We start from the raw sequence: 114,000 nt of genomic DNA, 5'->3' as shown, positions 1-114,000 counted from the left end.
GTTCGTCGAACAGCGTGAGGTGAGCGAGACCTTCGGCGACTGGGCTCGTCGCGCGGACGAGGAGTCTTTGCGATGAGCGCCGTCCGTGACGCCGAGACCCTGCGATCCGTGGCGGAGGCTGCTCGCCGCGATCTCGACGGAGCTCCGACGATCCGCGTGCTCGACTGGGCGCGCGAGGAGTTCGGTGACAAGTTCGCTGTCGCGAGTTCGATGCAGGACGCCGTTCTGCCGCACCTGGCGTCACGTGTCATGCCGGGTGTGGACGTGCTCTTCCTCGACACGGGCTACCACTTCTCCGAGACCATCGCGACGCGTGACCGGGTCGCGCAGGAGTACGACATCACCCTGCGCAACCTCACGCCGACCCAGAGCGTGGCCGAACAGGACGCGAGCTACGGCAAGGACCTGTTCTCCCGTGACCCGGACCTGTGCTGCACTCTGCGCAAGACGCACCCGCTCGACGATGCACTGGACGGGTACGAGGCGTGGGCGACGGGGGTGCGGCGCAGCGAGGCCGTGACACGCCGGGACACCCCGGTGGTCAGCTTCGACGAGCGCCGCGAACGGATCAAGGTGGCTCCCATCGTCGCGTGGAGCGACACCGACGTCGAGGAGTACATCGAGGCGTACGGCGTCATCAGTAACCCCCTGCTCACCCAGGGCTACCCCTCGATCGGGTGCGCCACGTGCACCCGCCGGGTCGCACCCGGAGAGGATGCTCGCGCCGGCCGCTGGGCGGGCCAGGACAAGACCGAATGCGGGATCAACCTGTGAGCGTCGCAACGGTGTGGCTGACCGGGCTCTCCGGTGCCGGCAAGTCGACGATCGCCCACGAGCTCGTGGAGGCCCTGCGCGCCCGGGGCGAGCGGGTCGAACTCCTCGACGGCGACGAACTGCGCGAATCCCTGAGCAAGGGACTCGGCTTCTCGCGCGAGGACCGCACCACGCACGTCACGCGGGTCGGCTTCCTCGCCGACATGTTGGCACGCAACGGAGTCTGGGCCGTCGTGCCTGTCATCGCCCCGTATGCGGACGCCCGCGAGCAGAACCGAGCACGCCACGAGGCGAGCGGTGCCCGTTATGTCGAAGTCCACGTCGCAACCTCGCTCGAGGAGTGCGCACGACGCGATGTCAAGGGCCTCTACGCCAAGGCCCGCGCTGGCGAAATCCCTGCGATGACCGGGGTCGACGACCCCTACGAGATTCCCGAGGACCCTGATCTTCGCCTCGAGACCGAGGGCCGCAGCGTGCGTGATTCAGCGGCTGAAGTGCTCGCCCTCCTTCTGCCCGACGAGTCAGAAAGGACCCTGTCATGACCGTGCTCGAGCACACCCCGACGAACCCCGCCGAAGCCTCGACGCTCCGCGCTCTCGAAGCGGAGGCCATCGAGATCATCCGTGAAGTCGTCGCCGAGTTCGACCGTCCTGCACTTCTGTTCAGCGGTGGCAAGGACTCGGCCGTGTTGCTCCACGTGGCGCTCAAGGCGCTCGCGCCGGCGCCGCTGCCCATCACACTGCTCCACGTCGACACGGGACACAACCTGCCCGAGGTGATCGCCTTCCGTGACGAGATCGTCGCTCGCCACGGCCTGCGGCTGCACGTCGCGGCCGTGGAGGACTGGATCGCCGACGGACGCCTCACCGAGCGTCCGGACGGCACGCGCAACCCGTTGCAGACGGTGCCGCTCGTCGACACGATCGCCGAGCAGAAGTTCGACGCGCTCCTCGGTGGCGCACGTCGTGACGAGGATCGTGCACGCGCCAAGGAACGCATCTTCTCCGTGCGCAACGCGCTCGGCGGATGGGATCCGCGCAACCAACGACCCGAACTGTGGAACGTCTACAACGGGCGGCACGCGCCGGGGGAGAACACGCGCGTCTTCCCGCTGAGCAACTGGACCGAGCTCGACATCTGGCGCTACATCGAGGCCGAGAACGTCGCGCTCCCGCCGATCTACTTCGCCCACGATCGCGAGGTGTTCGAACGTGACGGAATGTGGCTCACGTCGGGCCCGTGGTTCGGTCCGCGCCCGGACGAGAAGGTCGTGACCAAGAGCGTCCGCTACCGGACTGTGGGTGACGGATCGTGCACCGGCGCAGTCGAATCCAGTGCCCGAACCGCCGCCGAGATCATCGCCGAAGTGGCCGCCAGCCACCTCACCGAACGGGGCGCCACACGCGCCGACGACCGCCTCTCCGAGGCCGCGATGGAAGACCGCAAGCGAGAGGGGTACTTCTGATGACAACGACCCACGTGACACCCACGGGCCGACCGGAGACGGGACGCGAGGTCGCGGTGCCATCACGGCCGGCTGACGCCAGCGGTGCTACAGCGGCTCCGGAACAATTGCGCCTCGTCGTCGCGGGCAGCGTCGATGACGGCAAGTCCACCCTCGTCGGGCGCTTGCTGCACGACACGAAGAACATCCTGGCCGACACGTTCGACTCCATGGTCGCGGCGAGCACGTCTCGCGGAGCCGACACCGTCGACCTCGCGCTGTTGACCGACGGTCTGCGTGCGGAGCGGGAGCAAGGCATCACGATCGATGTGGCGTACCGCTACTTCTCCACGCCGCAGCGCACCTTCGTCCTGGCCGACACCCCGGGCCACGTCCAGTACACCCGCAACATGGTGACGGGCGCGTCGACGGCGGATGCGGCGGTGATTCTCGTCGACGTGCGGCACGGCGTCTCGGCGCAGACCCGGCGGCACGCGGCTCTCATGGCGTTGCTCCGCGTGCCGCACGTCGTGTTCGCGCTCAACAAGATGGATGCTGTGGACTGGTCCGAGGAGCGCTTCGACGAGGTTGCCCGCGACACCCGTGACCTCGTCGAGAAGGTGGGCTTGGCGGGCGACGTCGCCGTCGTCCCCCTGTCGGCCCTCACCGGAGAGGGTGTTGTCGCGCCGGCCCCTTCCTGGTATGAGGGCGAGCCTCTGCTCACGCTGCTGGAGAACCTTCCGGTGGCTCGCGACCTGCGGGTCGAGAACTTCCGGATGCCGGTGCAACTCGTCATCCGCCCGCGCACGAGCGACCACCCCGACTACCGGGGAATGGCCGGACGCATCACGTCCGGCGTCGTGCGTCTCGGAGACGTCGTGCGTGCCTCCACCCTCGGGCTGGGATCACGGGTGATCGGCATCGACACACCCACGGGCTCGGCGCAGGAAGCGGGCGCCGGTGAATCCGTGACGATCCGCCTGGCCGACGAACTCGACGTCGCCCGCGGTGACGTCCTCGTCGTCGAGTCCGAGGCGGACGCACCCGACGTGACGAGCGAGCTCAAGGGTGTCGTGGCGTGGCTCGCCGAAGGTTCGACCACGCCGCGCCAGCGTGTTCTCGTCAAGGCGGGAACGAAGGTGGTGCGAGCGGTCCTCACCGACGTCACCCATCACTGGGACGTCGAGGAGAGCACGTGGCACCCGGCCGACGGAGCGCATTCCCTTGGCCTCAACGACATCGGGCAGGTCGTGCTCCACCTCGCGGAGCCGGTGGCCGTCGACGCCTACTCCCGCCACCGGGGCACGGGCGCCTTCCTCGTCATCGATCCTGCGAGCGGGGCCACGATCGGGGGTGGCATGGTCGGGGCCGACCTCGGCCTCGGGGCGCAGGTCGCCGGTGAGGAGCCGGAGGAAGAGTCCGAAGAGGATTGGCTGGCCGGCTGACATGACCACCCTCGATCGTCCCTCGCGACGCGCCGTTCTCGCGGCCGCTGTGGGGGCACCCTTCGCCCTGCCCGCCCTCACCGCGTGCGGCGCCGCAGGGGCGTCCCCGCACAGGCTTCGCCTCGGCTACTTCGCCAACGTCACGCACGGTGTGGCCGTGGCCGGCATGGCTCGGGGCACGTTCGCTGAGCGTCTGCCCGGTGTGCGTCTTGAGCCACAGATCTTTCCGAGCGGACCCTCGGCCGTTCAGGCGATGCTCGCCGGCGCGCTGGACGTCGCCTACCTAGGACCCAACCCGGCGATCACCGCGTGGGTGCGGACGAAGGGTCAGGGCGTGCGGCTCGTGGCCGGTGGTGCCTCAGGAGGCGCCGCGCTCGTGGCACGCAAGGGCATCGAGAGCGTCGAAGGCCTGCGCGGTCGTCGGGTCTCGACGCCGCAGCTCGGCGGCACTCAGGACGTTGCGCTCAAGACGCTGTTGCGGGAGAAGGGCATCTCCACCGGTTCCGGCAAGGACGCGGTCGAGGTGCTGTGGATGGCCAACAGCCAGACTCTCGACCAGTTCAAGCAGAACCGCCTCGATGCGTCGTACCAGGCCGAACCGTGGGTGTCGCGGCTCGTCGAGGAAGCGGGGGCCCACGTTCTCGTGGACGAGCGCACCCGGTGGCCGGGCGGGCGCTTCGCCACGACGTGCGTCGTCGTGTCCGAGGACTACCGCCGCCGCTGCCCCGAGCAGGTGGAGGCGCTGCTCGGCGCGCATGTCGACACGGTGCGGTGGATCCGGGCGCACCGCGACGAGGCATCGACCCTGCTCAACTCCGAGATCGAGCGAATCGCCGGGAAGAAGCTCAAGCCCACCGTGATCGAACGCGCCATGAGGAGCGTCGAGTTCGGCTGGGATCCGATGCTCACCAACGTCGCCGAGGTGGCCGAGCACACCTGGGCCACGGGCGGTATCGAGGTGAAACCGAATCTGCACGGCATCGCGGATCTCGCGCCGCTCAACCGAGCGCTCGCCGCACGAGGTCTCGAGCGCGCCGCCGACGGCGGTTACGGCGCACGAGGAAAGGCCTGACATGACCGACACCCGACCACAGCTGCGCCGACCCGAGCCGACGAGCCCGGGGGAGCACGACGTGCGCCCGGCCGTCTCACTGCGCGCGCTGCGCAAGGTCTTCGGCCACGGCGAGGACGCCGTCGAAGCCATCGGTGGCATCGACCTCGACGTCGCGCCGGGTGAGTTCGTCTCCGTCCTCGGAGCCTCCGGCTGTGGCAAGTCGACACTCCTGTCGATCGTTGCGGGACTTGAACCCGCCACATCCGGAGTCGTGGAGGTCGACGGACCGCAGCCCGCGCTCATGTTCCAGGAGAGCGCACTGTTCCCGTGGCTCACGGCACGCGAGAACGTCGAGGCCCCGATGCGCTTCGGGGGAGTGGCGGCCCCAGAGCGCCGCGCACGAGCCGAAGAACTGCTCGAGACGGTACGCCTCGCCGGTGCCGGCGGCCGTCGCGTGCACGAGCTGTCCGGCGGTCAGCGCCAGCGCGTCGCGATGGCGAGAGCTCTGGCCCAGAACGCGCGGGTGCTGCTCATGGACGAACCGTTCGCGGCGCTCGACGCCATGACCCGTGACCTCCTGCACGGCGAGCTCACCGAGGTGTGGCAGCGCGAGCGGATGGCTGTCGTCTTCGTCACCCACAACGTGCGTGAGGCCGTGCGCCTCGGCCAGCGTGTCGTCCTGCTCTCCTCGCGCCCCGGCCGCGTGGCGCGGACGTGGGACGTCGACCTGCCGCACCCGCGCATCATCGAGGACTCGGGCGTGGGTGACCTCTCCCGGGAGATCACCGCCCGCCTGCGAGAGGAGATCAGCCGCCATGCCCACGCCTGATTCGAGCCGTAGCTACGCGGAGGACCCGTTCGAGGTCGATGCGCACCGACACCGTTCCGTCGCGCGCGCCACGCCGGCGATCAGCGACGCCGACGTGACCTCGGGCCTCGACCGTCTCGAGGGCCAGGCGCGACCCAAGCGTCGCCGCGTCGACCTCACGTCCGTCCTCGCGCCGCTCGGCGCGCTGGCCCTCGTCGCCCTCGGGTGGCAGTGCCTCGTCTGGTTGCAGGTGAAGCCGACGTGGGCCCTGCCGCCGCTGGGCGACATTGCTGCCGCGCTGTGGCGCTCGCTCACCTCGGGCGACGCGCTCTCGGCGATCTGGGTGAGCCTTCGCCGCGGGGTGATCGCGTTCCTCGTCGCCGTCGTGTTGGGCAGCGCGCTCGGCCTGCTCGTGGGGCGTCACCGGTTGGCGCGCAAGGCCTTCCGGCCCCTGCTGGCCGCCATCCAGTCCCTGCCGTCGGTGGCGTGGGTGCCGTTCGCGGTCATGATGTTCTACCTCACGGACACGACGATCTACGCCGTCATTCTGCTGTCCGCGGTGCCGTCGATCGCGATGGGCCTCATCGGCGGCCTCGACCAAGTGCCACCGCTGCTCGAACGGGCCGGCCGGACGCTCGGTGCGTCGCGCACGCAGCTGGTACGTCACGTCCTGCTTCCCGCCGCGATGCCGACCTACCTCGCCGGTATCAAGCAGGGGTGGGCCTTCGCGTGGCGTTCCCTCATGGCCGCCGAACTCATCGTCTCCTCGCCCGAACTGGGCTTCGGTCTCGGCTCGATGCTCAGCCAGGGACAGGCGAACTCCGACATGCCGACGGTCATCGCCGCGATCGCTCTCGTCCTTGCTGTCGGTCTGGCCGTGGAACTGCTGCTCTTCAACCCGATCGAGCGCAGCTTGCTGCGTCGTCGCGGCCTCACCGCGGGCGCGCTGTGACCTCAGGCAGAGCCGACCCACCCCAAAGGCGCGTGTCCCGTGGGGGTCAGGTTCGGTAAGGTGGATGCGCGCGGGCCGAGTGCTCGCGCATTTCGCACCTCGCTCGGGTGCGTGACGACAACTCCAGGAGGTCCGGTGGCAGGCGCGGAACGAACGATCATCGAAACCCTCGCACCCAAGCTCGAACCCCTGGGAATACTCGTCGAGGACGTCACCGTCGTGCCCGCGGGCAAGCGTCGCCTCGTGCGCATCCTCCTCGACCGCATCGTGGCGATGGACACGGCCACGACGGAGCCGGTTGCTCCCGTCACGCTGGATGAGGTCGCCGACGCCACCCGCGTCGTCAGCGACGAGCTCGACGACACGAACGTCATGGGCGAGCAGCCCTACGTTCTGGAGGTCAGCTCCCCGGGCACCGACCGCCCGCTCACCGAACCCCGCCACTTCGCCCGCAACGTCGGGCGACTCGTGGCGATCACCCTCGACGACGGCTCGAAGATCGCCGGACGCCTCACGTCCGCCGATGCCACCGAGATCGTCGTCACCCCCGAGCAGGGCGGCAAGAAGGCCGGCGGCCACGCCTCGGCCGAGCCGACCCGACTCGAGTACCCAACGATCACCAGCGCCAAGGTGCAGGTGGAATTCATGCACGGTGGCGACACCGACGGCGTGGGAGAGGACGTCTGATGGACATCGACATGGCAGCACTGCGCGCCCTGGAGCGGGAGCGCGAGATCCCCATGGACGTCATCGTCCCGGCGATCGAGCAGGCCCTCCTGCTCGCGTACCAGAAGGAGGAGGGCGCCTACCGCCGCTCCCGCGTCGAGCTCGACCGCAAGAGCGGACACGTCGTCGTCTGGGCGCGCGAGGACGGGCAGAAGCAAGAGGACGGCACCTGGAGCGAGCCGGGCCCCGAGTTCGACGACACCCCGACGAACTTCGGCCGCGTCGCCGCGAGCACGGCGCGCCAGGTCATCGTGCAGCGCATGCGCGACGTCGAGGACGAGGCCATCTTCGGTGACTTCGTCGGCAAGGAAGGCGACATCGTCGCCGGCACGATCCAGCAGAGCAACGACTCGCGGTTCGTCAAGGTCGACTTCGGCACGATCGAAGGCATCCTCCCGGCCGCCGAGCAGGTGCCGGGTGAGGTCTACCGCCACGGCGAGCGCATTCGCTGCTACGTCGTCTCCGTGCGACGCGGCCCGAAGGGCCCGCAGATCTCCCTCTCGCGTACCCACCCGAACCTCGTGCGCAAGCTCTTCGCGATGGAGGTGCCCGAGATCGCCGACGGCACCGTCGAGATCGCGGCCCTCGCCCGCGAGGCGGGACACCGCACGAAGATCGCCGTGCACGCGACGCAGCCCGGCGTCAACGCCAAGGGCTCCTGCATCGGGCCCATGGGTCAGCGCGTGCGCGCCGTCATGTCGGAGCTGCAGGGCGAGAAGATCGACATCGTCGACTTCTCCCGCCAGCCCGAGGAGTTCATCGCGGCTGCACTCTCGCCGTCGCGCGTGGAGTCCGTGGAGGTGACGGACCCGAAGGCGCGCGCTGCGCGCGTCATCGTGCCCGACTTCCAGCTCAGCCTCGCCATCGGCAAGGAGGGCCAGAACGCTCGCCTCGCGGCCAAGCTGACCGGCTGGCGCATCGACATCCGTCCGGACACGGCCGTGGGCGCTCCGGCGGTTGCCGACGAGCGCTGATCCGGGCCGGAAATCCTCCGGGTGCGAGGGCACCCGGGGGATTTCGCGTTTTCCCGCCCCGGGGGCGAACAGGTAGGCTAGGGGGCGAACGGTGACAGACAGAAGGTTGGTGACGTGATCGACGTGACCGACACGGATGTCGAGCTCTCCCGAAAGTCCGAACCGCAGCGCACCTGCATCGGATGCCGGGGCAAGGGCGGCCGTTCCGTTTTGCTGCGCATCGTGTGCGATGAGAATGCCGTCCTGGTACTCGACTCGCGCAAGGCGATGCCGGGCAGGGGAGCGTGGCTCCACGCCGACGAGACGTGCCTTTCCCAGGCCACGACCCGCCGCGCTTGGGGACGGGCACTTCGCCTGCGATCGGCGGTCTCCACCGACGCGCTGGCGGAACAGGTGGAACGGGAGATCCGTTCCACGTCGTACGACGACGAAAACGCCGGAAGGACCCGCAGGGGGACTTCCACGACAGTGACCGAAAGCGGGTTTGACGCTATGAGCACCCGATGAGTTCTCAGCGATGAGCACCCTCAACTGACGGTCTGCCGGGCTCGAAAGCCTTGGCGGTCCGTCGAAAACCGACAGGAGAAACGTGGCCAAGGTTCGAGTCCACGAGCTCGCCAAAGAGCTCGGAGTCGAAAGCAAGGAACTCCTTGCGCATCTCAAGGCGCAAGGCGAGTTCGTGAAGTCCGCAAGTTCCACGATCGAGGCGCCCGTGGTGCGCAAGATCAAGGAGAACCCGCCGAAGCCGACGAAGGCAGGCGGCGAGTCCGCGGACGACAAGTCCAGCGCGCCCGCGAAGAAGGCAACGCCGTCCGCGGCGAAGCCGGGCGCCCCCAAGCCGGGCCCGAAGGCACCGGCATCCAAGCCTGCGCCGAAGGCCGAGACCCCGGCTCCCGCGCCGTCGCCGGAGCCCAAGCGCGAGGCCCAGGCTCCCAAGCCCGCCGAGGCGAAGCCCGCGACGCCGAAGTCGGAGGCTGCAACGCCGGCGCCGGCACCCAAGGCTCCCGGAGCGAAGCCCGGCCCTGCAGCGCCGAAGCCGGCTCCGGCCGCGCCCGCTCGCAACGAGCGTCCCGGTGCCGGCCGTCCCGGCCCGCGCCCCGGCGCTCCGCGTCCGGGTAACAACCCGTTCAGCTCGAGCCAGGGCATGGGCCGCAGCGAGCGTCCGCAGGGCGATCGTCGTGGCGGCGGCCGCGAAGGCGGCTCCCCGCGTCCGGGCAACAACCCGTTCGCGCCCAGCCAGGGCATGCCGCGTCCCGGCAACCGTGGTCAGGGCCAGGGCGGTCCGCGTCCGGCCGGTGCGGGCGGTCCCCGTCCCGCTGGTGCGGGCGGTCCGCGTCCGGCCGGTGCAGGTGGCCCCCGTCCCGCGGGTGGCTCCGGCGCACCGCGCCCGAACCCGGGCATGATGCCGTCGCAGGCTGCCGTTCCGCGTCCGGGCGAGCGCCCGGCCCGCGGTGGTGGCGCAGGTCGCCCCGGTGGCGGCGGTCGTCCCGGCGGCTTCGCCGGTCGTCCCGGCGGTGGCGGTCGTGGCCCCGGTGGTCGCGGCGGCACCCAGGGCGCCTTCGGTCGCGGCGGCAGCAAGGTCCGCGGTCGTAAGTCGAAGCGCGCGAAGCGTCAAGAGTTCGAGCAGATGCAGGCTCCGTCGATCGGCGGCGTCAGCGTCCCGCGCGGCAACGGTTCGACCGTCATCCAGGTGCGCCGCGGTGCGTCCCTGACGGACTTCGCCGACAAGATCGACGCGAACCCGGCGAGCCTCGTCACCGTGCTGTTCCACCTCGGTGAGATGGCCACGGCGACGCAGTCGCTCGACGAGGACACGTTCCAGCTGCTCGGTGCCGAGCTCGGCTACGACATCCGTGTCGTCTCGCCGGAGGACGAGGAGAAGGAACTCTTCTCCCAGTTCAACATCGACCTCGAGGCCGAGGCCGAGGGCGAGGACGACGAGATGCTCGAGCAGCGTCCCCCGGTCGTCACCGTCATGGGTCACGTCGACCACGGTAAGACGCGCCTGCTCGACGCCATCCGCAACGCGGACGTCGGCAAGGGCGAGGCCGGTGGCATCACGCAGCACATCGGTGCCTACCAGGTCCACAAGGAGCACGAGGGCGTCGACCGTCCCATCACCTTCATCGACACCCCCGGTCACGAGGCGTTCACCGCCATGCGTGCCCGTGGTGCGAAGGTCACGGACATCGCCATCCTCGTGGTCGCGGCCGACGACGGCGTCATGCCGCAGACGATCGAGGCGCTCAACCACGCCCAGGCGGCCGACGTCCCGATCGTGGTGGCGGTCAACAAGATCGACGCCGACGGCGCGAACCCGGCCAAGGTGCGTCAGCAGCTGACCGAGTACAACCTCATCGCCGAGGAGTACGGCGGCGAGACGATGTTCGTCGACGTGTCGGCCAAGCAGGGGCAGAACATCGACAGCCTCCTCGAGGCCGTCCTGCTCACCGCCGACGCCGCGCTCGACCTGCGCGCCAACCCGGACAAGGACGCCCGCGGTGTCGCGATCGAGGCCAACCTCGACCGTGGTCGCGGTGCCGTCGCAACGGTTCTCGTGCAGTCCGGTACGTTGCGCGTCGGTGACGCCATCGTCACCGGCCAGGCCTACGGACGCGTTCGCGCCATGCTCGACGAGCACGGTGAGAACGTTCAGGAAGCCGGCCCGAGCCGTCCCGTGCTCGTCACGGGTCTGGCCTCCGTGCCGCGCGCCGGTGACACGTTCATCGTGGCCCCGGACGACCGCACGGCCCGTCAGATCGCCGAAAAGCGTGAAGCGGCAGACCGTCAGGCCTCGCTCGCCAAGGCTCGCAAGCGCATCAGCCTCGAGGACCTCAACGAGCAGCTCGCTGCCGGCAAGGTCGAAACCCTCAATCTCATCCTCAAGGGTGACGTGTCGGGTTCGGTCGAAGCACTCGAGGACGCGTTGCTGCAGATCGACGTCGGCGACGACGTGGACCTGCGGATCATCGACCGTGGTGTCGGCGCGATCACGATGAACAACATCAACCTCGCTGTCGCCTCTAACGCCATCATCGTCGGATTCAACGTTCGCGCCGAAGGCCAGAACGCCGAATACGCCGAGAAGGAAGGCGTCGAGATCCGCTACTACTCGGTCATCTACCAGGCGATCGACGAGATCGAGCAGGCCCTCAAGGGCATGCTCAAGCCGGAGTACGAGGAGCACGAGCTCGGTTCCGCCGAGATCCGTGAGATCTTCCGCTCGTCCAAGTTCGGCAACATCGCCGGATCCATGGTGCGCAGCGGTGAGATCAAGCGCGGCTCCAAGGCACGCATCACGCGTGACGGCGTCGTCATCACCGAAAGCCTCGAGATCGCCGGTCTGCGTCGCTTCAAGGACGACGTCACCGAGGTCCGCGAAGGCTTCGAGTGCGGTATCAACCTGGGCTCGCACAACGACGTCCAGGTCGGAGACCTCATCACGACGTACGAAATGCGGGAGAAGCCGAGGGACTAGCCGTTCCCTTGGGCCGTCTTCCGGTCTGAATCCCTCGCAAGCTCGGGATTCAGCCTCGGTGCGACAGCCCTTCGGGCCGCATCACGAGCGAAAGCCCTCACGACCCCTCGCAAGCTCGGGGTTCGTGGGGGCTTTCGCTTGTTCTGCGGAGTCCGCTTCCAGCGTGGTTCGGTCATGGGGAGTGTTGGGCTTTCCGCATGTGGGCTTCTTGAGTCGCATCTCCGTTCGATGGTGGCCGCGTTCCGCACTCTCGACTTGGAGATCTGAGCTCCCGCAGCCTGGACCTTCGTCGCCTGGCCGAACGCCGCGGATTCGGGGGAGGGGTTGTCACTGCGGCACACTGGAGCCCGTGAATTCCGAGAACGCCGCCGACGAGACCCAGCCCGAGCTTCGCGCATCACTCGACACCGCGCCCGACGGGCGCCTCCTGCTCCTCGCACCCTCGTCGAACCGCGTTTACGCCGGAGACGCTGCGCGCCTCAACGCCGCGGAGATCACCGTCATGGCCGACGCTCTGGGCCTGGACGCCCGCGTACGACCCGTCACCGTCGCCGGCGTCGATTACCTCAACATCGAAGGCGACGACGACCTGCTCACCCGCGTCGTGAGCGAGGCCAGCGGCGCCTTCGCCCTCTTCGGTTCGGCCGACGGGCTGCTGCGCCCGACGGCCCTCGAACGTCGTCGCCCCTACAGCGACGACCTCGTCACGATCCAGAAATACCAGGGCAAGACGAACGAGCAGTTCACCCACCTGCTGCTCAACGTCACCGCTGCGCTCGCAAAGCGCCCGCAGGCGCTGCTCGACGGCTCCCTCCACGTGCTCGACCCCATGTGCGGTCGCGGCACCACCCTCAACACCTGCCTCCTGCGCGGTATCGACGTCACCGGCGTCGACCTCGACAAGAAGGACTTCGAGGCCTACCAGGCGTTCATCACGACGTGGCTTCGCTCCCACCGCCTCAAGCACGAGATCGATGCCAGCCAGGTGCGTCGCGAAGGCCGGACGCTCGGGCGTGCGCTCGAACTCGAGACCGCACCGACGAAGGAAGACTGGAAGGCCGGACGCACCCAACAGGTCACCTACCTCAACGTCGACACCACCAGGCTCGGGCGTGTCATGCGCAGGACGAGCGTCGACGTCGTCGTCGCCGACACGCCCTACGGCGTCCAGCACGGCTCCCACGGCGACAAGCTGGACCGTTCCCCGGTGCAGCTCCTCGAGCGAGCGCTGCCGTCCTGGCACGACACCCTGCGCACGGGCGGCACGGTCGGCCTCGCCTACAACCGCCACGTCGTGAAGCCCGGCGAACTCGCCGACGTGCTCGACGCGCACGGTTTCTCGGTCGTCCACGGCCACGGCGCGCCTGCCGCCGGCCTCGACGAGGACGCGTTCCGTCACCGCGTCGACGCCTCGATCGACCGCGACATCGTGGTCGCCCGCAAGGGCTGACGCACGCTGGGGCGACGGCGTGCGCGACAGCCCGCCGCGCCACGGCTGTTGCCCGGCGAAACGCCGGAGCAGGCAGCTGCCACACACGCGAAAACCACGGTGCTCACGCGCCGACACATCACATAGGGTTGGGGCGAAAACGTCGTCCGGCTCAAGGAGGATCCCATGGCCGACCAGGCTCGCGCCCGCAAGGTCGCTGACCGCATTAAGTCGCTCGTCGCCGAGTTCGTCGAGTTCCGTCTCAAGGACGAGCGGGTGGGCTTCCTCACGATCACCGACGTGCGTGTCACGGGCGACCTGCAGAACGCCTCGGTGTTCTACACCGTCTTCGGCTCGGACGCCGAGCGCGCCGCCACCGCCGAGGCGCTCGCCGACAACCGCGGTCGCATCCGCAGCCACGTCGGCAAGGGTCTCGGCATCCGTCTCACGCCGACGATCGAGTTCTTCCCCGACGCCCTGCCCGAGGGCGCCGCTCACCTCGAGGACGCGCTCGCCAAGCGCGCGCCCGCGACGAGGAACTCGCGCGGTCCTCGCAGGGGGCTGCGTTCGCCGGCGAGGCCGACCCGTACAAGAAGCCCGAGCCGCGGACGAGCAGTGAACGACGCGCGACCGCAGACACCCGACGGCATCCTCATCGTCGACAAACCGGTCGGATGGACGTCGCACGACGTCGTCGGCCGGATGCGACGCCTCGCGAACACGCGCCGGGTCGGGCACGCCGGCACCCTCGACCCGATGGCGACCGGCGTGCTCGTTGTGGGCGTCAATCGCGCGACGAAGCTGCTCACCTTCCTCGTCGGCTGCGACAAGGAGTACACGGCCACGATCCGGCTCGGGCAGTCCACCGTCACCGACGACGCCGAAGGTGATGTCGTCGATGCGCCCGGTGCCACGCGCGAGGTCGTGGCCGAGCAGGCCCTCAGCGCTGCTGTCGCCGAACTCACCGGCGACATCGACCAGGTGCCGAGCAGCGTGAGCGCCATCAAGATCGACGGTAAGCGCTCCTACGCCCGGGTGCGTGGGGGAGAGGACATCGAACTCGCCGCCCGCCCCGTCACGGTCAGCCGCTTCGATGTTCTCGAGGTGCGCGAAACGAGTGCCGATGGTGCCACGCGCGTCGTGGACGTCGATGTCGTCGTCGAGGTCTCCTCGGGCACGTATGTGCGTGCCCTCGCACGTGACCTCGGAGCCGCCCTCGGCGTGGGCGGCCACCTCACGGCCCTGCGCCGTACCCGCGTCGGCACCTTCACGCTCGACGCTGCCCGCACCCTCGACGACATCTCGACCGAGGTCGACGCCGGCCGGGCCCCGAGCGTCATCCCGATGGCGGATGCCGCCGCAGACGCCTTCGCCGTTCATCACGTCACCGAGGACGAGGAGCGGGCGTTGACCTTCGGCCAGCGCATCGCCTCGGCACCGGAGCGCGCCGAGACCGTGGCCGCCATCGCCCCCGACGGGCGCCTCGCGGCGATCCTCGACGAGAGCACGCCGAAGGCGAAGTCGCGAGTCACCTTCCCGAAGTAATCCACCGGCCAGCCGGTTTCTGCGACGCCGTCGCAACAGTCGGTGCTCCGGGCGTACGATGCTCAGGTTTCGCACCGTCACCCGAGAGGCCACCGTGTCCAAGCTCCCCACCTGGTGGAAAGGCTTCAATGCCGCCGAGCGGCGTTCGATCCTGGGGATGACGGCTTTCGTCGCCCTCCTGCACGTGCTCGGCTGGGGTGTGCTCGCGCTCATCGTGGCGCCCCAGAACCTCCATCTCGGCACCGACGGACGGGGCCAGGTCTTCGGCATCGGGCTCGGAATCACGGCCTACACGCTCGGGATGCGCCACGCCTTCGACGCCGACCACATCGCGGCCATCGACAACACGACACGCAAGCTCCTCAACGACGGGCGCGATCGCAAACCGGTGAGCGTCGGCTTCTGGTTCTCGCTCGGCCACTCGAGCGTCGTCTTCACGATGTGCCTCCTGCTCGCCCTCGGCGTCAAGGCCATCGCCGGACCGGTGGCCGACGACGATTCGAACCTGCACCGGTGGCTCGGCATCTTCGGGCCCACCGTCTCCGGCAGCTTCCTGTGGCTCATCGGCATCCTCAACCTCGTGAGCCTCATCGGCATCGTGCGCGTCTGGCGTCGGGCCCGCCGTGGTCACCTCGACGAGGTCGCCCTCGAGGAACACCTCAACGGCCGTGGCTTCTTCGCGCGCTTCTTCCGCGGGGCGACGAAGTCGATCACCAAGCCGGCCCAGATGTACCCGCTCGGCTTCCTCTTCGGCCTCGGGTTCGACACCGCGACCGAGGTCTCGCTCCTCGTCCTCGCCGGCGGAGCTGCGGCCTTCGCCCTGCCGTGGTACGCCATCCTCACCCTGCCCGTCATCTTCGCCGCGGGCATGAGCCTGCTCGACGCCGCGGACGGCGTCTTCATGACGCGTGCGTACGACTGGGCCTTCGCCAAGCCGTTGCGGCGCCTGTACTACAACGTCACCGTCACCGGCCTCTCGGTCGTCGTCGCCCTCGTCATCGGCACGATCGAACTCGCCTCTGTCGTCAGCGACAAGTGGGGCATCACGAGCGGGCCGGTGGCGTGGCTCGGCGCGATCCCGCTCGACGAGGTCGGATACGTCATCGTCGGGCTCTTCGTCGTGACGTGGCTGCTCGCCGTGGCGGTGTGGCGCCTGGCACGTATCGATGAGCGCGAGCTCGGCGTCAACGGCTAAGGTGGGCGAGTGTTGCGCCTGAGTGATCCTTCCGACCTGCCGACCGATTTCGGTCCCACCGTCGTCACCCTGGGAAACTTCGACGGCGTCCACCGAGGGCACGCCGCGGTGATCGCCGAGCTCCACGAGCAGGCAGCCAAGCATGACGCCAAGACGGTTGCGGTGACGTTCGACCCGCACCCCCTCGCGGTCCTGCACCCCGACCGTGCGCCTGAGTTGCTCACGGGCCTCGAAGACCGCCTCTATCTGCTCGAACAGCGCGGCCTCGACGCCGTCGTCGTCATGCCGTTCACCCGCGAACTGGCCGCCGAGACGCCCCGTGAGTTCGTCGAGGGCACCTTCGTCGACGCGCTCGGCGCCCGCGCCGTCGTCGTCGGGAAGGACACCCGCTTCGGCAGCAAGAACTCCGGTGACATCGACACCCTGTGCGAACTCGGCCAGGAGTTCGGCTTCGACGTCGTCGCGCTCGACGACGTCGGCCCCGGCGTCCGCTGGTCGTCGACGCAGGTGCGTGAGTTGCTCGCCGCGGGCAAGGTCGACGAGGCCGCCGACGTGCTCGGGCGTCACCACTGCGTCGTCGGCGAGGTCGTCAAGGGCTTCCAACGGGGCCGCGAGCTCGGTTTCCCGACCGCCAATCTCGCCCGTGACGCCGACGGCGTCGTACCCGCCGACGGCGTGTACGCCGGGTGGCTCGTGCGTCGTGAACTGCCGCAGGACCACCCCGAGTACCGGCTGCCGGCCGCGATCTCCGTGGGCACCAACCCGACCTTCGACATTCCGGAGCGAACGGTGGAGGCCTACGTTCTGGACCGCGACGACCTCGAGCTGTACGGCGAACGCGTCGCCATCGAATTCGTCGGCCGCCTGCGCGGCAACGTGAAGTTCGACTCCATCGACGAACTCATCGAGCAGATGTACGCCGACGTCGCCGCCTCCCGCCCTGTCCTTGGCTGCTCGTGAACGACACGGTCGAGGCTTGCGCGACCTCGCGCACCTCGACCTCGGCCTGCTCGTTGCCGCGGCGGGACTGAGCCTCCTCGGCATCCTGCTCACGTGGTCGGCAACAACTGCGACGAGCGGAAGCTCTTTTGCCGTCCGCGGAGCACTCAACGTCGCCGTCGGTATGGCTTTGGCGTTTGCCGTGTTGCGCCTCGACGCTCGCACGCTGCGGGCGGCCGTTCCGCTGGCCTACCTCGCCGGGGTGCTCGGACTCCTCGCCGTCCTCAGTCCACTGGGCAGCACGATCAACGGCTCGCGGTCGTGGATCGAGCTGCCGGGTTTCTCCGTCCAACCCGCCGAGATTGCCAAGGTGGCTCTCGGCCTTGCCCTCGCGTCAGCGCTCGCCGACACCGATCAGGTGAGGGGCGCGCTCGCCCGGCGTGACGTCCGTGTCGGCCTCGGTCTCGCGGCCGTTCCGCTCGCGCTCATCATGGCGCAGCCGGACCTCGGCTCGGCGCTCGTCGTCACCGCGATGGCGGTTTCCGCGTTCGCAGTCGCGGGGCTTCGTGCGCGGGTCTTCGCCTGGCTGTTCGCCGCCGCCGTGGCCGTAGCGGTCCTCGCCTTCACGACGCCGTTGCTCGCTCAGTACCAACGCGACCGGCTCCTCGCGTTCTGGCGGCCCGAGGCCGACCCGTCGGGCATCGGTTATCAGGTCGCGCAGGTCAAGCTCGCCATCGGTTCGGGCGGCTGGTTCGGTCAGGGGCTGTTCGAGGGCCGCTCGACCCAGGGTGGATTCATCCCCTTCCAGTACACCGACTTCGTCTTCTCCGTCGCAGGGGAGGAGCTCGGCTTCGTCGGTGCGCTCGGCATCGTCGCCCTCGAGATGTTCGTCGTCGTGCGGACGCTCGTCATCGGCATCCGCTCGAGGGACGCCTTCGGCCGCATCCTGTGCGGAGCGATCGCGGGGTGGTTCCTCTTCCAGAGCGTCGAGAACATCGGGATGAACCTGGGGCTCATGCCCGTCACTGGTGTGCCCTTGCCGTTCGTGTCCTACGGCGGTTCGAGCATGTTCTCCTGTTGGATCGCGGTCGGGCTCGTCGGAAACGTCCATGCGGCATCGCGCCGTCGCATATCGTGAGGGAAAACACGATGTGAACCCGCGGGTAACTGCCGGCGCCGCACCTCTGGAGGGCACACCATGGTCATGAACAAAGCTGACGAGACCTTCGATCGGAGCATCCTCGACAACCGGGCACGCTCCGTCGCGCACCTGTTCACGCAGCGCGTCGCGAAGACGCCGCACTTGGAGGGCTTCCGCTTCGCCAAGGACGGCGCCTGGAAGTCGATGACGTGGGCGCAGACCGACAAGGATGTGCGCGCGATCGCCGCCGGTCTCATCTCCCTGGGCATCGAAGGCCAGGAGCGTGTCGCCATTGCCTCGTCGACGCGCCTCGAGTGGGTGCTCGCCGACCTCGGCACCATGCTGGCCGGTGCCGCCACCACCACTGTCTACCCGACGTCGCAGCTCAAGGACGTCGTCCACATCCTCACCGACTCGGGCTCGCGCATCGTCTTCGCCGAGGACGCCGAGCAGGTCGACAAGCTGCGCCAGGGTCGTGGCCAGATCGGTGAGATAGTCAAGGTCGTCACGTTCGACGGCGAGGGTGACGGCGACTGGGTCATCACCCTCGACGACCTGCAGAAGCTCGGTGAGGAACTGCTCGCCAAGGAGCCCAACGTCGTCGAGGAGCGCATGGAGGGCATCCAGCCCGAACACCTCGCCACCCTCATCTACACGTCGGGAACGACCGGCCCGGCCAAGGGCGTGCGTCTGCCGCACTCCGCATGGGCGTACGAGGCGGCCGCCGTCGACTCGACCGGGCTGCTCAACTCCGACGACGTGCAGTACCTGTGGCTCCCGCTGGCCCACGTGTTCGGCAAGATGCTTCTGTGCCTGCCGATGCAGGTCGGCTTCCCGACGGTCGTCGACGGTCGCGTCGACAAGATCGTCGAGAACCTGCCCGAGACGAAGCCGACGTGGATGGGCGCTGCGCCGCGCATCTTCGAGAAGGTCTACGCCCGCATCAACGGCATGATGGAGGCCGACGGCGGCGTCAAGCTCAAGCTCTACAAGTGGTCGGTCGGTGTCGGCATGCAGGTGGCCGAGGCCCGCGCCCAGGGACACGAGCCGAGCGGCGCCCTTGCGGCGAAGTACAAGCTAGCGGACAAGCTCGTCCTCGCGAAGATCCGCGACCGCTTCGGTGGGCAGATCCGCTACTTCATCTCCGGTTCGGCGGCCCTCAACAAGGACGTCGCGCTGTGGTTCTCCGCCGTCGGCATGCCGGTGCTCGAGGGTTACGGCCTGTCGGAGTCGTCTGCTGCGGCCTCGGTCAACCGCCCCTACCTCGGCGCCAACCAGGCCGGCACCGTCGGATGGCCGCTGCCGGGCACCGAGTTCAAGCTGGGCGAGGACGACGAGCTTCTCGTCAAGGGCCCGGGCGTCATGCAGGGGTACTGGAACCTCGAGGAGGAGACGAGTCGCGTGCTCGTCGACGGCTGGTTCCACACCGGTGACATCGGTGCGATCGACGAGAGCGGCCACATCCGCATCACCGACCGCAAGAAGGACCTGTTCAAGACCTCGAACGGTAAGTACGTCTCGCCGGGTGCTATCGAGGCAATGTTCAAGGGCGTGTGCCCCCACGCCTCCAACCTCGTGGTCGAGGGTGACGGTCGCAAGTTCGTCTCCGCCCTCATCACGCTCGACGAGGAGGCCATCGCGGGCTGGGCCGAGAAGAACGGCATGGCCGGCAAGAGCTACCGCGACATCGTCACGAGCGACGCCTGCCGCGATATGGTGCAGGGCTACGTCGACGAGATGAACCTGCAGCTCAACCGCTGGGAGCAGATCAAGCGCTTCATCATCCTGCCGCGCGACCTTTCCATCGAGGAGGGCGAGATCACGCCGAGCCTCAAGCTCAAGCGCCGCGTCGTCGTCGAGAAGTTCAAGGGCGATCTGGACGGCCTCTACACCGACTGATCAGCACCCTCAAGACGAACGACCCGGTCCGCATCGGACCGGGTCGTTCGTCTGTGTGAGGCGGCACACCTTCGGGTAATGTTAGAACCGTCAGCTACTTTCGCCGCTAACATCGACCCGGGGTGGGTCCAGCGGCCGCAACTCCTCGATTGGAGGTTTTCCATGTCCGTCGACACGACCTTCCGAAACCGTGAGCACAAGGAGATCGTTGGGGAGCCCGAGGTCGTCGAAGACGGCGCTGTGGAGAACAGTGCGGCCTGGAAGCGCCTCAAGGAGGCCGCGCGCAGCATCGCGAGCGTGCAGGGCAAGGACGGTTCGATTCCGGATGCGGCCCACCACGAGCAGGCTCGCCAGGACGTCACCGTCCTCGTCGATGCCGTCGAGACGCTGCGCCCGCGTTTCGCTCACGACGACGCGTACCTGCGTGCGCTCGTCGTCGACTTCGAGCGCTGGCGTGACGGCGGCTTCGGGGTGCCGGACTTCCTCGACTCGCTCGTCGAGTTCCAGCCGCAGCAAAACCGCGTCGACGGGCTGCAGCACCTCGTCGTCTTCCCGATGTACACCCAGAACGGCTCGCCGAACCGTCACATCGAGGCCGTCCTGACCGAGGTCATCTGGCCCGGCTTCATCGAGGACCTCGAGCGCGCGTACACGAACCGACTCTTCGTCTCGCTGCGCTTCCTCGACTTCACCGACGGTTACGACACCAACTCGGCCGTGCTCTTCCCGGAGACGGTGGCCATGTGCGAGGTGCCCACGTTCACCTGGGGGGCGATCTTCCAGGACCGCGAGGCAGCGCGCTTCCGCACGGTGCTCAAGGCTGCCGCGGACGTGACGCGCCTCGAACTGCCGGAGGGCGCCGAGCGCCTGGCGCAGGACCAGGAGCTCACGGAGAAGACCTTCGTCATGTGGGATCTCATCCACGACCGCACCCACATGCGCGGTGACCTTCCGTTCGACCCGTTCATGATCAAGCAGCGCATGCCGTACTTCCTGTACTCCCTCGAGGAACTGCGCTGCGACCTCACGACCTACCGTGAGTGCGTCGCACTGGAGAAGAAGCTCGCCGCTCGCCGTGACGAGGGCTTCGGCCTCTCCGTTGACGAGCTGGAGATGCTCGACCACGCCGGACTCGTGCAGTACGCCGTGCTCTTCGACCGCATCTTTCGCTTCGCCATCACGGGGGACCGCACGCGCAACTACGACGGCCTCGGCGGGCAGCTGATCTTCGCGTGGCTGCACCAGAAGGGCGTCCTTCACTGGACCGACACGTCGCTCGCGTTCGACTGGGATGCCGTGCCGGCCGCCGTCGTCGAACTCGGTGACGCGATCGACGACCTCTACTGGCGTTCGATCGACCGTCCCAAGGTGACGCACTGGCTCGCCGCGTACGACCTCATTCGCGGCGTGCTTACGCCGCACCCGGCGTCCGCATGGGCCAAGGGTCTGCCGGACGAGGTGCTCGCCGGTCCGCCGAAGGGCTACACCGACGCGGTGCTCGACGACGAGTTCCCGCTGTCGATGTTCTACGAGGCCTTCAACCGCAAGATGCAGCCGGTGATCCTCTCCACGAGCGGGATGACGGGCAAGGATGTCTGATCTGAATTCCCTGACGGTGCTCGTCGCGGGTGCCACGAGCACCAGCGGCGAGGTGATGGCGCGCGCCCTGACCGGTGCCGGGGCGCGCGTTGTCGCCGTCGGTCGCAGTGACGACAAGCTCGCTGCGCTGCGCGAAGCCGTGCCGGGCACCGTGACGTTCACCGCGGACCTCGCGAGCGAGGACGACGTCGCGAGCCTCACCGAGCGAGTTCACGCCGAGGTGGGCCCCATCGACGCACTCGTCCACCTCGTCGGTGGGTGGCGCGGCGGGGGAGGCCTCGCCGGTCAGAGTGAGGCCGACTACCGGTTCCTCGAGAACTCGTTCACCGCGTTGCGTTTCGTCTCCCGCGCGTTCGACGCCGACCTTCAGGCCTCGAGCCGGGGCCGGGTGGCCGTCGTGTCCAGCACGGCGCTCAAGCGCCCGCTCGCCGGTGGTGCCAACTACGCCGCGGTCAAGGCTGCGACGGAAGCCTGGACGCGGGCCCTCGCACATGGCTTCACCAAGGCCGCGCGTGACGAGGGACGTGACCTCTCCGGTGCCGCGGTGATCTACCGCGTCAAGGGGTTGGATGGTCTGGAAGAAGCGCTCGCCGACGCCGTGGTCACCGCCTTCGCGGGCGACGCGGCCGACGTGAACGACCAGATCATCGATCTCACCGGGAGTCAGGCGTGAAGACGGAGCACGACCTCAACGAGCGCGGTTTCGCCTCGGACAACTACGCCGGGGTGCACCCGGACGTCATGGCAGCCCTCGTGGCGGCGAACGGCGGACACCAGGTGGCCTACGGCGCCGACGTGTACACGGCGCGGCTGCAGGAGGTCATGGCCCGTCACTTCGGTGACGACATCGAGGCGTTCCCCGTCTTCAACGGCACCGGCGCGAACGTCGTCGGGTTGCAGGCCATGTTGCCGCGCTGGGGCGCGGTCATCGCTGCGACGACGGCGCACATCAACGTCGACGAGGGCGGTGCCCCGGAGCGCGTGGGCGGGTTCAAGATCCTCAACGTCGTCACGCCCGACGGAAAGCTGACGCCGGAACTCGTCGACACCGAGGCCTGGGGCTTCGGTGACGAGCACCGCGCGCAGCCCGGCGTCGTCTCGATCACGCAGTCGACCGAGCTGGGCACGCTCTACACGGTCAAGGAGATCAAGGAGCTCGCCGACCACGCCCACTCGCTCGGCCTCAAGCTGCACCTCGACGGCTCGCGGCTGTCGAACGCAGCGGCGGCCCTCGGCGTCAGTCTGCGCGAGATGACGACGGACGCCGGTGTCGACGTCCTCAGCCTCGGCGGTACGAAGAACGGTGCGATGCTCGCCGAGGCGGTCGTCGTCATGAACCCGGAGGCAGCCGAAGGCCTGCCGTACGTGCGCAAGTACACGATGCAGCTGTCGTCGAAGATGCGGTTCGTCGCGGCGCAGCTCATCGCCCTGTACGAGGGCGAGCTGTGGCTCGAGAACGCCCGTCACGCCAACGCGATGGCGCGTCGTCTGCGCGACGGTGTGGAGGCCGGTCTCGCGGACGGTTCCATCAAGGGTGTGGAGTTCACCCAGGACACGTACGTCAACGGCAACTTCGCGGTGCTGCCCGAAGGTGTGGCCGACGTCCTGCGCGAGAAGTTCCGGTTCTACGACTGGGACGCGGCGCGCCGCGAGGTGCGCTGGATGTGCTCGTTCGACACGAGCGAGACCGACGTGGACGCGTTCGTCGCAGCCATCGCTGAGGCAACCACCGGCTGATCGTCCGGCAGGCCGTCGCACTCACGCGACAGGCGCGCCCACGGCAACCTTTTGGGGTTGTCCGTGGGCGCACCTATTCTTGAAACATGCCTGGTGAGTCCCTCTTCCACGACCTTGAGCCCCTGCTGGAGCAGGTGAACAAGCCGATCCAGTACGTCGGCGGCGAGCTCAACGCCCAACTCAAGGACTGGAACTGCGGCGGCTACGGCCCCGACGGTGAGGAGCTGACCACCCGCTGGGCGCTCATGTACCCCGACGCCTACGAGGTGGGCGTGCCCAACCAGGGCGTCATGATCCTCTACGAAGTGCTCAACGAGCGCGACGACGCTCTCGCCGAGCGCACGTACTCGATGTGGCCGGACATGGAAACGCTCATGCGCGAATCCGGCGTTCCGCAGTTCACCGTCGACGGTCACCGCAGCGTGCGCGACTTCGACGTGCTGGGTGTCTCGTTCTCCACCGAGCTCGGCTACACGAACCTGCTGACGGCGCTCGATCTCGCGGGTATCCCGATGCACGCGAACGAGCGGGGTCTCGACGACCCCATCGTCCTCGCGGGCGGGCACTCGGCCTTCAACCCCGAGCCCATCGCGGACTTCATCGATGCCGCCGTCGTCGGTGACGGCGAGGAGGCCGTGCTCCTCATCACCGACATCATCAAGGAGTGGAAGAGCAGCGGTAAGCCCGGCGGACGCCGCGGCCTCCTGCTCGAACTCGCACGCACCGGCAGTGTCTACGTGCCGTCGATGTACCAGGTCGACTACCTGCCCGACGGGCGCATCCAGCGCGTCGTCCTCACCGAGGAGGCGCAGGGCGTGCCGTGGCGCGTCTCGAAGCACACGGTGATGGACCTCGACGAGTGGCCGTACCCGAAGCAGCCGCTCGTACCGATGGCCGAGTCGGTGCACGAGCGCATGAGCGTCGAGATCTTCCGCGGCTGCACCCGCGGCTGTCGCTTCTGCCAGGCAGGCATGATCACCCGCCCGGTGCGCGAGCGCTCCATCACCGGTATCGGCGAGATGGTCGAGAACGGCCTGGCCGCAACCGGTTTCGAGGAGGTCGGCCTGCTGTCCCTCAGCTCCGCCGACCACACCGAGATCGGTGATCTCGCCAAGGGCCTGGCCGACCGCTACGAGGGCACCCAGACGGGTCTGTCCCTGCCCTCGACCCGCGTCGACGCGTTCAACATCGACCTCGCCAACGAGCTCACCCGCAACGGTCGACGCTCCGGTCTGACGTTCGCGCCCGAGGGCGGCAGCGAGCGCATCCGCAAGGTCATCAACAAGATGGTCTCCGAGGACGACCTCATCAACACGGTCGCAGCGGCCTACGGCGCCGGCTGGCGTCAGGTGAAGCTGTACTTCATGTGCGGGCTTCCCACCGAGACGGACGAGGACGTCCTGCAGATCGCCGACATGGCCAAGCGCGTCATCGAGACGGGCCGCCAGGTCTCGGGTCGCAAGGACATCCGCTGCACCGTCTCCATCGGTGGCTTCGTGCCGAAGCCGCACACGCCGTTCCAGTGGTGCGGTCAGCTCTCCGCGGAGGAGACCGACGAGCGCCTCAAGAAGCTCAAGGACGCCATACGCTCCGACAAGAAGTTCGGTTCGAGCATCGGCATGCGCTACCACGACGGCAAGCCCGGCATCGTGGAGGGGCTGCTCAGCCGCGGTGACCGCCGCATCGGTTCGGTCATCGAGGCGGTCTGGCGTGACGGCGGTCGGTTCGACGGCTGGAGCGAACACTTCAGTTACGAGCGGTGGATGGAACAGGCCGCCCGCGTCTTCGCGGAGATGGACGACCCCATCGACGTCGACTGGTACACCACGCGCGAGCGCGGCGAACTCGAGGTGCTCCCGTGGGATCACCTCGACTCCGGCCTCGACAAGGAATGGCTCTGGCAGGACTGGCAGGACGCCCTCGACGAGGAAGAGGTCGACGACTGCCGCTGGACGCCGTGCTTCGACTGTGGCGTGTGCCCGCAGATGGACACCGACATCCAGATCGGCCCCACGGGCAAGACGTTGCTGCCACTCACCGTTCTCGGCTCGGGAGCCAAGAAGCTGGCGTCAGCCGAGCACTCGCACTGATGGCCACACGCTCCAGGGCGTCCCGGCGAGGACGCTCCGGACGCGCACGTCGAGCTCCGGCGAGCGTCAGGGGCCGTGACACCCGCGTCGACAGTCTGCGCGGACTCGTCCTCATCTCGATGTTCGTGGCGCACTGCGCTCCGAGCCCCGGGCCGCTGCGCCTGTTCAACCTGACGGAGTTCGCCACGGCGCCGCTGTTCGCTCTTCTCATCGGCATCGGCGCCGAACTGGGCGACCGAGGAAGCCGCGGGCTCCCGGCAGCGTTCGTGCGCGCCGGCATTCGCGCCGCTGTGCTGGTCGCTCTCGGTTTGTGGCTGGAGACGTGGGGAGCCCAGGTCGACATCGTCCTGCTCTACCTCGCGTTGCCGACCCTTCTGGCTCCGTTGCTCGCTCGACTTCCCGTGACGGCGCTTGCCGGTGTCGCGACGGCGCTGTGGGCTTCGGCCCCCTACTTCATGGAGTCGTTCGGCTCGAAGGCGGCCGAGGCTGCCGTCCGGGGCGACCAGGTCGGTGCGCGTTTGTGGAATGTGGTCTTCACCGGTACCCACTATCGCCTGACGACGCTCCTCGTCTTCACGTGCATCGGCATCATCCTCTGGCGAGCGATGTCGTCGGTTCGCCTCAATTGGCACATCGCGGCAGCAGGCGTCTTCTCGCTCCTCCTGGCTGCAGGGCTGATGCTCGCCAAGGAGGGCGGCCGCATCGACTTCGAGCCCTACAGCGGCACGCACCTCGAGGTCGCCTTCTGCGCGCTGCTCGTCGTCGGTATCTCGGGCGTCTGGCTCGGGCTCGCTCCCGACCATGTGGACATCCCGCTGCTCTCCGTCGCGGGTGCCATGACGCTCAGCGTCTACGTGGTGCAGATCGGATACCTCGCCTGGTACGTACGCTCGTACGCACCAGGTCAGCCCGACGACAGCTGGGCGAACGTCGCGATCCTCACGGCTCTCGGACTTGTCCTTCCTCTCCTGTGGCGCTCGGCCGTTCCGCGCGAACCGCTCACGAAGGGCCCGATCGAAGGTCCGACGGCGGTGCTCACCCGCGTCTTCCGCTGATGGCCGAGGGGGCTCACCCGGATCAGGCGGGGACCGTGACCTCGCTCGGCACCCGACCTCGACGCCTCATGCCCAGACATGCCACAGCAGCGAGTCCGCACAGCGCGGCCCCGACCATCCAGGCCCACGTGTAGGTGCCGAGTCCGTCGCGCACCATGCCCGCCGCCGTCGCGGCGATCGCCGCCCCGATCTGGTGGCTCGCGAAGACCCAGCCGAAGACGATGGCGCCTCGCTCCGGGCCGAAGTACGCGCGGCACAGGGCAATGGTGGGCGGCACGGTTGCCACCCAGTCGAGGCCGTAGAAGAGGATGAAGACGAACATGCTCGGCTTCACGTCGTCGGTGAAGAGCATGGGCAGCACGATGAGGCTCAGTCCCCGGCCCGCGTAGTAGATCGTGAGCAGCAGCGCAGGGTCGACGCGGTCGGTGAGCCATCCCGAGAAGATCGTGCCGATGATGTCGAACACCCCGACGAGCGCGAGAAGGCTCGCGGCGGCCGTGCCGGCCATGCCGTGATCCATGGCGGCCGGAATGAAGTGGGTGCCGACGAGGCCGTTCGTCGTCGCGCCGCACACGGCGAACGTGAAGGCCAGGATCCAGAACGCCGGACGGGCGGCCGCGTCCTTGAGCGAGGAGAGCGCGAGTCGGGCCGCGCCCGTGGAAAACCGGTGGGGGAGTGCGCACGGGCTCGTCGGCCGGTACGCCGTAGGCGTTGACGCCGAGGTCGGCGGGGTGATTGCGCATGCGCCAGAGCACAAGCGGGATCGCGACGAGCGCCAGTGCACCGATGGCGACGGTGGCCGAGCGCCAGCCCGACGCATCGGTGAGCTGGGCCATGATCGGCAGGAAGATGAGCTGGCCCGTCGCCGCCCCGGCGGCCAGAACACCCGAGACGGTGGCGCGGCGCTTCTCGAACCACCGGTTGCTCACCGTCGCGACGAGCGACATCGACATGACGCCGGCACCGAGGCCGATGAGCGCGCCCCAGCATGCGATGAGCTGCCACGGCTGCGTCATCCACACCGGCAGCACGGCGCCTGCGGCGATGAGGGCGAGCGCGGCCACCACGACCGCGCGGACGCCGAAACGCTCCATGGCCGCGGCGGAGAACGGCGCAGTGAGGCCGTAGAAGAGGAGATTGACCGACACGGCGGAGCCGATGAGGCCCATCGACCACCCGAACTCCTCGTGGAGCGGATGCATCATGACGCTCGGTGCCGAACGGAAACCGGCGGCGGAGATCGCTGTGATGAAAGTGATGCCCGCGACGATCCAAGCGGGGTGGAGCCGCGGTGCGCGCGGGCGCATCGGCTGCGTCATGAACGCATGGTAGAGGCGCTCGACGCGAGCACGGGTAGGCTTCTCACTCGTGGCACGTCAGCGAGTTCCCGAAGGCCCACCTCCCGCACCGGCAGTGCAGAAGGTGTCCGTGCGCTACGCCAAGCGCGGGCGCCTGCGCTTCTCCTCGACACGCGACTTTCAGCGCGCGCTCGAGCGAGCGGTCCGTCGCGCGGGCGTGCCGATGGCCTTCTCCGCCGGCTTCCACCCTCATCCGCGTATTTCCTATGCCAACGCTGCCCCGACGGGAACGGCGTCCGAGTCGGAGTACTTCCAGCTCCAACTGACGCAGGTGTGTGACGTCGAGAAGCTTCGTGAGGCACTCGACGAGTCGCTGCCGACGGATCTCGCCGTCCTGCGTGTCGTGGAAGCCGCACCGGGTGCGCTCGCGGATCTGCTCCAGGCCAGCGTCTGGCAACTCGACTTCGAGGGCATCCCGCTCGAGACCCTCACCGAAGCCGTCGACGCGTTCATGACGCGCACCGAACTGCTCGTCACGCGCATGACGAAGTCGGGCGTGCGCGAGTTCGACGTCCGCCAGGCTGTCCTCACCTCCGACGTCGTCGGGGTTCGTTCCGACGCCGGTGCCGAGATCGCCCGGTGGACGATGACGATCCAGCACACCACGCCCGCCGTACGACCCAACGACGTGCTCAAGGGCATCGGTGAACTCACGGAACTCGTCGTTCCGCGCCCGCCGCTCATGACCCGCCTCGCGCAGGGCACTCTGGAGCCCGGCAACACGGTCGGAGACCCGTTCGAGCAATGATGTCCTCGCGTGGCGAGTGGGCCGCACGGCGACGACCTGTGCGATACTGCCTGTGGTTCGCGTGAGTCTCACAGAATTCGCGGCGAACCCGCAGAACCTTCCGACCGCGCCGACGGGACGTGGGGGACGACGGCGCGAGCCGCACCTCACCCGACGCCGTCCGGAGCGAGGGTGGCCGACGCACACACTGCGAAGCTGCCGACCGCGAGGGGCTGCGGCGTGACGTTCGGTGCCGCGCGATGCGCGAGCCGACGATCCACGTAGAAGACGACTTCCGTCGTTGCGGGTCACGACCCGAGACGGCGATTTGCTTCATCCGCGCCGCGGCGCGTGCAAGGCCAAACGGGCCTTTCTGTGGCACACGCCGTGCCGACGAGAAGGAGGGCCCATGGCCCCCGAGAACAACGACGAGACCACCTCCGCGAGCCCCTTCTTCGCAGGTAGTCCTTTCGCCTCACAGCAGGCTCCCGAAACGCCGGAGGTCGACGAGACCGAGGAAGCCGACACCACCGACGAGGCAGCTGCGGCTCCCGCGCCCGGCGCCGCCTTCGGTCTGCTCTTCCAGGCTCCGGACCCGCAGAAGCGCGCTCCCAAGCGTGAGCGCGTGCCCCGCGAGGACGAGCGTGACGAGGCCTCAGCGTCGGACGACGACGCCGAGTCGCGCTCGGAGGACGGCGGCGACGGGGACGACACCTCGCGTGGCAACCGCGGACGAGGCAGTCGCCGCGGTTCGCGTGACGGGAACAACGATCGCAGAGACAGTTCGGCCAACTCCGTCGCCGCGGGGGACGGCGACGCCGACGACGTGAACGCCTCCGGCGACGACGACACCGATGACAACGACGACGACCAGACCCCGCGTCGCCGCCGGCGCGGTGGCCGCGGTCGCCGCTCGAACTCCTCCAAGAACTCGGGCGATTCCGGCGATTCGAACAACTCGGGCGACAAGAACTCGAACGAGTCGAACGGCTCGAACAACGGCAAGAACGCCGAGCGCGAAGGCGACGCGAACGAGGACGACATCTCGGACAACGCCTCGAACGACTCCGACAACGGCGACGACGACTCCAACGACTCGGGTTCGCGCAAGCGCACCCGCCGTCGTCGCCGCAGCGGTTCGGGCGGCTCGGACTCCGACGATCCGAACACCGTCACGCGCGTCCGCGAGCCCCGCAAGGTCAAGGACGAGGTCACCTCGATCAAGGGGTCGACGCGTCTCGAGGCGAAGAAGCAGCGCCGCCGCGAGGGCCGCGAGGCCGGTCGTCGCCGCACCGTCATCACCGAGGCCGAGTTCCTCGCTCGCCGCGAGAGCGTCGAGCGCGTCATGGTCGTGCGTGAGCGCGAGGGCCGCACGCAGATTGGTGTCCTCGAGGACGGCGTGCTCGCCGAGCACTACGTCTCGCGCCAGGAGCAGGCCTCGTCGATGGCCGGCAACGTCTACCTCGGTCGCGTCCAGAACGTCCTGCCCTCCATGGAGGCCGCGTTCATCGACATCGGTCGCGGCCGCAACGCCGTGCTGTACGCCGGTGAGGTCAACTGGGACGCCGCCGGCCTCGACAACCAGCCCAAGCGCATCGAGCACGCCCTCAAGGCGGGCGAGAGCGTCCTCGTCCAGGTGACGAAGGACCCGATCGGCCACAAGGGCGCCCGCCTGACCTCGCAGATCTCCCTTCCGGGGCGCTTCCTCGTCTACGTGCCGGGCAACTCGATGACCGGCATCAGCCGCAAGCTGCCCGACGTGGAGCGCGCACGCCTGAAGAAGATCCTCAAGGAGGTCGTGCCCGCCGACGCAGGCGTCATCGTGCGCACCGCCGCCGAGGGTGCCTCCGAGGAGGAGCTGCGCGCCGACGTCGAGCGCCTCACGAAGATGTGGGAGAAGATCCAGAAGAAGGCCGAGAGCGGCAACGCCCCGGTGCTCGTGCACGGCGAGCCGGACCTCACGGTCCGCGTCATCCGTGACGTCTTCAACGAGGACTTCGCCAAGATGGTCGTCTCCGCCGACCGCGCCTGGAACGAGGTGCACTCCTACATCTCCGAGGTGGCTCCGGACCTCACCGAGCGCCTCGAGAAGTGGACCGGAGAGAAGGACGTCTTCGCCAAGCACCGCATCGACGAGCAGCTCGCCAAAGCCATGGACCGCAAGGTCTGGCTGCCGAGCGGTGGTTCGCTCGTCATCGACCGCACCGAGGCCATGACGGTGGTCGACGTCAACACGGGCAAGTTCGTCGGCTCCGGCGGCAACCTCGAAGAGACGGTGACGAAGAACAACATCGAAGCTGCCGAGGAGATCGTGCGTCAGCTGCGACTGCGCGACATCGGCGGCATCATCGTCGTCGACTTCATCGACATGGTGCTCGAGAGCAACCGCGAGCTCGTCGTGCGCCGTCTCCTCGAGTGCCTTGGACGTGACCGGACGAAGCACCAGGTCGCCGAGGTGACGTCGCTCGGCCTCGTGCAGATGACGCGTAAGCGTGTCGGTTCGGGCCTCGTCGAGGTGTTCTCCGAGCAGTGCGAGTCGTGCCATGGGCGCGGCATCATCGTGCACGACCACCCGGTCGAGAACCGTGACATCAACGGCAACGACACGAACCGCAAGGGTCGTGGCTCGCGTCGCGGTGGCAACGGCAATGGTGGCTCCAACAACGGAGGGGGCAACGGCAACACCTCCGGCGGCTCGAACTCCAACTCCAACGACTCGTCCCACGACAAGAAGGGCGACGAGCGCGACAACGGCTTCGCCCAGATCGCGGCTGCGGCGCACGCTGCTGCCATCTCCGCGGGCGACAAGTCGGCCACGTCCGAACCGGTCTCCACGGCCTCGTCCGAGGACGCAGTCGTGAGCGAGAAGGACGCCGCGACGAAGGCGGCCGCACCCGAGCGCACCACGGTGCGTGAGAACGTCGGGCACGTCGAGTCGTCGTCGAGCACCTCGACGAAGAGCGCGCCGCAGGAGCCGGGCAAGACCCCGGCTCGCCGTCGCGGTTCGCGTCGTGCCGCCACATCGACGGGTGCGCCCACGGCAGCCGGAGAGGCGACCGTCATGACGGTTCAGGCCTCCACGACCACGAGTGACGCTCCGGCAGCTGCCGCTGCGTCGCCCGAGACGCCCGCTGATGCTCCGAAGGTCGCCGCTGACTCGGCCCCGACTCAGGCGGAGGCCCCGGTCGTCACGCAGGAGGCGACGGCCCCCGCGAAGCGTCCGCGTCGTCGTGCGGCGTCGAGCTCGGGTGCGCCCGTGAGCCTGCAGGCCGTCGACCTGGCTGACGCACCGATGTCGAGCGCGCCGCTGACGAAGGTCGCCGGTGAGGCGAGCGACGCCGCCGGTTCCGCGCAGAGCGCTCCGACGCAGGCTGCGGCCACCTCCGAAACGAAGGCCCCGGCCCGCAAGAAGCGCACGCGCGTCGTCGCCCCGGCCGGTGCGCCGGGCACGAAGGCCGACGAGGCCTGATCGCCGAACACCACGAGAGCGCCCCGCCTCCTGCCGTATCGCAGGTGGCGGGGCGCTTTCGACGAATGCGTCAGTAGCCGGTGCGGCCGTCCACGGCTTCGCGCAGGAGATCCATGTGGCCGAGGTGGCGGGCGTACTCCTCGACGAGGTGCACGAGGATCCAGCGCAGGTTGACCGGTTCGCCCCTACGCAGGCCGCGCACGGGGGAGTCGAGGTCGCTCCACGCGGCGGCCCGCGCTCGCGTCACGTCGAGTTCGCGCTCGTAAGCGGCGAGGTTGGCGGCCGCGTCGGCGGCGTTCGCGAGGTCGAAGTCGCCGTAGGGCTCGTCCGCGGTGGAGTAGTAGTCGGGCACATCCTGTTCGTCGTCGAGCACGACGCGCAGCCAGTACGCCTCGACCTCCGTGAGGTGGCGCACGACACCGATGAGACTGAGGGTGGACGGAGGAACGCTGCGGCGGGCGAGCTGCTCGGTGTCGAGGCCGGCGATCTTGAGCAGAACGGTGTCGCGGTAGAGATCGAGCCAGCCGTCGAGCACGGCGCGTTCGCCGCTCACCTTCGGCGGATCGCCTCGTTCGTCGTCGCGCTCGGGCACGATGGGTGTCGTCATGCGTGCAGCCTGGTGGCTGCGCGCCGGTGCGGCAAGCGAATTTCGGGGCCTTCGCAGATTTGGGGCGAGCCACCGCGCACGGTATTCTTGTTCTTTGGTGCGCCCACCGCGCCCGGTGTCCTGCTCGCAGGGTAGCTACCGGCCGGTCAGACAGAGCGAGTGCGCCATGACGAAAGAGAGTCCCACGTGTACGCGATTGTTCGCGCAGGTGGCCGCCAGGAGAAGGTCTCCGTCGGCGACACCCTTCTGATCGACAAGGTGACGACGAAGCCGGGCGAGTCGTTCGAGCTCAAGCCGCTCATGCTTGTCGACGGTTCCGACATCACGGTCGACGCCGACGCGCTGGCCAAGGTCACCGTCACGGCCGAGGTCATCAAGGCCGCCAAGGGCCCGAAGATCACGATCATGAAGTACAAGAACAAGACGGGTTACCGTAAGCGCCAGGGCCACCGTCAGCCGCTGACGCAGATCAAGGTCACCAAGATCGGCTGAGCCACGGCTCAGAACTGATCTTCCACAGATTTTCGAAAGAGGCTTCGACATGGCACACAAGAAGGGTGCATCCTCGACCCGAAACGGTCGTGACTCCAACGCCCAGCGACTCGGCGTGAAGCGCTTCGGCGGTCAGATCGTCGGCACCGGCGAGATCATCGTCCGCCAGCGCGGCACGCACTTCCACCCCGGTGAGAACGTCGGCCGTGGCGGCGACGACACGCTGTTCGCTCTCGCCCCCGGCGCGGTCAAGTTCGGCCAGCGCAAGGGCCGCAAGGTCGTCGACATCGTCGTCGAGCCGGAGATCACGGCCTGATCCTCGCGATCGCTTGTTGAAGGGGTGAGCCCAGCAATCGGGCTCACCCCTTCACGCATGTCTGCACGTCCCTAGAATCGAGGACGAGGGCTCTTCGCCGTTCGTCCACTGGCTGCGTCCGCTCGAGGCCGCACCGAAAGGAACCACCATGGCAACGAACTTCGTCGACCGCGTCGTCCTCAATGTGACGGCGGGCAACGGCGGCCACGGCGTGGCCTCCGTCAAGCGTGAGAAGTTCAAGCCGCTCGGTGGCCCTGACGGCGGCAACGGCGGCCACGGCGGCGACGTCGTGTTCGAGGTCGACCCCCAGGTGACGACGCTGCTCGAGTACCACCGCAACCCGCACCGCAGCGCCACGAACGGCAAGCCCGGCGCGGGCGACGAGCGCAACGGCGCCGACGGCGACGAGCTCGTCCTCCCGGTGCCCGAAGGCACGGTCGTCAAGGACCGTGAGGGCAACATCCTCGCCGACCTCGTCGGCTTCGGCAGCCGGTTCATCGCTGCCGCCGGCGGTCGTGGTGGACTCGGCAACAAGGCCCTCGCGAGCCGCCGCCGCAAGGCTCCCGGCTTCGCCCTCCTCGGCGAACCGGGGGAGACGGCTGACGTCGTGCTCGAGCTCAAGACGCTCGCCGACGTGGCCCTCATCGGCTTCCCCAGCGCAGGCAAGAGCTCGCTCGTCTCCGTCGTGAGCGCGGCCAAGCCGAAGATCGCCGACTACCCGTTCACGACGCTCGTGCCAAACCTGGGCGTCGTCAACGCGGGCAGTGAGCGCTTCACCATCGCCGACGTGCCCGGCCTCATCCCCGGCGCCAGCCAGGGCAAGGGCCTCGGCCTCGAGTTCCTGCGACACGTCGAGCGCTGCTCGGTGCTCGTGCACGTCATCGACTGCGCCACGCTCGAGCCGGGCCGCGACCCCATGAGCGACCTCGACCAGATCGAGCACGAGCTGTCGGAGTATGTCGCCGACGACTCGCTGGGCGGCAAGCCGCTGTCCGAGCGCACCCGCATCGTCGTGCTCAACAAGGCCGACGTTCCCGACGCACTCGAACTCGCCGAGATGGTCAAGCCGGACCTCGAGGCCCGCGGCCTCGAAGTCTTCATCGTCTCCGCCGTCGCCCACCTCGGACTCAAGGAGCTCACGTTCGCGCTTGCGCGTCACGTCGCCGAAGCCCGCAAGGAAGTCGAATCCGCCGTGCCCGCGCGCGTCATCGTCCGACCCAAGGCCATGGACGACGCCGGGTTCAAGATCGTCAAGGAAGGCGGCACGGACGGCACGATGTTCCGCATCGTCGGCGAGCGCCCCACCCGCTGGGTTCGCCAGACCGACTTTGCGAACGACGAAGCAGTTGGCTACCTTGCGGACAGGTTGAACCGCCTCGGAGTGGAAGAAGAACTGTTCAAGGCCGGCGCAGTGCCCGGCTCGACGGTTCTCATCGGCCCCGGCGACAACGCCGTCGTCTTCGATTGGGAGCCCACGCTGCAGGCGGGCGCGGAACTGCTCGGTGCACGCGGCACCGACCTGCGCCTCGAGGAGAACGCTCGCCCCACTCGCGCCGAGAAGCGCGACGAGTTCCACGGCCGCAAGGACGGCCAGCGTGTGGCTCGCGAAGAGATCGCCGCGGAACGGGAAGCCGGTATCTGGACCGAGCACGACGGCTACCGCCAGTAGTCACCTCGCCGTTCGACGAGTCGGAGAAGGGAATACCCCCGTTGTCTGCAGCCCACACGAGCGAGAGCCTTCGCGAGCAGATTCGCGATGCCAAACGCGTCGTCGTCAAGGTCGGTTCGTCGTCCATCACATACACGAGTGGGGGCATCAACCACTCCGCGCTCACCGAGCTCGTCGGCATCCTCGCCGAACGTCGCCACGCGGGCAAGGAAGTGCTCCTCGTCTCCTCCGGCGCCATCTCCGCAGGCATGGCGCCGCTCGGGATGCAGACGCGGCCCACCGCGCTTCCCGAGGCGCAGGCCGCCGCCGCAGTCGGCCAGGGCCAGATCATGTCGGCCTACTCGCTGCTGTTCCAGGGCCTCGGCCTCACCGCCGGGCAGGTACTCCTCACGAGTGACGACGTCACCCGCCGCACCACCTACCTCAACGGCCGATCCACCCTCGAGACGCTCCTCGACCACGGCGCCGTGCCGATCATCAACGAGAACGACACCGTCGCCACCCAGGAGATCCGCTTCGGCGACAACGACCGCCTCGCCGCGCTCGTCAGCCACCTCATCGACGCCGACGCGCTCATCCTGCTCTCCGACGTCGACTCCCTCTACGACGGCCCGCCCAGCCGCGAAGGCACCAAGCGCATCCCGTTCGTCCCCAACGTCGAAGAGATGAAGGACGTCGAGATCGGCGGCACCGGATCCGGCGTCGGCACCGGCGGCATGCGCACCAAGATCGACGCAGCCCGCATCGCCACCGCCGCAGGTGTGCCCACGATGCTCACCTCCATGCCGCAGGCCCGCGAAGCCTTCGCCGGCGACGACATCGGCACCGCCTTCGCGCCCACCGGACGCCGCCGCGGAGCCCGCCGCCTCTGGCTCGCTCACGCCACCACGCCCGCCGGCCGCCTCGTCCTCGATGAAGGCGCCGTCAAGGCTGTGCGCGACCGAGGACGCTCCCTCCTGCACGCCGGAGTCGTCGCCACCGAAGGCCGCTTCCTCGCAGGCGACGCCGTCGACCTCGCCGACGAGAACGGCACCGTCTTCGCCCGCGGCCTCGTCAACTACGACGTCGCCGACGTCGAACGCGCCAAAGGCCGCTCCACCCGCGAACTCTCCGACAACATCGGCCCCGCCTTCGAGCGGAGCCTTGTGCACCGCGACCATTTGGTCGTGCTCCCGTAGCCCTGTCTTCCGGCCGGGCCCAGGGGCCCGTCTCGGTGCGACATGGCTTCGGGCCACTCGTCGGTCAGGGCGCGTGAGAACCCCTCGCAAGCTCGGGATTCTCACGCGCCCTGGTCTCCTCGTGGAGTCCGCTTCCAGCAGGGTTGGCTCTACGAAGAGTGTTTCGGCTTTGTCGGTGCTGGGCTTTGGCGGGCAGGGGCTGCCGTGCGCCCCCTCGGCCAGGCTCCGTCACGCCTTGAGTGGAGGGACCCGGCGGGTGGTGCGTCCCGGGCCCGCCTCTCCAGCTTGGTGTGTGACCCGGGTCGCATTTGCGTTTGGGTCGCTGTTGGCCCCTCCATAGGATGAAAAACATGAACAGCAACCTTGAGCAGTCCACCGCACGGGTCGCCGCAGCCGGAAAGGCCGCGCGCGTCGCCTCGAAGCGACTCGCCCTGCTGTCACGCGCCGAGAAGGACGCCGCCCTCGGCGTCCTCGCCGACGCCATCGAAGCCGCCGAAGCGAGCATCGTCGCCGGAAACGGACGCGACCTTGAACGCGGCCGCGACGCCGGCATCTCCGACAGCCTCGCCGACCGCCTCCGCATGACGCCCGAACGCGTCAGCGCCGTCGCGCAGGCCCTCCGCGATCTCGCCGCACTGCCCGACCCCGTGGGTGAGGTCGTGCGAGGCAACACCCTTGCCAACGGCCTGCAGATCAAGCAGGTTCGCGTACCCATGGGTGTCGTCGGCATGGTCTACGAAGCCCGCCCCAACGTCACGGTGGACGCGGCCGGCCTCGGCCTCAAGAGCGGCAACGCCATGATCCTGCGCGGTGGCTCCGCAGCCGCAGACACCAACGCCGCCATTGTCGCCGCGCTCCGCGAGAGCCTCGAACGCCAAGGCCTGCCCGCCGACGCCGTGCAGCTGCTCGACGGCGGCCACGAGGACGTCCAGGCACTCATCACCGCGCGCGGCCTCGTCGACCTCGTCATTCCGCGCGGGGGAGCGAAGCTCATCGAGACCGTCGTCACCGGCTCCACCGTGCCCGTCATCGAGACCGGCACCGGCAACGTCCACGTCTACGTGGACGCCGACGCCGACCTCGACATGGCGCTCGAGATTGCCGTGAACTCCAAGACGCACCGTCCGAGCGTCTGCAACGCCGCCGAATCGTTGCTCGTGCACCGCGACGTCGCTGACGAGTTCCTCCCGCGCGTGCTGCGCACGCTCGCCGACAAGGACGTGACCCTTCACGCCGACGAGCGCGCCACGGCCCTCGCCGGCGACGTCGAGACGAAGCCCGTCACGGACGAAGCCTGGAACACCGAGTTCCACGACCTCGAAATGTCCGTCGGCGTCGTCGACTCACTCGACGAGGCCATCGAGCACATCGACGGCTACTCGACGCACCACACCGACTGCATCGTCACCGAGAACCGTGCCGCCGCACGCACGTTCATCGCCCAGGTCGACTCGGCCGTCGTCATGGTCAACGCCTCGACGCGCTTCACCGACGGCGGCGAGTTCGGCTTCGGCGCAGAGATCGGCATCTCGACGCAGAAGCTGCACGCCCGCGGACCGATGGCGCTCGCCGAGCTCACGACGACCAAGTGGGTCGTCGACGGAGACGGTCAGATCCGCTGAGCGGCCTCGCCGATGCCGTGACGGACTGCCCGACGCGCCCTCCTTCACGACGCGTGCGCGATTACGGCGGGTTCCGGGGCGAGGTGCTCGATCGACGGCTGGCGGCCGAGCGCGGACTCCTCGAGCGAGTCGTAGGCGACGTAGTGCGTCGGGCGTGCCTGCACCGCGGCGAACATACGGCCCACGTACTCGCCCAGGAGCCCGAGGCCGAGCAACTGCGCGGCCCCGAAGCCGCTGATGACGACGATCGTGGAGGCCCAGCCCGTCACGGAGTGGGCCATGACCTTGGCCCACAATGCGAACGCGCCGACGCCGAAGGCGACGAGCAATCCGAGCAGCCCGCACCACGTCGCGAGGCGCAGCGGTGCGCTCGATGCGCCGGTGACGGCGTCGAGAGACAGCCGCAACATCTTGCTCAGCGGATACTTGGAGCGGCCGGCGGCGCGTTCCTCGCGGCGGTAGCCGACCTCGGCGGAGGGGAAACCGAGCGTCGGCACGGCGAGGCGCAGCACGCGGTTCGTCTCCGGCAGGGCCAGAACGGCGTCGACGGTCGCGCGCGACATCATCCGGAAGTCGCCGGCGTTCATCGCGCCGCGTGCGCCGAGCCGGGCCATGACGGCGTAGAACCCCTCGGCGGTGACCCGCTTGAAGAACGTGTCGCTCGAGCGATCCGTGCGCACGCCGTAGACGACGTCGACGCCGCGCTCCGTGCCGACGCGCAGCATCTCGCTGATCACCTCGGGCGGATCCTGCAGGTCGGCGTCGATCGTCACCGCCCAGTCGCCACGTGCGCGGGCGAGGCCGGCGCTGATCGCGGCCTGGTGACCCGAGTTGGCGCGCAGCCGGACGACGCGTAGCTGCGGCCACGCGCGGCGGTAGCGCTCGAGCAGAGCGGGCGTCGCGTCACGGGAGCCGTCATCCACGCACACGACCTCGTAGGACGCGCGCAGATCGTCAAGCACGGGGCGGAGTCGCTCGACGAAGAGGGGGAGGACGGACTCCTCGTTGAACATTGGGACGACGACGGAAAGGTGGGGATTCATGACGGCAGCTCTCGTGACGTGCGGTGCGCAACGGCCTGGCGTCAGCGACGTTAGGAGGGCCTGCTGTCCCGATGCTGTGTCGAGGCAGTATCCTTGCTTTCATGACGTCGCTTGTTTCGCTCGCCGCAACCGTTGAGGTTCCGGAGCTCGAGGAGAACCACATCTTCATGCCGCCGTGGGGCTTCGGTCTCATGGCGTTCACCATCTTCTTGCTGCTGTTCGCGCTGCTGTGGGCCTTCCGTAACACGGCTGCCCGCTTCGGTGCGCCGCGCGGCCAGGCTCACCACGGTGGCCCGGCTCCCGACAACCACAAGAAGCACGGGGCTTCGCACTGACACCACGAATCGGGGTCATGGGCGGTACGTTCGACCCCATTCACCACGGTCACCTCGTCGCGGCGAGTGAGGTTCAAAGCCTCCTCGACCTCGACGAGGTCATTTTCGTGCCCACGGGGCAGCCGTGGCAGAAGGCCGGTCGTGACGTCGCGGCTGCGGAGCACCGCTACCTCATGACGGTCATCGCGACAGCCTCGAACCCGCGCTTCAGCGTCAGCCGTGTCGACATCGATCGTGCCGGCCCGACGTACACGCGCGACACGTTGAAGGATCTGCACGCGCAGCGCCCCGACGCGGAACTGTTCTTCATCACGGGCGCCGACGCCCTGGCACAGATCCTGTCGTGGAAGGGTGTCGAGGAGCTGTGGGATCTCGCCCACTTCATCGGCGTCACCCGGCCCGGGCACGAGTTGAGTGACCACGGGCTCCCGCGTGATCGCGTCACCCTGCACGAGATTCCGGCCATGGCGATCAGTTCCACCGACTGCCGCGACCGCGTTCGCGGCGAAAAGCCGGTCTGGTATCTCGTGCCGGACGGCGTCGTGCAGTACATCCACAAGTATCAGCTTTACGGCCCCGAAGCGGGCCACCTCCAGGAGGACTAGGTGACGGCTACAGACCGTTCCATCGAACTGACGCAGGCGGCCGCCCAGGCCGCTGCGGACAAGCTTGCGACGTCCATCGTCGCCCTCGACGTGAGCGACCAGCTCGCGATCACCGACACGTTCGTCATCGCCTCGGCGGAGAGCGAGCGTCAGGTCAACGCCATCGTCGACGCCGTCGAGGAGGCCTTGTTGCCGCTCGGCTCCAAGCCGGTGCGCCGCGAGGGCCGCGCGTCGGGCCGTTGGGTGCTCATCGACTTCGGTGACATCGTGCTGCAGGCCTTCCACGAGGAGGACCGGGAGTTCTACGACCTCGAGCGCCTCTGGCAGGACTGCCCCGTCATCGAGTTGGATCTCGACGAAGCCGCTTCCTGATGGTCGCACCGCTCGATGGCCCGCTTCGGCGGGCCATTTTGCTGCGTCACGGTCAAACGGCGTGGAATCTCGAGAAGCGCTGGCAGGGACGAACGGACATCGCCCTCGATGCCACGGGACTCGCCCAGGCGGAGCGGGCGGCCGAGGTGCTCGTGCGGGACGCCTCCATCGTGTCCCTGACGTACTCACCGCTACGCCGCGCTGCGCAGACGGCGGCCGTGCTCAAGGGGGCGTTCGATCTTCGCGGACGTCCGCTGCGGCGTCGAAGCGACGAGCGCCTCGTCGAGATCGACACGGGCCAGTGGTCGACGATGCTGCACAGCGAGGTTCACGACGCCTACCCCGAGGAGAGCGCAGCCCTCGCGCGGGGGGAGGACATCCCGCGCGGCGTGCACGGTGAGTCGATGGCGGACGTAGCTGCACGCGTCCGTCCCGCGTTCGACGAGGCCACGGCGCCGCTCGCGGCGGGGGAGAGTGCCCTGCTCGTTCTGCACGGTGCCGCGATGCGCGCCCTGGCTGCTGACGCCGTGTGTCTTACTCACGGGCAGGTGGCGCACACTTTCACGGCCATCGGCAACTGCCGGTGGATCGTGCTCGTGGGCGACGACTCCGGCTCGTGGCGGGTGGAGCAGTGGAACGCGGGCGCCGGGGCTGCGGCGCCCTGATCGGTGACGATGTCCAGCGCTGAGTCAGTCACTGGGTCTCGCTGCGCCCTGTGAAGTAGATTGGGAACCGAAGTTACTCACCCGTACACGAGGAGCGGCCGAGCGAGATGAGCAGGCACGCAGGACGTGAGCGCAAGCGGATGTCACCGCAGCGCATGGCGCGACTGATGAACTTCTACCCGCCGTTGCTCGGCGCAGGCATCCGGGTGCGCGAGTTCAACGAGGACTGGACGCGTGCACGCGTCGAGCTTCGTCTCAACCGCTTCAACCGTAACCAGAACGGCACCGCGTTCGGCGGCTCGCTCAACGCGATGACTGACGCCTTTTACCCGCTGCTCGTCATGCACCAGATCGGCACGGACTATCTCGTGTGGGACAAGGCGTGCGAGATCGAGTTCAAGAAGCCGGGCACAGGCACCGTCTACGCGGAGTTCGAAGCGCCCAAGGAACTCGTCGCCGAGTTGAAGGCGAAGGCTGACGCCGAGGGCAAGGTGCTGCACACGTTCGAATGCGATCTTCACATGGCGGACGGCACCGTGGTGGCTCACGCGAAGCGCGTGGTCTACATCCGTAAGCGCTCGGATCGAGCCGCGGGCCAGGGGCAGGCGCAGTCGACCGGCGCGCCGGTTTCAGAGGCGTCGAACGTCGGCTGACCCCCGATTTGCGGGTGGCCGTGAAGGCTCGCTAAAGTATGCGAGTCGCGCAGCGTTGCTGAGTGATTCGCGCGGGGCTATGGCGCAGTTGGTAGCGCGCTTCCATGGCATGGAAGAGGTCTGGGGTTCGAATCCCCATAGCTCCACAAGTACGCCGAAGGGGCCGGACACGCTTTTCGTCCGGCCCTTCGGCGTACCCATAGACGTGGTGATTCGAGGAGGAGGGCGAGCGCTAGCGAGCCCGACGGAGTCCCCATAGCTCGCGTCAGCGACCCCAGCCACCGAACCACAAGGCAACAAGGGACGAGATCTTCCCTTCTTGCACGCAAGATGCGCCCTTGGACACAAGAGGGGAAGAATCCGCACCTCGTTGCGTCATCCCGCCCGGAGCCGGCCGCCGGAGGTGCAGGCGTGGCGCTGCTCCGTGGGACGGAGCCGGGCCCGGCCCAAGTTGGCGCGGAGGCGACCGGAGGGTAAGGTAACCGTGTTGCTCACCCCGGTGAGCGCGGGGCTATGGCGCAGTTGGTAGCGCGCTTCCATGGCATGGAAGAGGTCTGGGGTTCGAATCCCCATAGCTCCACCAATGGCAGAACGGCCAGGACACGCTTTTCGTCCTGGTCGTTCTGGCATTTATTGAACTTTATGATTCGAGGAGGAGGGCGAGCGCTAGCGAGTCCGACGGAGTCCCCATAGCTCCACCAATGGCAGAACGGCCAGGACACGCTTTTCGTCCTGGCCCTTCTGCTTTGCCCCAAGGATCGAACCCGGTTGGCGGTGCACACGCAGAAGGGGCGGGCGTCCGAAGACACCCGCCCCTTCTGGCACTCGTCAGTGCGTCACTTGAGCTGGCCGCTCGTCAGGCCGAGTAGGCGCCGGGCGACGACGAGCAGCTGGATCTGCTGCGTGCCTTCGAAGATGTCGAGGATCTTCGAGTCGCGCGCCCACTTCTCGAGCAGCTCGGTTTCGGCGTAGCCGTCGACACCGACGAGCTCGATGCACGACAGCGCCACGTCGACGCAGGTGCGGCCGGCCTTGGACTTCGCCATTGACGCTTCCATCGAGTTGGGCTTGCCGTTGTCGGCCATCCACGCGGCGCGCAGCGTGAGCAGGAGCGCGGCCTCGTAGTCGGCCTCCATCTGCACGAGTCGGGCGCTCGCGTACGACTGCGCGGCGATCGGGGCGTCCCAGTCCTGACCGTGGCCGGCCTTCTCGAGCGCGGCGCGCGTGAAGTCGAGGCAGGCACGCGTCAGGCCCACGGCCATCGACGCGACGAGCGGACGCGTGTTGTCGAACGTCTGCATCGCACCACCGAAGCCGCCCTCGGTGCGGATCTCCGGGTCACCGAGCAGGTCGGAGGCCGGCACGCGGCAGTCGTCGAGCACGAACGCGGCGGTGTCGGAGGCGCGGATGCCGAGCTTGTGCTCGAGACGCACGAGCTTGAGGCCCGGGTTCGAGCGCTCCACGACGAACGACTTGATGGCCTTCTTGCCGAGCGACTTGTCGAGCGTCGCCCACACGACGACGAGCTCGGCGCGCTCACCGGAGGTGACGAAGATCTTCTCGCCGTTGAGGACGTACTCGTCGCCGTCCTTCGTGGCCGTCGTCCGGATGTTGCCGGAGTCCGAACCGGTGTCCGGCTCGGTGATCGCCATGGCGGCCCAACGGTTGCCGTAGCGCTCCTTCTGCTCGTCGTTCGCGACGGCGGCGATGGCGGCGTTACCGAGGCCCTGGCGGGGGATCGACAGCGTCAGGCCCACGTCGCCGCGGCACGTCTCCATGATGGACAGCGCCGAGCTCATGTTGGCGCCGTTCTTGTTGCCGCCCTTCTTGGCGGACTGGCTCGGCTTCTCCTCGTCCTCGGCTGCGCGCGTCGAGCCGGAGGCACCGGCGCCGTTTCCGGCGCCCGAGTCGGACATGCCGTCGATGAGGGCCGACACGAGGTCGAGCTCACGCGGGTACTCGTGCTCGGCGAGGTCGTACTTGCGGCTGACGGGGCGGAAGACCTCGTCGGCCATCGAACCGGCCTGCTTGACGAGGGGAACGAACTTCTTCGGGATTTCGAGATCGATCATGACGTTTCCTTTGCGCGAAATCTTCGGGGAGTGGGGGAGCGAGGCGTCAGACGCCCACGCCGCCCTCGAGGACGCCTGCGCCGCGCAGGTCGCGGTACCACCGCTCGTTGTCGAACTCCTTGACGAAGCCGTGGCCGCCGAGCAGCTGCACCGCGTCGCTACCGATCTGGGCGCCGTACTTCGTGACGAGCGCGCGAGCGTGCGCGATGGCCTCAGCGGCTGCTTCGGGCTTGCGGCCCGAGTCGAGACGAGCCGCCGCACGCAGCGTTGCCAGGCGCATGCCGTCGAGCTCGATCGCGATGTTCGCCACGGTGAACGCGACAGCCTGACGGTGGCCGATCGGCTCGCCGAACGCCTTGCGCTCCGTCACGTACTGGGAGACCTGGTCGAGCACGGCGCGGCCGGTGCCACACGCGAGAGCGGCCCACGCCAGGCGGGAGCGGCGGATCGCGTCGAGCGCGTCCTCGCTCGTGCCGAGAAGGTTGTCCGCCGAGACCTCGACGTTCTCCAGGTGCAGGCGGCCGGTGTGCGACGCGCGAATGCCCATGGCCGGGTCGTCGCTCACCTTGAGACCCTCGGTGCCGGCCTCGACGATGACGAGGCGCAGGTCGCCGTCGACCTCCGCCGTGACGACGAACAGCTCCGCCGAGTCGGCGCACGGCACGAGGGCCTTCTCGCCGGTGAGAACGAGTTTGTCGCCGCGGCGCTCACCCTTCGTAGCGGGCTTGCGCGGGTCGGCCAGCGGGCCGGCCTCGGCGATCGCCAGCGACGCGACGGCGGGCTTCTTCTCGTCGGTGAACGCGGGCAGATACGTCTCCTGCTGCGCCGACGAACCGTAGGAGGCAATCGCTCCGGCAACGGCGGCGGGCGCCATGATGCCGACCGCGAGACCCATGTCGCCGCGGGCGAGCTGCTCGAGCACGAGCACGTTCATGACGGCGGAGCGCTCCTCGGCGACACCGCCGAGCTCGGCGGGAACGGACAGGAGCGTCAGGCCCATCTCGGCCGCCTGGGTGCGGATCTCGTCGGGCACGGCGCGGGCACCGTCGGCGTCGGCGGCTGCGGGACGCAGAACCTCGTCGGCCAGTTCGGCAGCGACGCCGGCGACCATCGCCTGGTCCTCGGTCGGCGAGAGGTCGAACTCGCGACGCGGCTTCGTCGGGGCCGGACGTGCCGGCTCACCCGAACCGCTCTTCTTCGCGAACGCACGGCCCGCGGCAGTCTGAACCTTGAAGCCCTGCTTGCTGCCGTTGTAGAGCGCGCGCTCGACCTTGGAGCGCACGGCGGGGTTCTTGAGCAGGTCGTGCCCGCCCGCCTTGGCCAACAGTCGAAGAGCGACCGCCTGGCCCTTGTCGGCGATCGACGCCTTCGAGTTCGTGGAAGTCATCTCGCTCGGCCTTTCCTCTGGATCGTTGAGCGGCCCCCTGGCGGGCCAACTTTCCCTGAGGTTACCTGGTCGTAGGTACGCGCGGTATCGGAAACTGTGAGTATCGGTAACAACCTCTTCGGAGCGTGGCTCTGTGCGTTAGGACGGGGCGCCACGACGCTGGGGAGGCCGGAGCGTACCCTGGGCGCATGGTCACCGTCCGTCGCGCCGCACACTCCGACATCCCCGAGATCGTCCGACTCAAGGGCCTGCTCATGGAGGACGGTTGGCCATGGCACATCGAGCTCGACGACGCGTGGCGCGAGCGATGCGCGGCAGCCGCGGCGACCTTGCTGGACTCGCCGAACTACGCGTGCTTCGTCATCGACGCCGAGGAGGGTGCGGGCCCCGGCACACCGCTCGCATCGATCGTCTCGACGTCCGTGGAGCAGCACCTTCCCGGACCGAACGGATCGGGGCGTTCGGCGTACCTAGGTGACATGAGCACCGATCTGGTCTTCCGCGGTCGCGGCTACGGTAAGACCTTGCTCGACGCCGCGCTCGCCTGGTGTCGCGAACAAGACGCCGGGTGGGTGAGCTTGTTCTCCACCGAGAGTGGCCACTCGCTCTACCGCAAGGCCGGGTTCAGCCCGGTGGGGCCGTTCCAGCACATGTCGATGGGCCTGGACTGACTCGTCTCGCGACCCGGCGCGGCATGACAGCGTCAGCGGCGTCGGTCAGACCTGTCGTCGTTCTCGGTCAGCGCCGTCCTGGAACGGCGGCGATGACCGACTCGAAGATCCCGCGATCCAGTGCCGTGCCCTCGCGGCGCACCGACGCCTCGTCGAGCTGGAGGATGCGGTCGAGGCGAACCTCGCTCGGACGCCCGGCGCGATCCCACGCGCCCGATCCGATGTCCATCCAGTGCCGACCGGCTCGTGCTTCCTGCGCGGCGTCGCGGTCGTGGTCCTTGCTCGTCAGGGGGAGCGCGAGCGTCACGCCGTCCTCCTGCGGGTGACGGGCGACGACGAGCACCGGCCTGTCCTTGCCCTGGGTGTGGTCCTCCTCGTAGGGCACCCACGCCCAGACGATCTCGCCGGGGTCGGGACGGCCGTCGTCCTTCGCCTGCCAGCTCGTGGCGGGCAGGGCGCCATGCCAGTCGCCTCGATAGCCCGTGTCGGCGGGGGCGTTCGATGCAGGCGAGCGCCGCCCGCCGCCCCGTGAGTGCTGTGGCGTCGCGACGGTGCCCGGGGTTTTCGGCGCCTTCGATCGCTTCTCAGCACCGGAGCGATCCGAGCGCGATCTCCCGTCGAGAAGAGCCCTCATGCCCTCGCGCGCGAGGGAGGTAGCGACACGACCGGCCATCTGCTTGAGGTTCACGCCACGAGCCTAACGAGCGGGCCCGCCCTCGTGACGAAACACACGCGTCGGCAGCCCCGCGGACGGTACGAGGCACTCTTCGGCGGCTGGAACAATCGATAGGTGACCGAACCGACCGCGCTCCGCGACATCGCCGACCCCTCCGTCGTCGACGAGGGCAACGGCGCCCATCCGCGGGCCGGTCTCGCGATCGCGGCGCTCGCGCTCGGCGGCTTCGCCATCGGCACGACGGAGTTCGTCACGATGGGGCTGCTGCCCGACATCTCCCGCGGTCTCGGCATCTCGATCCCGCAGGCGGGCAACGCCGTCTCCGCGTACGCGCTCGGTGTCGTCATCGGCGCGCCGCTCGTCACGATGGTGTTCGCCAAGGTGCCGCGCAAGACGGTGCTCATCGGCCTCATGCTCGCGTTCTTCGTCGGCAACGTCGGGGCTGCTCTGGCTCCGAACTACCACGTGCTCCTCGCTGCCCGTGTCGTCTCCGGCATGCCGCACGGTGCCTTCTTCGGCCTCGGTGCGGTTGTCGCTGCGTCGCTCGTGGCCCAACACCGGCGCACCTGGGCCGTCTCGATGACGCTCGGCGGCCTCAACGTCGCCAACGTCATCGGCGTGCCGATCGCGACGTGGATGGGGCAGCGCATGGGATGGCAGTGGCCCTACGCGCTCGTGGCCGTCATCGGTCTGCTCTCGGCGCTCGCCGTGTTGGCGTGGGTGCCTCATCAGGGGACGACGGGACTCGTCACGGCGAAGAAGGAACTCAAGGCGCTCACCCGACCGCAGGTGTGGTTCGCGCTCGCCATCGGCATCGTCGGGTTCGGCGGCATGTTCTCGACGTTCAGCTACATCGCCCCGACGATGACCGAGTTGACCGGCTTCTCCGAGGCCACCGTGCCGCTCATCCTCGTCGTGTACGGCGTCGGCATGACGTGTGGTGCGCTCGTCTCCGGACGCGTCGCGATGCACGGGCTCATGCGCGGCATCTTCGGTTGCCTCATCGCGATCGCCGTCATGCTCGCCCTGTTCGGGTACGCCGCGCACTACAAGCCGACGGCCGTGCTGTTCGTCTGGCTTCTCGGCTTCCTGCCGACGGTCATGGTGCCGATGATCCAGATCCGCCTCATGGACGTTGCCCACGAGGGTCAGTCGCTCGCCGCCGCGCTCAACCACGCGACGCTCAACTTCGCCAACGCCCTCGGGGCGTGGCTCGGCGGCGTCGTCCTCGACGCGGGGCTCGGCTACGAGTGGTGCTCGCGTGTCGGTGCGATTCTCGCCGTGTTCGGCGCCGTCGTGGCTGCGGCGTCAGCGTTCACCTCACGCCGTGAGGCGGCCTCGCAGCACGCGGCAGCTGCCTGACCTACCCTTCGGGGTTTGCTCAGAATCGACGACGCGAGCGCTTGTCGTTGATGAGCCAGGCAGACAGCAGCCCGCCGGCCGCGCCGCCGAGGTGCCCCTGCCACGACACGCCCTGTGCCCCGGGGAGAACACCCCACAGGACGTAGCCGAACACGGCGAGGAGCGCGAGGCCGAGTGCAACCTCGGTCCAGCGCTTGCTCCACGCGCCGCGCACGATGAGGTAGGTCAGCCAGCCGAAGACGATGCCGGACGCTCCGGCCGTCGCAGAGTGCGGGGGAGTGAGGGCCCACGCCGCGAGACCCGAGCAGACCATGACGACGAGCGTCACCTGCACGGCCACCCGTCGTCCGCTGAGGCCCAGGAGGAAGCCGAAGGGCAGCAGCAGCGCCGTGTTGCCGATGAGGTGCGCCCACCCGTAGTGCGCGAAGGAGAACGTGAAGATCGACGGGAGGTCGGTGAACTCCCAGGCGCGCAACGACGCGAAGCGGTCGACGGCGTGACGCGTGATCACGTCGATGATCTCGACGACCCACAGCAGGGCCACGAAGAAAGCGGTGTCGACGGCGGAGGACCCTGCCCGTCCACTGGCCTGGCGCGTTCGCTCACGAAGGTCCATGGACCCATTCTGCCAACGCTGGGGAGCGAGTCGGGCACTGGAGCGACGGCGGTGATCCGGTGCGCGCAGGCATGGAAGAATGAATGGTCACGTACTGTGCCGTCCCCGACGTAGCGCTCCAGACGAAATCGACGAGGTATTCAGTTGTCACCCATGGCCCGCAAGGCACTCGAGCCGGCCGCGACCCCGCCGGAGATGATCCGCAACTTCTGCATCATCGCCCACATCGACCACGGCAAGTCGACGCTGGCCGACCGCATGCTCCAGTTGACGGGTGTCGTCGAGCAGCGGGCCATGCGCGCGCAGTACCTCGACCGCATGGACATCGAGCGTGAGCGCGGTATCACGATCAAGAGCCAGGCCGTGCGCATGCCGTGGGAGCTCGATGGTCAGACGTACGCGCTCAACATGATCGACACCCCCGGTCACGTCGACTTCACATACGAGGTCTCGCGTTCGCTCGCCGCGTGTGAGGGCGCGATCCTCCTCGTCGACGCCGCTCAGGGCATCGAGGCTCAGACCCTCGCGAACCTCTATCTCGCGATGGAGAACGACCTCGAGATCATCCCGGTGCTCAACAAGATCGACCTGCCGGCAGCGCAGCCGGAGAAGTACGCCGCCGAGATTGCGGGCCTCATCGGCGCCGACCCCGACGACGTTCTCAAGGTTTCCGGCAAGACCGGCGAGGGCGTCGAGGCGCTCCTCGACAAGATCGTCGGCACGCTGCCCCCGCCCGTCGGTGACGCAGACGCCCCGGCGCGCGCCATGATCTTCGACTCGGTCTACGACACCTACCGCGGCGTCGTCACCTACGTCCGTGTCGTCGACGGCAAGCTCAACCCGCGCGAGAAGATCGCCATGATGTCCACGGGTGCCACGCACGAACTCCTCGAGATCGGCGTCAGCTCGCCCGAGCCGACCGCGACGAAGGGCCTCGGCGTCGGCGAGGTGGGTTACCTCATCACCGGTGTGAAGGACGTGCGTCAGTCCAAGGTCGGTGACACCGTGACGAACGCGGCCAAGCCGGCCGACAAGGCCATCGGCGGGTACTCGGACCCGAAGCCCATGGTGTTCTCGGGGCTGTACCCGATCGACGGTTCGGACTACCCGCTGCTGCGTGACGCCCTCGACAAGCTCAAGCTCAACGACGCTGCGCTCGTCTACGAGCCCGAGACGTCGGCCGCGCTCGGCTTCGGTTTCCGCGTCGGCTTCCTCGGCATGCTGCACCTCGAGATCACGCGTGAGCGCCTCGAGAGCGAATTCGACCTCGACCTCATCTCCACGCTGCCGAACGTCGTCTACCAGGTGACGACCGACGACGGCCGCGTCACCGAGGTGACCAACCCGAGCGAGTTCCCCGACGGCAAGATCGCCGACATCACCGAGCCGGTCGTGAAGTCGACCATCCTCATCCCGAGCGAGTTCATCGGTGCCGTCATGGAGCTGTGCCAGAACAAGCGCGGCAACCTGCTCGGCATGGACTACCTCTCCGAGGAGCGCGTCGAGATGCGTTACACGCTGCCCCTCGCGGAGATCGTGTTCGACTTCTTCGACCAGCTGAAGTCGAAGACGCGCGGGTACGCCTCCCTCGACTACGAACCCGCCGGCGAGCAGAGTGCCAACCTCGTCAAGGTCGACATCCTGCTCCAGGGCGACAAGGTCGACGCGTTCAGCTCGATCGTCCACCGTGACAAGGCCTACGGCTACGGCACGATGATGGCGACGAAGCTCAAGGACCTCATTCCGCGCCAGCAGTTCGAGGTGCCGATCCAGGCCGCCATCGGCACGCGCGTCATCGCTCGTGAGAACATCCGCGCCATCCGCAAGGACGTGCTCGCCAAGTGCTACGGCGGTGACATCTCGCGTAAGCGCAAGCTGCTCGAGAAGCAGAAGGAAGGCAAGAAGCGCATGAAGATGGTCGGCTCGGTCGAGGTGCCGCAGGAAGCCTTCATCGCAGCGCTGAGCCAGGGCGACGAGAAGCCGAAGGACAAGAAGTGAGCAAGCCCGGCTTCGTCTCGGGTTCGGTGACGCCGCCCGGTGAAGAGGGTCAGGCGGCCGAACGCCCGCTCGCGCGGACCCGTTCGTTCACCCGCCGCGGCGGCCGCATGCCCGAACGTCACCACCGTGCGCTCGCCGACCACTCCGAGCAGTACGTCATCGACGTGCCGCGCAAGGAGGCCTCGACCGAACCGATCGACGGCTACCACGTCGACATGGAGCAGGTGTTCGGACGCACCGCGCCGCTCGTCGTCGAGATCGGTTCCGGCGCGGGCGATCAGGTCATCCACGCGGCTGCCGAGAACCCGGGGACGGACTTCATCGCGCTCGAGGTGTGGCGCCCGGGCATCGCGCAGACGATCTCCAAAGCCGTCCACGCCGGCGTGACCAACGTCCGGCTCATCGAGATCGACGCGTCCGAGGCGCTCGACCGTCTCTTCGCGCCGGGCTCCGTTGCCGAGGTGTGGACGTTCTTCCCGGACCCGTGGCCCAAGAGCAAGCACCACAAGCGTCGCCTCGTGCAGCCCGGCTTCGCCGAGGTCGTCGCCGACGTTCTCGTGCCCGGTGGCACGTGGCGCCTCGCCACCGACTGGGCCGACTACGCGTGGCACATGCGCGACGTCGTCGAGGGCTCACCGCGTTTCGACAACCCGCACGTGGGACGCCTCGCCGACCCCGGTGACCCGGACGTCGACCCCGAGGGTGCGCGTGGCGGGTTCGCCCCGCGCTTCGAGGGACGCACGACCACGCGCTTCGAGAACAAGGGCCTCAAGGTCGAGCGCGTCGTGCGTGATCTCGCGGTGACTCGGGCGAACTGACGTGAGCTACCTCGACGACCTGTTCTCCCTTGAGGGGCTGAATGCCGTCGTCACGGGAGGGTCGTCGGGCATCGGGCGAGGTATCGCCACGGCCCTTGCGGGTGCCGGTGCGAGCGTTCACCTCGTGGCCCGGGACGCCGACAAGCTCGCCACAGTGGCCGCCGAGATCGGCGCGACGTGGGAAGTCTGCGACGTCGGTGATGCGAACGCGCTCGCGAACCTGGCTGTCGGTGCCCCGGTGCAGCACGCGGACATCCTCGTCACGTGTGCCGGCGTCAACCACCGACCGCCACTGGCCAACACGAGCGAAGAGCAGTACGCCGAGACGATGGCCGTCAACCTCGAAGCGCCCTACCGGCTCGGCCAGGCCGCAGGGCCACGCATGGCCGAGCGCGGGTACGGACGCATCCTCAACATCGGCTCGCAGCAGAGCTGGAGCGCCTTCGGCAACTCCGGCGTCTACGGCGTGACGAAGGCCGCCGTCACCGGGCTGTCACGCTCGCAAGCGGAGGCCTGGTCACGCTCGGGTGTCACGGCGAACACGATCGTTCCCGGATTCGTCGTCACCCCGATGACGTTGCCCACCGTCGCCGAACCGGGGCGCGAAGAAGCGCTCGCGACCCGCACCTTCGTCGGACGCAACGGCGTGCCCGAGGACTTCGCGGGCCTCGCGGTGTTCCTCGCGTCGCGGGCGAGTGGTTTCGTGACCGGCCAGACGATCGCGGCCGACGGCGGCTTCAGCGTCCACTGAGCGCTCGCTATTACTCGCGGGTAATCTGGTGGGTATGAACCAGACCCTCGCGCTCTACACGAAGCTCACGAAGAAGAACGAGAAGCTCGGTCGCGCAGCCTTCTCGGCCGCGTTCGCGCTCAAGGCGCCCTACTTCCGGACCATTGCGCCCGTCGTGAAGACCATGGAGCCGCACCGCGGCGTCGTGGCCATCAAGAAGTGGTGGGGTGTGCAGAACCACATCGGCACCGTCCACGCCATCGCGATCGCCAACGGCATGGAGATGGCCATGGGTCTGCTCGCCGAGGCCACGGTGCCCAAGGACATGCGCTGGATCCCCAGGGGCATCCAGCTCGACTACGTCGCCAAGACCCCCGGCGATGTCGAGTGCGTCGCCGAGACGAGCCCCGAGGACTGGGCCAAGGAGCCTCCCTTCACGGTGGACGTGCGCATGACGGGACGCCTGGTCAAGGACGGCACGGTCGCCGTCCAGGGCATCATCCCGATCTACGTCTCCGCCAAGAAGTAACGCCTGACGCCGCTACGAGGCCGCCGCGATCGCAAGAAGCGACGTGGCGGCCTCGTTCGTCATCCGGCGCGGACCTGCCCACACGGCGCGCAGCTTCCGGCGCAGGTCGACGTCGCGGACGGTGATCTCGACGAGGGTGCCCGCGGCCAGGGCATCACTGATCGCGAGTCGGCTGAGGACGGCCGGCCCGGTGCCGGCCGACACGGAGACCTTGACCGCGGCGTTGCTCGACAGCTCCAGCAGTGGCGGAGCGCAGGTGCGCGGGCGCATCGCGCGGTCGAGCGCCACGCGGGTTCCGGATCCCGGCTCGCGGGTGACGAGGGCCGTCGCGGCGAGTTCGTCCGCGTCAATACTGCGAGTTCGGGCCCAGGGGTGGTGTGCGGCGACGGCAAGGACGAGGTCGTCCGTGGCGACGACCGTCGAGTTGAGGCCGCGAGGGGCACCCGGGCCCTCGATGAACCCGAGATCGATCTCACCGGAGCGAGCGGCGCTGAGCACGTCGGTCGTGTTGCCGACGGCGACGGAGAGGCCCGGCGTGGCCTCACCGGAATGGGCTTCGTGCCAGCGCGCGATCCAGCCCGGCAGGAGGTGCTCGGCCACGGTCTGGCTGGCCATCACGGTGAGCGGTGCATCCACGCCGCCCACCAGGGCGGTGATGCCGGCGTCGAGATCGCGCGCGGCCTCCAGCACGCCGCGAGCCCACTCGACGACCATGAGGCCCTGCGTCGTCAGGGTGGCGCCGGTTGTGGCGCGGTGGAGAAGGGGCACGCCGACCGAGCGCTCGAGCCGCGCCATGCTGCGGCTGGCGTTGGGCTGCGCCGAGCCACAGGCACGTGCGCCGGCGCTGAGGGAGCCGTGGTCGGCCACGGCCACGAGCAGCTCCAGGGCTGCGAGATCCGGCCAGCTCTTCATCGGGCCAGCGTAACCGGCGTCCATATCCGCCGCATATACCAGCATGCTGAACATGGCACTACCGGCCAGGTCGTAGGCGTTCGAGGATGGGGAGCGTGACCCGACCCGAGCAACGCCGCGCAGAAACAGCGGCCCGAACTGCATCCCACCCAGTGGCCGGCGGTCTGGCCCTGGCGTTCGCAGCGGCGCTCGTCGGGTTCGTCGTGTCACGCATCATCCCGCTGCTCAGCCCGGTGCTCGTGGCGATTCTGCTCGGCGTCGTCGCCGCGAACGCCGCGCGGCTCGACGCGTGGCGCCCTGGCCTCGACCTGGCCGGGAAGCGCGTTCTGCGCATCGGCATCGTGCTGCTCGGCCTCCAGCTCTCGCTCGGCGCCATCGCCTCGCTCGGCTTCGGTGTCATCTTCCTGGCCGTTGCTGTGGTGGCGCTCGGAGTGCCCTTCGGGTTGTGGTGCGGCAAGCGGCTCGGTATTGAGCCCACGCAGAGTCTGCTCACGGCGTGCGGGTTCTCGATCTGCGGCGCCGCAGCCGTCGCCGCAGCAGCAGGGGTGAGCGACGCCCGCGACGAGGAGGTCGCAACGTCGGTCGCGCTCGTCGTCGTCTTCGGCACGCTCATGATCCCGCTCGTCGCGCTGTCCGCCGCCTTGGGGCTCGACGATCACACCACAGGCGTTTTCGCGGGTGCGAGCGTGCACGAGGTGGCCCAGGTCGTCGCTGCCGGCGGCCTCGTCGGGCAGGGGGCGCTCGCGGTGGCCGTCGTCGTGAAGCTCGCCCGAGTGCTCATGCTGGCGCCGTTGATCACCGTCATCGCCGTGCATCGACGTCGGACCATGGGCGGGGCCGAGTCCGGGTCGGTCACGCTGCCGCCCTTCGTGCCGCTGTTCGTCGTCGGCTTCGTCGCCGCGGTCGTCGTGCGGAGCGTGGTTCCGATTCCGAATTCGGTGTTGGACGGAGCGAAGGTGTTTCAGACGCTACTGCTCGCCGCCGCGATGTTCGCTCTCGGCACGGGAGTGACGGCCAAGGCCATGCGTGCTGCCGGCGCGGCACCCTTCGCGCAGGCAGCGCTCTGCACTGCCTGCGTCACTGCCCTCGGCCTGGGCGGGGCGTTGCTCGTCGGTTAGAGACGCTCCGCAGGCGGTGGGAGAATGCCACCCATGCCGCAGATGCCCGACGGAGAGCCCGCACCGAACGACGGAGCGCTGCCAGCCGACGCCCTCGCGAGCGTGCCGGGCAGCGCCTTCGCGATGTACCTGCACGTGCCGTTCTGCGTGACGCGCTGTGGGTACTGCGACTTCAACACCTACACGCTCACCGAACTCGGCGTCCCCGGCGCGAGCCTCGACACGTACGCGGGCGCTGTCGAACGTGAACTCGACCTCGCAGCGCGCGAGATGGGAAAGGCGCCCGGCGGCGTGCCGACAGTGCAGACCATCTTCGTCGGTGGAGGAACGCCGACGATGCTCGCAGCGACCGACCTCGTGCGGATGCTCGACGCGGCGCGCGAGCGGTTCGGCCTCGTCGACGACGCCGAGGTGACGACCGAGGCCAACCCGGACTCGGTCGACGAAACGTACCTGCGCGTGCTCGCCGAGGGCGGCTTCACGCGCGTCTCCGTCGGGATGCAGTCGTCGGTGCCGCACGTCCTGGCGACGCTGGAGCGCACCCACGATCCGGCCAACGTCGAGCGCGCCGTCCGCGCCGCCAAGGCTGCCGGCCTGCAGGTGAGTCTCGACCTCATCTACGGTGCGCCGGGGGAGTCGCTCGACGACTGGCGGGCCTCGTTGGAGGCGGCGATCGCGCTCGATCCCGACCACATCAGCGCCTACGCGCTCGTCGTCGAGGAGGGTACGAAGATGGGCGCCCAGGTGCACCGCGGCGAACTGCCGCTTCCCGATGACGACGACGAAGCGGACAAGTACGAACTGGCCGACGAACTCCTCCAGGCCGCGGGGTACCGCTGGTACGAGGTGTCGAACTGGGCGAAGGAACCGCGCTTCCAGTGTCGTCACAACCTGGCCTACTGGCGTGACGAACCGTGGTGGGGCGCGGGCCCCGGAGCCCACAGCCACGTCGGCGGGGTGCGCTGGTGGAACGTCAAACACCCGCGCGCCTACGCTCAGCGGGTCGGTGAAGGAACCTCACCTGCGCTCGCGCGCGAGATCCTCGACGAGCGTCAGCGGTACGAGGAGAAGGTGCTCCTGCGCGTGCGTCTCGCCGAGGGGTTGCCGCTCGACCTGCTCGACGACGCAGGGCGCCGCGCGGTGGCGGGACTTGTCGCGGACGGTCTGCTCGAGGGAACGTCTGCCGTCCGCGACCGTCGGGCCGTGCTCACATTGCGCGGGCGGCTGCTCACCGACACCGTCGTCCGGCGCCTGCTCGACTACTGACCGCCGAACGCGAAGGGCCGGAACGCCACCCCAGAGATGTGACGTTCCGGCCCTTCGCGTTGTCGGCCCGAGTCAGCTGAGCACGCGCAGCTGGAACGGGTAGCGGTAGGGGCGGCCGCTGCTCGCGTTGAGCGCGCCACGGATGTGGCACCACAGGGCAACCACCGTGATGACGAACCACAGCGGGATCGCGACGACGATGCCGATGAACGTGATGGCGAACAGCCAGCCGACCCAGTAGAGCAACCACCAGGAGAGGTTGAAGTTGAACGCCCCGGCGGCGGCTTCACGTACGGCGGGTGACTTGTCCTTGTAGATGAACCACACGATGAGCGGGCCGAGCAGGCTGAGCGAACCGGCCGACACGACGGCCGCGACGAGTGCAGAAAGGTGGGCGACGACAGCGGCGCCCGTCTCGTCGGAGCTCAACTGGCGGGGCGTGACGCCCGCCTCGGTGGGCCGACCGTTGGGGTAGGCGTCGCCGTTGTGGCTCCACTGGGGGTCGGGGGTGGGGTAGGGCTGCTGGCTCATGGTGTCCTCACGACCTCGGCTGCGTAGGTGAACATCGTTCCAACCTCAAAGATGCCCTCCTCATTCCGTCGGCACCATCCTGGGTGACCCTGGTTCGTCCCTGAGGCTGGGGCTTAGGGCGTCACTGCTGCTCGGGGTCGGTGACGAAGTCGATGAGTTCCTCGACACGTCCGAGCAGTTCCGGCTGCAGGTCGGCGTAGGTGCGCACTGTGCCGAGGATCTGCTTCCAGCCGCGCGCGACGTCGGCCTGGCTCTGGTGCGGCCACCCCAGCTCGGCGAGGATGCCGTGCTTCCACGACTGACCCTTGGGGATCGTCGGCCACTTCGACCACCCGAGGCGCTCGGGGCGCACCGACTGCCACACGTCGACGTAGGGGTGACCGACGATGAGCACGTGATCGCGGGCCTGCGGAAGAGCCTGGGCCTCGGCGACGATGCGGGCCTCCTTCGTGCCGGGCACGAGGTGGTCGACGAGTATGCCGAGACGGCGCCCCTTCTCAGGGCGGAAGTCGCGGATGACGGCGGCGAGGTCGTCGACGCCCTCGAGGTACTCGACGACGACGCCCTCGATGCGCAGGTCGTCACCCCAGACCTTCTCGACAAGTTCGGCGTCGTGGCGACCCTCGACGAAGATGCGCGAACCGAGGGCCACGCGCGCCTTGGCGTTCGGGACGGCGACCGAACCCGACGCCGTGCGTCCGGCCTGCACCTTGCGCTCGGCGAGTGCGGCAGCGTCTGCGGGACGCGGGGGAGTGAGGATGACGGGTTCACCGTCGATGAGGAAGCCACCCCCGAGGGCGAAGCCGCGGGTCTTGCCGAAGCGATCCTCGAGGAAGACGACGTGGGTTCCACCCGACTTCTCGACGCGAACGACGGCACCCACGTAACCGCTCTGGGCGTCCTCGACGACGACATCCCGCTCGGCCGGAACCTCACGGGATCGGCCGCGCTTGGGCGCGCGCCAGTCACCGTAGAGGACGTCGGAGCCGTAGCGGTCGTTCATGGCAGTCAGGGTAGGCAAGCCCGACGCGGCACGGGCGGAGGCGCGCTGGACCGACGCAGAAGCGGCGACACCCACGGTCAGGACGAGCGGAGGAAGGTGAGCACCACCGCCACTCGACGGTGCTCGTCGCCGTCGGTGTGCAGATCGAGCTTGCTGAAGATGCGTTGCACGTGCTTCTCCACGGCGCCCTCCGTGACGACGAGGCGCTTCGCGATGCCTCGGTTCGTCAGTCCCTCGGCGATGTGTGAAAACACCTCGTGCTCCCGCGGCGTCAGGGTGTCGAGAACCGATTCCGCCGCGGGTCCTTGAGGGCCTCCCACACGCGCTTGATCGACCATCCGGTCTCCGCCGCCGTCGGGGCATCGGGGAGGGCACGGTCCAGAAGATGGCGCTGCATGGAGCGTTCGGCGTCCGTCATGACGTGAGCGACTCCGAGGCCGCCGAGGACGAGCGGAATGCCGACGAGCACGAACAGCATGCTCAGCCCGCCGGACATGAGGACGGCGAACGCGACGAAGCCCAGCAGGTGGATCCACCAGCCTGCGAACAGGTAGGCGCTGTCGCGCAGTGCCTGGCGTGGGGACCAGCGGAACTCGCGGTCCATCGCCGAGCCGGCGGCATTCGTGGGGACAGGGGCTGTGACGTCTGGAGTGCTCATCTCTTCGACGCTGTGGAGAGGCACGGGGGCACAACCATCCTGCCTGCAGGCTTCTTGACGGTGGGGAAAACCCGACATTCCGGCCCGCCGCGGACGCGACGCCCTGAGCGAACACGCCCGGAAAGATTTGGCACTCGATACCCGTGAGTGCCAACCTTGGGGAAGGTCAAAGGAGGTGTGAAGGCATGAGCAACGAGCGCCGTCTCGAAGTGTTGCGCGCGATCGTGCAGGACTATGTCTCCACGTCCGAGCCGGTCGGCTCCAAGGCCCTCCTCGAACGTCACCAGCTCGGTGTCTCGGCGGCCACGATCCGCAACGACATGGCGGCTCTCGAGGACGAGGGCCTCATCGCCGCGCCGCACACCTCCGCCGGGCGTGTTCCGACCGATGCCGGCTACCGCGTCTTCGTCGACCGCCTCTCTCAGGTGCGTCCGCTCACGCCGAGCCAGCGCCGCGCCATCCAGGCCTTCCTCGCGGAGAGCATCGACCTCGACGACATCGTCGAGCGCACCGCGCGTCTGCTCGCTTCGCTCACCCAGCAGGCCGCCGTCATGCAGTACCCGTCGCTGCGGCGCTCGCGGGTGCGTCACATCGAGTGCCTCGCGATGACGCCGACCCGCGCCATGCTCGTCGTCATCCTCGACTCGGGCCGCATTGAACAGCGCAACGTCGAGTTCGCCCACCCCGTGGCCGAGAGTGACGACTTCGTCGCACGGCTGCGCGAGCGACTCAACGCCGAGACCGACGGCCTTCTTCTCGCGGAGGCGGCCCGCGGCCTGTCGTTGCTGCGCGAAGCGTTCGAGCCCGAGCGGCGCGCTGACGTCGACGCCGTCGTCGAGACGATCACCGCCGTGTTCGGGGAGGAACGTGAGGAGCGTGTCGTGCTCGCCGGTACGGCCAACCTCGCGCGCGCCGGAACGGACGGGCTGCACGTGCAGCCGGTGCTCGACGCACTCGAGGAGCACGTCGTCATCCTGCGCCTCATGAGCAACCTCGCCGAGGATGCCGAAGCCCACGACCAGGTGACGGTCCGCATCGGCGCGGAGAATCCCCACGAGGGCCTGCACTCGACGTCGCTCGTCACCACCTCCTACGGCCCCGATGCCGTGGCGGCCCTCGGCGTGCTCGGCCCCACCCGCATGGACTACCCCCAGACGATGGCGAACGTACGGGCCGTGGCCCGCTACGTCTCACAGCTCATCGAGAGCTGACGCCCCGCACACATCCCTTTCCACCCGCTGACGACAAGGACGTTCGTGAACGACTACTACGCCGAACTCGGCCTCTCCCGCGATGCCTCGAGCGAGGAGATCAAGCGCGCCTACCGCAAGATGGCGCGCAAGCTCCACCCGGACGTCAACCCGTCCGACGAGGCGGCGGATCAGTTCAAGCGCGTCGGTCAGGCCTACGCGGTGCTCGGCGACCCCGAGAAGAAGGCCTCCTACGACCAGGGAGTCGACCCGTACGCGCCCGGCGGCGGTGCGGGTGCCGGCTTCGGCGGCGCCGGTTTCAGCTTCAGCGACATCATGGACGCGTTCTTCACCGGTGGCGCAGCGGGCGCCTCGGGTGGCCCGCGCAGCCGCGTGCAACACGGCCAGGATGCCCTGCTGCCGCTCGACATCGAGCTGTCCGACGCCGTCTTCGGCGGCGAGGTCGACCTGACGTTCGACACCGCCGTCGTCTGCACGACGTGCCACGGCGACGGCTCGCGCCCCGGCACCGGTAAGCACACGTGTGACGTGTGTGGTGGTGCCGGTCAGACCCAGCAGGTGCAGCGCAGCTTCCTCGGCCAGGTGCTCACCTCGCGTCCGTGCACGGCGTGTGACGGCTACGGCGACATCATTGACAGCCCCTGCTTCGAGTGTGACGGCAACGGCCGCAAGCGCGACACCCGCACCATCAGCATCAAGGTGCCCGCGGGCGTCGACACCGGCACGCGCATCCAGCTGCGCGGCGAGGGCGAGGTCGGCCACGGCGGCGGCCCCGCCGGCGACCTTTACGTCGAGGTGCGCGTCGCGAAGCACCCCATGTTCCAGCGTCAGGGTGACGACCTGCACTGCTCGCTCGAACTGCCGATGTCGGCCGCCGCACTCGGCGCGTCCCTTCCGCTCGAGACGCTCGACGGCCCGCGCGACATCGACATCCAGGCCGGTACCCAGCCGGGCGACGTCGTCACGCTCAAGGGCCTCGGCGTCACGCGCCTGCGCACCGAGAGCCGCGGCGACCTGCTCGTGCATGCCAACGTGCGCACGCCGAGCAAGCTGACGAGCGAGCAGGCCGACCTGCTGCGTCAGTTCGCGGCGTCGCGCGGCGAGGAAACGCCTGCTCCCAAGTTCCAGTCCGTCAACCAGGGCCTGCTCGGCAAGCTGCGTCAGGCCTGGAAGGGCTGACGTGACCGCACATCTGTACTTCGTCGCGCCGGGCACGCTGCGTGAGCAAATGCGGCCCGAGGAGCCGGTCGTGCTCGGCGGTGACGAGGGCCGCCACGCGGTCACCGTGAAGCGCATGGCCGTGGGGGAGGAGATCCTCCTCGCCGACGGCGAAGGGCTCCTGGCTCACTGCGTCGTCGCGTCCACAGTTAAGTCGGAACTGACGGCGCTCGTGCAGACGGTGGAGCGCGAGGAGCGCCCGGCCGTCACGTTCACCCTCGTCCAGGCACTCGCCAAGGGCGACCGCGATCTCCAGGCGCTCGAAGCCGCCACCGAGCTCGGTGTCGACCGCGTCGTGCCCTGGCAGGCTGAGCGCTCGATCGTGCAGTGGAAGGTCGAGCGGGCCGCCAAGGCGCACCGTAAATGGGTGGCGCAGGCCGAGGCCGCCACGAAACAATCGCGTCAGGCCACGCCGCCCGTCGTTGACGAGCTCGCGGCGAAGCAGACCGTTGTCCGCCTCGTCGAGGAATCGGCCCTCACACTCGTCCTTCACGGGGACGCCGAGGTCGGACTGAGCGACGTGACGTTGCCCGACGCGGGCGATGTCGTGCTCGTCGTCGGCCCCGAGGGCGGCATCACGCCCGGCGAACTCGACGCGTTCGCCGCTGCGGGCGCCACGAGCGTCCGGATGGGACGCACTGTGCTGCGCTCGTCGTCGGCCGGCCCCGCGGCACTGGCCGCGCTCTTCGCGCGCTCGCGCTGGAGCTGACGCGCCCTAGACTGGAGGCACGATGACAGACGTTCCCGCCACCCAGGCCACCCCCGAGACGTCCAGCCAGACCCGTATCGTCGTCCCGCCGGACGTGTCGATGGTTCAGCTGCTAGGGCCCACCGACCAGCTCCTTCGCACGATCGAGCGCGCCTTCCCGCGCCTCTTCGTCTTCGCGCGGGGCAACGAGCTGACGATCGACGGCCCGGCCGAGGACGCGGCCATCGTCGAGACCCTCGTCGGTGAGTTGCTCACGATGATCGACGCGGGGCACGCGGTGAACCGCGACAACGTCGAGCGTTCCATCGCCATGCTGCGCAGCAAGAACGCGCAGCGCCCGGCCGACGTGCTCACGACGAACATCATCTCCAGCCGCGGCCGGACGATTCGTCCCAAGACGCTGGGCCAGAAGGAGTACGTCGACGCGATCGACAAGAACACGATCGTCTTCGGCATCGGCCCCGCCGGTACCGGCAAGACCTACCTCGCCATGGCCAAGGCCGTGGCGGCGCTGCAGAGCAAGCAGGTCAACCGCATCATCCTGACGCGCCCCGCCGTCGAGGCGGGCGAGCGACTCGGTTTCCTGCCGGGCACACTCAACGACAAGATCGACCCGTACCTGCGCCCGCTCTACGACGCGCTGCACGACATGATCGATCCCGACTCGATCCCCAAGCTCATGGCCGCCGGCACCATCGAGGTGGCGCCGCTCGCGTACATGCGTGGACGCACGCTCAACGACTCGTTCATCATTCTCGACGAGGCCCAGAACACGAGCAGCGAGCAGATGCGCATGTTCCTCACGCGACTCGGCTTCGGTTCGAAGATCGTCGTCACCGGTGACGTCACGCAGGTCGACCTTCCGGGTGGCACGACGTCCGGCCTGCGCGTCATCGAGGACGTGCTCTCGGGTGTGGGCGACGTGCACTTCGCGCACCTGAGCAGCGGCGACGTCGTGCGTCACCGCCTCGTGTCCGACATCGTCGACGCCTACGGTCGCTACGATGCCGCTGCCGAGCGTCGTAAGGCGCAGGCCAAGAAGCGCCGCGAGGCACGTGCGAACGACGAGCAGGGAGAACGCGAGTGACGATCGACCTCGCCAACGAGACCGACGTCGCCGTCGATCTCGACGAGATTCACGACTGCGCCCGCTACGCGATGGACGCGATGTTCGTCCACCCCAACGTGGAGCTGTCGATCCGCATCATCGACGAGGCGGCTATGGAGACCCTCCACGTGCAGTGGATGGATCTCGAGGGCCCCACCGACGTCATGAGCTTCCCCATGGACGAGCTGACACCCGGTCGTGAGGGCGCGCTGAGTGACGAGGGCATGCTCGGCGACATCGTTCTGTGCCCGACGGTGGCCGCCGCCCAGGCGTCCGCGGCAGGGCACGACACGATGGAGGAGTTGCTCCTTCTCACCGTTCACGGCGTGCTGCACCTGCTCGGCCACGACCACGCCGAGGCCGAGGAGCGCCTCGAGATGTTCGAACTGCAGCGCACGATCCTGCTCACCTACCTCGCGAGCCGTGGCCGCAGCGTCGAGGCGGGCACGATCCGCATCGCGCCGCCGAGCGGTCGCGAGTAGTCGGGGAGTGAAACGCACGTGACGATCGTGCTGATCGCCGCGCTCGTCAGCGTGGTGCTGGGCTTCGGGTTCGCCCTCGTGGAATCCGCCGTCAGCCGCATGACGCGCCTGCGCGTCGCGTCGCTCGCCGAGGACGGCCACGCCGCCGCGCCGGCGCTCGGAGCCGTCGTCGAACGACACAGCACCGCGCTCATGGTGCTCACCTTCATGCGCGTCGGTGCCGAGATGACGGCGGCCGTGCTCGTTACCGTCGCGGCCACGCGCATCTTCGACGACTTCTGGCCGGCGCTCATCACGGCTGTGGCCGTCATGGCGGTCGTCTCGTTCGTGCTCGTCGGGGTCTCGCCGCGCACGCTCGGCCACCAGCACGCCGACGCCGTGGCGCTCGCCGCGTCGCGTCCGCTGCTCGTTGCGCTCAAGGTCCTCTCGCCGTTGGCACGGATGCTCGTGGCCCTCGGCAACGCCGTCACCCCGGGCGAGGGCTACCGCGAAGGCCCGTTCGACTCCGAGGCCGAACTGCGCGAATTCGTCGACCTGGCCGAGGATTCCGACCTCATCGAGGCCGACGAACGGCGCATGATCCACTCGGTCTTCGAACTGGGCGACACCATCGTGCGCGAGGTCATGGTGCCGCGCACCGACATGATCGTCATCGACGGCCACAAGAGCCTGCGCCAGGCGATGAACCTCTTCGTGCGTTCCGGCTTCTCCCGCGTGCCCGTCGTCGGCGAGAACACCGACGACATCGTCGGCCTGCTCTACTTCAAGGACGTCGTGCGTCGTCACCTCACGGGTGAGGCCGAGAAGATGCGCATCAGCGAGGTCATGCGCGACATGGCGTTCGTGCCCGAGTCGAAGCCGGTCGACGCCCTGCTCAAGGAGATGCAGCGCGACCGCGTCCACTTCGCCATCGTCGTCGACGAGTACGGCGGCACCGCGGGCCTCGTGACGATGGAGGACATCGTCGAGGAGATCGTCGGTGAGATCGATGACGAGTACGACCGCGTCACGCCGGGCGTCGAGGATCTCGGGGACGGCCACACCCGCGTGCCCGCGCGCATGTCGATCGACGACCTGGGCGAGCTGTTCGGCGTCACGATCGAAGAGGACGACATCGACACCGTGGGCGGTCTGCTCGCGAAGATCGACGGACGGATGCCGCTGCCCGGCGCCACCGGTGAGATTGCGGGTCTGCGCCTCACGGCTGAGAAGATGGCCGGACGACGCCACCAGCTGGCCACCCTCGTGGTCGAGCGCGTCGGAGACGAAGATCCCGCCGAGCGCGGGGATGAACACGCCGCCAACAGCGGCGCGGAGGAGATGGTGTGATGAACACTGACGAGAGCACGTACCGGGCGGGGTTCGCCTGCCTCGTGGGCCGGCCCAACGCCGGCAAGTCGACGCTGACGAACGCCCTCGTGGGCGAGAAGGTCGCCATCACGTCGAGCAAGCCGCAGACGACGCGTCACACGATCCGCGGCATTCTCACGCAGGACGACGGGCAGATCGTCCTCGTCGACACCCCCGGGCTGCACAAGCCCCGCACGCTCCTCGGGGAGCGACTCAACGACGTCGTGCGCGAGACGCTGCTGGACGTCGACGTCATCGGTTTCTGCCTGCCGGCCGATCAGAAGGTCGGCCCGGGCGACCAGTACATCGCGAAGGACCTCGCGGAGCTGCAGCGCGTGCGCCGCAAGCCGGTCGTCGCCATCGTGACGAAGACCGACAAGGTCGATCGTGAGCGCCTCGCCGAGCACCTCATCGAGGTCGACCGACTGGGGGAGTGGGCGGAGATCGTGCCGTGCTCCGCCGTCTCCGGGCGTCAGGTCGAGGACGTCGCGAAGGTGCTCACGGGCTACCTGCCGCCGTCGCCGAAGCTGTATCCGGAGGACGTGCTCACCGACGAGCCGCAGAACGTCATGATCGCCGAACTCATCCGCGAGGCCGCGCTCGAGGGTGTGCGCGACGAACTGCCGCACTCGCTCGCCGTCGTCGTCGAGGAGATGGTGCCGCGCGAGGGGCGCCCCGAGGACAAGCCGCTCATGGACGTGCGCGTCAACGTGTTCGTCGAGCGCTCGAGCCAGAAGGCGATCATCATCGGGCGCGGTGGTTCGCGTCTGCGCGAGGTGGGCACGACGGCGCGTGAGGGCATCGAGAAGCTCCTCGGCCAGAAGGTCTACCTCGACCTGCACGTCAAGGTCGCGAAGGACTGGCAGCGCGACCCCAAGCAGCTGGGCAAGCTGGGATTCAATTTCTGAGGGTGTGAACGACACGATGGCTGACAACATGAAGGATCACGAGGCGTGGGCCGAATTCGGTGACACGCTGCGTCTGCCGATCGATCCGGCGACGGACTACGTCGGCGGAATCCCGTGGGAGGCAGCAGGCTTCAAGCCGGACCTGCCGCTCGTCGACATCGGCCCGGGATCGGGCCTGACGACGCTGGCCCTCGCCGAGCAGTTCCCCGACTCCGAGCTCATCGCCGTCGAGCCGGACGCCTGGATGCGCTCGATGCTCATGATGCGTGTGGCCGAGCGCCCCGAACTGCGTGAGCGCACGACCGTCGTGCCGAACTCGATCCTCGACGCGTGGATGCCCGAGCAGATCGGCGGTGCGCTGCTGTTCAACGTCATCTACTTCCTCGGCGGACGGGCCCGTCAGGCGTTCTGGGACCGCATGGCCCAGGTGCTGCCGGAGGGCGCCCCGATCCTCATGAGCCGCGCGTACGGCGTCGTCGAGACCGGTGAGGAGATGGTGAAGTCGGCCAGCGCCACGATGGGCCGCAACACCTACGAGCGCTGGCGTCAGACCGTGCCGGTCAAGGACGGGCGCGTCGAGATCACGAACACCTACCGCACCGTGCGTGACGGCGAGATCGTGCGCGAGGTGACGACGCGCATCGCGCCGTTTTCGCTCGACGAGGAACTCGTCGTCTCCGAGGTGCCGATCGGCAAGTACTCCATCGAGGAACTCGACGAGAAGTATCTCGTCATCCGCCGCGCGAGCGACATCCGGCGCTGACCGCGCGCTCATGGGTGAGGCTCACGGGCGAGCAATGCGTGGCGACGTCCGCGTGCTGGGACGCTTGTCTCGAACGGTGGCGCTGTGCGCCGCGTCACGCCTACGGTGAGGGTGTGCGCTTTTCGTCGGGAGTGGGCCTCCTCCTTCGATGCCGCGGTGGGGCCAGTTAGTCGGCCATCCTCACCGCGGAGTTGAATGGTGCTCGGCCGGCACCCGCAACGAAACGCAGTGAGGCGAAAACCCAAATGCACGCACAGCAGCCGACGACGATGCCGATCGGCAAGTACGTCCCCTTCCACGAGCAGATCAAGGTCGACCTGCCCGATCGCACGTGGCCCGACAAGGTCATCGACAAGGCCCCGCGCTGGTGCGCGGTCGACCTGCGTGACGGCAACCAGGCGCTCATCGATCCGATGAACTCCGAGCGCAAGATGCGCATGTTCAAGCTGCTCGTCGACATGGGCTACAAGGACATCGAGGTCGGTTTCCCCTCGGCGTCCGACACCGACTTCAACTTCGTGCGTGAACTCATCGACGGCGGGCACATCCCGGACGACGTGACGATCCAGGTGCTGACGCAGTGCCGCGACCACCTCATCGAGAAGACGTTCGACGCCATCAAGGGTGCTCCGCAGGCGATCGTGCACTTCTACAACTCGACGTCGGTGCTGCAGCGCCGCGTCGTGTTCAACCTCGACCAGGACGGCATCGTCGACATCGCGCTGCAGGGCGCGCGCCTGTGCAAGAAGCTCGAGGAGACGATCCCCGAGACGAAGGTGTACTACGAGTACTCGCCGGAGTCCTACACGGGCACCGAGCTGGAGTTCGCGGCGCGCATCTGCAACGAGGTCATCGACGTCATCGACCCGACGCCGGACCACAAGATGATCATCAACCTGCCGGCGACGGTGGAGATGGCGACGCCGAACGTCTACGCCGACTCGATCGAGTGGATGTCGCGCAACCTCAGCCGCCGCGAATCGGTCATCCTGTCGCTGCACCCGCACAACGACCGGGGTGAGGGCGTCGCTGCGGCCGAGCTGGGTTACATGGCCGGCGCCGACCGCATCGAGGGCTGCCTGTTCGGCAACGGTGAGCGCACCGGCAACGTGTGCCTCGTGACGCTGGGCCTCAACCTGTTCGGCCAGGGCGTCGACCCCCAGATCGACTTCTCCGACATCCAGACGATCCGTTCGACGGTGGAGTACTGCAACCAGATGCCCGTGCCCGAGCGCCACCCCTACGGCGGTGACCTCGTCTTCACGGCCTTCTCCGGCTCGCACCAGGACGCCATCAAGAAGGGCTTCGACGACATGGATCGTCAGTCCAAGGAGACGGGCAAGCCGATCAACGAGCTCGTCTGGGGCGTGCCGTACCTGCCGGTCGACCCGCACGACGTGGGCCGCTCGTACGAGGCGGTCGTGCGCGTCAACAGCCAGTCGGGCAAGGGCGGCGTCGCGTACCTGCTCAAGAGCGAGCACAACCTCGACCTGCCGCGTCGTCTGCAGATCGAGTTCGCCGGTGTCGTCCAGAAGTGGACGGACTCCGCGGGTGGCGAGGTGACGCCGCAGTGGCTGTGGGAGACGTTCTCCGACGAGTACCTGCCGGGTACGGGCACGGGTGACTCCGCGTGGGGCCGCTTCTCGCCGGTCGGTCACTCGCTCGAGTCGACGGACGACGGCCAGGACCACATCGTCGCGCGCCTCACGGACGCGGGGGAGCCGCTCACGATCACGGGTACCGGTAACGGCCCGATCGACGCGTTCTTCGACGCGCTGAGCAGCATCGACGTCGACGTGCGCCTGCTCGACTACTCGGAGCACACGTTGAGCTCGGGCGAGGCGTCGCGCGCTGCGGCGTACGTCGAGGTGGCCATCGGCGACCGCGTGCTGTGGGGCGTCGGCATCCACGAGTCGACGGTCAAGGCCTCGCTCATGGCGATCCTGTCGGCGGTCAACCGCGCGGAGCGTGACGCTGCGAAGGTGAACGCCTGAGCGGTCGTGTGATCGCGCAAGTGCGCATCAGCGCACGATTGACGGCATAATCATGTGGGCGGGTGGAACCCAGTAACCGGGGAAGGTACTGGGCTCCACCCGCTTCGTTATGTCTGTCGGCGGCCCGTCGTGTGTCGCAGGAGACCGGCGCTGGGAGGGGGAGCCTGCCGTGAGGCCGGGGGCCAGTTCGAGATCAGGGACGACGTTCGCGCGTCTGCAGTTCGGTGGCAACACGCAGGAGTTCGCGCAGGGCGTCGAGGTAGTCGTTGAGGGCGTCCCAGGGGTAGTCCTCGCCGGTGACGGCCAGGTTGGGGGCGTCCTCGTCGTCACGATCGGTGCTCCAGGCGCCGCGGTAGTACGCGTCGAACTCGCTGAAGCGGGCGTCCATCGTGCGCAGCTCGCTCGTGAACCGGGCGATGCGCGCGGTGTCGTGCTCGACGGCGTCGAGGGTGCTCTGATCGCGACCAGTCTTCAGAGGCTCACTCGCTGAACTGTTCGTTGCGTCGGTGCTCACGCGTCACGCTCCTGGGTGTGCAGGTCGGCGGCGGTGCGCACGAGGTGACGCAGCGCGTTGCTGCGGGCCGTCGCGATGTCCCACGGGTAGTCGTCGCTGATGACGGGCATCGAGACCGCGCCCGGGTCGTCCGGGTTCTCGCTCCGCGTCTCGTGGTGGGCGGCGTCGACGGCGTCGAAGCGCTCGCCCATGGCGGGCAGGTCGCGCGTGAGCGCGCGGATGGCCTCGGTGTCGGCGATGACGGCGTCCATGAGCTCCTGGCCCCGGATCAGTCTCTGTGCAGCGTCCATGCGTGGACTCTATGCAGCGACGCTGGACGTTCGCCCAGCACGAGTGCCTTCAGCGGACGTTGTACGGCCGGAACTGGATGCTGATGCGCGGGCCGACCGGCTTCGTCGTCTTGGGCACCGCGTGTTCCCAGGTCCGTTGGCAGCTGCCGCCCATGACGAGCAGGTCGCCGTGCCCGATCTGGAAGCGCAGGCTGTTGCCGCCTCCGACCGGACGCAGCGCGAGCGTGCGCGGTGAGCCGATCGAGACGATGGCGATCATCGTGTCCTGCGTGCTCGAGCGTCCTTCCTTGTCACCGTGCCAGGCGACGGAGTCCCGGCCGTCGCGGTACAGGCACATTCCCGCCGTGGTGAAGGGCTCCCCGAGTTCCGGGAAGTAGTGCCTACTCAGGGCGTCCTGCGCTTCGCGCATCACCGGGTCGGGCCACGTCTCGTCGCCGCGGTAGAAGCGCAGGAGGCGTGGCGTGTCCACTTCCTTCTCCCACATGACGCGACGTTCACCCTGCCAGTCGACTCCGGCGCTACCGCCGAGATTGAGGCGCGTGAACAGTTCGTCAGCGCCGGTGATGAAGCCCGGGCGCAGATCGACCCACGCACCACGCGACAACTCGGTGCGACGTACGGCGCCGGCGAGCGGGCGGACGCCGACCTCGTCGACCTGGTCGAGCAGTGAACCCTGTAAACCTCCGAACATGCGTTCGATTATGGCATGGGAGAGCTGCGACGGAGGTCAGCTGGTGAGGTTTGCTGCGGTTGGTGACGTTGCAACGTCACCAACCGCAGCAAACCTCACCAGCTGAAGCACTGAACGCCGAGCGTCTTCAACACGTCCGAGCGTCCCTGGAGCAATCCCGAGCACGCTCCCGACGAAGTCTCCGCCGATCACCTGCGCGAGGTCGTGGGGCGCTGCCCGTCCGGGGCCCTGCACATCGAGGAGCACTGCGCGCGCACCTGGTGGCCGCCAGGTGGTGACGGTTGGGGTAGATGGTGACGGACAACCGTCACCACCTGCCCCAACTGCCACCAAGAAGCGGAACCCCAACCCGGCAACGGCGCGCCCACGCGCCCCGTGTTGACGCCCGCGAGACAATGGAGTCATGGCCCTATACCGCGACGCAGCGATCGTGCTGCGTACCCACAAGCTGGGGGAGGCCGATCGCATCATCACGATGCTCACCCGCAACCACGGCAAGAAGCGTGCCGTCGCGAAGGGCGTGCGTAAGACGAAGTCGAAGTTCGGGGCGCGCCTCGAACCGGGCATGGTCATCGACGTGCAGATGTACGAGGGGCGCAACCTCGACACCGTGACCCAGGTCGACATCCTCGCTCCGTACGGCGACGCCATCTCCAAGGACTACTCGGCCTATACCGCCTGCGCCGCCATGCTCGAGACGGCCGACCGGCTGTGTGAGGATTCCGACCGCGTCCTCGCCCACTTCAACCTCCTCGCGGGAGCTTGGCGGCCCTCGCGCAGAACAAGATTCCGGCCTACCTCGTCCTCGACGCCTACCTCGTGCGCGCCGTCGCGACGTCCGGCTGGACGCCGAGCTTCTGCGACTGCGCCGGCTGCGGCGACCCGGGTCCGCATCGGTCGTTCAACGTCGCGTCCGGGGGAGCGGTGTGCCCGCAGTGCCGGCCGCCGGGTTCAAGCGCACCCGCGCCGGAGACCTTCGTCCTCATGGACGCGCTCATGCGAGGCGACTGGATCGGCGTCGCAGCCACCGACGATCGCGCGCGCCGCCAGTCGAGTGCCCTCATCGCCTCGTACGTACAGTGGCACCTTGAACACGGCGTACGCTCGCTGCGCCACGTCGATCGCGGAGACCACGAGATCGCCGCGGCACCCGCTCGTCCGGCCACTCCGGCGACCGCCTCGGAAGGACACCATTCGTGACGCCGATCAAGCCCGAACCGCACCCGAGTGGAGCAACGCCCCCGACGATCCGGGCTGAGCTGATTCCTCAGCACATCGCCATGGTGATGGACGGCAACGGCCGCTGGGCGAACGAGCGAGGCCTGCCGCGCACCAAGGGCCACGAGGCGGGCGAGGCGATGCTCATCGACGTCGTCGCCGGCTGCATCGACATCGGCGTCAAGAACATCTCCGCCTACGCCTTCTCGACGGAGAACTGGCGCCGTTCGCCCGAGGAAGTGCGCTTCCTCATGGGCTTCAACCGCGACACCATCCGTCGCCGCGTCGACCTGCTCGACTCGTGGGGCGTGCGCGTCATCTGGAGCGGCCGCAAGCCTCGCCTGTGGCGCTCTGTCGTGCGCGAACTCGAGCGCGCTGAGGAGCGCACGAAGAACAACACCGTCTGCACCCTGCAGATGTGCGTCAACTACGGCGGACGCGCCGAACTCGTCGACGCCACGCGCGCCATGGCCGAGGACGTCGCCGCCGGTCGTCTGTCGCCGAAGAAGATCACCGAGAAGACGATCCAGAGCTACCTCTACGCGCCGGAGCTGCCGGACGTCGATCTGTTCGTCCGCAGCTCCGGCGAGCAGCGCACGAGCAACTTCCAGCTCTGGCAGAGTGCCTACGCCGAGATGGTATTCCTCGACACCCTGTGGCCCGACTTCGACCGCCGAATGCTCTGGGAAGCCGTGGACACCTACGCCCGCCGCGACCGTCGCTACGGTGGCGCCGTCGACGCGGTGAGCGCCGCTGAGAGCGAAAATACCGAGGCGCAGGCCGCCAAGCCGAAGGCCGGCTACGACCCACGGCTCATGGCCGACCCCGACGCCCCTGACGGTGGCATCTACGACGACGACGGCCTCATCGACTGACGAGCGCGCGCCGACGAGGCGCAGGCTGTGCGATGTCAGAGCGAGACGTGCGTCTTCCGCGTCGAGCACTGCGCGCACAATCCGAAGATCTCGATCTGGTGTGTCGCCTCGGTGAAGCCGTGGTGCGCGGCCACCGAATCGGCCCACTGCTCGACGGTCGGGCCCTCCACCTCGACCGTGTGTCCGCAGTTGCGGCACACGAGGTGGTGGTGATGCTTCGACGTCGCGCAGCTGCGGTAGATCGCCTCGCCGTCATCGGTACGCAGCACGTCAACGGTGCCGTCGCCGGCGAGGTTCTGCAGCGTGCGGTAGACGGTGGCGAGGCCGACCGTCTCGCCGGAAGCACGCAGCTGTGCGTGCAACTCCTGCGCTGAGGTGAAGTCGTCAAGTTCGTCGAGCTTGGCGCTGACGGCTGCCTGCTGGCGGGTGGGCTTACGCGTCGACATCGTGCCTCCTCGGGCTCGGCGCAGCATCGGCGGGCGCGTGAGCGTCCCAGTGGTCCTTGTGCGGTGCGTGGTACTCGCCGTCGTGAAGGTAGTCGACGTGGTCACCGTGGCGCACCGTCGGGTGTCCGCATCCCTCTCGGTGCTCGTGCGCGTGATGCGTGACCCGACGCGCATGCCGCGCCCGAGTTGAACGCATGACGGCGCTCGCGAAGGACGCGGCCAGGAAGATGCCGACGGCCACGAGCACGACCGTTCCGCCGGGCGGGGTGTCGAGGTAGTAGGCCGACACGACGCCGCTGAGGCCGCTGAGGCATCCGATGATCACGGCGATCGCCGTCGTCAGGCGGAAGCTGCGGGCGAGGATCTGGCCGGTCGCGTTCGGCAGGATCATCAGCGCCGAGATGAGCAGCAGGCCGATGACGCGCATCGAGAGCACCACCGTCACCGACGTGAGGATCGACAGCAGGAGGTTGAGCGGCACGACGGGGAGGCCGACCGCACGCGCGTACTCCTCGTCGTTCGCGACGGCGAAAAGGCGCTTGCGCAGCACCGTCGTGGCGCCGACGGCGACGAGCGCCAGGGCGCCGAACTGCCACAGCTGGTCGCTGGCCGTCGTGAGGATCGAACCGAAGAGGTACTGGTTGATCGACGTCTGACCCGCGTTGTCCGCGCGCGCCAGCAGCACGACGCCGGCCGCGATGCCGCCGTAGAACATGACGGCCAGCGCCACGTCGGCGTTCGTCGTGCCGCGCAGGCGAATGAACTCGATGGCGCACGCCGCCAGGACGGCGGCGATGAGGGCCGTCAGGATGGGTGACGTCGAGAAGAGCACACCAACGGCCACGCCCGCCAGGGCGACGTGGCCGATGCCGTCACCGATGAGCGACAGGCGGCGCTGGACGAGGAAGACGCCGACCGCCGGCGCCGCAGCACCGACGAGCAGCGCCGCGACGAGCGCGTGACGCATCGCGTCGAGGGCGAACAGTTCAGCCACGTCGGCCTCCTTCGTGGCGTGGGGACGGATCGAGCGGTCCGACGGCGTAACCCGGGCCGGGCACGTGGTGCTCGGCGTCGTGGTGTGCGTCGTGAGCGCCGGGAACGTGCAGGTGGTCGTCGGAGATGGTGCGGGCGAACCGCTGCCCGTACTCGCCGGGCGTGCCGTCGAAGGAGATGTGCCCATGGGTCACCTTGACGACGCGGGTGATGACGCCGCGCAGCGCTTCGATCTCGTGGGTGACGATCACCATGGTGACACCGGTCGCGGCGAGGCTCTGGAGCACCTCGGCGAGGACTTCCTGGCTGGCCGTGTCGACGCCCGCCGTCGGTTCGTCCATGACGAGGACGTCCGGCTGTGCGGCGAGCGCTCGAGCGATGAGGACGCGACGGTGCTGACCGCCCGAGAGCGTGGAGACGTCGGCGAGCGCGCGGTCGGCGAGGCCTACCTCGGAAAGGGCCTCGGCGACGAGACGACGATCCTCGGCGCTCGCGCGCTGGTACCAGCGTCGGTGCGGCAGCCGGCCGGCTTCGACGATCTCCTCGACCGTCGCCCGAACGGACCCCGAGAGCGTGTGTCGCTGCGGCACGTAGCCGATGCGCGTGCGCTCCTTGAACTCGGCCGCGGGCGTGCCGAAGAGCTCCACCTCGCCGCTCACGTGGTCGTTGAGGCCGAGCACGCCGCGCATCAGCGTCGACTTACCGGAACCGTTCGGCCCGAGCACCGCGATGATCTCGCCGTGGTTGATGTCGAGGTCGACGTCACTGACGACGGCCCGCCCCTCGTAGCCGAACGCGGCCGAGCGCAGCCGGATCACCGGCTCACTGTCGTCCTTCACTTGCACCCTTGTCCCTGCTTCAGCGTTGTGAGGTTGGACTTCATGACCTCGAAGTAGTTCTTGCCCTTGCTCGCGTCGGTCAGACCTTCGAGCGGGTCGAGCACGGCGACCTTCGCGCCGGTCTGCTTGGCCACCGTTTCGGCGGTCTTCGGTGAGACGAGGGTCTCCGAGTAGATCGTCGTCGTGTCGTGCTTCTTCGCGAACGCGGCCACGGCCTTGAGGCGCTGCGGCGTGGGCTCGGCCTCGGGGGAGACGCCGCTGACGCCGACCTGCGTGAAACCGTACCGGCTCGCGAGGTAGCCGAACGCCGCGTGCCCCGAGACGAGGGTCTTGTTCGTGCAGTTCGCCAAGCCGCTCTTGAACTCGGTGTTCAGCGCGTCGAGGTCGGCCACCATCTTCTTCGTGTTCGTCTCGTACGTGGCCTTGCCCTCTGGATCGGCCTTGGCCAGGCGCGCACCGACGGCCTGAACGACGGCCTTGTAGCGCACCGGGTCGAGCCAGAAGTGCGGGTCCGTGTCCCCGCTGTGGTCGTGCCCGTCGCCCTCGCTGTGCTCGTGGGCCTCGCCGCCGACACTCTCGGTCGACGACAGCTTGAGCGTCATGTCGGCGTCGGGTGCGACGTCGAGCGTCTTGTCCTTCTTTGCGTTCGAGGAGACGGCTGCGTCGACGCTCGGCTGGAACCCCTTGAGGTAGACCGCGAGGTCGGCGTCGGCTAGCGCGGCGATCTGTTTGGGCGAGGGGTCGATGTCGTGCGGCTCCTGCCCGGGCTTCGTCAGCGAGGAGACCTCCACACGGTCGCCGCCGATGCGCTCGAGGGCGTACTGCAGGGCGTAGAAGCTCGCGACCGTCTCGACCTTGTCGCCCGAACCCGAATTCGACGATCCCAAACCACAGGCCGTGAGGGCCGTGGTGGCGACGAGGGCGGATGCGGCGAGGCTGAGGCGTGAGGTGCGAAGCATGACAACCATTCTCACCTCAAGTGAGAATCATTGTCAAAAGCGATCACTTGGGAACGGCGAGAACGACGGTGACGGCCACCGTCAGGCACAGGACGGCAGCGCGCGCGAGACGGTCGACGTTGCGCAGCTGGTTCCACGACAGGTAGAGCAGCCAGCCCAGCACGAGCGAGACGAGGCCGAAACAGACTGCGCCGATGACACCCCGGAAGACGATGCCGATCAGCATGACGACGACGAACGCGGTGACGACGGCGCCCTGGGGGAGGCGGGCCATCGCGCCGACGGCGGGGTCGGACGCGTGCATCACCTTCGCGCGCGTCGTACTGACGGAGACTTCGGGGCGCTGGTCGTTCGTGGACTCGTTCTCGGGCACCGAACAAGCGTAGTGGACGCCCGCGCTCGCGCTTTCGGGGCACTCGCTGCGAGGTGGGAGAATGGGACGCGATGACTGTTCTCGACCGCCCCGCCACGCCCGTTCTCGCGCCCCTGCAGATCGGGCGTCACACGATCGACTCCCCGGTCGTGCTCGCGCCGATGGCGGGCATCACGAACCGGGCCTTCCGCCGCCTGTGTCGTCAGTACGGCACCGAGGGCGCCGTGGCCGGTGGAGCGAGCGGTGCGACGTCGCTCTACGTCAGCGAGATGATCACCTCGCGCGCCCTCGTCGAGCGCACCCCCATCACGATGAAGCTCATCGAGACCGACCCGGACGAGAACCCTCGCTCGATCCAGCTGTACTGCACCGATCCGGTCAACGCCGGACGCGCGGCCCGCATCCTCGCGAGCGAGGGACGCGCCGACCACATCGACCTCAACTTCGGCTGCCCGGTACCCAAGGTGACGCGCAAGGGCGGCGGCTCGGCCCTGCCGTGGAAGACGGAGCTGTTCCGCGGCATCGTCAGCTCGGTCATCCGTGAAGCGGCGCCGTACGACATTCCCGTCACCGTCAAGATGCGCAAGGGCATCGACGCCGACCACCTGACCTTCCTCGAGGCCGGCCGCATCGCCGAGGGCGAGGGCGCGGCCGCCGTCGCGCTCCACGCGCGCACCGCGTCGCAGGCCTATTCGGGTCACGCCGACTGGAGCGCCATCCGCGACCTCAAGCAGACGGTGACGAGCATCCCCGTGCTCGGCAACGGCGACATCTGGTCCGCAGACGACGCGCTGCGCATGGTCACCGAGACCGGGTGCGACGGCGTCGTCGTCGGACGCGGCTGCCTCGGACGACCGTGGCTCTTCACCGAACTCGCTGCCGCCTTCGCCGGCTCCGACGCCCGAGTCGACCCCGGTCTCGGAGAGGTGTGCGCCACGCTGCGTCGTCACGCCGAGTACCTCGTCGAGTTCTACGACGACGAGGTCAAGGGCTGCCGCGACATTCGCAAGCACATCGCCTGGTACTTCAAGGGCTTCCCCGTCGGCTCGCAGCTTCGTCACCAGTTGGCGCTCGTCGATTCGCTCGCCTCGCTCGACGACCTCATCGCGAGCCTCGACCTCGACCAGCCGTGGCCCGGCGCCCCTGCGGAGGGGCCGCGCGGTCGCGCCGGAAGCGAGCGACGCGTCGTCCTGCCCGAGGGGTGGCTCGACACGCAGGACCTCACCGCGCAGCAGGCGGCGTGGGTCGCCGAGGCCGAGGCGGAGAACTCCGGCGGCTGAGCAACGCGTCACAGCGTGCACACCGAGTGGCCGCGGGTCGTGACCGCCGAGTATCGTCGTCGGGAGAGCCTGAATACGCGATGTGAAGGGGTATGTGGGTGAACAACGAGGGCGCGAAGAGCGCATCCGAGTCCGTGGACGTCGTTCTCGTCGGAGGCGGCATCGTCAGCGCGACGCTGGCGGCCATGATCCAGCGAGTCCACCCCGAGTGGAAACTGAGCGTCTACGAGCGTCTCGACGCCGTGGCGAAGGAGTCGTCGAACGGCTGGAACAACGCGGGCACCGGCCACGCGGCGCTGTGCGAGCTCAACTACACGCCTGAGATGCCCGACGGCAGCGTCGACATCACGAAGGCCATCGGCATCCACGCGCAGTTCATGACGACGAAGACCTTCTGGGGTTCGCTCGTGCGCGAGGGCGCTCTGCGTGAGCCGTCCACGTTCATCAACAACACGCCGCACATGTCGTTCGTCAAGGGCGACGCGAACCAGAAGTTCCTGCGTGAGCGTCACCGTCTTCTCTCGGCGCACCCGTTCTTCCACGACATGGAGCACTCGGAGGACTACGGCCAGATCGAGCAGTGGTCGCCGCTGCTCATCGAGGGCCGCCCTGCTGGTGAGAAGATCGCCGCCACCTATGCCCCGAGCGGTACCGACGTCGACTTCGGTGCCGTGACGCGACAGCTCTTCACCGACTTCACGGCCCGCGGCGGTTCGCTGGAGCTCGAGCACGACGTCACCGACATCTCGCGCAACTCCGACGGCACGTGGAACGTCGCGGTCAAGAACCTGCGTGACGGTGCTGCCAAGACGGTGCGCACGAAGCTCGTGCTCGTCGGCGCAGGCGGCTACACGCTGAAGCTGCTGCGCAAGGCGGGCGTTCCCGAGGTCAAGGGTTACGGCCTGTTCCCGGTCTCCGGCACGTTCCTGTCGACGGAGAACACGGCGCTCACCTCGAAGCACAACACCAAGGTGTACGGCAAGGCCGCCGAGGGTGCTCCGCCCATGTCGATGCCGCACCTCGACGCCCGCATCATCGACGGCCAGCGCACCGCGCTGTTCGGCCCTTTCGCGGGCCTCGTGCCGAAGTTCCTCAAGGAAGGCTCGGTTCTCGACCTCTTCGCGTCGCTGCGCGGTGACAACCTTCTGCCGATCGCGACGGCCGGTCTCGACAACCTGGGCCTGACGAAGGTGCTGGCGCAGGACCTCATCGCCAACCAGGCCAAGCGCATCGAGGCGCTGCGCGACTTCGCCCCGACGGCCAAGAGCGAGGACTGGAAGCTCTTCGTCGCCGGTCAGCGCGCGCAGATCATCAAGCCCGCTTCGGGCACGAAGGGCACGCTCCAGTTCGGTACCGAGGTCATCAGCTCGGCGAACGGCTCGATCGCCGGCGTGCTGGGCGCCTCGCCGGGTGCGTCCACCGCAGTGCCGATCGCGCTCGACATCCTGCGCACGTCGTTCAAGGACGAGTGGAGCACGTGGGAGAACGAGCTGCGCTCGGTCATGCCGACGCTCGGCACCGACATGAAGGCCGAGCCGGAGAAGGCGCTCGAGCTCGAGGCCGAGGCCGACGTCACCCTGGGCCTGCCCAAGCGCGTCTGAGCCACACCGCACGCCGAACGGCCGTGGCCGCTCCCGATCAGTCGGGGAGCGGCCACGGCCGTTTCGTCGATGGAACGGGGGCTCAGGTCCAGGCGTCGCTCTCGACCGGACGATCGGGATCGGTGATCCAGTCCGACCACGATCCGACGTAGACGGCCGGGTCCGGGAACACGCCGCTCACTTCGAGGGCGAGAGCCAGGTGCATGGCCTGCACACCGGAGCCGCAGTACACGCCGACGCGCTGGTGCGTGGGCAGGCCCTTGGCGGTGAACCGCATGGCGAGGTCGTCGGTCGACAGGAAGCGCCCGTCTGGGCCGACGTTCGACAGCGCGGGGATGTTGACGGCGCCGGGGATGCGTCCGGCGACGGCGTCGACCGGTTCGTTCTGGCCGGCAAAACGTTCGGGGGATCGGGCGTCGATGAGCAGGTGGCGGTCTGCGAGGTCGGCTGCGCCTTCGGCGTCGACGGCGGTGAGTTGGCGCGGTGTGGCGACGAAGTCGCCTTCCTCGGCGGGGGTGTCCTCGCCGGGCACGACGTCGCCGCCAGCGGCGACCCAGGCGTCGAACCCACCGTCGAGCACCTGGACGTCGAGCTTGCCGAAGTAGCGCAGAAGCCACCACGCACGGGCGGCCGCCAGGGAGTTGGAGGCGTCGTAGACGACGACCGGAACGTCGTTCATCACGCCGGCGGCGCGCATGGCCGACTGAAAGCTCTTCCTGTTCGGCATGGGGTGACGGCCGCCTTCTCCGCCGTCGCCCGGCGTTCCGGTGAGGGCGTCATCGAACTCCACCCAGCGTGCGCCGGGAAGGTGCGATTCGTCGTAGGCGTGACGCTGCGACTCGCCACCGAGCACCCACCGCGCGTCGAGCAGCGTGCTGGGTTCACCGGCGTCGAGGCGCTGCTTAAGGCGCGTGGCCGAGACCAGGGGGTGCGGGAGGCGAGTCATGCTCTCAGCGTAGTGGGCGGGGCCGCTCGACTGCCGTCGTAGTGGGCGGAATGTGCAACGCTATGCGCATGTGCCGCAACATCCGTCCGTTGAACAACTTCGAGCCTCCGGCCACCGACGACGAGGTGCGCGCCGCAGCGTTGCAGTACGTGCGCAAGATCGGTGGATCCACCAAGCCCTCCGCCGCCAACGAGGCCGCGTACGTGGCGGCCGTCGAGGCGATCACCGCGGCGTCGCGCGAACTCATCGACTCCCTGGTCACCAACGCGCCGCCGAAGGACCGAGAGGTCGAGGCGATCAAGGCGCGCGAGCGCGCTCGCGTGCGCTACGGGAGGGCCAGCTGATGAGCGAGATCACCATCGAACCCGTGGGGCCGGCCGAGCAGGAGGTGCTCGAAAAGTGGCTCGACGATGCTGCGCGCTGGAACATCGACGTCACGGATGTCCGCTCCATCGATCGCGCGTACGAGAGCTACGTCGACGACGTCCTTGACCAGGACGAGGACGAGCGTGAGGATCCGACGCCGTTCGTCGCCATGCTCGGCTTCGCGCTCGGCCAGTGGCTGACGCTGGAGTCCGTCCTCGAGTGGCGCGTCATCACCGATGCGGACGGCCGCGACCTGGGTCTTTCCCTGCCGGACGAGTCGAGCATCATGTTCCCCAGCGACTTCATCGCAGACGCCTGGAACGAGATGCGCCGCGACTGGCTCAACGGCTGGGCCACCGACCTTCGCAACCAGCTCGAGGCCCTTCGCTGAACGTCTACACCGCCGCCGACCGCGAGCGTTACGTCGTCGAGGATCTGACACGTAAGCGCTCCGATCGTGATGACTTCGCGCGCGACAGGGCGCGCATCGTCCACTCGGCGGCCTTGCGCCGGTTGTCGACGAAAACGCAGGTGTGGCAGGCAGGTACGGACGATTTCGTTCGCAACCGGTTGACACATTCACTCGAGGTGGCGCAGATCGGGCGCGAACTGGCAGACGCTCTCGGGTGCAACAGCGACGTCGTCGACGCCGCATGTTTGGCCCACGATCTGGGGCACCCACCGTTCGGGCACTTCGGTGAGCAGGTCCTCGACGCTCTGTGCGACGACATCGGTGGTTTCGAGGGCAACGCCCAGACGTTCCGACTCCTCACACGCCTCGAGGCGAAGCGTCAGACCCCGAAGGGGCGCCCTGCCGGGCTCAACCTCACGCGGGCGACGCTCGACGCGTCGACGAAGTACCCCTGGCGGCGCGGCCACGGCCCCGAGGGCTCCCGCAAGTTCGGGGTGTACGAGGACGATCGCGACGTCTTCGACTTCGTGCGTGACGGTGAGGAAGGCGGCACGTGTCTCGAGGCGCAGATCATGGACTGGGCCGACGACGTGGCCTACAGCGTGCACGACGTCGAGGACGCCATCGCGGCCGAGGCCCTGGACCTGAAGGCGCTCGACGGCACGGCGGAGCGGGCGGCTGTCGTCGAGGTGGCCGCACGGATGTATGCGCCCGACCTGCCGGCGGCAGTCCTCGACGAAGCGCTGGAACGGGTTCTGCGTGACGACCTTCCAGCGACGTACGACGGCACCCGCCGCGATCTCGCGGCTCTCAAGGACATGACGAGCACCCTCGTCGGACGCTTCGCGGCAGCGCCCGAGGACGCCACGCGGGAGCGCTACGGCAGTGCCCCGCTCGTGCGCTACGAGGCACGCCTCGTCATCCCGGACGACGTGCGCGCTCAGGTGGCCGTGCTCAAGGGAATCTCGGCGCACTTCGTCATGTTCACTCCGATGCGCGTTGAACAGCACACACGGCAGCGTGAGGTCGTGGAGGCGCTCGTGGCGCACTTCGCCGAGCATCCGGACGACATGGACCCCATGTTCCTCGACGACATCGAACACGCCACGTCGGACGCGGAGGCGCTACGCGTCGTCGTGGACCAAGTGGCGAGCCTGACGGACGCCCGGGCCGTGCGCCTCGGCGTCCACAGTCACTGAGCCAGGCGAACACCCCTCGCGCCTAGACTGAGGGGACGCGTGGAGATCCCGGAAGGAGCGACGTGGCCGGTCTCATCAAGGCGGAGGACATCGCTGCCGTCAAGGACCGCGTGGACATCGAGGACGTCGTCTCCGAGCACGTCACGCTGCGTCGGGCCGGTGCCGGTTCGCTCAAGGGCCTGTGCCCGTTCCACGACGAGAAGACGCCGAGTTTCACCGTGCGCCCCGCTGTCGGCGTCTACCACTGCTTCGGGTGTGGCCAGTCGGGCGACGTCATCTCCTTCGTCATGGAGCTCGAGCACCTCACGTTCACGGACGCCGTCGAGCGTCTGGCCGCGAAGGTCGGCTTGGAGCTGCGCTACGAGGAGGGCGAGCGCCCCGACCGCGAGCCGGCCGGGCGCCGCATGCGTCTCGTCGAGGCCCACCGGGTGGCCGAGGAGTTCTACCTCGAGCGGCTCATCGGCGACAAGGGCGAGCATGCCCGCGCCGGGCGTGACTTCCTGCGGGCCAAGGGCTTCAACGGCACCCATGCCAAGCACTTCGGCGTCGGCTTTGCGCCGCGTTCCGGTGACGCTCTTGTCGCGCACCTCCAGGCCAAGGGCTTCAACCCCGACGAGATGATGGCCTCAGGTCTGGCGGGGCAGTCCTCGCGCGGGCTCTACGACCGCTTCCGCGGGCGAGTGGTGTGGCCGATCCGTGACATCACGGGCGACACCGTCGGCTTCGGCGCGCGCCGGATCTTCGACGACGACCGCATCGAGGCGAAGTACCTCAACACGAGCGAGACGCCGATCTACAAGAAGACCCACATGCTCTACGGCCTCGACCTCGCGAAGAAGACGATCTCGCGTGAGCGCCGCGCTGTCGTCGTCGAGGGGTACACCGACGTCATGGCCGCGCACCTGGCCGGCGTCGACAACGCCGTCGCGACCTGTGGCACGGCCTTCGGCGTCGACCACATCAAGTCGTTGCGCCGCATCATGCGGGACGAGGCCGGTGGTACGCCGGCCCGTGTCACCTTCACCTTCGACGGCGACGCAGCCGGCCAGAAGGCAGCGATGAAGGCGTTCGAGGAGGATCAGCGCTGGGCGTCCCAGTCGTTCGTGGCCGTCGCGAAGGACGGTATGGACCCGTGCGACCTGCGGCTGCGCCACGGCGACGAGGCGGTCAAAACCCTCATCGACGACGCGGTGCCCATGTTCGAGTTCGCGGTGCGTACGACGATCTCCGGGTTCGATCTCGACCACGCCGAGGGTCGTGTATCGGCGATGAAGGCTGTTGCGCCGATCATTGCGGGCATCCGCGACACGACGTTGCGTCCGGAGTACGTGCGCACGGTGGCGGGCTGGATCGGTGTCGAGATCGAACAGCTCAACGCCGCCGTTCGCACCGCGCCCAAGGGCGGTACGGCTCGACGCTACGAGAACCGGCGTGCCACGGCCCAGCGTCCACCTGAGGGGCAGCAGCAGAACGAGACAGCCAGTCGCCCCGACGCGGGCATCCCGGTCGCGCCGGAGCGTCCGCGTATCCCCAAGCCGGATCCTCGTGATCCGACGATCGCGGGGGAGCGGCAGTTGCTCCAGGTGATGCTCCAGTACCCCGAGTCGTTGAAGGGCACCGTCTTCGAGCAACTGCGCCCCGGCGACCTTCGCGCACCGGCGCACCGGTTCATCCTGGATGCTGCGATCAAGGCGGGCGGGCCGTCACGTGTGACGTCCATCGGGGCGTGGAACGAGGCCATTCGCTCGAGTACCGACCCGCAGTTGCACGACGTGCTCACCGAACTCGTCGTGCGCGACCTGCCGACGAAGCTCGACCCGACGACGGGGCGCCCCGACGAGCGCTACGTCGGGGCTCTCATCCAGAACGTGCAGGAGGGCGCGCTCAACGCGGCGATCGCCGACGCTCTGGGCCGCCTGCGCCGTCTGGACCCGGGCGAGAGCGGTTACGCCGACGACTCCCGCGCGGCCAGCGCGAGGCTGTTCGAACTGCAGACTCAGCTCAACCGACTGCGTGAGGCCGGCATGCGCTGAACCGGTGGCAAGGCGATTATGAACGGCTGAGAAACCTTTGCTACAGTTACGGCGCGCCAAACGTTCGGGTGAGAGCTCGGGCCGCTGGGTCAAGCATTCCCCTATAGCTCAATTGGCAGAGCATTCGACTGTTAATCGGAGGGTTCTTGGTTCGAGTCCAAGTGGGGGAGCACAACGAGAAGGGCCGCGAAAGCGGCCCTTTTTCGTTGCCCTTCTCCGGGCAGGTGAACAGGTACGAACGAGGCCCCCGCGATCAGATCGTGGGGGCCTCGTCGAGGGATCGACCTACAACTGTTTGTTGTGTACGGCGAGGTCGACGCCGGGGGCCCCGACCGTTGCGACACCGGCTGTGACGCCGCCCGCCGGGCCGCCGCCCTGAGCGCTGTCCTCGGCTACGCGGCCGCGGTTCTGCAGCCACTTCTCAGCGAGCACGGCGACCTTGGAGATCGCGTAGTTGAGCAGGATGTAGATCGTGCCGATGACGATGAGCGTCGGCACGATGTTGGCGAAGATCGTCGAGGCGTTCTTGCCCTTGTAGAGCATCTCGCCGTACTGAACCTGGTAACCCAGCGCCGTGTCCTTGAGGATGACGACGAGCTGGCTGATCAGGGTCGGCAGCATCGCGGTGACAGCCTGGGGGAGCAGGATCGAACGCAGCGTCAGCGAGTCGGTCAGACCGATCGCGACACCCGCCTCGCGCTGGCCTTTGGGCAGCTGGTCGACGCCGGAGCGGATGACCTCGGCGACCACGGAACCGTTGTAGATGACGAGGGCCGTGACGGTCGCGATGAAGGCGTGGATGTCCTCCGCGCCGCCGCGGGTGAGTGCGCCGTAGAGGAACAGCATCATGAGCAGGACGGGGACGGCGCGCCCGAACTCGACGATGACACCCGCGGCCCAGCTCAGGGGCTTGATCTGCGACATGCGAGCCATCGCGAAGATGACACCGAAGATCGTCGCGCCGATCATGCCGGCGAAGGCCGCCTTCAGCGTGCCCACGAGGCCGGGGAGGATGTATTCCTTCCACAGCTCAGGATCCGTGAACGGCTTCCACATGGCGGCCGTGAACTGCCCCTTGTCGTCAAGTCGCTTGTAGACGACCCAGAGGACGGCTGCCAAGAGCAGGACACCGACCCCGGTCAGGATCATGTGACGACGGCGGGCCTTGGGGCCCGGCGCGTCGAAGAGAACTCCGGCGCTCATCGCTTCACCGCCAACTTCTTGCCGAGGTGGCCGACGAGAAGTCCGGTCGGCAGGGTCAGGAGGACGAAGGCGATCGCCGAGGCCACGAAGGCCTGGTTGAGCAGACCCGGGTCGTCCTCGGTGACCTTCGCGAGCATTGCCGCCATTTCAGCCACGCCGATGACGACGGCGACCGTCGTGTTCTTCGTGAGGGCGATCAGGGCGTTGCCCAACGGAACAATTGAGCCGCGGAAGGCCTGGGGGAGGATGACCTCGCGCAGCGACTGCCCGAACGTCAGACCGATCGAGCGAGCGGCCTCGGCCTGCCCGAGCGGAATGGTGTTCACACCGGAACGCAGCGACTCACAGACGTACGACGCGTGGTAGAGCACGAGACCGACGACCGCCAGGCGAAAGTTGTTCGTGTCGAAGAAGTCGGGGCTCTTGCTGTCAGCCAGGTTGATACCCAGCTTTGCCCACAGCACGAGGTTGCACGACAGGATGATGAGCGTCAGCGGCGTATTGCGGAAGATGTTGACGTACGAGGTGCCCAGGAAACGCAGCATCGGCACCGGCGACATGCGCAGAACGGCGACCAGGGTGCCCACGACGAGGGAACCGATAGCCGCAGCAATCGTCAGCTTGATCGTCATCCACAGCGCGGACAGCAGATCATAATCGCTGAAAAGCGTTGACATGCAATGCCTTTCGGAACGTGCGAGGCGGGTGGGGCTGGTGAAAGTTCACCGGCCCCACCCGCCGCGTCAGATAGATCAGGAGCAGGCTTCGAACGACTTCGGCGGGTTCACCTTGGTGTCGTACTTGAAGTCGGCGCCGAGGTTGGCCTCGACGGCCTTCTTCCACTCGCCGGAGTCGACCATCTTCTTGATCGCGGCGTTGACCTTCTCGCAGGTGGCCTTGTCGCCCTTCTTCAGGCCGACGCCGTACTTCTCCTCGGTGAACGGGTCACCGACGAGCTTGAACTTGCCCTTGTAGGCGTCCTGGTTGGCGTAGCCGGCGAGGATCGTGTTGTCCGTCGTCATGGCCTCGATGGCGCCCGAGGCGAGAGCGTCCGCGCACTCGGAGTACTTGTCGTACTTCTGGGGCACAAGGTTCGGCTGCTTCTCCTTGAGGTTGTCGACCGACGTCGAACCGGTGACGGAGCAGACCTTCTTGCCCGACAGGTCGGAGACGCTCTTGATCGAGCTGTCCGACTTCACGAGGACCGACTGGCCGGCGATGAAGTAGGGACCACCGAAGGAGACGACCTTCTTGCGCTTGTCGGTGATCGAGTAGGTCGCGAAGATCATCTTCACGGAGCCGTTCTCGAGCATCTTCTCGCGCTGCTTGGACGGCGTCTCGACGAACTCGATCTTGTCCGCCTCGTAGCCCATTTCCTTGGCGACGTACTTGGCGACGTCGACGTCGAGACCCTTGTAATCGGAACCGGCCTTGAGGCCGAGACCCGGCTGGTCGAACTTGATGCCGATCTTGACCTTGTCGCCCGAGCCGGAGCTCGACTCGTCGTCACTGCCGCCACAGGCGCTGAGGCCGAGGGCGAGGGACGCGACGCCGACCGTGGCGATTGCACGCTTGATCATGGATTTCCTCCTGGTAAAAGACCTGACCCGAGGGTCAGTGGGTGAGGATCTTGCCGAGGAAATCCTTGGCGCGATCGGACTTGGGGTTGGTGAAGAACTCTTCGGGCTCAGCCTGCTCGAGGATCTCGCCGTCGGCCATGAAGATGACGCGGTCGGCAGCGCGACGGGCGAAGCCCATCTCGTGCGTGACGACGATCATCGTCATGCCTTCCTTGGCCAGCTGCGCCATGACGTCGAGGACTCGTTGATCATCTCGGGGTCGAGGGCGGAGGTGGGCTCGTCGAAGAGCATGACCTTCGGCTCCATGGCGAGCGAGCGGGCGATGGCGACACGCTGCTGCTGACCGCCGGAGAGCTGGGCCGGGAACTTCTTGGCCTGGTGGTCGACGCCCACGCGCTTGAGCAGTTCCATGGCGCGCGACTCGGCGTCGCCCTTGGACTTCTTGCGCACCTTGATCGGGCCGAGGGTCACGTTGTCGAGAATCGTCTTGTGGGCGAAGAGGTTGAACGACTGGAAGACCATCCCGACGTCGGCGCGCAGCTTCGCGAGGCCCGCTCCCTCGGCGGGAAGCTCCTTGCCGTCGATCTGAATCGTGCCGTTCTCGATCGTCTCGAGGCGGTTGATCGTGCGGCACAGCGTCGACTTACCCGAACCCGACGGGCCGAGGATGACGACGACCTCGCCGCGGTTGATCGTCAGGTTGATGTCCTTCAGGACATGCAGGTCACCGTAGTGCTTGTTGACACCCTCGAGAACGACGAGCGGCTCGCCGCGCTTCGCCCGGATGTCGGACTGCTCGGTGGCAGTGGTGGCTCCAGTCATGGGTGTGAGCGTAGTCATGCCTGCACTGATGAGCGCTACCGGATGCTCACCTGTGACCTAATCGGTACAAACACATAAGCATATGTATGACAGGGTTTTTGGGGGTTCGCGGCCACGTGGGCGCTGCACCCGGTGTTGGCTGCGGACTCGTCCTTGGGGGCGAGCGGCTACACTTCCGCGAGTGCCGGGCGCCTGAGCGCCGGGCTCGGGGCGGTAGCTCAGCCGGTCAGAGCAGAGGACTCATAATCCTTGGGTCGTGGGTTCAAGCCCCACCCGCCCTACTCCGAAGTCCAGTTTCGACCGCGCCCGCCCGCGCGGCGTTCTCGCCTTCGCCGTGCCCGTGAGGCATGATGGGGCCACAACCGCACAGTTCGAACACCTGAAATCGCATGAGGTCGTTGGGGAAGACGTCCCTCGCGCACACAGGAGGTTCGGATGTCGATGACGTCCTCACGCGTCATGACCCGCGGGGTGGTGTTCGTTCACTCCACCCCAGCGGCGCTGTGCCCGCACATCGAATGGGCCTTGGAGAGCATTCTGGGCCTCGACGTGTCCCTCGAGTGGACCGATCAGCCCGTCGCGCCCGGCCTCGTGCGCACCGAGTTCAGCTGGGCCGGTGACGCCGGTACCGGCGCGCGGCTCGCCAGCGCCCTGCGCGGCTGGGATCACGTGCGCTACGAGGTCACCGAAGAGCCCTCGGCCGGCACGGACGGCTCGCGTTGGTCGCACACGCCCAGCCTGGGCATCCATCACACCTGGACCTCCGCCAGCGGCGACGCCGTCGTCAGCGAGGACCGACTGCGCAGCGCCCTCATGGCGAGCGGCGGCGACCCGCAGGAGTTCCGCGCCGAGATGGCCGAACTGCTCGGCACGGCCTGGGACCAGGAACTGGAGCCTTTCCGGTACGCCGGTGACGGTGCGCCCGTGCGCTGGCTCCACCGCGTCGGCTGACCTGACACCCACACACCAAAGGGCGGTGCCTTCCTCTGGGGGAGGCACCGCCCTTTCGCGTGCAGTCAGTGAGCGAACGTCACAGCGGAATGTTGCCGTGCTCGCCTCGGCGAGCCGGAGCCTCGGCGAGCGCAGCCACGAGGGCTCCGCGCGTCTTCGTCGGCTCGACGACCTCGTCGACGACACCGATCTCCTGCGCACGCTCCAAGCCACCGGCGAGCACTGCGTGCTCCGCTGCCAGTTCCTCCTCGACGCGTGCACGGTCGTCGATCTCGACCTCGGCCAGACGACGGCGGTGCAGGATGCGCACGGCCGCGACGTGACCCATGACGGCCACCTCCGCGCTCGGCCACGCGAACACCTTCGTCGCGCCGAGCGAACGGCTGTTCATCGCGATGTACGCGCCGCCGTACGTCTTGCGCGTCACGAGCGTCACGCGCGGGACCACCGACTCGCCGAACGCGTGCAGCAGCTTCGCGCCGCGACGCACGACACCGTCCCACTCCTGGCCGACGCCCGGCAGGTAACCCGGAACGTCGACGAGGACGACGAGCGGGATGCCGAACGCGTCGCACATACGCACGAAGCGGGCCGTCTTCTCGGCGGCGGGGGAGTCGAGACAGCCACCGAGGCGCATCGGGTTGTTCGCGATGACGCCGACCGTGCGTCCGCCGAAACGCCCCAGAGCCGTGACGATGTTCGGCGCCCACTTCGCGTGGAGCTCGATGATCTCGGCCGCGTCGTCGAAGAGGTTGTCGACGAGCGGGTGCACGTCGTAGGCACGCTTCGCGTTCTCCGGGAACGTCTCGCCCAGGTCGCGCTCCTCGGTACCCGCGACATCGAACTCACGCTGATCGGCCATGAGGGAGGCGAGCAGGCGTCCGCGCTCGAACGCCTCGTCCTCGGTCTCCGTCACGACGTGCACCACACCCGAACGACGCCCGTGCGGCTCCGGGCCACCCAGGCGCGCGGCGTCGACGTTCTCCCCGGTGACGCTGCGCACGACGTCAGGACCGGTGACGAAGATGCGGCCCTTCTCGGCCATGATGACGACGTCCGTGAGGGCCGGGCCGTACGCCGCGCCACCCGCGGCCGCGCCGATGACGACGGAGATCTGCGGGATCTTGCCCGAGGCGCGCGTCATGATGGCGAACACCTCACCCACGGCGTGGAGGCTGACCACGCCCTCCGCGAGGCGGGCGCCACCTGAGTGCCACAGGCCGATGATCGGCGTGCCTTCGGCGAGAGCGATGTCGTACGCCTCGACGATGGCCTTGCAGCCCTCGACGCCCATGGCACCGCCCTGGACGCGCGCGTCGGAGCAGAACACGACGACGGGTGCGCCGTTCGCGCGGCCACGCGCCGAGACGAAGCCCGACTTCTCGACCTCGTTGATGATCTCCACCGTGCCGTCGTCGAGGAAGTTCTCCAGACGCAGGTTCGGGTCGCGCGGGTCGGCGGCAGGCGCTTCCGGCGCTGCGGTGAGGGCGTTCATGAAGCACTCCTGAGGGTTACGGCGACGTTATGGCCGCCGAAGCCGAACGAGTTGTTGAGAACGGCGACGTCGCCGTCGGGCAGCTTGCGCGCCTCGCCGCGCACGAGGTCGAGGTCGGCGAACGGCTCGTCCACCTCGTCGACGTTGATCGTGGCCGGCACGCGGCGGTGGTGGACGGTGAGTGCCGCGATGAGCGTCTCGAGTGCACCTGCGGCACCGAGGAGGTGGCCCGTCATCGACTTCGTGCCGGTGACCGCGATGCCACCGGCGGCGTCACCGAACGCGCGTCGGATCGCGGTGGCTTCCGCGACGTCGCCGACCGGCGTCGAGGTGGCGTGAGCGTTGATGTGCACGATGTCGGCGGGCGTCAGCCCGGCGCTCGTGATGGCCTCGGTCATGGCGCGAGCGGCACCTGCACCCTCCGGGTCGCCGGCGGTGATGTGGTAGGAGTCAGCGGACATTCCCAGCCCCGCGAACTCGGCGTAGATCGTGGCGCCACGGGCCTTGGCGTGCTCGTACTCCTCGAGCACGACGACGGCCGCGCCCTCGCCGAGCACGAAGCCGTCACGGTCGGGAGCCCACGGACGCGAAGCAGTCTCGGGGGAGTCATTGCGCGTCGACATGGCGCGCGCAGCAGCGAAACCGGCGATCGGCAGCGGGTGCATCGGTGCTTCGCTACCGCCGGCGATGGCCATGTCGGCTCGACCGGAGGCGATCGTCTGGGCCGCGAAGCCCATCGACTCCGCACCCGAGGAACACGCGGAAACCGACGTGTGAGCGCCCGCCTTGGCGCCGAACTCCATCGACACGTTGCCGGAGGCAGCGTTCGGCATGAGCATCGGTACAGTGAGGGGGTAGATGCGACGCGCGCCCTTCTCCTTGAGCACGTCGTACTGGTCGAGCAGCGACTGCACGCCGCCGATACCCGTACCGATGGCGGAGGCGAGGCGCTCCGGCTCGACCTCGGGGGAGCCGGCGTCGGCCCACGCCTCACGGGCCGCCACCATGGCGTACTGCGTGAACGGGTCCATGCGCTTGAGCTCGACCTTCGCCAGCGTCGAGGCGGGGCTCTCGGCGAGCGTGGCGGCGAAGGTGACGGGCAGCTCGTACTCGCTGACCCAGCTCTCCTCAAGGGTGCGGGCGCCGCTCTTGCCGGCCAGCAGAGCTTCCCAGGTGGCGGGCGCGGTGGCGCCCAGCGGAGTGGTGGCTCCAAGGCCGGTGATGACGACTCGGCGGTTCTCGCTCATGAGGCGAACTCCTCGGTGCGGGGTGTGACGGAAGCGGGTGGGACGCGGTGGCTCACCGAGCGGGTGAGCCACCGTCGTCCGGCCTGGTGAAGGTTCAGGCCTGGGCGTTCTTGATGTAGTTGACGGCGTCGCCGACGGTGACGAGGTTCTTGACCTCTTCGTCCGGGATGCGCACGCCGAACTTCTCCTCGGCGTTGACGACGATCGTCATCATCGACAGCGAGTCGATGTCGAGGTCGTCGGTGAAGGACTTGTCCGACTGGACCGACGAGGCGTCGATGCCCGTCTCCTCGTTGACGATCTCGGCGAGGCCGGCGAGGATCTCCTGCTCGGAAGCAGCCATGGTGTCTCTCCTTGTGGTTGCTCGATCGGCATTCGATCGAGGTCGGTATCTGACTCACCTCGGGTTACCCGCCGAGGCGCGGGAACTGGTGGGTTACGGAATCTCGATGACCTGCGCGGCGTACGCGAGGCCGGCACCGAAGCCGATCTGCAGCGCGATGTCGCCGCTCTTGGCCTGGCCCTCACGGATCATCCGCTCGGCGGCCAGCGGCACCGACGCCGCGGAGGTGTTGGCCATGTCGACGATGTCGCGGGCGACCTTGACGTGCTCGGGCAGCTTCATCTGCTTGACCATCGCGTCGATGATGCGGGTGTTGGCCTGGTGGGGGATGAACACGTCGATGTCGTCCGGCGTCAGCCCTGCGGCCTCCACGGCCTGCAGTGCCACCGGAGCCATGCTCCACACGGCCCAGCGGAAGACGGACTGGCCGGCCATCGTGATCTTGGGGTCGGCCTGGTGGCCTTCGCCTACCTGGCGGATCGACTCCCAACCGGAGCCGTCGCTGCCCCAGATCGTCGGGCCGATGCCGACGTGGTCGCTCGGGCCGACGACGGCCGCTCCGGCGCCGTCACCGAAGATGAAAGCCGAACCGCGATCGGTGAGGTCGAGAACGTCCGTCAGTTTCTCCGCGCCGATGACGAGCACATGGCTCGCATCGCCGGAGCGGATCATGTCCGAGGCCAGGCCGATGCCGAAGCAGTAGCCGGCGCACGCCGCGGCGATGTCGATGGCTGCCGGCTTGTCGAGCCCGAGGCGGTCGGCGAGCATCGGTGCAGCTGCGGGGGTGAACAGGTGGTGGGTGACCGAACCGACGAGGACACCGTCGATGAGTGACGGGTCGATGCCGGAGTTCGCGATCGCCTCACGGGCGGCGGCCTCGGCCATGTCGAGCATCGTCTCGTCGGGACGCGCAAAACGGCGGGTCTTGATGCCCGATCGCTCCTGGATCCACTCGTCGGAGGAATCGATCGGACCGACGATCTCGTCGTTCGTCACGAGGCGTTCCGGGCGGTAGGCGCCCACGCCGAGCACGCGGGTGAACTCGGCTCCGGTGCGCTGCGTGATCGTCGCCATCATGCACCTGCCGGGTGTAGGCGGACGAGCGGCTGGCCGGGCGACACCGGGTCCTCGTCCTCGACGAGCCACTCGATGATGCGTCCGCCGTGCGGCGCCACGGCGTTGTAGGCGTCACGCGCGGTGACGACCTGGCCGATCGTCTCGCCGGGGCGGATCGTGTCGCCCTCGGCCAGCGGCGCGCGGGTGATCGTGCCCTTGGCCGGCGCGATGACGAGACGCCAAGCCGGTTCGATGTCGTCCTCGAGCACGCCGTGCTCCCGCACCATGCGGTGCGCAGCGTCGAGGTCGTCCGGGGTCTTGACGGCGAGCGTCTCGACGCCGGGCATCGCGCGCTTGGCCAGGCCGACGAGCGTGCCCGCCGGGGGAATCTCGATGAGACCCGTGACGCCCATGGCCTTGAACGTCTCCATCGTGAGATCCCAGCGAACCGGGTTGCTCACCTGGGTGACGAGACGCTTGAGCACCTTCGTGCCGTCGTGGACGACGAGACCGTCCTTGTTCGACACGAGCGGGATGCGCGGGTCGTGCGTCGAGATGGCGCCGGCAAAGGCAGAGAGGCGGTCCAGCGCGGGCGCCATGTGCTCGGTGTGGAACGCTCCGGCGACCGGCAGCGGCACGACGCGGGCCTTGGCCGGCGGGTCGGCCTTGAGGTCCTCGAGCTGCTCGAGCGTGCCCGCGGCGACGATCTGGCCGGCGCCGTTCATGTTGGCGGGGGTGAGGCCCTTGGCCTCGAGGTGGGCGACGACCTCGCTCTGCTCGCCGCCCATGACAGCGCTCATGCCGGTGGGGGTGACGGCGGCCGCGTCGGCCATTCCGGCGCCGCGCTCACGCACGAACACCATGGCCTGCTCGGCCGTGAGGACGCCCGCGGCGGCAGCTGCGGTGATCTCACCGACGCTGTGGCCCGCACCGGCGCTGACCGAACGGAAGCCCTCGACGGGGTGCTCGAACAGCGCGAGAAGCGAGACGAGCCCGCTCGCGACGATGAGGGGCTGCGCGACGGCCGTGTCTTTGATGGTGGGCGCGTCGGCCTCGGTGCCGTAGTGCACGAGGTCCATACCCGCGCAGGCCGACAGCCAGGTCATGCGGGAGCGGAAATCCGGCAGCTCAAGCCACGGGCGAAGGAAACCGGGGGTCTGGGAGCCCTGTCCAGGGCACACGATCGCAAGCACGGTTCCACTCTGCCCGGCCTGGCCCCTGCACTGCGACCGGGCGGGCGACGAACTTCGCGAGTGTGATTTGTAGGGTTCCTACAAGCCGACGTCCCCGCGGGGACGTGGTGCGCGGCGCCCGGCCTCGAGGTCGGCGAACATGATCGCGAGCCGCAGAGCGAACGCGTCATGGGTGTCCGTGAGGTCGAGGTCGGTGGCGTCGAGGATGCGTCCGAGCCGGTATCGCACAGTGTTGGCGTGGACGAACAGCTCGCGCGCGGTGCCTTCGAGCGAACCCGTGCGCAGGTACGTGCGGGCCGTGTCGCCCAGTGGCGAACCCACGTCGAGCGTGCCGGTCGCGATGGAGGCCAACGCGCGGCGCGCCTTGTCGTCTCCCGCAACGGCCCTGGCCGCGAGCAGGTCGTCGCTTCGGGTCGGGCGAGGCAGCTGTGGTGCCGCCGGCGCCGCCTCGTAACCGCGGATGGCGTCGCGGGCGGAGCGCCCGGCAGCGTAGAGGTGGGGCACCTTGGGGCCACAGACGACGGGGCCCGGTCCGAAATGATCTGCGAGGGTCGTCGCGGCTTCGATCGGATCCGTCACCGGCCCGATGATGGCGATCATGCGTCGCCCTTCGACCGAGACGAGCACCTCGAGGCCGGCATGACGGGCGGCGCGCCGCAGCGGGTCGACGACGCTCGACTCGCCGCCCGCGGGGCTGGAGCCGACGACCACCGTCACGCCGCGCACCTCGGCCCACCCGAGAGCGTTGACACGCGAGCCGAGGGATTCGTCCGGCTCACCGCGGACGACGGCGTCGACGACGAGGGATTCGAGTCGGGCATCCCACGCGCCGCGTGACTCCGCGGCTCGGGCATAGACGTGCGCGGCCCCGAACGCCACTTCGCGCGCGTATCTCAGGACGGCCTCGCGCACCGTGGCGCGCTCCTCGGCCCGCGCATGCTGCGGCGCTTCCTCCTCGACCACCTCGATGACGGTGCGCAGCAGGTCGAGGGTCTGTTCCAGGGTGATGCGCCGCGCCAGCTCGCGCGGGGCGTTGGCGAAGATGTCGATGGCGTGCGAGTCGTCGACGGAGGGGTCTCGTAGCCAGCCGAGGAAGGAGCGGATGCCGTCCTGCGCGATGACGCCGATCCAGCTGCGATCGTCGGCCGCGAGGTCGGAGAACCACGCGTGACGGCTCTCGACGCGGGCGCTCGCGTGGGTGGCCATGGCCGAACTCGCCCGGTGGATCGCCGTCATCGATGCGTCGGAGACGGGGGAGTGCGCAACCATGCGCCACACCGTACCGTCACGGCCGCCGAGGCCGGGTTCCCCGGTTCGTTCCCTGTTCACTTCCCCGACGCGCCGTGATCACACCGGTGCGGTCTCATGGCCTTCATGAAGCGACGATCACTCCTGTCACTCACCACCGCCTCGGCGGCGACGTTCGCTCTGGGCGATGCCGCACAGGCCTCCACGACCTCCGGTCATCGACGTCATGGACACGGTGCGCGTTACCGCAAGCCCTACGTTGTCGGACACCGCGGAGCGAGCGGCTACCGCCCCGAGCACACACTCGAGGCCTACCGTCTGGCGGCACGCATGGGTGCCGACATCATCGAACCGGACCTCGTCATCACGAAGGACGGCGTGCTCGTCGTACGTCACGAGCCGGAGATCTCGGGCACGACGGATGTCGCGAAGCGCCCCGAGTTCGCCTCGCGCAAGACGACGAAGTCGCTCGACGGCAAACCGGTCACCGGATGGTTCACGGAGGACTTCACGCTCGCCGAGCTTCGGACGCTGCGCGCGGTGGAGAGATTGCCCGAGCTGCGTCAGCGCAACACGATCTACGACGGGCTGTGGCAGGTGCCGACGTTCGAGGAGGTGCTCAAGCTGCGCCGCGAACTGGAGCGCGAGCTCGGGCGCACGATCGGCGTCTACCCCGAGACGAAGCACTCCACGTACTTTCGCGCGCAGGGCAAGCCACTCGAGGAGAAGCTCGTCCCGCTCATCCGCACCTACGGGCTCGACCGGCCCGGTGCCCCGATCTTCATCCAGTCGTTCGAACTGCAGAACCTGCTCGACCTGCGCACTCGCTTCAAGGTGAAGGCACCACTCGTCTTCCTCACCGACGCGAAGGGCGGCCCCTTCGCCGACCCGAAGAAGCGCTCCTACGCCCACCTGACGTCACCGGCCGGGCTGCGGGAGTGGGCACACCTGCTCGACGGTCTGGGGCCGTCGGTCAAGCAGGTCATCGCCTGGAACGCGGACAACACCCTCGGTGCTCCGACGTCTCTCGTTCGCGATGCCCACGCGGTCGGCCTCCAGGTGTGCCCGTGGACGGTGCGGGCCGAGAACGACTTCCTGCCCGCGGACCTGCGCAACGGAAGCAACCCCGGCGATTTCGGTCAGGTCGTCGACTATCTCGAGAAGCTGTACGCCACCGGCATCGACGGGATCTTCTCGGACATGCCGGACATCGCCGTTCTCGCACGCGAGAGGTACCTCAGCCGGCGTTGACGCGCGTCCGCCTCGGTGCACGAAGGGGCCGGTCACCGCAGTTCAGCGGTGACCGGCCCCTCGCTATTGCTCTGGCGGTGTCGGTCTACGACTCGCCGCCGGCGTTGCCGGAGGTTCCGGCACGCACGTCGAGCAGCTGGTACTTCTCGGCGGCCTGCTTCGGCACGTCCTTGTCGACCTCACCGCGGTCGGCCAGCGACTGCAGTGCGCGCACGGCCATGGACGGACCGTCGATGTGGAAGAAGCGACGAGCCGCAGCGCGGGTGTCGGAGAAACCGAACCCGTCGGCGCCGAGGGAGTGGTACTCGCCCGGCACGTACTGACGGATCTGGTCGTGCACCTGACGCATCGAGTCGGACGTCGCGATGACCGGCCCGGGGGCGTCCTGCAGCTTCTGCGTGACGTACGGGACGCGACGCTCCTCGTCCGGGTGGAGGAAGTTGTGCTCGTCGGCCTCGAGACCGTCACGACGCAGCTCGTTCCACGACGTCACCGACCACACGTCGGCGACGACGCCCCAGTCGTCCTTGAGCAGCTCCTGGGCCTCGAGAGCCCACGGCACACCGACGCCCGAAGCGAGCAGCTGCGTGCGCGGAGCGTTTTCGCCGACACCGTCGAACGAGCCGTCCTTGAGCTTGTAGATGCCACGCAGGATGCCCTCGGCGTCCACGTTCTCCGGCTCGGCCGGCTGCACGAGCGGCTCGTTGTAGACCGTGAGGTAGTAGATGACGTTCTCGGCGTTCGGGCCGTACATCTTGTTGAGGCCGTCCTGGACGATGTGCGCGATCTCGTACCCGTAAGCCGGGTCGTAGGCGCGAATCGCCGGGTTGGACGCCGCGAGAAGCAGGCCGTGACCGTCCGCGTGCTGCAGACCCTCACCCGTCAGCGTCGTGCGACCGGCGGTGGCTCCGATGAGGAAGCCGCGAGCCATCTGGTCGGCAGCCGCCCAGATCGAGTCACCCGTGCGCTGGAAACCGAACATCGAGTAGAAGACGTAGACGGGCACCATCGGCACGTCGTTCGTCTCGTACGCCGAGCCGACGGCGGTGAACGCCGCCACCGAACCGGCCTCGTTGATGCCCAGGTGCAGCAGCTGACCCTGCGGCGACTCCTTGTACGCGAGCATGAGCTCGGCGTCGACGGAGCGGTAGTGCTGACCGTGCGGGTTGTAGATCTTCGCCGTCGGGAAGAACGCGTCCATGCCGAACGTGCGCGCCTCGTCGGGGATGATCGGCACGATGTGCTTGCCGAGCTCCTTGTCGCGCATGAGTTCCTTGAGGATGCGCACGAAGGCCATCGTCGTGGCCACTTCCTGCTTGCCCGAGCCCTTCTTCGCGATCTCGTAGGCCTCGTCGCCCGGCAGCGTCAGCTCACCGGAGCGGCCCTTGCGCGACGGCAGTCCGCCACCGAGCTTGGCGCGGCGTTCCATGAGGTACTGGATCGCCGGGTCGTCCTCACCCGGGTGGTAGTACGGCGGACGGTACGGGTCCTTCTCGAGCTCCTCGTCGCTGATCGGGATGTGCAGCGAGTCGCGGAACATCTTGAGGTCCTCGAGCGTCATCTTCTTCATCTGGTGCGTCGCGTTACGGCCCGCGAAGTGCGTGCCGAGCGAGTAGCCCTTGATGGTGTGCGCGAGGATGACGGTGGGCTGGCCGGTGTGCTCCGTGGCGGCCTTGTAGGCGGCGTACACCTTGCGGTAGTCGTGGCCACCGCGCTTGAGCTTCCACCACAGGTCGTCGTCCGACCAGCTCTCGACCATCTTGCGCGTGCGGGGGTCCTGACCGAAGAAGTGCTCACGCACGAACGCGCCGTCGTTGGCGCGGATGGTCTGGTAGTCGCCGTCACGCGTCTTGTTCATGATGTTGACGAGCGCGCCGTCGCGGTCCTGGGCCAGTAGCGGGTCCCACCCGCGGCCCCACAGCACCTTGATGACGTTCCAGCCCGCGCCGCGGAAGAACGCCTCGAGCTCCTGGACGATCTTGCCGTTACCGCGCACCGGACCGTCGAGGCGCTGCAGGTTGCAGTTGACGACGAACGTGAGGTTGTCGAGCTCCTCGTTGGCTGCCCACTGCAGGGCGCCGCGGCTCTCGACCTCGTCCATCTCGCCGTCACCGAGGAAGGCCCACACGTGCTGCTCGGACGTGTCCTTGAGGCCACGGTTGTGCAGGTACTTGTTGACCATGGCCTGGTAGATGGCGTTCATCGGGCCGATGCCCATGGACACCGTCGGGAACTCCCAGAACTCCGGCATGTTGCGCGGGTGTGGGTAGCTGGGCAGACCGGCGGGCTCACCGTCGATGAGGTGGCTCTTCTCCTGACGGAAGCCGTCGAGCTGCTCCTCGCTCAGGCGACCCTCGAGGTACGCGCGCGAATAGATGCCCGGGGAGGCGTGGCCCTGGATGAAGATCTGGTCGCCGCCGCCCGGGTGGTCCTTGCCGCGGAAGAAGTGGTTGAAGCCGACTTCGTAGAGCGTCGCGGCCGAGGCGTACGTGGAGATGTGGCCGCCGACGCCGATGTCGGGGCGCTGCGCGCGGTGCACCATGACCGCAGCGTTCCAGCGGATCCAGGCGCGGTACTTGCGCTCCATGTCCTCGTCGCCGGGGAACCACGGCTCGGACTCGGGGCCGATCGTGTTGATGTAGTCCGTCGCGGTCAGCGACGGCACGCCGATCTGCTGGCCGCGGGCACGCTCAAGGAGCTTGAGCATGACGTAGCGGGCGCGGTTACGGCCCTGCTCGTCGATGACACCGTCGAGAGAGTCGAGCCATTCCTGGGTCTCCTCCGGATCGACGTCCGGCAACTGGCTCGGGATGCCATTGAGAATCGGGCCGGCTTCATCAAGGGACACGGTGCGTCCTTTCAGTGTCTTCGTCGGCGCTACCTGGCACGCGCCACTGCCCCCATCCTGCCCCCGAAAGGCGCGTCGTGTGAAACCGGGGAGGGCTACTGATCGGTACGAATTCCCATGCGAGTTGGGCGTGCGACAACTCCGGAAACGGCACACCACCTTGCAATGTGCGTCGCGACCTTGTGGACTAACCTGAAAGCACCTTCGGGCGAACTGCCCGAGGGAACATCGTCGAGGGGTACGCGCGCATGCGCCCCCGGAGCAAGAAAGAGGACGCACCACGTGAACCAGACCGCAGGGGCACATCCGGCGGCCAAGATCGGTTTTTCCGCTGACGACGTCGTCATGGAGATCGGCTGGGACGACGACGTCGAGGAATCGTGGCGAGATGCGATTGCCGAGATCGTCGGTTCGGAGCTCGAGGACGAGGACTACGACGGCAGCGTCGACTCCGTTCTGCTGTGGTTCCGCGACGGTGACGGCGACCTCACCGACGACATCGTCGACTCGCTCGCGACCCTCGAGGAGAAGGGCTTCGTCCTGCTCATCGTTCCCAAGGTCGGCAGCCCCGAGAACGTCGACGCCGCCGACATCCAGGAAGCGGCCACGACGGCCGGCCTCAAGGCCAGCTCGACGTTCAAGGTCGGCGAGGACTGGATCGGCACGAAGCTCGTGCAGGGCGGCACGGCCAAACAGCGCTGATCGCGCACCGACGAAAGGGACGAACCATGACGACAGTGACCGAGGGTTCCAAGGCTCCTGACTTCACGCTCAAGAACCAGTTCGGTGAGGACGTGACGCTGTCGCAGATCGTCACCGAGCGGCCCACGCTGATCGTGTTCTACCCCTTCGCCTTCTCGGGCATCTGCACGGGTGAGCTGTGCACCATCCGCGACACGATGCCGAGCTTCGACGACGCCTCCGTGCGCGTGGTCGGCATCAGCTGCGACCCGATGTTCACCCAGCGCGCGTGGGCGGAGGACCAGGGTTACGACTTCTCGCTGCTCTCGGACTTCTGGCCGCACGGCGAGGTAGCGAAGGCGTACGGCGTCTTCGACGAGAACGCCGGATTCGCCATTCGTGGAACGTTCCTCGTCGATGCCGACATGACGGTGCGCTGGTCGCTCGTCAACGGCCCCGGTGAGGCGCGTGACTTCACGGGCGCGCTCGAAGCGCTCTGACGAGCAGACCCGAGGGTGGGGCGGCACGCGACGGGTAAGCTTGCCGTCCGTGCCCGCAGCACCCAACGGGCTCGGGGCCTCTAGCTCAGCTGGTAGAGCAACGCGTTTACACCGCGTCGGTCGTCGGTTCGATCCCGGCGGGGCCCACATGAACAACTCCACCACGACGCTGGCTCAGGTCACGCGAATCCTCGACGGGTTCTATCCGCCGTCGACCGCTCAGTCGTGGGATGCCGTCGGCCTGGTCACGGGCGACCCGGCGCAGCCGATCGAGCGAGTGCTCTTCGCTGTCGACCCGGCCCTCGACGTCATCGACGAGGCTGTGAACGGCGGGTACGACCTGCTCGTCACGCACCATCCTCTGCTCATGCGCGGTGTGAAGTCCGTTGCCACGACGAGCGGCAAGGGCCGCGCTGTGACGGCTCTCGTCGTCGGCGATGTCGCGCTGTACGCCGCGCACACGAACGCCGACGTGGCGACGCCCGGCGTCAACGACGCGCTCGCCGTCGCGTGCGGCCTGAGAGGCGTAGAGCCGCTCGTCGAGACCGAGGGCCAGCCGCTCGGCCGGGTCGGCGACCTGGAGTCACCGATGACGCTGCGTGCCTTCTGCGAACGCCTCGCGTCAAAACTGCCGCCCGCTCCTGTGGGCCTGCGGGTTTCGGGTGACCCGGACGCCGAAGTCGCCCGCGTCGCCGTGCTCGGTGGCGCAGGTGACGGTGAGTTCGGCGCCGCCCGTGCGGCCGGAGCCGATGTCTACGTGACGGCGGACCTGCGTCACCACCCCGCCATCGAATCGCGCGAGGAGGACGCGGCCGAGAAGCCGCTCTTCCTCGTCGACGCCGGGCACTGGGCCAGTGAGTGGCTGTGGCTCGAGCACGCGAGTGAACGCATGCGTGACGCCGTTGCCGCCGAAGGCGCCGACCTCGAGGTGGCCGTCTCGCGCCGCCGCACCGACCCTTGGGACTTCTTGGTCTCGACAAGCGAAGGAGAACAGCAGTGAAGGCAGAACTTCAGCAGCAGTGGAAGCTGCTCGACCTGCAGAAGCTCGACACGCGTCTGGACCAGATCGACCACCGTCTGGCCAACCTGCCGCAGGCCAAGGAGCTCGCCGAGGCGAAGGCCACCGCTGACTCCGCGACGGAGGAGATGGTTCTCGCTCAGACCGCCGTGTCGGACGTCGAACGCGAGATCAGCCGCAGCGAGGCCGACGTCGAGCAGGTGCGTGAGCGTGCTGCGCGCAACCGAAAGCGTCTCGACGCGGGTCAGGGCACGGCGAAGGACCTTCAGGCTCTCCAGCACGAGCTCGACACCCTGGCCCGTCGCCAGAGCGTTCTCGAGGACACCGAACTCGAGATCATGGAGCGTGCCGAGGAACTGCGTGAGCGCCTCGACGGTTTCACCAAGGCCGCCGACGCCGCTGAGGTGAAGGTCAAGGAACTCAAGGACGCGATGGCCGCGGACTCGAAGGAGCTCGACGCGGAGCGGGCCCAGGTCGCGAGCAAACGCGCCGACATGGCACCCACGATCAACGCCGAACTGCTGACCGAGTACGACCGCATCCGGGCGCGTAGCGGTGTGGCCGCCGCCGCGCTGCACGGACGTCGCTGCATGGGCTGTGGCCTCGAGCTCAACGCGAGTGACCTCGCCCGGATCAAGGCGGCCTCGGCCGACACGGTCGTCAACTGTGACGAGTGTGGCCGCATTCTCGTGCGCACGGCCGAATCCGACGTCTGACGCACGTCGGAAGGGGCGCCCCCTCGACCCGACCCTGTCTCTGACCGACGCCTCGCGTCGCTGAACAACGCTGACCCCGAAGGGATCTTGCCATGACACGACGCCTCATTGTCGAAGCTGACGGAGGGTCGCGCGGTAATCCTGGTGTTGCCGGATACGGCGCGTTGGTTCGGGACGGCGAGACGCGGGAGGTGCTTGCCGAGCGGGCTGCGCCGCTCGGCAAGGAGTCGAACAACGTCGCCGAGTACACCGGCCTCATCGAGGGGCTTCGGGCCGTACGCGACCACGAACCGTCCGCGGCAGTGACGGTGCGCATGGACAGCAAGCTCGTCGTCGAGCAGATGTCGGGTCGCTGGAAGATCAAGCACGAAGACATGAAGCGTCTCGCCGCCGAAGCGCGCACCATCTCGTCCGAGATCGCCAGTGCCGGCGGGGCCGTCACCTACGAATGGATCCCGCGCGAGAAGAACAAGGCTGCCGACAAGCTGTCGAACGACGGCATGGACGGCGTGACCGTGCGTCGCGACGCGTGGCAGCCCGACGATTCGACGAGTGAGACCGACGATGAGGGCGCGCCTGGCGGAGCAACGAAGGACGAGGCCCCGGGCGGCACGAGCGAACCGGACACGACCGAGCGCGAAGCCGAGACCGTCGCCCCGGTGACGCCGAAACCCGACCTCGGCAAGCCGACCCGCATCGTTCTCGTGCGTCACGGCGTCACCGACTTCACGACGGGCGGAAAGCTCGACGGCCGTGGCGGCGCCGACCCCGCGCTCAACGCGGCCGGTCGCGACCAGGCGGAGCGCGTCGCGCGGGCCGTCGGCGCGCTCGTCTCAGACGCCGAGACCGTGAGCGTCGTGACGTCGTCGCTCGCGCGGGCCATCGAAACCGGAGCGCCGGTCGCGAAGGCGCTGGGCGTGCAGGCGCAGGTCGACGAGGATTGGGACGAGCAGGCCTTCGGCGAGTGGGACGGCCTGAGCTTCAAGGAGATCCACGCTCGGGACGCCGCCGGGCTGTCGAGTCTGCGCCATGACGCCACGTACAGCGCCCCCGGCGGTGAGACGCGCGCACAGCTCGACGCGCGGATCTCCGACGCGCTCGAGCGCGCCGTGGAGCGCGGGGGAGCGGTCGTCGTCGTGACGCACCGGATCGCCATCATGTCGGTGCTCTCGGCGGTGCTCGGGCTCGACATCGATGCGGCGTGGAGGCTCGCGGCAGCACCGGGCTCGCTCACCGGCATCGAGGTGTGGCGCGACGGGAACGCGCAGGTCGCGTTCACCAACGACACGCACCACCTGCGCTGAGCCCCCCCCGCCATCGTCCACCGGTTGGACATCGAAGCGGGCGAGATAGCGAAGCAGACACTTCTTCATAAGGTTGCGTTATGGAACAGCCGGGTCCGCCCGGCTTCCCCGACGCACCACGCGCAGTAAACCTGCCCGTGGGAAGGAGAGCATCCGGTGAGTGAGCCCACCCTTCGCCCTGACACCCTCGCTGTCCGAGCAGGCTTGGCCCGAAGCGGCTTCGAGGAGACGGCCGAGGCCATGTACCTCACCTCCGGCTTCGTCTACGACAGCGCCGAAGCCGCCGAGGCCGCTTTCGCCGGGGAGAGCGAGCGGTTCGTCTACAGCCGGTACGGCAACCCGACGACAGCGATGCTCGAACAGCGCCTCGCGGCCCTCGAAGGGGCTGAGGCGTGCTCCGCCACTGCATCGGGCATGTCGGCGGTGTTCACGGCCCTCGCCGCGCTGCTGGGCGCCGGCGACCGCGTCGTCGCCTCGCGGGGGCTCTTCGGCTCGTGCTTCGTCATCCTCGACGAGATCCTGCCGCGGTGGGGCGTCGAGACGGTCTTCGTCGACGGACCTGACCTCGAGCAGTGGCGCAAGGCGCTGGCCGAGCCGACCACCGCCGTGTTCTTCGAATCGCCGAGCAACCCGATGCAGGAGCTCGTCGACATGCGAGCGGTCTGCGACCTCGCGCACGGCGCCGGTGCGCAGGTCGTCGTCGACAACGTCTTCGGAACGCCCGTGTTCAGCAAGCCGCTCGCACACGGCGCCGACATCGTCGTCTACTCGGCCACCAAGCACATCGACGGCCAGGGCCGCGTGCTCGGCGGGGCGATCCTCGGGCCGAAGGAGTTCATTGACGGGCCCGTGCAGAATCTTGTGCGTCACACCGGGCCGACACTCTCGGCGTTCAACGCCTGGGTGCTGCTCAAGGGGCTCGAGACGATGCGTCTACGCGTCGAGGCGCAGGCCGCAGCGGCGTTGCGTCTGGCCGAACAGCTCGAAGCGCACCCCCGAGTGCGCACCGTGCTCTACCCCTTCCTCCCCTCACATCCCCAGCACGAGCTGGCGAAGCGGCAGATGGGTGGCGGCGGCACGGTCGTGACGTTCGAGATCGACGGCGGCAAGGCCGAGGCCTTCGCCCTGATGAACGCTCTCGAGATCGTCGACATCTCCAACAACCTCGGCGATTCCAAGTCGATGGCCACCCACCCCGCCACGACGACCCATCGCCGCATGGGCGAGGAGGCGCGCGCTGCCATCGGCATCACCGACGGCACGGTGCGCCTGTCGGTGGGCCTCGAGGACGCGGGCGACCTCGCCGCAGATCTCGAGCGAGCCCTCACGGTGGCGTTCGGTCCGAACTGACGCACGCTGTAGCTCAGCGGCTGACGAGCTCGAGCACTCCGGCTGCAGCGAGCGTCGTGACGAGCGTGGCCAGGCCGGTCAGCCGAAGGTGGGTTCCCCACCTGATCCGGACACCGGCACGGCGAAGACGGTCACGCCACAGGAGCGTGGCCACCGAACCCCACCAGGTGATACCACTCGCCACGTTGACGCCCACGAGGAGCGCGAGAACCCGATCCGTCTCACCGTGGGCGGCGGGCTCGAGCGCGAGGTAGGCCGGAAGGTTGTTCAGCCCGTTCGCGACGAGCGCTCCGGCGGCCGTGAGCGTCCACGCGGGAGCGTCGCCCAACGAACCCAGTGCGGGACGCAGGACCGCGGAACCGCGAACGAGCGCCACGGTGACGAACAGGGCCGATGTGATGGCGAGGCTGCGCCACGGGACCTCGATCTCGGCGAGGGTGCTTCGGCGCCTCATGGCGATGACGGCGACACACAAGAGCGCCGCGACGGATGCAGCCACGGCGGGTTCGACGAGAAGGATCGACACGCACATGCAAGCAACGAGCGTGCCGACTGCGGGAAGCACGCCGTCTTGGGCAGGCTGTGGGGGCGCCGATTCCGCAGGGGCCACCGCGGTGCCGCGCAGTGAGGACCGCCAGACGACGGCCGCCACGAGAAGGGGCACGAGCGTCGTCGTGAGCGCGACGGGCCACGCCTCCTCCAGGAACCCGAGCGCATTGGGGTGAGGCAGGACGTCCCGGGTGAGCAGGTTCGTCAGGTTCGACACGGGCAGCCAGAGCGAGGCCATGTTCGCGATCCAGAGCGTCGGAAAGGCAAACAATGCGACGGGGCGGTCGAGACGCCGCGCGACCACGACGGCGGCCGTCGTCATGAGAACCGCCGTCGTGTCGAGGCTGAGGAAGGCCGTCACGAGACCTGCCGTCGTCATGAACAGCACCCACACGAGGGCGATCCGCCCGCGGGCGAGGGCCACCACCTTCGTGCCGAGCAGGTCGAAGAGGCCAGCGATCGACGCGCACTCCGCCACGACCGTCAGGGCGGCGAGAAAGACGAGAACGCTCGGGACCCGAGCGAGCAGCTCCAGTGCGGCGTCGACGTCCACGCCGGTCAGGCCGTGGCTTCGCGCACGCTCACGTCGAGGATCCACGGCTTCGACGGTGACGTCGCTTCGTGGAGGTCGACGTCGAACGTCTCGGCCAGCTGGGCAGCGAGCGCCTTGGGGGTGCGTGGGTCGCGCGCATCCGTGACGAGGGCTCGGGTCACGAGTCCGCGGGTGTGCTTCGCCATGTGCGTGGCGCCGGGAACGCGGATGTGAACCCAGCGGCGCGCGAGCTCGCCACTCGGGTTCCACGAGGCGGCGTACGTCGAGGATCGACAGTCCACGACGACGCCCTTGCCTGCGGCCTCGCTCAGCGGCGCGTCGAGCACCGAGCGCCAGTGAGCGGCGAGGGCACCGAGCCGAGGAAGGTTGACCCCCATCGACAGGCGGTAGGGCGCGAGGCGGTCTCCGAGACGGACCGCGCCGTAGAGCGCCGAGGAGATGACGACGCGCCGCGTCGCCCGCGCCTTGTCGGCGCCTTCGAGGTCGGACAACCCGAGCGCGTCGTAGAGCACGCCGGTGTAGAGCTGCGCGGCGGGCAACGTCGGAGCATCGAAGAGTCGGGTGTTGCGGGCGATCTCGTCGGCAAGGTTGGGGGAGACCCCGAGCACCTCGGGCGCTTCATCGCGCGCGCTCACCTCGCTGACCGCTGCGGCGACCTGCTGTCGGGCTTCGGTCAGCTCGGGGAACGACAGCTTCGCGAGGTCGAGGCGCGCGCCACGCCTGCGCGTGGTCTTCGATTCCGACGGCGGCAGGAGGGCGATCACGCGGGCCAGCGTAGCCCGATCCTCGCTCGGCGCAGCAGTCGTTCCGGGCCGGACAACGCGCGTGGAGCGTGCCTCTCGTCGACGTGCGCTTGTAGGCTCGGGCCATGCCGAAGACCCGCATCCTCTGGCCGAGCCGTGACACCGGCGGCGACCTCGCTCGCTCCTTCGACGCCCTGCGCGCGGAGTACGAACTGAGCCTCGACTACCCCGAGGCCGCCGTCGCGGAGGCCCGCGAGGCGATGGCTGCGGTCCAAATGCCCGAACGCGACGAAACGGCCGTGCCGTTCTTCACGATCGACCCCGTCGGGTCGATGGACCTCGACCAGGCGATGCATCTCGAGGAGGCCGGTGATGGGTTCCGGGTGCGCTACGCCATCGCCGATGTGCCCCTGTACGTGCGTCCCGGCGGTAACCTCGATGCCGAGACCCGCCGTCGCGGCCAGACGATCTACATGCCCGACGTGCGCATCCCGCTGCACCCGAGCCAGTTGAGCGAGGGCGCCGCGAGCCTTCTGCCCGACCAGGTGTGCTCGGCGTTCGTGTGGGACATGACGCTCGACGCCCGCGGTGAAGTCACCGACGCGACGCTCTACCGCGCGCAGGTGCGCAGCGTCGAACGTCTCGACTACCGCGGCGTTCAGGGCGCGGTCGACTCCGGCAGCGACGACCCGCGTCTCGCCCTGCTCAAGCGCATCGGAGAGCTGCGCGCCACGCTCGAACTCGAGCGCGGCGGAGCCTCGCTGCCGATGCCGGATCAGGAAGTCAGCGAGCCCGAGCCCGGCCGGTACGAGGTGCACTTCCGTCCGCCCGTGCCCAGCGAGGACTGGAACGCGCAGATCTCACTCATGACCGGCATGGTGGCGGCACGCATGATGCTCGACGGCGGCGTCGGCATCCTGCGCACCATGCCGAGGCCCGATCCTCGCGACGTCGAACGCTTCCGCCTCCAGGCCAAGGGCCTCGGGCTCGTGTGGGCGAAGGACGAGACCTACGGCGCATTCCTGCGCCGTCTCGACCGGGACGACCCGCGTCACCTCGCACTCATCCACGAGGCGGTCACGTTGTTCCGCGGGGCGGCCTACACGCCGTTCGACGGCACGACCCCCGAGATCACCGAGCAGGCCGCCGTCGCCGCGCCGTACGCCCACGTGACGGCGCCGCTTCGTCGCCTCGTCGACCGATTCGGGCTCGTCATCTGTGAGGCGCTCGCAAACGGACGAGAGGTGCCCGCCTGGGCCCGCGAGGCACTGCCCGACCTGCCCGAGATCATGCGTTCGAGCGACCAGGTCGCCGGAAAGATCGACCGCGCCTGCGTCGACCGCGTGGAGGCAGCTGCCCTGTCGTCCTCCGTCGGCGAGACATTCGGCGCGCTCGTTGTCGAGGGCCCCGACAAGGAGGGCAAGGGTGGCGGACGTGTGACGGTCCAACTCGTCGACCACGCTGTCGTCGCACCAGCCCGTGCCGCCGAGGGCGCTACCGCGCCGCCCGCAGGGGAGACCTGCACGGTGCGCCTCACGGACGCCGACATCATGGGCGGCAAGCTCACGTTCGAGGTGGTCGAGGCCGCCTCCTGACCGGCGGTAGAGTTGCCCCTTGGATGAGTCGGCCGGGCGGTCGCGTCGAAGATTCGTCTTCGCCGAGGAAAGTCCGGGCTCCGAAGGGCAGGGTGGTGGCTAACGGCCACCCGGGGTGACCCGCGGGACAGTGCCACAGAAAACAGACCGCCGCGCTTCGTGCGCGGTAAGGGTGAAACGGTGGTGTAAGAGACCACCAGCGCTCCAGGTGACTGGAGCGGCTCGGTAAACCCCACCCGGAGCAAGATCGAACAGTGCGCGTCGAAGCTGCCCGCTGAGCGCACGGGTAGATTGCTCGAGCCACGCAGCAATGCGCGGCCTAGATGGATGATCGCCGAAGCGACACCGGTGACGGTGCGCGGAACACAACCCGGCTTACAGGCCGGCTCATCCCACCATCTCCCCGCAGCGCACTGTCGAACTGTCGGTGACTTCCTTGCAGTACCGCCGGGTCGGCGCGCATGCGGCGCACTTCGTGGGTGGAGAGACGGACGCAGGGCGTGTTGGCCGGCCAGGTGGCGAGCTGGCTGGGCGACGCCTTCCAGGTGGTCGCGTTGCCGGTAGCCATCGTTCTCGCCCACGGAAGTGCGGGCCAGATGGCCGCCGCCATCACGGCCACCACCGTCGCACGCTTGGTGTTCACGCTCTTCGGTGGAGTGTGGGCCGACCGGGTGCAGCCGCGGCTCATCATGGCTCTCACCGACGTCGTGAGGGCCATCTCGGCGGCGGTGCTCGCCGCGGCCTTTGCTTTCGGCGCCTGGTCGACGCCGCTCGTCATCGTGTGCGCCTTCGTCAGTGCAGCGGCGGGCGCCTTCTTCGGGCCAGCCTTCATGACGTGGCGACGAGCCGTCATTCCCGCCGATCAGCGTCAACGCACGAACGGCACGCTGACCAGCCTGCGTCAGCTCATGCTCATGCTCGGACCCGTGACAGGCGGCGCGGCCGTGGGATTCGCCGGGCCGGCGTTCGGGTTCACCCTCAACGCTGTGACGTTCGTGGTCTCCCTCGCCGCGGTGCTGGCCTGGGCGCGCCCGGTCGACATCGTGCGGACGGAAGGATCCGAGGCGTTCACAGCGCAGCTCGTGGCGGGCTGGCGCGCCGTGCGCTCGCGCTCGTGGCTGCTCTGGGGCCTGTTGGCCGCGGGTTTCTACCACATCGGCAACGGCGCGGTGCTCGTGCTCGCCCCGCTGCTCGTCGCGTCGGAACTCGGGGGCGCACACGCCGTCGGCATCGTCGCTGCTGCCGAGGGGCTCGGCGGTTTTCTCGGCGCTGCGCTCGGGGCGCGCATTCATCTCAAACGTCCGCTGTTCACCGGCTGGGCACCGCTCATCCTCATGCCGCTGTGGGCGTTCAGTTTCGCGGTGTTCCACTCGGTATGGCCTATCGCGGTACTCGCTGCCATCGGCTACGCGGGACTGCTGTTCTACGACGTGCACTGGGAAACGGCGATCCAGCATGCCGTGCCGGGTGAGCTCCAAGGCCGCGTGCACTCGTGGGACATCCTCATGTCCTTCGTCGCGCTGCCGCTCGGCTCGATGCTGGCGGCGCCCCTGGCGGCAGCCTACGGAGCCCGTCCGGTCATCGCCGTGGGAGCGTGCTTCCTGCTCGTCGCGTCCGTCGTACCTCTCTTCATCCGCAGCATGCGGACCTTCGAGGTGCCGAGCAGCGCGGAGAGCAAGGCTCCTGCCGGGTGAGAACCGGGTCAGACAGCGTCAGTAGGTTTCGCTCGGCGAGTCGAACAACAGCTGCCCCCGCCCGAATCGTCTCGGGTGGGGGCAGCACAGCGTCAGGGCCAGGTCACCAGCTCGTGTGACGCGGGCGCCCCTCGTCGTAGCCGGACGCGCTCTGAACACCGATGCGAGCCTTCGCGCGGAACTCCTCGATGTTCTTGGCGCCCGCGTACGTGAACGAACTGCGCACGCCCGCGATGATCGAGTCGAGAAGATCCTCGACTCCGGGTCGCTGATCGTCGAGGTACATACGCGAGCTCGAGATGCCCTCCTCGAACAGGGCCGAACGAGCACGGTCGAACGCACCCTGGGCGGACGTGCGGTTGCGCACCGCACGGGCCGAGGCCATGCCGAACGACTCCTTGTAGAGGCGCCCGTCGGCGTCCCGGTTGAGGTCGCCGGGAGACTCCCAAGTGCCGGCGAACCAGGAACCGATCATGACGGACGCGCGCCGGCGGCCAGCGCGAGCGCGACGTCACGCGGGTACTTCACGCCACCGTCGGCCCACACGTGAGCGCCGAGTTCACGGGCTGCTGCGGCGCACTCGAGCACCGCGGAGAACTGGGGACGGCCCACGCCGGTCATCATGCGCGTCGTGCACATGGCGCCCGGCCCGACGCCCACCTTGATGATGTCGGCGCCTGCCTCGACGAGGTCACGCGCGCCGTCAGCCGTCACGACGTTGCCCGCCGCGATCGGTACGCGACGCCCGTTCGCGGCCTCGAACTCGTCACGCACGCGACGCACCGTGCCGAGCGCCTCGATCATCTTCTCCTGGTGACCGTGCGCGGTGTCCACGACGAGCACGTCGGCGTGGGACTCCAGCATCGTGCGGGCCTTCGTCTCGACGTCACCGTTGATGCCGATGGCCACACCGATGGCGAGGCGCCCCTGTGGGTCGAGAGCCGGGGAGTAGATCGTCGAACGCAGAATGCCCCTTTTGGTGAGCACACCGACGAGCGCGTCGTTCTCCACGACGACCGCGAGATCGCGGCGTTCGCGTTCGAGCAGATCGAATGTGTCCTGCAGGTCGCCGCCCGCCTCCACGACCGTGATGTCCTTCGACATGACGTCGGCGATGACGGAGAACCGGTCGACCTCGAGGCAGTGCTTCTCGCTCACGAGACCGAGCGGCGTGTTCTCGTCGTCGACGACGACAGCCATGCGGTGAGCACGCTTGCCGAGCAGGGCGAGGACGTCGGAGACCGGAGCGGTGGGGGCGATCGTCACCGGCGTCTCGTACACCGTGTGGCTCGCCTTGACGTCCCGGATCGTCTCCTGGACGGCTGCGATCGGAATGTCCTGCGGTAGGACGGCGATGCCGCCGCGGCGCGCGATCGTCTCCGCCATGCGTCGGCCGGAGATCGCGGTCATGTTGGCCACGACGAGCGGGATCGTGGTGCCCACGCCGTCGGGCGTCGTGAGGTCGACGTCGAGGCGGCTCGTCACGTGCGAGCGCGACGGCACCATGAAGACGTCGTTGTACGTGAGGTCGTACGGGGGCTGATCGGTGATGAAGTCCACGTCCGTCAGCCTATCCGCAGCCACCGACAACGCCCTGGAGACGTTGGGGTCCAGGCGAATCGGCATTCGCTTCGCGCGAAGGTCACGCCCTCCTTCCCACACGGAGGCGTGTGTGCCTACCGTGAGGGGCATGAAGCTCACGCACCACGGACATTCCTGCATCGAACTCTCCGTCGCCGACGCGACCGTTCTGTTCGACCCGGGCACGTTCAGCTCCTTCGACGACGTTGCGGGCCTCGACGCGATCGTCGTGACGCACCAACACCCGGATCACCTCGACCCCGACCGCCTTGACGCCCTTCGCGAGGCCAACCCCGACGCCGCGTGGTTCGCCGACCCACAGACCGCCGAGCATCTGCGCGACAAAGGCCTCGACGTCACGGCGACGAAGGCGGGGGAGACCTTCTCCGTCAAGGGCGCGCGCTTCGAAGGCGTTGGTGCGACGCACGCCGAGATCCACCCGTACATCGAGCGGATCAGCAATGTCGGCATCGTGGCGAGCGGCGACGGGGAGCCGCGCCTGTTCCACCCCGGCGACTCCCTCGAGGGGCGCCCCGAGAACGTCGACTATCTCTGTCTTCCCCTGGTGGCCCCGTGGTCCGCTGTGCGCGAGACGATCGCGTTCGTGCGAGCCGTCGAGCCGAAGCACGTCATTCCGATCCACGACAAGGTGGCGGCGGACCGAGCGCGCGGCATCTACCTCGGGCACGTACGCGACTACGGTCTCGACGGTGGCGTCGAGGTCATCGAGGTTCCCGAGGGAGAGAGCGCCGGGCTCTCCTGAACGGAGCGGCCGCCCGGCGAGGACGTTTCGAGCGGGTCGCCGTGAGCCGATAGCCTGACTCACATGACGCTCACGGTGACCCCCTGCCACGACCGCGACGAGTGGGACGATCTCGTCAATTCCTCCGGCGGGCACCCCCTGCAGCTGTGGGGATGGGGCGAGTTGAAGTCGCAGTACGAGTGGAGTGCCGACCGGGTCGTCGTTCGTGACGACGCACGGATCGTCGGCTCCGCGCAGGTGCTGCTTCGCACGCTGCCCCAGCCGTTCAAGTCACTCGCGTACGTCCCGCGTGGCCCGCAGGCCAAGGAGGGCGACCGTGGCCGCGTCGTCGAGGCACTCGCCGACTACGTCAAGCGCACCCACGGGCCGATCGGCATCACGATCGAACCCGATTGGGAGGCACCCTTCTCCCCGCTGGAGAAGGGCGTTTCGGACGAAGACCTCGCCGAGAGGATTGCGGCACCGTCCTCGGACTGGCTGGCCGATGTCGAAGCTGCGGGCTACAAGCGCAGCGAGAACACGGGGCTCATCCCGCGCACTCTCATCGTGGACGTGACGCGCGACGAGGACACCATCATGAAGGAGCTGTCGAGCTCCACCCGCCAGAACGTGCGCAAGTCGTTCAAGGCCGAGAACGTGCGCTTCGGCCTCGTCACCGAGCAGTCCGACCTCGACCAGGTGCTGGCCATCAACAAGGAGACCGCGAAGCGCGCCAACTTCGCCGTCCACTCCGACCTCTACCACGAGCAGATCCGCGATTTCATGGGGCCGGCTTCGCAGCTCATCGCAGCGTGGGAGGGCGACGAGGTCGTGGCTTTCGTTTGGCTCGTCGTCTCGGGCCGCACGGCGTTCGAGCTGTACGGCGGCGTGAATCCCCGTGGCATGAAGCTGCGGCTCAACTACGGCCTCAAGTTCTGGGCGATGAAGCACGTCAAGGAGCAGGGCGTCGAGCGCTACGACTTCAACGGACTGCTCAACGACGGAATCTCCGATTTCAAGCGCCAGTTCGCCAAGCACGAGGACATGCTCGTCGGAACGTACGACAAGGCGCTCTCCCCGCTGTTCCCTGTCTTCGCGACGGCTCTCCCGCTGGTCCGCACGACGCTCAAGCGCGGGCTGCCGGCGGCCAAGAAGACGGTCGCCGACCTGAAGAACGACCCCAAGGCCACCCTCGCCGGTGCCGCATCCGGCGCTCGGACCAAGGTCGACGAGGCCAGGGCCAAGCGCTCGTCGCAGAAGTGGAACTCGCTCGACTGACTCTCGGATCACGGTCGAAGCGGGCTCGGGCGCATGACGCGCTCGGGCCCGCTTCGTGCTCTCTCGGGACGCCGCTCGTCAGCGACGCTCAGGCGTGCTGATGCAGTGTCGGTTGCCGTCCGCGTCCTCGACGACCCAGTAGGCGGGCGCTGCGGCGTCGCTCACGAGGCGTCCGCCGGCCCCGAGCGCGGCAGCTACACGGTGGCTCGGCCGCGTCGGCGGCGACTCACACGTCGATGTGCCAGCGCTGCTCGAGCTCGGGTTCCGGGAGCTGAGGTCCGCCCTCGTCGTCGTCCCGCCAGTGCTGATAACACTGGAAGCCCGGGGCGGCTTTCGCTATGCCTGGTTCTAGCACGCAATGGTGCGGCAAGCAGAGGGTTATCGGTAGCCGATAGAGCGGTGGTCTACCCCGTCAAGGGGAGACGCTGAGACTGCCGCGACGTCAGGACCCGCCACTGCGTCGATCGCGAAGGAACGTTCTGGGTCAGCCTGGCGGGAGGGTTGCTCGTCACGTGGCCCTTCCCCGAGCTACATCCAACGCTAGTGCCGGACACCTCAGCGTGAGTTCTCCCGGGTACAGAACCCTTCGTTTGGGCTACACAGTCGGAGCGTCGCTCGCACAGGTAGCGTCACGAGCATGACCGAACCCACAGCAGGCCGCCACCGAGTGAAGCGCCCTGGGTTTGGTTCCGCGCTTATGTGGTGACGAGAGCTCTCGTCTGGGATTGATCGTAAGCCGCCTCGACCTAGACCGGCGTTTGGTAGCCGAGTGCCTCGTGTAGGCGCTGATGGTTCCACCAGCTCACCCACTCCAGCGTCGCCAGTTCGATCGCTGATGTCGATGGCCACGTGGGGCGTGAGTAGATCAGTTCGGCCTTGTACAAGCCGTTGACCGTCTCAGCGAGGGCGTTGTCGTACGAGTCGCGCACTGTCCCAACGGAAGGCGCGACGCCGTGCTCGGCCAGTGTGTCGGTGTAGGCCAGGCTGACGTACTGCACGCCGCGGTCGCTGTGGTACGAGCCGCCCACCCTGACGCGCCGCCGGCGTCGTCGCGATGGCCTGCTGCAACGCGATCATCGGCAACGCCTGCGTCAACAGCGACGACGCAACTGACCAGCCGACGATCTTCCTCGTGCACGCGTCGGTGATGAACGCCGTGTACGCGAACCCACTCGTTGTCCGGACGTACGTGATGTCGGCGACCCACAGCATGTTCGGTGCCGACGCGTGGAAGTCACGCTCGACGAGGTCGGGGCGCCGATCGGGCACCTTCGATCCAACGGTCGTGAATGGGCGGCGCCCGCGGCGACGTCGGCGGTGGGGTTGGCGACGCTGGAGTGGGTGAGCTGGAGGAACCACCAGCGCCTGCACAAGCACTCGGCTACCGCACGCCCGTCGAGGCCGAAGAAGCCGTCGACCAACCCCAGACGAGAGGGTCTCGGTCGGCCGATCTCACTGCACGACGTGCGGCAGGACGAAGAGCATGAGCATCGACCACGTCAGGTGCGTGACGATCGGCCCCGCGAGCGAGCCCGACTGCTGACGCAGCACGGCGACGACGAAGCCGAGCATCGCCGCGGCGAGTGCGAGCAGCGGAATGCCGGTCAGGGCCGTGACGGCGGTGTAAGCGACGGTCGTCCACAGCACGCGCTTCCTCGGCGACAGCACGCGCCAGAGCCCGCCTCGGTAGAACACCTCCTCGGCGATGCCGTTGACGGCCGTCGTCAGTGCGACGATCGGCAGGCTGCCCTGGCGGGCATGGTCGAGCAGGTGCGAGACGGGGTCGCGCAGCGCCGGGATGAAGCGCACGAGAAACGCGCCGACGACGAACAACAGCGCCAACGCGATGCCGATGCCGAACGCCTCGAGCAGTTCGCGTCCGTCAGCGCGCCAGCGCAGCCTGGTCGCGCCGACCCGGCCGGCCGCGAAGATCCCCGCT

The 114,000-nt window shown here is 68.3% G+C and carries 106 protein-coding genes, 5 tRNA genes, 1 other RNA gene and 7 pseudogenes (2 of these 119 running past the window's edge); 80 read left to right on the top strand and 39 right to left on the bottom strand.

Annotated features, from left to right (window positions below; all coding sequences use genetic code 11):
• The 24 genes and pseudogenes from D1832_RS03860 to D1832_RS03750 form a co-directional block, all read left to right on the top strand.
• Nucleotides 1-76 carry the end of a nitrite/sulfite reductase gene (locus tag D1832_RS03860; RefSeq protein WP_118912692.1) on the top strand. 1,607 nt of this gene lie to the left of the window's left edge, so the window shows 76 of its 1,683 coding nt (coding positions 1,608-1,683); its start codon lies beyond the left edge, outside the window; the stop codon is at nt 74-76.
• A complete protein-coding gene (locus tag D1832_RS03855) occupies nt 73-774 on the top strand; it encodes a phosphoadenylyl-sulfate reductase (RefSeq protein ID WP_118912691.1) in 702 nt (233 codons plus the stop codon). The genes D1832_RS03860 and D1832_RS03855 overlap by 4 nt, the downstream gene beginning before the upstream one ends.
• The gene (gene cysC / locus D1832_RS03850; RefSeq protein WP_241510853.1) at nt 771-1,316 is read left to right on the top strand and encodes an adenylyl-sulfate kinase; all 546 of its coding nucleotides are present in this window, start codon (nt 771-773) and stop codon (nt 1,314-1,316) included. The genes D1832_RS03855 and cysC overlap by 4 nt, the downstream gene beginning before the upstream one ends.
• Nucleotides 1,313-2,239 (top strand): sulfate adenylyltransferase subunit CysD, encoded by a 927-nt coding sequence (gene cysD / locus D1832_RS03845; RefSeq protein WP_118912689.1) that lies wholly within the window; start codon nt 1,313-1,315, stop codon nt 2,237-2,239. The genes cysC and cysD overlap by 4 nt, the downstream gene beginning before the upstream one ends.
• Nucleotides 2,239-3,663: a sulfate adenylyltransferase subunit 1 gene (locus D1832_RS03840; protein WP_118912688.1), complete on the top strand. Its 1,425-nt coding sequence runs from the start codon at nt 2,239-2,241 to the stop codon at nt 3,661-3,663. Before cysD ends, D1832_RS03840 begins: the two co-directional genes overlap by 1 nt.
• Before the next feature lies 1 nt (nt 3,664).
• Nucleotides 3,665-4,735 (top strand): ABC transporter substrate-binding protein, encoded by a 1,071-nt coding sequence (locus D1832_RS03835; protein WP_118912687.1) that lies wholly within the window; start codon nt 3,665-3,667, stop codon nt 4,733-4,735.
• A gap of 1 nt (nt 4,736) precedes the next feature.
• Complete coding sequence (locus D1832_RS03830; RefSeq protein ID WP_082128831.1) at nt 4,737-5,546, top strand: ABC transporter ATP-binding protein; 810 nt, start codon at nt 4,737-4,739, stop codon at nt 5,544-5,546.
• Nucleotides 5,533-6,477, top strand: a complete 945-nt coding sequence (locus D1832_RS03825; RefSeq protein ID WP_118912686.1) for an ABC transporter permease — start codon at nt 5,533-5,535, stop codon at nt 6,475-6,477. The genes D1832_RS03830 and D1832_RS03825 overlap by 14 nt, the downstream gene beginning before the upstream one ends.
• Nucleotides 6,478-6,612: 135 nt before the next feature.
• Nucleotides 6,613-7,164: a ribosome maturation factor RimP gene (locus D1832_RS03820; RefSeq protein ID WP_241510852.1), complete on the top strand. Its 552-nt coding sequence runs from the start codon at nt 6,613-6,615 to the stop codon at nt 7,162-7,164.
• Complete coding sequence (gene nusA, locus D1832_RS03815) at nt 7,164-8,177, top strand: transcription termination factor NusA (RefSeq protein WP_118912685.1); 1,014 nt, start codon at nt 7,164-7,166, stop codon at nt 8,175-8,177. Before D1832_RS03820 ends, nusA begins: the two co-directional genes overlap by 1 nt.
• 114 nt (nt 8,178-8,291) lie before the next feature.
• Nucleotides 8,292-8,684 (top strand): YlxR family protein, encoded by a 393-nt coding sequence (locus D1832_RS03810; protein ID WP_241510851.1) that lies wholly within the window; start codon nt 8,292-8,294, stop codon nt 8,682-8,684.
• 82 nt (nt 8,685-8,766) lie between these two features.
• Complete coding sequence (gene infB / locus D1832_RS03805) at nt 8,767-11,655, top strand: translation initiation factor IF-2 (protein WP_118912684.1); 2,889 nt, start codon at nt 8,767-8,769, stop codon at nt 11,653-11,655.
• 349 nt (nt 11,656-12,004) lie between these two features.
• The gene (locus D1832_RS03800; protein WP_241510850.1) at nt 12,005-13,105 is read left to right on the top strand and encodes a TRM11 family SAM-dependent methyltransferase; all 1,101 of its coding nucleotides are present in this window, start codon (nt 12,005-12,007) and stop codon (nt 13,103-13,105) included.
• Between the two features lie 165 nt (nt 13,106-13,270).
• Nucleotides 13,271-13,534: pseudogene (gene rbfA, locus D1832_RS16185) on the top strand (30S ribosome-binding factor RbfA); the annotation flags it as partial.
• 165 nt (nt 13,535-13,699) lie between these two features.
• Entirely contained in the window at nt 13,700-14,629 is a 930-nt protein-coding gene (gene truB, locus D1832_RS03795; protein WP_206609345.1) for a tRNA pseudouridine(55) synthase TruB, read from the top strand.
• Nucleotides 14,630-14,687: 58 nt separating this feature from the next.
• Nucleotides 14,688-15,824, top strand: a complete 1,137-nt coding sequence (nicT, locus tag D1832_RS03790) for a Nickel transporter NicT (RefSeq protein WP_118912682.1) — start codon at nt 14,688-14,690, stop codon at nt 15,822-15,824.
• A 9-nt stretch (nt 15,825-15,833) separates the two neighbouring features.
• Nucleotides 15,834-16,784: a bifunctional riboflavin kinase/FAD synthetase gene (locus tag D1832_RS03785; RefSeq protein ID WP_118912681.1), complete on the top strand. Its 951-nt coding sequence runs from the start codon at nt 15,834-15,836 to the stop codon at nt 16,782-16,784.
• 16 nt (nt 16,785-16,800) lie between these two features.
• Nucleotides 16,801-17,901: a rod shape-determining protein RodA gene (rodA, locus tag D1832_RS03780; RefSeq protein WP_241510848.1), complete on the top strand. Its 1,101-nt coding sequence runs from the start codon at nt 16,801-16,803 to the stop codon at nt 17,899-17,901.
• A 66-nt stretch (nt 17,902-17,967) separates the two neighbouring features.
• Nucleotides 17,968-19,803, top strand: coding sequence for an AMP-dependent synthetase/ligase (locus tag D1832_RS03775; RefSeq protein WP_338067282.1), 1,836 nt, complete (start codon nt 17,968-17,970; stop codon nt 19,801-19,803).
• Nucleotides 19,804-19,965: 162 nt separating this feature from the next.
• Nucleotides 19,966-21,402, top strand: a complete 1,437-nt coding sequence (locus D1832_RS03770; RefSeq protein WP_118912678.1) for a DUF6421 family protein — start codon at nt 19,966-19,968, stop codon at nt 21,400-21,402.
• On the top strand, nt 21,395-22,075 hold the full coding sequence (locus D1832_RS03765) for an SDR family NAD(P)-dependent oxidoreductase (protein WP_118912677.1): 681 nt from the start codon (nt 21,395-21,397) through the stop codon (nt 22,073-22,075). Before D1832_RS03770 ends, D1832_RS03765 begins: the two co-directional genes overlap by 8 nt.
• Nucleotides 22,072-23,139, top strand: a complete 1,068-nt coding sequence (locus tag D1832_RS03760) for a threonine aldolase family protein (protein ID WP_118912676.1) — start codon at nt 22,072-22,074, stop codon at nt 23,137-23,139. The genes D1832_RS03765 and D1832_RS03760 overlap by 4 nt, the downstream gene beginning before the upstream one ends.
• Before the next feature lie 86 nt (nt 23,140-23,225).
• Nucleotides 23,226-25,229 (top strand): TIGR03960 family B12-binding radical SAM protein, encoded by a 2,004-nt coding sequence (locus tag D1832_RS03755; RefSeq protein ID WP_047312031.1) that lies wholly within the window; start codon nt 23,226-23,228, stop codon nt 25,227-25,229.
• Nucleotides 25,229-26,284, top strand: coding sequence for a hypothetical protein (locus D1832_RS03750; protein WP_147362602.1), 1,056 nt, complete (start codon nt 25,229-25,231; stop codon nt 26,282-26,284). Before D1832_RS03755 ends, D1832_RS03750 begins: the two co-directional genes overlap by 1 nt.
• A 22-nt stretch (nt 26,285-26,306) precedes the next feature.
• Here the strand turns inward: D1832_RS03750 and D1832_RS15715 are convergent, their stop codons facing one another.
• On the bottom strand, nt 26,307-27,041 hold the full coding sequence (locus D1832_RS15715) for an MFS transporter (protein ID WP_241510847.1): 735 nt from the start codon (nt 27,039-27,041) through the stop codon (nt 26,307-26,309).
• A gap of 19 nt (nt 27,042-27,060) precedes the next feature.
• Nucleotides 27,061-27,486: pseudogene (locus D1832_RS15710) on the bottom strand (MFS transporter); the annotation flags it as partial.
• A 226-nt stretch (nt 27,487-27,712) separates the two neighbouring features.
• On the opposite strand from D1832_RS15710, the gene D1832_RS03740 reads away from it, so the two are divergent.
• Nucleotides 27,713-28,390, top strand: a complete 678-nt coding sequence (locus tag D1832_RS03740) for a TIGR03936 family radical SAM-associated protein (protein ID WP_322613749.1) — start codon at nt 27,713-27,715, stop codon at nt 28,388-28,390.
• Between the two features lie 388 nt (nt 28,391-28,778).
• Nucleotides 28,779-31,838, top strand: a complete 3,060-nt coding sequence (locus tag D1832_RS03735) for an Rne/Rng family ribonuclease (RefSeq protein ID WP_118912674.1) — start codon at nt 28,779-28,781, stop codon at nt 31,836-31,838.
• A gap of 70 nt (nt 31,839-31,908) precedes the next feature.
• On the opposite strand, the gene D1832_RS03730 is transcribed toward D1832_RS03735, so the two are convergent.
• Nucleotides 31,909-32,445 (bottom strand): DinB family protein, encoded by a 537-nt coding sequence (locus tag D1832_RS03730; protein ID WP_118912673.1) that lies wholly within the window; start codon nt 32,443-32,445, stop codon nt 31,909-31,911.
• 186 nt (nt 32,446-32,631) lie between these two features.
• On the opposite strand from D1832_RS03730, the gene rplU reads away from it, so the two are divergent.
• From rplU to D1832_RS03705, 5 genes are all read left to right on the top strand, one after another.
• On the top strand, nt 32,632-32,937 hold the full coding sequence (rplU, locus tag D1832_RS03725; protein WP_047312036.1) for a 50S ribosomal protein L21: 306 nt from the start codon (nt 32,632-32,634) through the stop codon (nt 32,935-32,937).
• Between the two features lie 49 nt (nt 32,938-32,986).
• The gene (gene rpmA, locus D1832_RS03720) at nt 32,987-33,253 is read left to right on the top strand and encodes a 50S ribosomal protein L27 (RefSeq protein WP_047312037.1); all 267 of its coding nucleotides are present in this window, start codon (nt 32,987-32,989) and stop codon (nt 33,251-33,253) included.
• 148 nt (nt 33,254-33,401) lie between these two features.
• Nucleotides 33,402-34,922 (top strand): GTPase ObgE, encoded by a 1,521-nt coding sequence (gene obgE, locus D1832_RS03715; RefSeq protein WP_118912672.1) that lies wholly within the window; start codon nt 33,402-33,404, stop codon nt 34,920-34,922.
• A 41-nt stretch (nt 34,923-34,963) separates the two neighbouring features.
• Nucleotides 34,964-36,100 (top strand): glutamate 5-kinase, encoded by a 1,137-nt coding sequence (proB, locus tag D1832_RS03710; RefSeq protein WP_182434647.1) that lies wholly within the window; start codon nt 34,964-34,966, stop codon nt 36,098-36,100.
• 350 nt (nt 36,101-36,450) lie between these two features.
• A complete protein-coding gene (locus D1832_RS03705; protein ID WP_241510846.1) occupies nt 36,451-37,722 on the top strand; it encodes a glutamate-5-semialdehyde dehydrogenase in 1,272 nt (423 codons plus the stop codon).
• A 44-nt stretch (nt 37,723-37,766) separates the two neighbouring features.
• Here D1832_RS03705 and D1832_RS03700 read toward each other — a convergent pair whose 3' ends face one another.
• A complete protein-coding gene (locus D1832_RS03700) occupies nt 37,767-38,765 on the bottom strand; it encodes a glycosyltransferase family 2 protein (protein WP_118912670.1) in 999 nt (332 codons plus the stop codon).
• A 101-nt stretch (nt 38,766-38,866) separates the two neighbouring features.
• Between D1832_RS03700 and D1832_RS03695 the strand changes: the two genes are divergently transcribed.
• The 7 genes from D1832_RS03695 to D1832_RS03665 all read left to right on the top strand — a co-directional run bounded on the left by D1832_RS03695 (nt 38,867) and on the right by D1832_RS03665 (nt 41,978).
• Nucleotides 38,867-39,100, top strand: a complete 234-nt coding sequence (locus tag D1832_RS03695) for a hypothetical protein (protein WP_118912669.1) — start codon at nt 38,867-38,869, stop codon at nt 39,098-39,100.
• Nucleotides 39,097-39,705 (top strand): nicotinate-nucleotide adenylyltransferase, encoded by a 609-nt coding sequence (gene nadD, locus D1832_RS03690; protein ID WP_274541949.1) that lies wholly within the window; start codon nt 39,097-39,099, stop codon nt 39,703-39,705. The genes D1832_RS03695 and nadD overlap by 4 nt, the downstream gene beginning before the upstream one ends.
• Entirely contained in the window at nt 39,706-40,077 is a 372-nt protein-coding gene (rsfS, locus tag D1832_RS03685) for a ribosome silencing factor (protein ID WP_118912667.1), read from the top strand.
• Complete coding sequence (locus D1832_RS03680; protein WP_118912666.1) at nt 40,077-40,742, top strand: histidine phosphatase family protein; 666 nt, start codon at nt 40,077-40,079, stop codon at nt 40,740-40,742. Before rsfS ends, D1832_RS03680 begins: the two co-directional genes overlap by 1 nt.
• A 107-nt stretch (nt 40,743-40,849) precedes the next feature.
• Nucleotides 40,850-41,395, top strand: a complete 546-nt coding sequence (locus D1832_RS03675) for a DUF4442 domain-containing protein (protein WP_118912665.1) — start codon at nt 40,850-40,852, stop codon at nt 41,393-41,395.
• A 73-nt stretch (nt 41,396-41,468) separates the two neighbouring features.
• Nucleotides 41,469-41,541, top strand: a tRNA-Ala gene (locus D1832_RS03670).
• Nucleotides 41,542-41,902: 361 nt separating this feature from the next.
• Nucleotides 41,903-41,978, top strand: a tRNA-Ala gene (locus D1832_RS03665).
• A 253-nt stretch (nt 41,979-42,231) separates the two neighbouring features.
• On the opposite strand, the gene D1832_RS03660 is transcribed toward D1832_RS03665, so the two are convergent.
• A complete protein-coding gene (locus tag D1832_RS03660) occupies nt 42,232-43,467 on the bottom strand; it encodes an acyl-CoA dehydrogenase family protein (protein WP_118912664.1) in 1,236 nt (411 codons plus the stop codon).
• A 46-nt stretch (nt 43,468-43,513) separates the two neighbouring features.
• Complete coding sequence (locus tag D1832_RS03655) at nt 43,514-44,854, bottom strand: acyl-CoA dehydrogenase family protein (RefSeq protein ID WP_118912663.1); 1,341 nt, start codon at nt 44,852-44,854, stop codon at nt 43,514-43,516.
• Between the two features lie 188 nt (nt 44,855-45,042).
• Here D1832_RS03655 and D1832_RS03650 point away from each other — a divergent pair, with 188 nt between their 5' ends.
• Nucleotides 45,043-45,525 carry a GNAT family N-acetyltransferase gene (locus D1832_RS03650; RefSeq protein ID WP_118912662.1) on the top strand — a complete coding sequence of 161 codons (483 nt, stop codon included), beginning with the start codon at nt 45,043-45,045 and terminating at the stop codon, nt 45,523-45,525.
• A 67-nt stretch (nt 45,526-45,592) separates the two neighbouring features.
• Here D1832_RS03650 and D1832_RS03645 read toward each other — a convergent pair whose 3' ends face one another.
• Entirely contained in the window at nt 45,593-46,213 is a 621-nt protein-coding gene (locus D1832_RS03645) for a type II toxin-antitoxin system PemK/MazF family toxin (RefSeq protein WP_241510845.1), read from the bottom strand.
• Between the two features lie 102 nt (nt 46,214-46,315).
• On the opposite strand from D1832_RS03645, the gene D1832_RS03640 reads away from it, so the two are divergent.
• Nucleotides 46,316-47,563 (top strand): MFS transporter, encoded by a 1,248-nt coding sequence (locus D1832_RS03640; RefSeq protein WP_082128835.1) that lies wholly within the window; start codon nt 46,316-46,318, stop codon nt 47,561-47,563.
• Nucleotides 47,564-47,582: 19 nt separating this feature from the next.
• Here the strand turns inward: D1832_RS03640 and D1832_RS03635 are convergent, their stop codons facing one another.
• Nucleotides 47,583-48,179: a rhomboid family intramembrane serine protease gene (locus tag D1832_RS03635; RefSeq protein ID WP_118912661.1), complete on the bottom strand. Its 597-nt coding sequence runs from the start codon at nt 48,177-48,179 to the stop codon at nt 47,583-47,585.
• A 153-nt stretch (nt 48,180-48,332) separates the two neighbouring features.
• Between D1832_RS03635 and lepA the strand changes: the two genes are divergently transcribed.
• Genes lepA through D1832_RS03615 form a run of 4 tightly spaced genes read left to right on the top strand, consistent with a single transcriptional unit; the run spans nt 48,333 to nt 52,254 of the window.
• Nucleotides 48,333-50,177, top strand: coding sequence for a translation elongation factor 4 (lepA, locus tag D1832_RS03630; RefSeq protein ID WP_047312050.1), 1,845 nt, complete (start codon nt 48,333-48,335; stop codon nt 50,175-50,177).
• Nucleotides 50,174-50,995: a tRNA (guanosine(46)-N7)-methyltransferase TrmB gene (trmB, locus tag D1832_RS03625; RefSeq protein WP_241510844.1), complete on the top strand. Its 822-nt coding sequence runs from the start codon at nt 50,174-50,176 to the stop codon at nt 50,993-50,995. Before lepA ends, trmB begins: the two co-directional genes overlap by 4 nt.
• A 1-nt stretch (nt 50,996) precedes the next feature.
• A complete protein-coding gene (locus tag D1832_RS03620) occupies nt 50,997-51,746 on the top strand; it encodes an SDR family NAD(P)-dependent oxidoreductase (RefSeq protein ID WP_118912660.1) in 750 nt (249 codons plus the stop codon).
• Between the two features lie 34 nt (nt 51,747-51,780).
• Entirely contained in the window at nt 51,781-52,254 is a 474-nt protein-coding gene (locus D1832_RS03615; RefSeq protein ID WP_118912659.1) for a hotdog fold domain-containing protein, read from the top strand.
• 12 nt (nt 52,255-52,266) lie between these two features.
• Here D1832_RS03615 and D1832_RS03610 read toward each other — a convergent pair whose 3' ends face one another.
• The gene (locus D1832_RS03610; RefSeq protein ID WP_118912791.1) at nt 52,267-53,166 is read right to left on the bottom strand and encodes a LysR family transcriptional regulator; all 900 of its coding nucleotides are present in this window, start codon (nt 53,164-53,166) and stop codon (nt 52,267-52,269) included.
• Nucleotides 53,167-53,252: 86 nt separating this feature from the next.
• Between D1832_RS03610 and D1832_RS03605 the strand changes: the two genes are divergently transcribed.
• Together D1832_RS03605 and hemW are read left to right on the top strand one after the other, a co-directional pair.
• Complete coding sequence (locus tag D1832_RS03605; protein ID WP_118912658.1) at nt 53,253-54,284, top strand: YeiH family protein; 1,032 nt, start codon at nt 53,253-53,255, stop codon at nt 54,282-54,284.
• Nucleotides 54,285-54,317: 33 nt separating this feature from the next.
• The gene (gene hemW / locus D1832_RS03600) at nt 54,318-55,550 is read left to right on the top strand and encodes a radical SAM family heme chaperone HemW (RefSeq protein WP_118912657.1); all 1,233 of its coding nucleotides are present in this window, start codon (nt 54,318-54,320) and stop codon (nt 55,548-55,550) included.
• A 72-nt stretch (nt 55,551-55,622) separates the two neighbouring features.
• On the opposite strand, the gene D1832_RS03595 is transcribed toward hemW, so the two are convergent.
• From D1832_RS03595 to D1832_RS03580, 4 genes are all read right to left on the bottom strand, one after another.
• The gene (locus tag D1832_RS03595; protein ID WP_118912656.1) at nt 55,623-56,081 is read right to left on the bottom strand and encodes a DUF4870 domain-containing protein; all 459 of its coding nucleotides are present in this window, start codon (nt 56,079-56,081) and stop codon (nt 55,623-55,625) included.
• Nucleotides 56,082-56,202: 121 nt separating this feature from the next.
• Nucleotides 56,203-57,084 (bottom strand): DUF3097 domain-containing protein, encoded by an 882-nt coding sequence (locus D1832_RS03590; RefSeq protein WP_118912655.1) that lies wholly within the window; start codon nt 57,082-57,084, stop codon nt 56,203-56,205.
• 77 nt (nt 57,085-57,161) lie between these two features.
• Nucleotides 57,162-57,338 carry a LuxR C-terminal-related transcriptional regulator gene (locus D1832_RS03585; RefSeq protein ID WP_241510842.1) on the bottom strand — a complete coding sequence of 59 codons (177 nt, stop codon included), beginning with the start codon at nt 57,336-57,338 and terminating at the stop codon, nt 57,162-57,164.
• 17 nt (nt 57,339-57,355) lie between these two features.
• Complete coding sequence (locus D1832_RS03580) at nt 57,356-57,742, bottom strand: sensor domain-containing protein (protein WP_182434646.1); 387 nt, start codon at nt 57,740-57,742, stop codon at nt 57,356-57,358.
• Between the two features lie 185 nt (nt 57,743-57,927).
• Here D1832_RS03580 and hrcA point away from each other — a divergent pair, with 185 nt between their 5' ends.
• From hrcA to leuA, 9 genes are all read left to right on the top strand, one after another.
• Nucleotides 57,928-58,953: a heat-inducible transcriptional repressor HrcA gene (gene hrcA / locus D1832_RS03575; RefSeq protein WP_118912652.1), complete on the top strand. Its 1,026-nt coding sequence runs from the start codon at nt 57,928-57,930 to the stop codon at nt 58,951-58,953.
• A gap of 45 nt (nt 58,954-58,998) precedes the next feature.
• Nucleotides 58,999-60,132, top strand: a complete 1,134-nt coding sequence (gene dnaJ, locus D1832_RS03570; RefSeq protein ID WP_118912651.1) for a molecular chaperone DnaJ — start codon at nt 58,999-59,001, stop codon at nt 60,130-60,132.
• A gap of 1 nt (nt 60,133) precedes the next feature.
• Nucleotides 60,134-60,880 (top strand): 16S rRNA (uracil(1498)-N(3))-methyltransferase, encoded by a 747-nt coding sequence (locus D1832_RS03565; protein ID WP_118912650.1) that lies wholly within the window; start codon nt 60,134-60,136, stop codon nt 60,878-60,880.
• Nucleotides 60,881-60,902: 22 nt separating this feature from the next.
• A complete protein-coding gene (locus tag D1832_RS03560) occupies nt 60,903-61,967 on the top strand; it encodes a PhoH family protein (RefSeq protein WP_118912649.1) in 1,065 nt (354 codons plus the stop codon).
• Nucleotides 61,964-62,470 (top strand): rRNA maturation RNase YbeY, encoded by a 507-nt coding sequence (gene ybeY / locus D1832_RS03555; protein WP_118912648.1) that lies wholly within the window; start codon nt 61,964-61,966, stop codon nt 62,468-62,470. The genes D1832_RS03560 and ybeY overlap by 4 nt, the downstream gene beginning before the upstream one ends.
• 18 nt (nt 62,471-62,488) lie before the next feature.
• Nucleotides 62,489-63,799 (top strand): hemolysin family protein, encoded by a 1,311-nt coding sequence (locus D1832_RS03550; protein WP_118912647.1) that lies wholly within the window; start codon nt 62,489-62,491, stop codon nt 63,797-63,799.
• Nucleotides 63,799-64,728, top strand: a complete 930-nt coding sequence (gene era, locus D1832_RS03545; protein WP_118912646.1) for a GTPase Era — start codon at nt 63,799-63,801, stop codon at nt 64,726-64,728. Before D1832_RS03550 ends, era begins: the two co-directional genes overlap by 1 nt.
• Before the next feature lie 16 nt (nt 64,729-64,744).
• Nucleotides 64,745-65,491 (top strand): class I SAM-dependent methyltransferase, encoded by a 747-nt coding sequence (locus D1832_RS03540; protein ID WP_227484466.1) that lies wholly within the window; start codon nt 64,745-64,747, stop codon nt 65,489-65,491.
• A 245-nt stretch (nt 65,492-65,736) separates the two neighbouring features.
• Nucleotides 65,737-67,485, top strand: coding sequence for a 2-isopropylmalate synthase (gene leuA, locus D1832_RS03535; RefSeq protein ID WP_118912645.1), 1,749 nt, complete (start codon nt 65,737-65,739; stop codon nt 67,483-67,485).
• Between the two features lie 193 nt (nt 67,486-67,678).
• Here the strand turns inward: leuA and D1832_RS03530 are convergent, their stop codons facing one another.
• From D1832_RS03530 to D1832_RS03520, 3 genes are read right to left on the bottom strand one after another with little or no spacing between them, the layout of a single operon-like run.
• Nucleotides 67,679-67,999, bottom strand: a complete 321-nt coding sequence (locus tag D1832_RS03530; protein WP_047312065.1) for a hypothetical protein — start codon at nt 67,997-67,999, stop codon at nt 67,679-67,681.
• Nucleotides 67,996-68,289 (bottom strand): hypothetical protein, encoded by a 294-nt coding sequence (locus tag D1832_RS03525; RefSeq protein ID WP_147362601.1) that lies wholly within the window; start codon nt 68,287-68,289, stop codon nt 67,996-67,998. Before D1832_RS03525 ends, D1832_RS03530 begins: the two co-directional genes overlap by 4 nt.
• A 49-nt stretch (nt 68,290-68,338) precedes the next feature.
• Nucleotides 68,339-68,980, bottom strand: a complete 642-nt coding sequence (locus tag D1832_RS03520; RefSeq protein ID WP_047312067.1) for an alpha-ketoglutarate-dependent dioxygenase AlkB — start codon at nt 68,978-68,980, stop codon at nt 68,339-68,341.
• Nucleotides 68,981-69,109: 129 nt separating this feature from the next.
• Here D1832_RS03520 and D1832_RS16180 point away from each other — a divergent pair.
• The 3 genes and pseudogenes from D1832_RS16180 to D1832_RS03505 form a co-directional block, all read left to right on the top strand.
• A pseudogene (locus D1832_RS16180) lies at nt 69,110-69,277 on the top strand ((4Fe-4S)-binding protein); the annotation flags it as partial.
• Nucleotides 69,278-69,383: 106 nt separating this feature from the next.
• A pseudogene (gene recO / locus D1832_RS03510) lies at nt 69,384-70,180 on the top strand (DNA repair protein RecO).
• Entirely contained in the window at nt 70,177-71,073 is an 897-nt protein-coding gene (locus tag D1832_RS03505; RefSeq protein ID WP_118912643.1) for an isoprenyl transferase, read from the top strand. Before recO ends, D1832_RS03505 begins: the two are co-directional and overlap by 4 nt.
• 35 nt (nt 71,074-71,108) lie before the next feature.
• Here D1832_RS03505 and D1832_RS03500 read toward each other — a convergent pair whose 3' ends face one another.
• From D1832_RS03500 to D1832_RS03480, 5 genes are read right to left on the bottom strand one after another with little or no spacing between them, the layout of a single operon-like run.
• Nucleotides 71,109-71,519 carry a Fur family transcriptional regulator gene (locus D1832_RS03500; protein WP_118912642.1) on the bottom strand — a complete coding sequence of 137 codons (411 nt, stop codon included), beginning with the start codon at nt 71,517-71,519 and terminating at the stop codon, nt 71,109-71,111.
• Nucleotides 71,506-72,513 carry a metal ABC transporter permease gene (locus D1832_RS03495; protein WP_118912641.1) on the bottom strand — a complete coding sequence of 336 codons (1,008 nt, stop codon included), beginning with the start codon at nt 72,511-72,513 and terminating at the stop codon, nt 71,506-71,508. The genes D1832_RS03500 and D1832_RS03495 overlap by 14 nt, the downstream gene beginning before the upstream one ends.
• Nucleotides 72,506-73,351, bottom strand: a complete 846-nt coding sequence (locus tag D1832_RS03490) for a metal ABC transporter ATP-binding protein (protein WP_118912640.1) — start codon at nt 73,349-73,351, stop codon at nt 72,506-72,508. Before D1832_RS03490 ends, D1832_RS03495 begins: the two co-directional genes overlap by 8 nt.
• Entirely contained in the window at nt 73,348-74,310 is a 963-nt protein-coding gene (locus D1832_RS03485) for a metal ABC transporter substrate-binding protein (RefSeq protein ID WP_241510841.1), read from the bottom strand. Before D1832_RS03485 ends, D1832_RS03490 begins: the two co-directional genes overlap by 4 nt.
• 43 nt (nt 74,311-74,353) lie before the next feature.
• Nucleotides 74,354-74,683 (bottom strand): DUF6703 family protein, encoded by a 330-nt coding sequence (locus tag D1832_RS03480; RefSeq protein WP_118912638.1) that lies wholly within the window; start codon nt 74,681-74,683, stop codon nt 74,354-74,356.
• 71 nt (nt 74,684-74,754) lie between these two features.
• On the opposite strand from D1832_RS03480, the gene dusB reads away from it, so the two are divergent.
• Nucleotides 74,755-75,963, top strand: a complete 1,209-nt coding sequence (gene dusB, locus D1832_RS03475) for a tRNA dihydrouridine synthase DusB (RefSeq protein ID WP_118912637.1) — start codon at nt 74,755-74,757, stop codon at nt 75,961-75,963.
• A 98-nt stretch (nt 75,964-76,061) separates the two neighbouring features.
• Complete coding sequence (gene mqo, locus D1832_RS03470; protein ID WP_241510840.1) at nt 76,062-77,564, top strand: malate dehydrogenase (quinone); 1,503 nt, start codon at nt 76,062-76,064, stop codon at nt 77,562-77,564.
• 82 nt (nt 77,565-77,646) lie between these two features.
• Here the strand turns inward: mqo and D1832_RS03465 are convergent, their stop codons facing one another.
• Complete coding sequence (locus tag D1832_RS03465) at nt 77,647-78,510, bottom strand: sulfurtransferase (RefSeq protein ID WP_118912635.1); 864 nt, start codon at nt 78,508-78,510, stop codon at nt 77,647-77,649.
• A gap of 68 nt (nt 78,511-78,578) precedes the next feature.
• On the opposite strand from D1832_RS03465, the gene D1832_RS03460 reads away from it, so the two are divergent.
• The 5 genes from D1832_RS03460 (at nt 78,579) to D1832_RS03440 (ending at nt 82,690) form a co-directional block, all read left to right on the top strand.
• Complete coding sequence (locus tag D1832_RS03460; protein WP_118912790.1) at nt 78,579-78,854, top strand: DUF2277 domain-containing protein; 276 nt, start codon at nt 78,579-78,581, stop codon at nt 78,852-78,854.
• Nucleotides 78,854-79,267, top strand: a complete 414-nt coding sequence (locus tag D1832_RS03455) for a DUF3806 domain-containing protein (protein ID WP_118912634.1) — start codon at nt 78,854-78,856, stop codon at nt 79,265-79,267. The genes D1832_RS03460 and D1832_RS03455 overlap by 1 nt, the downstream gene beginning before the upstream one ends.
• Nucleotides 79,213-80,487: a deoxyguanosinetriphosphate triphosphohydrolase gene (locus D1832_RS03450; RefSeq protein WP_338067285.1), complete on the top strand. Its 1,275-nt coding sequence runs from the start codon at nt 79,213-79,215 to the stop codon at nt 80,485-80,487. The genes D1832_RS03455 and D1832_RS03450 overlap by 55 nt, the downstream gene beginning before the upstream one ends.
• A gap of 62 nt (nt 80,488-80,549) precedes the next feature.
• Entirely contained in the window at nt 80,550-82,520 is a 1,971-nt protein-coding gene (dnaG, locus tag D1832_RS03445; RefSeq protein ID WP_118912633.1) for a DNA primase, read from the top strand.
• Between the two features lie 97 nt (nt 82,521-82,617).
• A tRNA-Asn gene (locus D1832_RS03440) sits at nt 82,618-82,690 on the top strand.
• A gap of 115 nt (nt 82,691-82,805) precedes the next feature.
• Here D1832_RS03440 and D1832_RS03435 read toward each other — a convergent pair.
• The 4 genes and pseudogenes from D1832_RS03435 to D1832_RS03420 all read right to left on the bottom strand — a co-directional run bounded on the left by D1832_RS03435 (nt 82,806) and on the right by D1832_RS03420 (nt 86,125).
• Entirely contained in the window at nt 82,806-83,723 is a 918-nt protein-coding gene (locus D1832_RS03435) for an amino acid ABC transporter permease (protein ID WP_118912632.1), read from the bottom strand.
• Nucleotides 83,720-84,400, bottom strand: a complete 681-nt coding sequence (locus tag D1832_RS03430) for an amino acid ABC transporter permease (protein ID WP_047312081.1) — start codon at nt 84,398-84,400, stop codon at nt 83,720-83,722. Before D1832_RS03430 ends, D1832_RS03435 begins: the two co-directional genes overlap by 4 nt.
• A gap of 75 nt (nt 84,401-84,475) precedes the next feature.
• Nucleotides 84,476-85,303 carry a glutamate ABC transporter substrate-binding protein gene (locus D1832_RS03425; RefSeq protein ID WP_182434645.1) on the bottom strand — a complete coding sequence of 276 codons (828 nt, stop codon included), beginning with the start codon at nt 85,301-85,303 and terminating at the stop codon, nt 84,476-84,478.
• A 34-nt stretch (nt 85,304-85,337) separates the two neighbouring features.
• Nucleotides 85,338-86,125 (bottom strand): annotated as a pseudogene (locus D1832_RS03420) (amino acid ABC transporter ATP-binding protein).
• A 207-nt stretch (nt 86,126-86,332) separates the two neighbouring features.
• On the opposite strand from D1832_RS03420, the gene D1832_RS03415 reads away from it, so the two are divergent.
• Nucleotides 86,333-86,406, top strand: a tRNA-Ile gene (locus tag D1832_RS03415).
• A 154-nt stretch (nt 86,407-86,560) separates the two neighbouring features.
• Entirely contained in the window at nt 86,561-87,076 is a 516-nt protein-coding gene (locus D1832_RS03410) for a DUF3145 domain-containing protein (protein WP_047312083.1), read from the top strand.
• A gap of 79 nt (nt 87,077-87,155) precedes the next feature.
• Here D1832_RS03410 and D1832_RS03405 read toward each other — a convergent pair whose 3' ends face one another.
• The 6 genes from D1832_RS03405 to D1832_RS03380 all read right to left on the bottom strand — a co-directional run bounded on the left by D1832_RS03405 (nt 87,156) and on the right by D1832_RS03380 (nt 93,679).
• The gene (locus tag D1832_RS03405; protein ID WP_047312084.1) at nt 87,156-88,571 is read right to left on the bottom strand and encodes an acyl-CoA carboxylase subunit beta; all 1,416 of its coding nucleotides are present in this window, start codon (nt 88,569-88,571) and stop codon (nt 87,156-87,158) included.
• Nucleotides 88,568-89,818, bottom strand: coding sequence for a beta-ketoacyl-ACP synthase II (fabF, locus tag D1832_RS03400; RefSeq protein ID WP_118912631.1), 1,251 nt, complete (start codon nt 89,816-89,818; stop codon nt 88,568-88,570). Before fabF ends, D1832_RS03405 begins: the two co-directional genes overlap by 4 nt.
• A gap of 94 nt (nt 89,819-89,912) precedes the next feature.
• Nucleotides 89,913-90,161 carry an acyl carrier protein gene (locus tag D1832_RS03395; protein ID WP_047312086.1) on the bottom strand — a complete coding sequence of 83 codons (249 nt, stop codon included), beginning with the start codon at nt 90,159-90,161 and terminating at the stop codon, nt 89,913-89,915.
• A gap of 93 nt (nt 90,162-90,254) precedes the next feature.
• Nucleotides 90,255-91,235 carry a beta-ketoacyl-ACP synthase III gene (locus D1832_RS03390; RefSeq protein WP_118912630.1) on the bottom strand — a complete coding sequence of 327 codons (981 nt, stop codon included), beginning with the start codon at nt 91,233-91,235 and terminating at the stop codon, nt 90,255-90,257.
• Nucleotides 91,235-92,398: an acyltransferase domain-containing protein gene (locus D1832_RS03385; RefSeq protein WP_274541948.1), complete on the bottom strand. Its 1,164-nt coding sequence runs from the start codon at nt 92,396-92,398 to the stop codon at nt 91,235-91,237. Before D1832_RS03385 ends, D1832_RS03390 begins: the two co-directional genes overlap by 1 nt.
• A 90-nt stretch (nt 92,399-92,488) precedes the next feature.
• Entirely contained in the window at nt 92,489-93,679 is a 1,191-nt protein-coding gene (locus tag D1832_RS03380) for a PucR family transcriptional regulator (RefSeq protein ID WP_182434644.1), read from the bottom strand.
• A gap of 105 nt (nt 93,680-93,784) precedes the next feature.
• Here D1832_RS03380 and D1832_RS03375 point away from each other — a divergent pair, with 105 nt between their 5' ends.
• On the top strand, nt 93,785-94,909 hold the full coding sequence (locus tag D1832_RS03375; RefSeq protein ID WP_118912787.1) for a glycerophosphodiester phosphodiesterase: 1,125 nt from the start codon (nt 93,785-93,787) through the stop codon (nt 94,907-94,909).
• Nucleotides 94,910-94,994: 85 nt separating this feature from the next.
• Here the strand turns inward: D1832_RS03375 and aceE are convergent, their stop codons facing one another.
• Nucleotides 94,995-97,757, bottom strand: a complete 2,763-nt coding sequence (aceE, locus tag D1832_RS03370; protein ID WP_118912628.1) for a pyruvate dehydrogenase (acetyl-transferring), homodimeric type — start codon at nt 97,755-97,757, stop codon at nt 94,995-94,997.
• A gap of 282 nt (nt 97,758-98,039) precedes the next feature.
• On the opposite strand from aceE, the gene D1832_RS03365 reads away from it, so the two are divergent.
• From D1832_RS03365 to D1832_RS03335, 7 genes are all read left to right on the top strand, one after another.
• Nucleotides 98,040-98,459 carry a DUF3052 domain-containing protein gene (locus D1832_RS03365; protein ID WP_118912627.1) on the top strand — a complete coding sequence of 140 codons (420 nt, stop codon included), beginning with the start codon at nt 98,040-98,042 and terminating at the stop codon, nt 98,457-98,459.
• 26 nt (nt 98,460-98,485) lie between these two features.
• The gene (locus tag D1832_RS03360) at nt 98,486-98,938 is read left to right on the top strand and encodes a peroxiredoxin (RefSeq protein WP_047312091.1); all 453 of its coding nucleotides are present in this window, start codon (nt 98,486-98,488) and stop codon (nt 98,936-98,938) included.
• A gap of 74 nt (nt 98,939-99,012) precedes the next feature.
• Nucleotides 99,013-99,085 (top strand) — tRNA-Val (locus tag D1832_RS03355).
• 1 nt (nt 99,086) lies between these two features.
• Entirely contained in the window at nt 99,087-99,938 is an 852-nt protein-coding gene (locus D1832_RS03350; RefSeq protein WP_118912626.1) for a Nif3-like dinuclear metal center hexameric protein, read from the top strand.
• Nucleotides 99,935-100,672 carry a zinc ribbon domain-containing protein gene (locus D1832_RS03345; protein ID WP_047312092.1) on the top strand — a complete coding sequence of 246 codons (738 nt, stop codon included), beginning with the start codon at nt 99,935-99,937 and terminating at the stop codon, nt 100,670-100,672. The genes D1832_RS03350 and D1832_RS03345 overlap by 4 nt, the downstream gene beginning before the upstream one ends.
• A gap of 92 nt (nt 100,673-100,764) precedes the next feature.
• Entirely contained in the window at nt 100,765-101,976 is a 1,212-nt protein-coding gene (locus D1832_RS03340) for a bifunctional RNase H/acid phosphatase (RefSeq protein WP_118912625.1), read from the top strand.
• A 156-nt stretch (nt 101,977-102,132) separates the two neighbouring features.
• Nucleotides 102,133-103,326 carry an O-succinylhomoserine sulfhydrylase gene (locus tag D1832_RS03335; protein ID WP_118912624.1) on the top strand — a complete coding sequence of 398 codons (1,194 nt, stop codon included), beginning with the start codon at nt 102,133-102,135 and terminating at the stop codon, nt 103,324-103,326.
• A gap of 13 nt (nt 103,327-103,339) precedes the next feature.
• Here the strand turns inward: D1832_RS03335 and D1832_RS03330 are convergent, their stop codons facing one another.
• A complete protein-coding gene (locus D1832_RS03330; protein WP_147362600.1) occupies nt 103,340-104,473 on the bottom strand; it encodes an ArsB/NhaD family transporter in 1,134 nt (377 codons plus the stop codon).
• Nucleotides 104,434-105,192 carry a YaaA family protein gene (locus D1832_RS03325; protein WP_118912622.1) on the bottom strand — a complete coding sequence of 253 codons (759 nt, stop codon included), beginning with the start codon at nt 105,190-105,192 and terminating at the stop codon, nt 104,434-104,436. Before D1832_RS03325 ends, D1832_RS03330 begins: the two co-directional genes overlap by 40 nt.
• Nucleotides 105,193-105,296: 104 nt before the next feature.
• Here D1832_RS03325 and D1832_RS03320 point away from each other — a divergent pair, with 104 nt between their 5' ends.
• The 3 genes from D1832_RS03320 (at nt 105,297) to D1832_RS03310 (ending at nt 108,460) form a co-directional block, all read left to right on the top strand.
• On the top strand, nt 105,297-106,766 hold the full coding sequence (locus D1832_RS03320) for an RNB domain-containing ribonuclease (RefSeq protein ID WP_118912621.1): 1,470 nt from the start codon (nt 105,297-105,299) through the stop codon (nt 106,764-106,766).
• A gap of 24 nt (nt 106,767-106,790) precedes the next feature.
• Nucleotides 106,791-107,160, top strand: an RNA gene (gene rnpB, locus D1832_RS03315) — RNase P RNA component class A.
• 85 nt (nt 107,161-107,245) lie between these two features.
• The gene (locus tag D1832_RS03310; RefSeq protein ID WP_182434642.1) at nt 107,246-108,460 is read left to right on the top strand and encodes an MFS transporter; all 1,215 of its coding nucleotides are present in this window, start codon (nt 107,246-107,248) and stop codon (nt 108,458-108,460) included.
• Nucleotides 108,461-108,563: 103 nt separating this feature from the next.
• Here D1832_RS03310 and D1832_RS03305 read toward each other — a convergent pair.
• Nucleotides 108,564-109,966 (bottom strand): annotated as a pseudogene (locus tag D1832_RS03305) (GuaB1 family IMP dehydrogenase-related protein).
• A gap of 184 nt (nt 109,967-110,150) precedes the next feature.
• On the opposite strand from D1832_RS03305, the gene D1832_RS03300 reads away from it, so the two are divergent.
• Together D1832_RS03300 and D1832_RS03295 are read left to right on the top strand one after the other, a co-directional pair.
• The gene (locus tag D1832_RS03300; RefSeq protein ID WP_118912619.1) at nt 110,151-110,804 is read left to right on the top strand and encodes an MBL fold metallo-hydrolase; all 654 of its coding nucleotides are present in this window, start codon (nt 110,151-110,153) and stop codon (nt 110,802-110,804) included.
• Nucleotides 110,805-110,867: 63 nt separating this feature from the next.
• On the top strand, nt 110,868-112,061 hold the full coding sequence (locus tag D1832_RS03295) for a lipid II:glycine glycyltransferase FemX (protein ID WP_182434641.1): 1,194 nt from the start codon (nt 110,868-110,870) through the stop codon (nt 112,059-112,061).
• 78 nt (nt 112,062-112,139) lie between these two features.
• On the opposite strand, the gene D1832_RS16310 is transcribed toward D1832_RS03295, so the two are convergent.
• The 3 genes and pseudogenes from D1832_RS16310 to D1832_RS03275 all read right to left on the bottom strand — a co-directional run.
• Nucleotides 112,140-112,226, bottom strand: coding sequence for a hypothetical protein (locus D1832_RS16310; protein ID WP_476728660.1), 87 nt, complete (start codon nt 112,224-112,226; stop codon nt 112,140-112,142).
• Nucleotides 112,227-112,807: 581 nt separating this feature from the next.
• A pseudogene (locus D1832_RS16175) lies at nt 112,808-113,372 on the bottom strand (IS3 family transposase); the annotation flags it as partial.
• A 141-nt stretch (nt 113,373-113,513) separates the two neighbouring features.
• Nucleotides 113,514-114,000 carry the 3' portion of a CPBP family intramembrane glutamic endopeptidase gene (locus D1832_RS03275; protein WP_118912616.1) on the bottom strand. Its footprint extends 239 nt past the window's final position, so 487 of the gene's 726 nt are visible here — the last part of the coding sequence; the start codon falls outside the window, past its right edge; its stop codon occupies nt 113,514-113,516.

The sequence above is a fragment of the Dermacoccus abyssi genome, assembly GCF_003515945.1.
Taxonomy (GTDB): domain Bacteria; phylum Actinomycetota; class Actinomycetes; order Actinomycetales; family Dermatophilaceae; genus Dermacoccus; species Dermacoccus abyssi.
This window is presented reverse-complemented; position numbering and strand designations above follow the sequence as displayed.

Excerpts from the sequence above, each read along its gene's own strand:
- D1832_RS03855 (WP_118912691.1), top strand. The coding sequence starts at position 73 with ATGAGCGCCGTCCGTGACGCCGAGACCCTGCGATCCGTGGCGGAGGCT.
- cysD (WP_118912689.1), top strand. The coding sequence starts at position 1,313 with ATGACCGTGCTCGAGCACACCCCGACGAACCCCGCCGAAGCCTCGACG.
- D1832_RS03840 (WP_118912688.1), top strand. The coding sequence starts at position 2,239 with ATGACAACGACCCACGTGACACCCACGGGCCGACCGGAGACGGGACGC.
- D1832_RS03835 (WP_118912687.1), top strand. The coding sequence starts at position 3,665 with ATGACCACCCTCGATCGTCCCTCGCGACGCGCCGTTCTCGCGGCCGCT.
- D1832_RS03830 (WP_082128831.1), top strand. The coding sequence starts at position 4,737 with ATGACCGACACCCGACCACAGCTGCGCCGACCCGAGCCGACGAGCCCG.
- D1832_RS03825 (WP_118912686.1), top strand. The coding sequence starts at position 5,533 with ATGCCCACGCCTGATTCGAGCCGTAGCTACGCGGAGGACCCGTTCGAG.
- nusA (WP_118912685.1), top strand. The coding sequence starts at position 7,164 with ATGGACATCGACATGGCAGCACTGCGCGCCCTGGAGCGGGAGCGCGAG.
- nicT (WP_118912682.1), top strand. The coding sequence starts at position 14,688 with ATGCTCAGGTTTCGCACCGTCACCCGAGAGGCCACCGTGTCCAAGCTC.
- D1832_RS03775 (WP_338067282.1), top strand. The coding sequence starts at position 17,968 with ATGAACAAAGCTGACGAGACCTTCGATCGGAGCATCCTCGACAACCGG.
- D1832_RS03770 (WP_118912678.1), top strand. The coding sequence starts at position 19,966 with ATGTCCGTCGACACGACCTTCCGAAACCGTGAGCACAAGGAGATCGTT.
- D1832_RS03765 (WP_118912677.1), top strand. The coding sequence starts at position 21,395 with ATGTCTGATCTGAATTCCCTGACGGTGCTCGTCGCGGGTGCCACGAGC.
- D1832_RS03755 (WP_047312031.1), top strand. The coding sequence starts at position 23,226 with ATGCCTGGTGAGTCCCTCTTCCACGACCTTGAGCCCCTGCTGGAGCAG.
- D1832_RS03750 (WP_147362602.1), top strand. The coding sequence starts at position 25,229 with ATGGCCACACGCTCCAGGGCGTCCCGGCGAGGACGCTCCGGACGCGCA.
- D1832_RS03735 (WP_118912674.1), top strand. The coding sequence starts at position 28,779 with ATGGCCCCCGAGAACAACGACGAGACCACCTCCGCGAGCCCCTTCTTC.
- D1832_RS03730 (WP_118912673.1), bottom strand. The coding sequence starts at position 32,445 with ATGACGACACCCATCGTGCCCGAGCGCGACGACGAACGAGGCGATCCG.
- rpmA (WP_047312037.1), top strand. The coding sequence starts at position 32,987 with ATGGCACACAAGAAGGGTGCATCCTCGACCCGAAACGGTCGTGACTCC.
- obgE (WP_118912672.1), top strand. The coding sequence starts at position 33,402 with ATGGCAACGAACTTCGTCGACCGCGTCGTCCTCAATGTGACGGCGGGC.
- D1832_RS03705 (WP_241510846.1), top strand. The coding sequence starts at position 36,451 with ATGAACAGCAACCTTGAGCAGTCCACCGCACGGGTCGCCGCAGCCGGA.
- D1832_RS03700 (WP_118912670.1), bottom strand. The coding sequence starts at position 38,765 with ATGAATCCCCACCTTTCCGTCGTCGTCCCAATGTTCAACGAGGAGTCC.
- D1832_RS03695 (WP_118912669.1), top strand. The coding sequence starts at position 38,867 with ATGACGTCGCTTGTTTCGCTCGCCGCAACCGTTGAGGTTCCGGAGCTC.
- D1832_RS03680 (WP_118912666.1), top strand. The coding sequence starts at position 40,077 with ATGGTCGCACCGCTCGATGGCCCGCTTCGGCGGGCCATTTTGCTGCGT.
- D1832_RS03675 (WP_118912665.1), top strand. The coding sequence starts at position 40,850 with ATGAGCAGGCACGCAGGACGTGAGCGCAAGCGGATGTCACCGCAGCGC.
- D1832_RS03660 (WP_118912664.1), bottom strand. The coding sequence starts at position 43,467 with ATGATCGATCTCGAAATCCCGAAGAAGTTCGTTCCCCTCGTCAAGCAG.
- D1832_RS03655 (WP_118912663.1), bottom strand. The coding sequence starts at position 44,854 with ATGACTTCCACGAACTCGAAGGCGTCGATCGCCGACAAGGGCCAGGCG.
- D1832_RS03650 (WP_118912662.1), top strand. The coding sequence starts at position 45,043 with ATGGTCACCGTCCGTCGCGCCGCACACTCCGACATCCCCGAGATCGTC.
- D1832_RS03635 (WP_118912661.1), bottom strand. The coding sequence starts at position 48,179 with ATGGACCTTCGTGAGCGAACGCGCCAGGCCAGTGGACGGGCAGGGTCC.
- lepA (WP_047312050.1), top strand. The coding sequence starts at position 48,333 with ATGGCCCGCAAGGCACTCGAGCCGGCCGCGACCCCGCCGGAGATGATC.
- D1832_RS03615 (WP_118912659.1), top strand. The coding sequence starts at position 51,781 with ATGAACCAGACCCTCGCGCTCTACACGAAGCTCACGAAGAAGAACGAG.
- D1832_RS03610 (WP_118912791.1), bottom strand. The coding sequence starts at position 53,166 with ATGAAGAGCTGGCCGGATCTCGCAGCCCTGGAGCTGCTCGTGGCCGTG.
- D1832_RS03605 (WP_118912658.1), top strand. The coding sequence starts at position 53,253 with ATGGGGAGCGTGACCCGACCCGAGCAACGCCGCGCAGAAACAGCGGCC.
- hemW (WP_118912657.1), top strand. The coding sequence starts at position 54,318 with ATGCCGCAGATGCCCGACGGAGAGCCCGCACCGAACGACGGAGCGCTG.
- D1832_RS03595 (WP_118912656.1), bottom strand. The coding sequence starts at position 56,081 with ATGAGCCAGCAGCCCTACCCCACCCCCGACCCCCAGTGGAGCCACAAC.
- D1832_RS03590 (WP_118912655.1), bottom strand. The coding sequence starts at position 57,084 with ATGAACGACCGCTACGGCTCCGACGTCCTCTACGGTGACTGGCGCGCG.
- D1832_RS03580 (WP_182434646.1), bottom strand. The coding sequence starts at position 57,742 with ATGAGCACTCCAGACGTCACAGCCCCTGTCCCCACGAATGCCGCCGGC.
- hrcA (WP_118912652.1), top strand. The coding sequence starts at position 57,928 with ATGAGCAACGAGCGCCGTCTCGAAGTGTTGCGCGCGATCGTGCAGGAC.
- D1832_RS03560 (WP_118912649.1), top strand. The coding sequence starts at position 60,903 with ATGACAGACGTTCCCGCCACCCAGGCCACCCCCGAGACGTCCAGCCAG.
- era (WP_118912646.1), top strand. The coding sequence starts at position 63,799 with ATGAACACTGACGAGAGCACGTACCGGGCGGGGTTCGCCTGCCTCGTG.
- D1832_RS03540 (WP_227484466.1), top strand. The coding sequence starts at position 64,745 with ATGGCTGACAACATGAAGGATCACGAGGCGTGGGCCGAATTCGGTGAC.
- leuA (WP_118912645.1), top strand. The coding sequence starts at position 65,737 with ATGCACGCACAGCAGCCGACGACGATGCCGATCGGCAAGTACGTCCCC.
- D1832_RS03525 (WP_147362601.1), bottom strand. The coding sequence starts at position 68,289 with ATGGACGCTGCACAGAGACTGATCCGGGGCCAGGAGCTCATGGACGCC.
- D1832_RS03520 (WP_047312067.1), bottom strand. The coding sequence starts at position 68,980 with ATGTTCGGAGGTTTACAGGGTTCACTGCTCGACCAGGTCGACGAGGTC.
- D1832_RS03500 (WP_118912642.1), bottom strand. The coding sequence starts at position 71,519 with ATGTCGACGCGTAAGCCCACCCGCCAGCAGGCAGCCGTCAGCGCCAAG.
- D1832_RS03485 (WP_241510841.1), bottom strand. The coding sequence starts at position 74,310 with ATGCTTCGCACCTCACGCCTCAGCCTCGCCGCATCCGCCCTCGTCGCC.
- dusB (WP_118912637.1), top strand. The coding sequence starts at position 74,755 with ATGACTGTTCTCGACCGCCCCGCCACGCCCGTTCTCGCGCCCCTGCAG.
- D1832_RS03465 (WP_118912635.1), bottom strand. The coding sequence starts at position 78,510 with ATGACTCGCCTCCCGCACCCCCTGGTCTCGGCCACGCGCCTTAAGCAG.
- D1832_RS03460 (WP_118912790.1), top strand. The coding sequence starts at position 78,579 with ATGTGCCGCAACATCCGTCCGTTGAACAACTTCGAGCCTCCGGCCACC.
- D1832_RS03455 (WP_118912634.1), top strand. The coding sequence starts at position 78,854 with ATGAGCGAGATCACCATCGAACCCGTGGGGCCGGCCGAGCAGGAGGTG.
- D1832_RS03435 (WP_118912632.1), bottom strand. The coding sequence starts at position 83,723 with ATGAGCGCCGGAGTTCTCTTCGACGCGCCGGGCCCCAAGGCCCGCCGT.
- D1832_RS03430 (WP_047312081.1), bottom strand. The coding sequence starts at position 84,400 with ATGTCAACGCTTTTCAGCGATTATGATCTGCTGTCCGCGCTGTGGATG.
- D1832_RS03425 (WP_182434645.1), bottom strand. The coding sequence starts at position 85,303 with ATGATCAAGCGTGCAATCGCCACGGTCGGCGTCGCGTCCCTCGCCCTC.
- D1832_RS03410 (WP_047312083.1), top strand. The coding sequence starts at position 86,561 with ATGTCGATGACGTCCTCACGCGTCATGACCCGCGGGGTGGTGTTCGTT.
- D1832_RS03405 (WP_047312084.1), bottom strand. The coding sequence starts at position 88,571 with ATGAACGCCCTCACCGCAGCGCCGGAAGCGCCTGCCGCCGACCCGCGC.
- fabF (WP_118912631.1), bottom strand. The coding sequence starts at position 89,818 with ATGAGCGAGAACCGCCGAGTCGTCATCACCGGCCTTGGAGCCACCACT.
- D1832_RS03395 (WP_047312086.1), bottom strand. The coding sequence starts at position 90,161 with ATGGCTGCTTCCGAGCAGGAGATCCTCGCCGGCCTCGCCGAGATCGTC.
- D1832_RS03390 (WP_118912630.1), bottom strand. The coding sequence starts at position 91,235 with ATGGCGACGATCACGCAGCGCACCGGAGCCGAGTTCACCCGCGTGCTC.
- D1832_RS03380 (WP_182434644.1), bottom strand. The coding sequence starts at position 93,679 with ATGGTTGCGCACTCCCCCGTCTCCGACGCATCGATGACGGCGATCCAC.
- D1832_RS03375 (WP_118912787.1), top strand. The coding sequence starts at position 93,785 with ATGAAGCGACGATCACTCCTGTCACTCACCACCGCCTCGGCGGCGACG.
- D1832_RS03360 (WP_047312091.1), top strand. The coding sequence starts at position 98,486 with ATGACGACAGTGACCGAGGGTTCCAAGGCTCCTGACTTCACGCTCAAG.
- D1832_RS03350 (WP_118912626.1), top strand. The coding sequence starts at position 99,087 with ATGAACAACTCCACCACGACGCTGGCTCAGGTCACGCGAATCCTCGAC.
- D1832_RS03340 (WP_118912625.1), top strand. The coding sequence starts at position 100,765 with ATGACACGACGCCTCATTGTCGAAGCTGACGGAGGGTCGCGCGGTAAT.
- D1832_RS03320 (WP_118912621.1), top strand. The coding sequence starts at position 105,297 with ATGCCGAAGACCCGCATCCTCTGGCCGAGCCGTGACACCGGCGGCGAC.
- D1832_RS03300 (WP_118912619.1), top strand. The coding sequence starts at position 110,151 with ATGAAGCTCACGCACCACGGACATTCCTGCATCGAACTCTCCGTCGCC.
- D1832_RS03295 (WP_182434641.1), top strand. The coding sequence starts at position 110,868 with ATGACGCTCACGGTGACCCCCTGCCACGACCGCGACGAGTGGGACGAT.